This is a genomic window from Bacteroides sp. NSJ-39 (genome assembly GCF_014287315.1).
GTDB lineage: Bacteria > Bacteroidota > Bacteroidia > Bacteroidales > Bacteroidaceae > Bacteroides > Bacteroides finegoldii.
In genome coordinates, this window is record NZ_JACOOB010000005.1 from 1 (window position 1) to 115,343 (window position 115,343).

Here is a 115,343-nt window from a genome sequence, read left to right on the forward strand (position 1 = left end):
CGGTTTGAGTAGTCCCATAATGTTTGGTAAATGAGTTAATAAAATACAAAGGTAGTCTAAAAACTTGATAATAAAGAATGAACGTATTGGTTTAACGAAAGTTTGTTCTACTGCCAGCCATTATCAACAAACAATAGCAGCAGTAGATTTGACATGATTCTACTTATTATATTGTAATAGCCAGCCAAAGTAATCTTTTCACATCCGGATCTATCACAGGTTGGATAAGTTGTTAACCTGAAGGTAACCGACCTGATGGTATAGGAACAGGAAGAAGTCTGTAATCATGGCATTTACCCGGATAGAGAAGCCACATTTTTTATTGCCGGACTTCCGGCATTGCCTCATCCATGTGTGAAAAGGAGTTTTTTCTTTCACCACAACGTTCCTTTCACATACCCAAAGGGGGTAGTGGATCCAGACCTGCTTCGGCTTTCTTTTTCCTTCCCATATGACAAAAACCGACTATCCATGACTATTCCTGCCAGTGTGCCGGTCGTGCTTGCCTCTCATGGTTTCTTCCCTTATATTCGCACTGATATTTAAACGAGTTGAAAATATGGAAATATGCTACATCGAGGCCGGTGTCCTTGAGAGGATGCTGGCGCGCGCCGAGAACCTGTCCGCACGTGTGGACAGATTGTATGAGAGAAACCGCTGTAAGGAACCCGGAGAGTGACTGGACGGCCAGGATGTCTGCCTGCGCCTTGACATCTCGCCGCGTACCCTGCAGACTCTCCGCGATACCGGACGGCTGGCGTTCACCCGCCTCCAGCGCAAGTTCTATTACAAGCCCGGGGATGTGGAGAAGTTGATGGTCTACGTCGGCATCAGACGCAAGGAGAAGGAGGTGAGAGAAAGAAGGAAGAACGGAAACCTTTAAAGAGCGGAAGAGATGGAAGGCATTATCGACAAGGAGAACGAACGTGTCCGCAGGTTCTTTGCCCTGCTGGACGACATGGAGAAAAAAGTGGAACGTCTTGCCCGTGACAACCGTCCTCCCTTCAACGGGGAACGGTTCCTGACCGACAGGGAGCTTTCCGGGATGTTGAAGATCAGCCGCAGGTGCCTGCAGGATTACAGGGACCAAGGACGGATTCCCTATATCCAGCTTGGCGGGAAGATCCTGTACAGGCAGTCGGACATCGAGAGGCTGCTGGAGGAGAACTATCACCCTGCATTGGTATAATATCGTATTTAAGTTTAAGGATTGTCGCCGGAATTGCATTTACGATTCCGGCGGCAGTTTTTATTTAGCCTGCGGCTTCCTTGCCGGCCGCGGGCTTTCTTCTTTCCATCAGCCGGTTCATGTCCGAGGATATCTTCCGGTCGGTGACCTGGGCGTAGACCTGCGTGCTGTCGATGTTCGTGTGGCCCATCATCCTGGCGATGCTCTCTATCGGAATACCTGCGGTCAGTGTCAGGGTCCCGAACGAATGCCGGGCCATGTGGTAGGACAGGTTCTCTTTCATGCCTAATGCCACGCCCATTCCATGTACCTCATACCAGAGGACGTCGCGGACCGGCAGCGGGAATACCGGCCTGTCGTCATCCGTGGTGTTGTAAAGCTCCAGTATCTGTCCGGCTATGGGATGCAGCGGGATGAACGCCTCCACGTCCGTTTTGGCGCGGCGGATGCGGATATACCTTCTTCCTTCCGAAGTCGTTCCGATGTGACGGGGATGGAGAGCCCTCGTATCCGCGTAGGCCAGACCGGTCAGCGAGGAGAAGATGAACGTCCTGCGTGCCAGCTCCATCATCGGGTCGGGCAGCGGGGTTTCCATCATCCGCTTCAGTTCACTGCGGCTGATATGCCTTAGTTTAGGTGTTTCTTTCCTCTCGTATGCCACGTCCTCTATCGGATTGGCTCTTAGTATTTCCCGGTCCACGGCGATGTAGATGAGCCGGTTGAGCCAGCACAGGCAGTGGTTCACGTGTCCGTTCCTGTGTCCCAGCTCCTTCTTGAGAAAGACCTTGAACGATTCGGCGAACTCCTCGGTGATGTCCGAAAAGGCGATGTCCTTCATCCCGCGGGATTCGATGAACTGCCTGAGGTTGAGCTGGGTGGTCTTCGACTGGCGGTAGGTGGAAGTGGAGTTGATCTCCTTGGAGCGGACCCTGAGCCGTTCGCGTTCCACCTCTCCGGCCTGCAGGAGGTATTCCGGTACGGAATTGGCGCCTGACACGGTGGTCTTGAGCAGTTCGGCCGTGACCACTCCCTGGTTCCTCAGCAGGTTCCCGTACGCCTCTTCCAACCGGCTGCGGAAGGCGGCAAGGCGGTTGTTCTCCCTGGCTGTTTTGATTTCACACTTCTTGCTGTCCCAGTCCCCGGGTTTGCAATAGACGCCTGTCGTGACTGCCGATTTCTTTCCGTCGATGCTGATCCGGCAGAGGACGGCGGTCGTGCCGTCCGATTTCACCTTGTTACGGTTGATGTAGAATAAGAGCTTGAATGTACTGCGCATGATAATGATTGTTTAGGGATTAAAGGATAAGTTTCAAATCGCGGGTTGCCTCGACGAACCTGTCCATGTCCTCGAACAGCTTCTTCGGGGTTACGCGCGCGTATATCTGGGTGGTCTTTATGTTGGAGTGTCCCAGCATTTTGCAGATGGTCTCTATCGGCACTCCCTCCTCGAGCGTGACCAGCGAGGCGAAAGAATGCCGTCCCATGTGGTAGACAAGGTCCTGGCTCAGCCCTGCCATCAGGCGCAGGGATTTCATATTGGCCCTGAGCGTGTGGTAGTCCTGCGGCGGGAAAAGAGTCTCGCGGGTATCGTCCCGGTATTTCTCAATCAACGCGACGGCTTCCGGAAGCAGCTTGACACGTCCGAGGTAGTCGGTTTTCTTTCGCTGGTATTTCAGCCAGAGGCTGCCCTCGTCATCCCGGAAGAGGTTCTTCCGGGTGATGCTTACCGCATCGGCATAGGCGGTGCCGGTGTAACAGGCGAAGAGGAAGAGGTCCCGGGTGATGACATGTGACCTGCGTTTTTCCGGTATCTCCAGATCACGCAGCTTCTCGAAATTCTCACGGCTGAGTGCTTTCGGTGTTGTCTCCTTCTGCTTGGGCAGCTTGAAGTGGCAGAAATGGTATTTCTCCGAGTGGCCCTCCTTGTAGGCGATGCGGCAGATCTTTTTCAAGATGGCCAGGTAGCCGCGAAGCGTGTCCACGGCATATCCCTTTTCCAGAAGGATGAAATCCTGATAGTCGCGGATGAACTGCTCGTTGAGCTGCCCGAAGACAAGGTCCGGAACCTTGAATTTCGCCTTGATGAATTCGGAAAGCGTGCGGTAGGTGAAGAGGTAGGTCGAGAGTGTGGTGGGCGCACGGTCCACACCGACACGGGCCTTCATTTCCCCGTTATGCCGGTCGAGAAGTTTGAGCAGGGTCATCTGCATGCCCGCATTGCCCTGGAACATGTCCCTGACCGCGGCGGCATCGAAATCCCTTTTTCTTTCCATGAGGGAATTGAAGGCCGAGTGTACGGCAAGCAGCAGTCTTTCTATTTTTTCATTGGTCTCCACCGCTTCCCGGCTCTTGCCGTTCAGCCGGCTCTCACGCGCGTTCCACAGCCCGGGGGGGCAGGAGAGCTTGCAGCTGAACTGCGCCATCGTGCGGTTGAGGGTGATCCGTCCCATGATCGGGGCTTTGCCGGTCTTGTCCGGCTCGCTCTTTTTCAGGTAGAGCAGCACCTTGAATTTTTCCACTTTCATAACGCTCTTTTTTAGGTTGTAAAAATACTCCTTTGAAAAGCGTCCTTTGGCATGCAAAACATTGAGAAACAGTGAATACAAATCCGCTTTGTTCTTATCGGTAAAAATTCGGTTACCTGCCGTCGTTTCCGAAACAGGCGGCTAACAGTCTGGTAACTGAAACGTCGCAATATTTTGTTTTCTTTTGCAGGTCTGTCTGTTCTGCAATTCTCGCAAAATGCTTAATTATAAACGTTTTACGTTTAATTATCGTCATTCTGTTTTTTATTGCATTTCTAAATATTACTTACCTCGCCCGACATACTTGGGCTACTCTTGCCTATCGCAAAAAGTGCCCGATTGGTATCATTAGCAATGCCTTAGGACATTCTTCCATAAAAGTGACGGAAACTTATCTTAAACCTTTTGAAACGGAAGAATTGGACAAGGTAAATAGAATGGTAATTGCTTGCGTAAAAGACGGTCTTAGAAACGGGCTAAGATAATGGTTGGATTTGTATTTGTTTGTTTATGAGTTGATTATGTAACCGTTACTTTATAGGTAACGGAAAATGAGATGCGTAACAAAAGTATTGGTATTAATTAAAATATGCAAATAAAAATGGGTTTATTTTCTAATAGAATATACTAAAAAGGAAATTATACATATAAAACACCCTGTTTTTTACATTTATAGCCATCGGATTGCTAAAATATGCAAAACACTTTTCCCTCTACCATAATTCTAATTAAGCGGAGGTACTAGACTTTTATTATTTATTGAAGTGCTTTAATAGAATGTCTTCGTGAGGATGCTGAATAATTTTTTTCCGTTACCTATAAAGTAACGGAAAATGAAAAGGACTGAATATTCATTAAAAACTCAACGACAATGCAGATACACAAATTTTATCTTCTGCTTTTGTTCCTGCCGCTCTTACTACCTGCCGTTTCTATGGCACAGACACCCGACACTCTTTATGTCTTCCGTTTTGTTTCTCATAAGAATATGTTCTATATTCCTTGGAAAGGGAACGGTACGCAATTGGATCATCTGTTATCTCTTGTAGAAAAACACAAAGCCGCTATTTTGAGTGGTGAAGTTCCTTTGTTGGTAGATGGTTATTGTGCTTCGGAACCCACGGTTGCGGAGAATCTGAAACTAGCTAAAATTCGCAGTAATCGTGTGAAATCGGAACTTATCCTGAGCAAAGGAATCAACGAAAACTGCTTCATCACTCGTAACCATGCTGAAACTTATGGGGATTTGTGCCATGTGGTCATCGTTCGTCTTCGTTTACCCAAAGATGAGACGGCAGCAAATGTAAAAGAGGATTTTGTAATACCTATAATAAAGGAAAAGGTAATGGAAGTTATTTCGGAAAATTCTGAACAGGAAACTTGTCCGGAAACAACATCTGTCAGCGTTTCTTCGGAGAAGCCTCTGGCTTCATCTGAAACATATCCGTCTTATCGCCTTGCTTTGCGCGCTAACCTGCTTCGTTGGGCTACGCTGACTCCCGATCTGGGTGTTGAATGGCGTGTAAACCGCCACTTGGGTATTTTAGTCAACGGTAGTTGGACTTCATGGAGTTGGGATGATAAAAACCGTCGCTACGCTCTTTGGAAGGTTTCTCCTGAAATACGTTACTATCTGGGCGGGAAAAGTCGTGGCTTTCTCGGAGCGATGTATCATACGGGCGAGTTTCACTACAAACTTGGTAATATCGGTCGTCAGGGTGACTATCAGGGCGGGGGACTTACAGGCGGGTATCAGCTAGGACTGAACAGTAATCTTTCGCTCGACTTTCATGCCGGAGTAGGTTATACTTACGCCGATTATGACGAATACACGCTTATCAATAAGGTTCGTGTACGCAAAGATTGTAAGACAAAAAATTATTGGGGTATTAACCAATTAGGAATCACACTGATATGGAAACTATTAAAATAACTTCATGTGCCGCTCTCATTTGCGGTGCTGTTTTTCTGATGTCCTCCTGTGTCAAGGATGATGTATATCACACTCCTCACCCGACACAAGGAGCATTGCTGGTGACGACAGATTGGAGTGACCGCTCCTCTGAGTCTGTGCAGCCTGTATCCTATCAGCTTCGTGTTTCCGGTTGTTCAGGAATGAGTGACGAGCAATCCGTGAAAGGAAATACCAACCTTTATCATGCCTTGCTTGAACCGGAATCTTACGAGTTGCTGGTATATAATGTACCCGAATCCATCACAGTTTCCGGTGATATAGCTACGGTGACTGCTGCGGGTGGAAACGGTATAGAGGCTTTTCCCGGTTATTTGTTTTCTGCGGTGCAAACATTGGATATGGCGAAAGACGACACGCTCTCTGTTACGGTCAAGATGCGGCAACGCATTCGTCAATTGATATTGGTGCTGAAACTAAAAGAGGGTGACCATGACCACATTACCGCAGTGAACACTACTTTAAGCGGCATTGCTTCCGGTATAAATCTCAGAACCGGAGCTTTGGTCTCTACATCGGGCACATTTCTTTCTCCCGTTTTTATGAAAAATGAAGCAAGCGACGGAACTCCTGCACTGACCGCAACGATCCGTTTGCTTGGTATTCTTCCGGAAGATGATCAAGAACTTACCGTAGCTGTGACATTAGACAACGGAACTGTGCAGACAATAGAAACAGATCTTACCGAAATATTGCATGAGCATTTTGACGATGATTCGATGACTCCGTTGATATTGGGAGCAAATTTTGATTTGCCTTCTCAGGCGGACTTCTCCGGAAGCATTACTAATTGGAATCCGGTAGACGGGGGACAAGTGGATATTCATTAGTCGCATTATGGCTGAATTTAATAACAATAATATATTGAAACGGAATGAAAAATAAGAAACTAGTACTGTATGTCGCATTGGCTGTCTCATTGGGAGCTTGTGGCAACGATAATGAGTCGGAATCCTCGCCTGTACCCGACGGACGCACGGCATTGACTGTACAGGGGAAAATAAGAGTGAAGAGTACTTCCGAAAGTCGTGCCATAGATACGGACTGGGGATATAATGATAAAATCGGCGTTTTTATGGTGTATTCCGGTAACGGTGCGGGACTGACGCAGGAGAATATTTGTGGTGGAGCGGATAATAAATGTTATGTGACTACGAGAGGAGATGGCAATTTTAAACCCGATGGAACAGAGACGGAAGGGGATAATACGAATATTATCTATTTCCCCGTTGCCGGTGCAGTGGATTTTTATGCATATTATCCTTTTGTCTCTCCGCTGACGGATTATACTTATCCGTTGGATGTGACTGTTCAAAGTAGTCAGGAAGCTATCGACTTCATGTATGCTGGCAAAGTGGAAGGATGTACAAAGGATAATCCGAAAGTAGGATTCAATTTTGTTCATAAACTTTCTAAATTAGTATTGGAAATAAGTCCGGGCGACGGATTGAATACGGCTGATCTGAAAAATCTTGATGTCACAGTTGGAAATCAACCTATAAAAGCGACTTTTAATCTTTCTAACGGTACGCTTATGTGCGGAGCGGATAAGTCGGATATCACATTGTTTACAACCGAGTCCGGCACTTTGAGCGAGGCTATTCTATTACCCAATTCAGCTAAGTCACGTGTGCTGACTTTTGATTTGAATAATGGAAATGACGAACCTTTCACCTGGACAATGGATAAGGCATTGGATGCAGGCAGCAAGTACACGTATGAGGTCCGTTTGCATCGTACGAAAGTGGAAATAACAAGTGCTAGTATCACCGGTTGGACACCGGAAAATGGAGGTGCTGTGGATGCACACTAACTGGTCAATAAGATTAATGATAAATATAAACTAAAAAATACAGTTATGAAGAAGATTTATTTTTATGTTGCTGTCTTGGCTGCAATATTTGTGGGATGTGATAATGGTGAAATGGATAATGTCGCTAACGATGGGCAAGTAGCAATTGAGGTATCGGCCGGAATTGAGGGAGCGAAGACGCGTATGGTAGATACGAAGTGGGAGACAAGGGATAAAATAGGAATTTTTGGAAAAAGTGGTAAGTTAGAGTATTCGAATCGTTGTTACAATTGGATAAGTGGCAATACTTTTGAGGCTAGTTCGAATATTATTTATTACGGTGCTGAGACAGGTTCTTTTACAGCATATTATCCGTATGCAGAAAATAAAGGGAGTAATATTCAAATAAAAGATGGAAAGCTCACAAGGAACTTGCTTACGCAGGTTACTTATGACTTAGATAAAAGTGTAGACTTTCTATATGCTGAAGCGACGGGTACAAAAGATAATCCTAAGATTGATTTTCAATTTGAACATAAAATGAGTAAATTGACTTTGAAATTAGTACCGGGAGAGGGTTATAAAACCATGTCGTATCAACCGGGTAATTTCTCGTCGTATTGGAATTTTAGTTTTTCAAGTTTACATTCTAAGGTTTCATTTGAGATAGCAACAGGGAAAGTAGAGCCGCTGGAGGATGTAGGGAAGCTGGATTTTGTTTATTCCCAAAATGGTTTTAATGGGGGAGACTATGATACGGATGAAAAAGTTACTTATTATACTTTTATATTATGTCCGGGTGAATCTGTTGAAGGTGGTCTGGGCGTGGACCTGACATATGATAATACTGATGGGTATACCCTTCATACTAAACTATTAACTGGCGATAATGTATTTGCAACAGAAGCAGGAAAAGAATATATGTATACTGTGACTCTAAACAAGACAAAATTAGATGTGTCAAATACAACTATAAAATCATGGAATCCTGCTACCTTGCCTAATGATGGAAAAGCAGAGGCCGGTTTATAAATGTAAAAAGCTCATAATTATGAGAATAAGATATCTTACTACATATGAGTGCAGAGGTTACGTTGAAGACAAATCTGTAAAAATACCCCGCTAAATCTGTAATGTGAAATCCTGTACGAGAAACGTGCAGGATTTTGTATTTGTACCAATCAGACCATACCCTTGTTCACTCCGAATTTCTCATCTGTCTGACATTCTCCGGCAGGCTCTACGTGTACTAAAATATCATATACATTGTCTATGGAGTTTTCTATGCTTTTTTCTACGGCTCCGGCAATTTCGTGTGCCTGTGTGATGGTTATATGAGGATTCACTTCAATGTCGAGAGTGATGATATACCGATTTCCTATCATTCGTGATCTGACCCGATGCGGATTGCTTGCTCCCGGCACTTTCTCGACGGCTTCGAATATCTTATTGTATACATTGACATCTTTTACACCATCCATAAGCTCTACATTTGAGTCCATGAAAATACTGATGGAAGATTTGATGATAAAGAGACTGATTATCAATCCTGTTATTGAGTCAAGTATGGGTAACTTAAGTAGGAAAGTAAACAGTAAGCCTAATAAAACTCCTGCTGAAATAATGACATCATTACGCATATTAATCGCATTTGCCGTCAGCATGGAGCTGTCTATTTTCTTTCCTTGCTTGTATTGATATGAAGCTAATAGTAGCTTACCGATAATAGAGAATATAGTAACATAGATAGCGATGGCTGACGGTATCTCTTTCATTTCATCGGAAAAGATGTTTTGGATGGATGATATCAACATCTGCATGCCAGCATAGAATATCACAAGTGACAGGATTTTAGTCGCGATCCCTTCTGCTTTTTCATAACCGAACACATATTTCTTTGAAGGCGGACGATTCATCACTCTTGCTGTAAAAATCATCACGATAGAGATGAGGACATCGGTTGCCGAGTCGATACCGTCGCCTATTACCGCTAAACTACCGGTAAATAAACCGATTATGATTTTGGATGCGGACAGGATTGCATTGCCGATTGTGCTGATCCATGAGGTTTTGATTAGTATGTTCTCTCTTGACATTGAAGTGACCCTTTATAATTGTTTTGTAATGGATTGGGGGAGCAAAGATAAACATTAATAGGAGTTTGTGATATGAAGTTATGAAAAACTTTTTCCGCCTTTTTAGTAGTTTATGCGTTTTAGTTGTATTATATATAGGTGGTCAATTAAAAACAAGACAAATCATTTATTAAATAGTTAACCGCATGTTCAAAAAATTAAGTAGCTCTTTACTCATTGTGTCAGCTTGTGTCTTTTCTTCTTGTACGTCTACCGTCAAGCAAGAAATTGCAATCCTGCCTACCCCCGTTAGTCTGACCGAACAGTCGGGTTCGTTTGTTTTAAAAGATGGCATGAAGATCGGAGTTTCCGATCAGTCGTTGTTTCCGGCTACCGGATACCTGCAGGAAATTCTTCGGAATGTCGTATCGTCTTCTGTTGAGGTCACTACCGATAAGAGTCAGGTAGGTATGTATTTTCAATTGAAGGATACTGTTGGAAAGCCCGGCTCTTATAAGCTTGAGTCTACGCCGGAGTATATTCGGGTGGAGGCAACTGACTATTCGGGCATTATTTCTGCTATTACTACTATTCGCCAGTTGCTTCCTGCGGTGACAGAAGTGCAGGGAGAGAAACAGAATTATTCTATTCCTGTCGTGCAAATAGAAGATGCGCCACGATTTGAGTGGCGTGGATTTATGTTGGATGCTTCCCGCCATTTCTGGAATAAAAAGGAAGTGAAGCATGTATTAGATCTGATGTCTTTGTATAAACTTAATAAGTTCCATTGGCATCTGTCCGACGATCAGGGTTGGCGCATAGAGATCGAGAAGTACCCGTTGCTTACAGAAAAAGGTGCCTGACTTGCAGGGATTCTATAAAGTGAATGCATTTATTGATGAAACAACTGTGGAATTGACTTGCCCGTTACCCGGTACTGAAATACAGTATACGACAGACGGCAGTATGCCTACCAAAGAATCAGCTCTTTATAACGGTGCTTTGGAGGTTGGGAAGACTACGGATTTCGCTTTCCGCACTTTCCGTCCGGATGGTTCTCCTTCGGATGTGGTGCGTACCAAGTATGTAAAGGCTCCTTATGCAGAGGCGGTGACTGCTCCGGCTGCTTTGCAGCCCGGCTTGAAAGCAGTATGGCACGATTTTCGTGGTAATCTTTGTGCGGATATTGATGCAGTTCCTGTCAAAGGGGAGTATGTGGTGGAATCGGTATCCATTCCCGAAGAGGTGAAAGGAAATATCGGTCTGGTATTGACCGGCTATCTGGAAGTTCCTGCCGATGGTATCTATACATTTGCCCTTCTCTCGGACGACGGTAGTACATTAATGCTTGACGGTGAATTGTTGGGAGATAATGATGGAGCACATTCGCCGGTAGAGATTATTGTGCAGAAGGCTTTGAAAGCCGGGCTTCATCCGATAGAAGTGCGTTACCTCGATTGTAACGGAGGCGTATTGCAGATGGAACTGGTGAATGAAAAAGGTGAAAAAGAAGTATTGCCAAGTGCATGGCTGAAACATGAATAACTATTCTGTTGCCTTGTTTGTATTTGAGTGAATCGTTTCTTCTACAGCCTGTTCCTTTGAGTATATCTACTATCAGGAGACTGTCTTCTCAGAAACGATTCACCTCAGACAAACTACATACAAACAAAGCTAAACTTATGCTAAGGTTATCGCTTAAACTGCTATCTTTATACCTTCTTTTTACTGCGGTCTTTTATGTTAAGGTGAAATTAGCTAATTTCTTGTTTCACTTGTTCAGCCCATGCGCTGATACGTTCGTCTGTTTTGCTATCTTCGTTGACTTCGTCAAGTGGAAGACCTACAAACTTACCGTCTACGACGGCAATGGAAGAATCGAAGGTATAGCCTGCAGCATCTGTTGCTCCACAGAATTTGCAGTGGGTATCTTTCAGATCTTCATAAAGAATACCTATTGCGTCACAGAATGTGTCGCTATACGAGTCAGAGTCGCCGCAACCGAACAGGGCTACAGATTTGTGGGATAAATCACACTTCTTTAAAACTTTTACTCCATTGTACCAGTCGTCTTGAAGTTCGCCTGCTCCCCATGTGGAAGAGCCGAGCACCAATACGTCATATTCATTGACTAACGCCTCTGTTAGCTTGGATACATCAAATACATCTGCCGATGGTACATCTAATTTCTCTGCAATTCGACGGGCAAGGTCTTCTGTTGTTCCGGTTGTAGAACCATAAAATACACCAATTTTATTCATCTTTGATTCGTTTTTAAATGTAACGCTGCAAAGATAGAGGGGCTTAAAGAAATAGGAAATCCCCATTTATAATGGAAGATTTGTCTCCTTCTCATTATAAATGGGGATATATGGAATAAAAATGGTCGATCTTTTTAATGGTGGAACAAGCGGATGCCTGTAAATGCCATTGCCATATTGTATCTGTCGCAAGTTCCAATCACATGATCGTCACGTACTGATCCGCCCGGTTGTGCAATATAGCTGACGCCACTCTTGTGTGCGCGTTCTATATTATCTCCGAATGGGAAGAATGCATCCGATCCTAAAGCTACGCCTGTCATCGTATCCAACCATGCCCGTTTTTCTTCGCGTGTCAGTATTTCCGGCTTTTCAGTGAAGAACTGTTGCCAGATGCCGTCTGCCAGTACGTCGTCATAATCTTCCGAGATGTAAACGTCAATCGTGTTATCACGGTCTGCACGACGGATTTTCTCAATCCACGGCAAGTTCATCACTTTCGGGTGTTGGCGTAAATACCAGATATCTGCTTTATTTCCTGCCAGGCGCGTACAGTGGATACGTGACTGTTGGCCTGCGCCAATACCGATTGCCTGTCCGTCTTTGGCATAACATACAGAATTGGATTGTGTATATTTTAAAGTGATTAAGGCAATGATTAAGTCGCGTTTTGCATCAGCCGGGATTTCCTTGTTCTGCGTAGGCATCTCTTTCAAAAGACTTTCATCGATCTTCAATTCGTTTCTTCCTTGTTCGAAAGTTACTCCGAATACATCTTTATGTTCGATAGGAGCCGGGCGGTATGCAGGATCTATCTTTATTACATTATAGGTTCCTTTTCTTTTATTCTTTAGAATCTCCAGTGCTTCGGGAGTGTAGTCAGGAGCAATGACACCGTCGGATACTTCACGGTTGATGATGCGTGCTGTTTCTTCGTCACAAGTGTCGGACAATGCGATAAAGTCTCCGTAAGACGACATGCGGTCTGCTCCACGTGCACGGGCGTATGCTGTAGCCAATGGAGATAGTTTCATGTCATCGACAAAATAAATCTTCTTCAGCGTGTCGCTCATTTCTACTGCAACAGCAGCACCTGCAGGGCTGACATGTTTAAAAGAAGCGGCAGCCGGCAGTCCGGTAGCTTCTTTCAGTTCTTTCACTAGTTGCCAACTGTTGAATGCATCCAATAGATTGATATAACCGGGACGTCCATTCAACACTTCGATGGGGAGTTCGTCTTCTTTCATGAAGATACGGGCAGGCTTTTGGTTAGGGTTGCAGCCGTATTTCAGTTCGAGTTCGTTTGCCATTTTATTAATTATAAATTATGAGTTGCTAATTACAAATTGATAGCGACAAAATTACGAAAAAAAGATAAGCTCGCCTAGACTTGTATTGTAAAATAGTAACATGTAATTAGTATTTAGAATATTGTAATGGTTCAAAATACCTATAAATGGTGATTGCGATTTCGTGAAATATTCCGTTTCTTTGCACTCGCTAAATATAAATAGGTAAGATGGATAATTTACAAAAATATAAGCCGACTGATAAGATGATTGATCTTATCAGTGACAATTATTCCTTGTTGCAGGTAATGAGCCGTTTCGGGCTTTCGTTAGGGTTTGGAGATAAAACGGTAAAGGAGGTTTGTGAGCTGAATGGAGTAGATTGCCGTACTTTCCTGATTGTAGTTAATTTTATGGCTGAGGGCTTTTCTCGGTTAGATGGAGATAAAGATGATATTTCCATCCCTGCGTTGATTGATTATCTGCGGCAGGCACACATCTATTTTCTTGATTTTTCTCTTCCCGCCATCCGGCGCAAATTGATTGAAGCCATTGACTGCTCGCAGGACGATGTTGCTTTCCTTATTCTGAAGTTTTTTGATGAATATACCCGTGAAGTGCGTAAACATATGGATTATGAAGAGAAAACCGTATTTAAGTATGTGGATGCGCTAATAGCAGGAAATGCCCCGAAAAACTACCAGATCAGTACATTCTCCAAACATCACGACCAAGTGGGAGAGAAGTTGACCGAACTGAAGAATATCATTATTAAATATTGTCCGGCCAAAGCCAATGAGAATCTTCTGAATGCGGCGCTTTTTGATATTTATGCTTGTGAGGAGGGGCTGGAATCTCATTGCAAGATAGAGGACTATATTTTTGTTCCTGCTATTCTGAACCTGGAAAGGAGGATGATGGAAAATGAAAAATAATGAAGTTATCCGGATTGCAATTGCTGAGACTTCTGTAATTATTCGTGGCGGGCTGACTGCTGCGTTGAAGCGTCTTCCTAATGTGAAAGTGCAACCTATAGAGTTGCTTTCTATTGAGGCTCTGCATGACTGTGTCCGGACGCAGTGTCCTGATATGCTGATTGTCAATCCGGCTTTCGGTGATTATTTTGATATAGGTAAGTTTCGAGAGGAAACGTCCGGTAAGAAGATACGGGTGATAGCATTGGTCACTTCTTTTGTAGATGCCTCCTTGTTGAGCAAATATGATGAGTCTATTTCTATATTTGATGATTTGGAGAGATTGTCTAAGAAAATCTCCGGTTTGCTGAATGTTCCTTCTGAGGAAGAAGAATTGGAAAGTCAGGATGCGCTCAGCCAGCGGGAAAAGGAAATCGTCATCTGTGTGGTAAAAGGAATGACAAATAAAGAAATAGCGGAAAAGCTGTTTTTATCTATTCATACGGTTATCACGCATCGGAGAAATATTAGCAAAAAATTGCAAATACATAGTGCGGCGGGTTTGACTATTTATGCTATTGTAAATAAGCTGGTTACGCTGAATGATGTGAAGGGCTTATAGCAAGGGAAAGTGTTATAAAATATAAAACCGTTTGCGCACACGGAAATTATTCGTACCTTTGCAATGCAATTGGGAAATTGCTGTTAGTTTATAAGGTAAAAGAAAAAATGTAAGGTATTAGATTAAGTAAAGATTTAAGGTATTAAAATTTTTATTCAATAGGAAAGTTTTTATAGTTAGGTAAAAAGGATAACAATAGGTAAAGATGTTTTAGAGGTAAAAAAGAAGATTAGTTTTCAGGAAAAAATGAGGTACTATGGAAAAGCCTTTTGGCTTTTCTGATGCGGTGGCGAGTGATTCTATAAAAAAGAATTAACTCGTTTTTTTTATTGCTTGCGAATAAAATGGCAAAATATTGGGGCAGTAGATATTTCGGGGCAGTATAAAAACAAAATCCCGACGAAATCACTTCGGCAGGATCCTATTTCATTTTTACTTAAATGTGGCTACGTAATAAAATTATGACTAATTAATTCAATTCTGATACTGCAAAGATAGTGTATCTCAATATATGTCACAATCCCCTATATAAGGTATATTGCGTAGCTATTCTCATTATTTATAGTTATTGATGGCTGATTTTTCTACTTTTTCCCATTCATTTGTTTCAAAATCATATGATTTGATAACTTTTGCGGGGCAACCGGCACATATCGAATAGGGAGGGACGGAATGAGTGACTATACTTCCGGCAGCTACAACACAATGTTTTCCTAAAGTCACTCCCGGGAGAATGACTGAATTGGCACCTACCCATACATCATCCTCAATAACAACCGCTTGTGTGCTGACACCCTGTTCGTCAATTCTCTTTTCCACATTTTCATAATTATGATTGAGTCCTGTGACGGTTACATTCTGAGCAAGGTTGACGTGGTTGCCGATAGCGGCCGGACCAATGATTGTATTTCTTAATCCGATTCGTGTATAATCTCCGATGGTCAAGTCGCCGACTGCATTGTTGAGGCAGGAAAAATCCTCAACAACGGAATATCTTCCTAAGGAGAATCGGTTGAAGGGAGGGAGATCTTTGCGAACGCTTCGATAAATCACGGAGCCTTTACCTCGTTTAAGATATACGTAACCGAAGATACGTATCCACCAGTTAGGACGCGTTTTGACAGGATGCATGATGAATCGGTGAACGGCCTGTTTTAAACCGGAGTTTTCTTTAATTCGCTGCTTAAGTGTTTTTTTCTCCATATTGAGTGTCTTTTCTTCTTTTTGTCTTCTACCAGATAATCCGGAATCGCCAGACTGTATACAATGAATAAACCGAATAATATGCTCCACCAGCCAAATGATGACATCCAGTTATATGCTGTCATCAGTAAAGCATAGATACCGACGAAGATGCACAATTTCAGCGGAGAGGGTATCAATAGCTGCATAATCCGATTGAGGAAACTCCAGTTCCCTTCTAATAGAGAGGGGAACAAATAAGAGATCATTTTTCGGGGGCGTTTCCGATAAGGAGAGGTCGGATAGGATTCGCAGTAAACAATGGCTTCCGGCAGATAGTCGATATATATGTTCTGTCGAAGTAACTTCCGTTCGATATTGGTTTTGGAACTTTTCAGGTTTTTCTGTAACCATGCCAGATCAATAGCCATATTGGTTCCAAGCAAATTGGATGATAACCCGAATTGCGTATTGCCTGCCCTGTACAGGCTGTTTTTTATTTCATCACGCATCACTCGAAATTTGAAACGAAATCCCTTGCAGCCTTTTACGAGTGTATGTAGCTGGATTGCCTGTATTCCGGCATCATAAGCGTCGTAAATCTTGTCCAACAGTTGTGGGGACAGAGTACGGGCAGTATCAGGCAGGATAAGAGCCAAGTCGTAATGTTCTTTGTCTAAACTGTTGATACCTTGATATAGATCGTTGTATGTGATGAATTCGTAGGGTGATTCTTTCCCATATAAATCGGGAAGGGGACTGCTTTCACGAATAAGGATGGCGCAGCGATATTTTTTTTGAGCTTTAGGGTATGTGATATGTCTGAAATGTGAAGCGGTGGATAATATAAAAAGGTATAGAAACAGAATCCCTGTAAGGAAGAATGCCAGATCATCTATTATGTAGATATAAGAGTCCATCACTTAAAGGAAGTTATACGTTCTCTTTTTGAATAAATGCAGTAACTGTCTTTAGAATAATCTTTATATCCAGCCAGAAAGAAAATGTTTTGGCATAAGTGATATCCAATTGTTTACGTTCTTCAGCGGAAAGTTTGCCTGCTTCACCTCTTTTCTCTACCTGCCATAGACCAGTTAACCCGGCAGGACCTATGAAGCGGTCGATGTGTTCGTCGCTAGTCAGTAGTTCGGCTTCATAGAGTGGGAGAGGTCGATTGCCGACTATTGACATATCCCCTTTTAAAATATTAAAAAGCTGCGGTAACTCGTCGATACTGTATTTGCGGATAAAGCGTCCTATCTTTGTTATTCTCGGATCATTTTCCAGTTTAACAAAAGCATTGCTTTTCTCTTTGGATTTTTTGTGAATATAATCTTCTTCGGAGATAACGAAATCGTCGGATACTAAAAGAATTTCTTCTTCATCGCCTTCTTCATTCATGTCTGTATCGATGTCTTCTCCCCATATATCGGGCTCCTCTTCTTCCTGCTGGTATTGGTTAAGAGCATTGAAATCTTTCAGATGCTTGTCCGCGTCAGTATACATGGAACGGAATTTGAGAAAATCAAATATCTGATAGTTGCTTCCGACTCGTTTGGATTTATAAATGACTGCTCCTTTACTTTCCAAGCGAATGGCTAATGCGGTAAATATCAAAAGAGGGGAAAGACATAATATAGCCATTCCCGAAAATAATATATCAAAGATTCGTTTCCATAAAGGTAACCGGAAAGCTTTGATATTTTGTGCCTTGAGCTGGAGATCTTTTATTTTCTGCTCCTTGCGGCGTTTGAGAAAAGTTGATAAGTCTGTTAAGGCTTCATGAGTCATTTCAAATTTAATGGTATTGTTGATTCCGGCTTTCAGATATTGTGCCGCTTCTTCTTTAGACAACGAATCCATAACAAGTACCATGTAAAGTCCCGGATATTTCTTGCGCATATACCGGATATCTGCAATATCTTTGGAGAGGTCTACTTGTTCAAAAAATAGAGCTATATCATATTTTTTACGTATTTTGTCTACTGCTTTAATAGCTTTGCTACAATTTGGCACAGCATAAAATACCCCTACATTTAATTTGGAAAACAACTCTATCGTCTTGCTATCTCTACCTATATAAATAAAATATTGCATGTAGCAGCCTGGTATTAGTCAATAATCTTTTTGATTCGGACTTTGAGTTCCAATGGGTTGAATGGCTTTAATATGTAGTCTTCCGCGCCTTCTTCCAATAGTCTGATTCTTTCCGTCGTGCTTTCCTCACTGGATAACATGACAATAGGGATTGACTTGAATAATTCATTATTTTTCATGTATCTTAAGAACTCGTCTCCTGTCATGAGAGGCATGCGGATATCCGATATGATAAGATCGGGTATGTTGCCCTCGTTCAGCCATTCGATAGCTTTGATAGGATCTTCCCGATAGGTAAAATCATAATCTTTTCCTAAGTATACACCGGCTACTTTTCCAATTGTCGCTTTATCGTCGACTAGTAATATTTTCTTTCTCATACGAATAGACCTTTCTATCGCTTGCTTTGTTATCAGGTTTATAGATAAGTTTGTTGTTACATAAAATTTACAAGTAGTGCAAATATAGATATTATTTTAGAATAACACCTATATTTAAACAAATAAAATCAAATAAGTATGATAATAGGCTCCTATTTCAAACTTTAGTGATTTCTCCTATCAGACAAGAGTTCATTTTGTACCGAATGTCTTGGTTGGATAATCCGTGTCCCAGCAGAAACATCAGTTTCGTAATGGCGCATTCGGGGGTACTGTCATATCCGCTGATAACACCGGCTTCCAAAAGATGCATTCCTGTTTCATAACGTCCCATTTCCACAGCTCCGGACGCGCATTGGGTAATGTTGACAATGATGATTCCACGTTCTGTCGCTTCCTTTAGCTGGCGGATAAACCATTCTTTTTGCGGTGCATTTCCCGATCCGAAAGTCTTCATTACGACAGCCTTCAGTCCCGGAACATGAAGGAGGGAGGTCACGATACTTTCTTGAATGCCGGGAAAGAGCGTCAGAATAACGACATTGGTATCAAATAAATAATGTGGCTTTAACGGTTTTGTCGGATCGGGTTTGCGAATCAAGTTAGGCTCATATTTGATATGGATGCCTACCCGTGCTAATGGTGGGTAGTTGAAAGAACGAAATGCGTTGAAGTTTTCCGCATTGATTTTGGTTGTACGGTTGCCACGCATCAAATGATTTTCAAAAAATATGCAAACCTCAGGAACGATGGCTGTTCCGTCCGAGTTCTTGGCGGCAGCGATTTCAATGGCTGTGATAAGGTTTTCTTTTCCATCCGTCCGTAAAGTCCCGATAGGAAGCTGTGAACCTGTGAGGATGACAGGCTTGCTTAGGTTTTCGAGCATAAAACTTAATGCGGAAGCTGTGTAAGCCATAGTGTCCGTTCCGTGAAGAATGACAAAACCATCGAAATAGTCGTAATTATAATTGATAATCTTTACCAGTTTTGCCCAGTAAGCAGGTTCCATATCCGAAGAGTCGAGAGGTGGTTCGAATTGATAGGAAGAGATGCGGTAGTTGAATCTTTTTAATTCGGGTACATGCTTGAGTAGATGATCGAAGTTAAAGTTTTCTAAGGCACCAGTTTCCGGATTTTCTATCATTCCGATCGTTCCACCCGTGTAAATTAATAAAACGGAAGGGGTCTCTGCTCTCATAATTGTTGAACTACTGTTAAAATATTGGCAAAGATATGAAATAATTGTGATTTATGATTGATGAGTTTTCGAATAATTTTGTGGATTCCTCATTTGTATGAATAAGTTGTGGCGGGAAATCTAAAAAAGATGGTTGCTTCTTTTAGATTTCCCGCCATCTTTTTATAAAAGATGTAGGCAAAGCGTGAGAGAGGATTTAACGACTCAGAGTAAACTGCTGATCCACATCAATAAATCATTTCAGCCCAGCTTTTAATTTGAGTATTGCTTTCTCCGGATCTTTTTCTTCTTCAAGCAAAGTAACGAATCTGCTGCCTATGATTGCTCCGGAGGCGTGTTCGCAAGCAGCTTGAAAAGTCGCTTTATTGGAGATTCCGAACCCTACCATTAGCGGATTGTTGAGGTGCATATTCTCTATTTTTTTGAAATAGGCCCGCTTCTGCTCATTGAAATCCTGTTGTGCTCCGGTGGTTGCCGCTGATGAAACCATATAGATAAAACCATCCGTATGAGCATCGATTTCCCGCACGCGTTCTTCGCTGGTCTCCGGGGTAATAAGCATAATCACCTTGATACCATATCGTTCGGTGGTGATTCGGTATTGTTCCTGATAATCACGGAAAGGGAGATCAGGGATAATGACGCCGTCGATACCACATTCTACACATCTACGACAGAAATTTTCAAATCCGAATTGCATAATCGGATTTAAGTATCCCATTAATATCAATGGAATTTTCACATCCTTTCGAATATCCCGTAGTTGTTCAAAAAGAAGTTTTAAAGACATACCGTTGTGTAAAGCTTGAGCAGCGGCATTCTGAATGACAATGCCGTCCGCCATCGGGTCGCTGAAAGGGATTCCGATTTCGATCATGTCGACTCCGTTTTTTTCGAGAGTACGGATTACGTGAGCAGTACCTTCTAAAGTAGGATCACCGGCGCAGAAATAGATAGAAAGTATGTCTTTCTTATCGCTATTGAAAAGTTGATTGATTCTATTCATGATTATTGAGTTTTTTAATTATGATTTTAATTCATTTAGGAATGTTCGGATCCGGTCTGTATCTTTCTTTCCGGGTTTCACTTCAAAACGACTATTGAGGTCGTATCCGGCAAGGAGGGGATGGCTGAATCCCTTGAGAGAATGGGCGCTGCAGGAATGGATTCCTCCGCTTAATATAAAAGGTACCTGTCCTTTGTATGTATGCAATATATTCCAGTCAAATTGATTCCCCGAACCGCCATATTGTTCGCATTTAGTGTCGAACAGGAAAAAATCGCAAGTTTTCTCATATTCATATACCTTTGTCAAGTCTTTGGGTAGGGCTATCGAAAATGCTTTGATGATTTTCAGTCCCCTCTCTTGTAGTGACCGGCAATATTCCGGTGATTCCGTCCCATGCAGTTGTACATAGTCAAGCCCGAAACGGTCAGCATACATACTGACTGTCGGCTTATCTGCATTTACAAATACTCCGACACGCTTGGCGTGAATAGGAAGATAAGCGGGAAGTTCATAGATATATCTCGGAGATTTGGGATAAAAAATAAATCCCAGCATATCAATACCTTCGAGCGCTTCTACGTCCCGTATGTTTTCTGCTTCACACATTCCGCAAACTTTGATGATTTTTCCGTTGATCATAGGGGCTGTTTTTAGGTGATTGGTTATTGCATTGCTTGCAGGAAATTCTGTAAGGTTTCTCCCGGATGTTCCGTTTTCATCAATGTTTCGCCGATCAGGAATCCGCGAAATCCGGCTGCCCGAAGACGTTTCACGATTTCAGGATTGGAGATGCCACTTTCTGATACCAATACAGAATCTTGGGGGAGTTGTTCGGCGAGACGGAAAGAGTTTTCCACATCCGTAAAGAAAGTTCCTAAATTACGGTTGTTGACGCCTATCATATCTATTTCCTTATTGATATATGATAGTTCTTCAGTGTTGTGAATTTCCAATAAGACCTCCAAACCCAGCGAGTGGGCTTTTTCTGTAAGCTCATTGCATTTGTCCTGTTCAAGTGCGGCTGCAATAAGAAGTATGGCATCTGCACCGACTATTCTCGCTTGATAAAGTTGGTAAGCGTCGATGATGAAGTCTTTCCTAAGAATGGGGATCTCTACCAAAGGGCGTGCAGTGCGGATGTCCTTCAGGCTTCCTCCGAAAAACTTCTCGTCGGTGAGAATAGAGAGGGCAGAGGCTCCTGCTGCTGCATAGGAGGGAACAATCTCTTCCGGGCATACTTCTTCCTTTATCCATCCTTTGGATGGAGACCGACGCTTAAATTCAGCGATAATACCCGATGCAGACGAGGCTAATGCCTGCTTCATAGAACGAGAGGTCGGAACTTCGCTGATACCTTCCTGTAATTGCTCGATGGAGATAGCCTGCTTTTGCAGGTCAACTTCAAATCGTTTGTTTGCTATAATCTCTGATAGTATATCTTTCATCAGTGCGTAGGTTTTTATATTTATGATGATTTAGGCACGGATTACACGGATTTTGCGGCTTCGGATTAACAAGAACTGTGTAATCCGCGTAATCCGTGCCTAATTTTACATTTAACTATTTAACTCAATGAATTTTTTTAGGGTAGCTAATGCGCGTCCACTTTCCAATGAATCTTTGGCGAGAGCAATACATTCTTCAATAGTCTTCTCCGGACAAATCACATGGATGGCGAAAGCTGAATTGACTACCACTACATTTTTTTGAGCTTCTGTAGCCGTGTTATTCATGATCTGATCGAAAATCTTAGCTGCATCTTCCGGTGTTTGTCCGCCATCCAGATCAATATCCTTATAACGGGAGAAGCCGAGGCTTTCGGGAGTGTAAATTTTTTCATGATCGCTGGTTGCCACTTTAAACTCATTGGTCAGAGAAATCTCATCATATCCGTCAAGGCTATGAACAACAGCAAATTTCGTCTTGCTTTCCTGATAAGTATAGGTGTAAAGGCGAAGTAACGGTAGATTGTAAACTCCTAACAGTTGGTAAGCAGGTAATACCGGATTTACCAATGGACCGAGCATATTGAAGAAAGTGCGCACTGCCAATCCTTTACGAACCGGAGCTACTGCTTTTAATGCCGGATTGAATAAAGGGGCATGTAGATAAGCAAGATTGCATTTTTCCATGCTGCGACGCAGTTGGTCTACATCACTGGTGAATTTTACACCGTGTTGCTCCATTACATTACTGGCACCACTGACCGACGTTGCTCCATAGTTACCATGTTTCACAACCGGGAAGCCGGCTCCGGCAACTGTAAAGCAGGAAGCTGTAGAAATATTGAATGTGTTTTTTCCGTCACCTCCGGTTCCTACGATATCAATCGGAGCGAAATCACTCAAATCGACCGGAATACGCATTTCCAACAGTGCGTCACGGAAACCGCATAATTCCTCTACGGAAATATTACGCATCAGAAAGACGGTGATGAGTGAGGCCACTTGCACATCGTTATATTTCCCTTGCGCGATGTTCTGTAGAATGGTGCGCGCTTCATCGCGTCCCAAATATTGATGTTCGAAAAGTTTGTATAGAATCTGTTTCATAAGTTTAATCGTTTAAGAAGTTTTTGATAATTTCTTTTCCTTGCGGAGTTAATACTGATTCGGGATGGAACTGAATACCATGTACATTATACGTTTTATGGCGGATTGCCATGATTTGTCCCTCCTGGCTTTCTGCTGTTATTTCCAGACAGTCCGGAAAGCCTTCCCGGCTGACTACCCAGGAATGATATCTTCCGACAGGGATTTCTTTTCCTAATCCTTCAAAAAGCAGGTCCTGACGAAGGATACTAACCGGAGTTTGTACACCATGATATACTTCTTTGAGGTTTTCCAGACGTGCTCCGAAGGCTTCGCTGATAGCCTGATGACCCAGGCAGACCCCCAGAATGCTTTTGGTCGGAGCGTATCTCTTAATAATAGGTAGTAACAAGCCGGCTTCTTCGGGTATGCCCGGCCCGGGAGACAGGATGATTTTATCAAAACGATCTACTTCATCAAGCTCTATCTGGTCGTTGCGGACTACTTCTACATCTGTAGCCCCTAATTCTTTCACTACATGCAGCAGGTTATAAGTGAAAGAGTCGTAGTTATCTAAAAGTAATATTTTCATTTTTATTGTCATTGTAAAATGGTTGCTCAAATACTATCTCTGCTTTTCTGCCTAAAGAAATAGAAGCGTTTAGGCAACGGGAATCTTTTTTTCAGGCAACAGCAATTATTTTTTTAGGCTGACTATTTGGGACGGTTAATTTTTTAATTTGACAGCTAAATCAATTGCTTTTTTCAGTGCTCCCAGTTTATTGTTCACCTCTTGCAGTTCGTATTCATCTTGGCTGCGTGCTACGATACCTCCTCCGGCCTGGAACCAGAGTTCGTTGTTGCGGCTTACAAAAGTACGGATGGTGATTGCTTGGTTTAATTCGCCATTCAATCCGATAAAACCGATACAACCACCGTAGGCTCCACGATTATGTGGCTCGATTTCACTGATTAACTGCATAGCGCGTACTTTGGGGGCACCGCTTAACGTACCGGCCGGGAACGTGTCAATAAACGTTTTTATTTTGTCTGCGCCTTCATTCAGCATACCGCTGACACGGCTTACCAAGTGAATAACATGGCTATAATATTGCGGTTCCTTATAGAATACCACGCGTACATCATGGCAATTACGTGAAAGATCGTTTCTTGCAAGATCAACCAGCATGACATGCTCTGCATTTTCTTTAGGGTCGGCCAGTAAAGCCTCTGTCAATTCGCGGTCTTTTACTGTGTCTCCCGTGCGACGGGTGGTTCCGGCAATCGGATCAATGTAGGCGCGGCCGTTTTCGATTTTGCAATGTGTTTCCGGCGAAGAACCAAAGATACGATATCCTCCGAAGTCGAAATAGAAAAGATAAGGAGAAGGATTGATGCTGCGGAGTGCGCGATAAACTTTGAAATCATCTCCGGCGTATGGTTGGATAAATCTTCTGGAAAGCACGATTTGGAAAACATCTCCGCGCATACAGTGTGCGATTCCTTTGCGCACATTTGCTTTGTGCTCTTCGTCGGTGATGGGACTGGTTACGGGACCTGTTACAGAGAAATTGTAGGAAGCATAATTCCGGTTTTCGATGGCTGCTTCCAGTTCCGGCAAACCGCTTTCTTCTCCTTCGGACAACATTTCAACTAATGTCAGCTCATTTTTGAAATGATTGAAAACAATGACATACTTATATAATATGTATAGTAAATCCGGAGCATCGTTTTGCTCATCATGACTTTCTTTTACCGGGATGTGCTCGAAGTACTTCACGGCATTAAACGTCGTATATCCGTAAAGTCCGCACACATTCTTATTATCTCCGGTCACCTGGAACTGATTGATAAACCGGTTCATAGCCTTTTCTACATTGAATGTTTTTGTCAGCGGTTCTTCCGTACGGCTATTATCGGGATAGTTGGCAGTGACAATGCCACCGTTTACACCGATGCTTGCCAAGGGACAAAGGGCTATAAATGACAGGGAATTTTCTCCGGCATGATAATCGGAACTTTCCATTAATGCGGATTGAGGATACATGTCGCGTACTTTCAGATAAATGCTGACGGGAGTATGCATATCTCCGAGCACTTGTTTGCTATGGGTAGTATAATTAAATGTTTTCATTTCTATAATTGCTTGATTATTGATTGCGAATGATGGTTGACTAATTATTTATAGCTGTTCGTTAAACGACAAATAGGTTTCAATATCTTTGTCTCCTCGTCCCGAAACAGTCAATACAACGATATCTTCCGGCTTGAACTTCAATTTTTTCAAAGCTCCTAATGCATGGGCGGATTCCAATGCAGGGATAATACCTTCGAGTTTGGTTAGTTCGTAGGCAGCTTCTATCGCTTCGTCGTCGTTGATTGCCAATACGTTGGCACGGCTTTGGGCGGCAAGGTTAGCATGTATCGGACCAATGCCCGGATAATCCAGTCCGGCGGAAATGGAGTATGGTTCCTCTATCTGTCCGTCTTCGTTTTGGATGACATAGGTACGTGCTCCGTGGATAATTCCCATTTTGCCGAGTTGGATGGTAGCGGCGGTCATTCCGGTTTCTATTCCTTTACCTCCCGCTTCCGCCAGGATAATGCCTACCCGTTCGTCGTTGATATAATGATAAATCGTTCCGGCAGCATTACTTCCTCCTCCCACGCAGGCTATCAGATAATCCGGATAATCGCGTCCTTCTTTTTCTTGCAGTTGCTTTTTGATTTCTTCGCTGATAACAGATTGCAGACGTGCTACCATGTCAGGGTAGGGATGAGGACCTACGGTAGATCCGATGATATAATAAGTGTCGGCAGGATGACAGCACCAGTCGCGGATCGCTTCGTTGGTTGCATCTTTCAGAGTCATGTTGCCGGAAGTAACGGGGATAACGGTGGCTCCCAACATTTTCATTTTCTCTACATTGATGTGCTGGCGTTCTACGTCCGTCTTTCCCATATAAACGATACATTCCATATCCATCAATGCACAGACGGTAGCTGTTGCTACTCCATGTTGTCCGGCTCCGGTTTCGGCGATGATACGCTTCTTTCCCATGCGGCGTGCCAGTAAGATTTGTCCGATGGTGTTGTTGATTTTGTGAGCACCTGTATGATTCAGGTCTTCCCGCTTCAGATACAACTTGCAACCGTACTTTTCAGAAAGGCGTTTGGCCAGATAGAGTGGGGAGGGACGTCCTACGTAGTCACGTAGCAACTGGTCGAACTCCTTTTTAAAATCTTCGCTTTCAATCACTTCGAGGTACTTATTCGTTAGTTCCTCAACACATTTGTGGAGGATTTCTGGTACGTAAGCACCGCCGAATTCTCCGTAATAGCCATCCTGGTCAACTAAAAAACTTTTCATAATCCTATCTGTATTTTTATGTTATTATTGAATCTGTTTTGAAACGGGTAAATAAAAAGAGCCCTGTCGCAGGTTGCGACAGGGCTCTTTCAAATTTGTTATATCTTTAATGAGGTATATACATACGAGCACTGCTCCCTTACGACTGTCGGAGTTGTAACGGGCGCCACCACCAATATGTATTTACTAACATTGTTCTCATTGTCTTTTGTAATTTTATGGGGGCAAATATAGACACTTTGTTTGAAACAGCAAACAAAATATGACTTTTTTTCTCTTTTGCCTTCATTTTTCTGATATAGAACAATTTTCAACCTGAACTGTTCTTATAAATATTGAATATTTAAACAAAAACAATTATGAAACAGAGAAAAGTTTTAGTAGGTATCGCTATTGCCATTTTCATTATATTATTATTGTATTGGTTATTGGTAGCAGAGGATATGAAACCCTGGTTGTCGGCTATGGTTCCTTCCGTGGCACAACAATTCTTTGCTTGATTCTGACAGGCTTCGGATAAATCATGTATCTTTGCAAGGATAGTGACTAATAACCAAAATAATAACAATAGACTAAGATATGGAAAATTTTATTTTTCAAAATCCTGTGAAACTAATCATGGGAAAAGGGATGATTGCCCGGCTGGCTAAAGAAATACCGTCCGACAAACGTATTATGATTACTTTTGGCGGCGGAAGCGTGAAGAAAAACGGAGTGTACGATCAGGTAAAGGAAGCATTGAAGGACCATTTTACGGTAGAATTTTGGGGAATCGAACCCAATCCTGCCATCGAAACTCTCCGTAAAGCGATTGCTTTGGGAAAAGAAGAGAAAGTGGACTATTTGCTGGCTGTTGGCGGCGGTTCTGTTATTGACGGTACGAAATTGATTTCCGCAGGAATCCTGTATGATGGTGATGCTTGGGATTTAGTACTTGCCGGACGCCCGGTAACTCATACTGTACCTCTTTCCACTGTATTGACTTTGCCTGCTACCGGTTCGGAAATGAATAACGGAGCAGTTATTTCCCGTCGTGAAACGAAAGAGAAATATCCTTTTTATGCCAACTATCCAATCTTTTCTATTCTTGATCCGGAAGTAACTTTTACCTTGCCACCTCATCAGGTAGCTTGTGGATTGGCTGATACCTATGTTCATGTGATGGAGCAATATATGACTACTTCCGGACAGAGTCGCGTTATGGACCGTTGGGCGGAAGGTATTCTACAAACTCTGGTGGAGATTGCTCCGAAAATTCGTGAAAACCAGCATGATTATCAACTGATGGCTGATTTTATGCTTTCGGCTACAATGGCATTGAATGGATTTATTGCTATGGGGGTGTCTCAAGACTGGGCTACTCACATGATCGGGCATGAAATTACTGCTTTGCACGGATTGACACATGGCCATACGTTAGCCATTGTTCTTCCTGCCACGTTGCAAGTGCTTCATGAAGAAAAAGGGGATAAACTTTTGCAGTATGGTGAAAGAGTTTGGGGAATTACTTCCGGTACAAGAGAAGAGCGGATTGATGAAGCAATTTGCCGTACCGAAGAATTTTTCCGTTCACTGGGACTGACTACACGTTTGCATGAAGAGAACATCGGACAGGAAACTATTCTGGAAATCGAACGCCGCTTCAATGAACGTGGTGCTAAATATGGTGAGAATGGAAATGTAACAGGTGCTGTTGCTCGTAGAATATTAGAGACTGCACTTTAAGCACACTCTTACATGAAGTTTATAGAATAAGAAGGTTTCCGAAAAATCCTTCTTGCTAAATAAAATGTGTACCCTAAAAGTTGGATATAAAACTTTTGGGGTACATTTCATTAGTAGTGGTAATAATGTAAAGTAGCGGGGCAGTATAATCATCTTACAGGGTATACTTTATAATCAGTAGCAGTAGAAAGAGTGATTTTATAAATTCAAGGCTTTTCGGTATTCTGCTTACTATTTCTCAATTTTCTCTGTTCTTGGAATTTTGAACCAGAAACAAGAACCTTCTCCTTCTTTAGATTCCGCTCCGATAACTCCTCCCAGCCGCTCTACTATGACACGGCAGATGGCTAGTCCGAGACCTGTTCCTTTAATAAACGAATTCAGTTTGACGAAACGTTCGAACACCTTGTCTATTTTGTCAGCAGGAATTCCGATACCTGTATCTTTTACATAAAAGTATATTTCATCACTTGCTTCTTCAATCCGGTATCCCATTTCGATAGAACCCTTGGAAGTGAACTTTAAGGCATTGTTTGTAAAGTTGATGATAACCTGTGATAAGCGTATGCGGTCTGTATTAATAATACATTGATTTGCTCTCTCTGTGAATACGATTTGTACGTCCGGTGAAGAGTTTTTTTCTTGCATTTGTCTGCAAATACCTTCCATCAGTTCATTAATGTCAGTTTGCGCAAATGTGAATTCCATAGTACCGGCTTCGATTTTGGAAAGATCCAGAATATCGTCTATCAGTTGCAATAATAAGATATTGTTGCTGGAGATTATTTTCACGAACTCCTGTTTCTCTTCTTCCTCCTCTGTCTGGCAAACCATTTCGGAAAATCCTACAATTGCGTTTAGTGGGGTTCGTATTTCATGGCTCATATTAGCGAGAAAGGCAGATTTTAGTCGATTGGATTCTTCGGCTTTTTCCTTTGCCTCTTGCAACATTCTATTCATTTTTAGTTTTTCTGTGATGTTTTCAAAACGAAGTAATCCGCCAATAATTTCAGTTTCTTTTTCGTCGCCAAAAACGGGAGTTGCGGTCACTTCAAAATCTACATCGTCTACTCTGATTGTATGTCGGATTATTTTGCCTTGTTCGATTGCTTTCTTGAAAGCACATTGTCCACATGGTTCATTACGAAGTGCACTGGTCTGATAGCAAATTTTTCCCGGTATGTATCGTCTTCCTTTTACCAGGCTGGCGATTTGTCTTGTTTCTTCCCATTGCACCCGGTAATTTTTATCAATATAGATAAGCCCGAAGTCAATACTTTTTAGAGCTAGTTTCTGCTTCTTCAATGCTTTTTCCAGTTCTTCTTTGGCTGCAACCAATTCTCTTTCATAATTCTTGAGTTGAGTGATCTCCCATCGGGTTGCGAGCAGCCATCTTTTTTCCCCTTCCCATGAAATAATTGATTTTACAGCAATCGTATCATGGGTGATTCCATCGGGAGTGATATATTTTTCTTCTTTGCGGTATACTTTGCCTTCTTGTACGAGTTCTTTGTCGATATTTCGGTATTTTTCTCCTCTTTCTTCTCCGTATATTTCGTAGTCAGTATGTCCGATAGCCTCTTCACTACTGATACCGGATTGAACGGCTGATTCTTTATTCCAGTAATAGTATCGGAAATCATTTGCAATGTCTTTTACGAAGATCGGAAAAGGAAGGTTGTCGAGAATATCAAAAGAAAAACGATAGGAATGATTGGTCTTTTTAATCGTTTTGTGTAATTTGTGGATTCTATATAATAAAATGCTAATGATAAGGAGTAAAATAATTACCAGTAAATAATTATAACCCCAAGGTACTTCACCAATCCAGAAAATTAACAAAATATTGTTTGCCATAAAATGTTTGATATAAATGGGGTGTAAAGATATGAATTGTTCTTTAACTATCAAAAAGATAATACATAAATATATTGCTTTTCAACATTATATTATGAGGATGTAATAAAATATGATATGATGAATGTGGATGTATGGTGTCTTATATTTCCTGTATGGTATGATATTTTGAATGATTTTGAATCTTTTTCTAGAGGGAAAATGTATTAAAATATTAAATGATGTCTCATGAACTAAAATCATTTCTAATTTGTTTTAATAACGCTGGAGTATTTTCTATTTTTGTTCACCTAAATTAGTTTTGATAGAGTCAAAATAAAACAATCATTTAATTACGTATGCTAATAACCATTATTATTCTCGTTCTTTCGGCTGTCTTTTTCGTGAACGGCAAGGTTCGTTCGGATATTGTGGCACTATGTGCGCTGATAGCCTTACTTGTTTTTCAGATATTAACTCCTGACGAGGCACTCTCCGGCTTTTCCAATTCGGTAGTCATTATGATGATCGGATTGTTTGTAGTAGGAGGGGCTATTTTTCAGACGGGACTAGCAAAAATGATCAGTTCCCGAATTCTTAAACTTGCGGGAACCAGTGAGATTCGGTTGTTTTTATTGGTGATGTTGGTGACCTCTGCCATTGGTGCGTTTGTCAGTAACACAGGTACGGTGGCATTGATGCTTCCTATTGTTGTTAGTTTGGCGATGAGTGCCGGCATGAATCCCAGCAGGTTGTTGATGCCATTGGCTTTTGCAAGTAGTATGGGAGGTATGATGACTTTGATTGGTACTCCACCGAACCTTGTGATACAGAATACGTTGACTTCCGCCGGACTTGAGCCGCTTTCTTTCTTCTCTTTCCTGCCTGTCGGTATTGTTTGTGTAATTGTTGGCACACTGGTTTTGATGCCGCTTAGTAAATGGTTTCTTTCTAAAAAAGGCCAGAAAGATGATAATAAACGTTCGGGCAAGTCACTAAAACAGTTGGTCAATGAATATGGGCTTTCTAGTAATTTGTTTCGTTTACAGGTGATAAAAGATTCAAGGCTTTTGGGGAAGACAATTATTGACCTGGATATTCGCCGTAAATATGGTTTGAATATTATGGAAGTTCGTCGTGGTGATGCATCGCAACATCGTTTTCTAAAAACGATTACTCAAAAGTTTGCTGCACCGGACACGATGTTAGAAGTAGAGGATATTTTGTATGTGACTGGAGACTTTGATAAGGTGCAACTCTTTGCGGAAGATTACCTGTTGGAGGTCTTGGGCGACCATGCAACGGAAGAAACAAAAAGTACGACTAATTCGCTTGATTTTTATGATATCGGTATTGCTGAAATAGTATTGATGCCATCTTCTAATTTGATAAACCAGACAATTAAAGAAGCTGGTTTCCGTGATAAGTTTAATGTGAACGTATTGGGGGTTCGTCGTAAAAAGGAATATTTATTGCAAGATTTGGGGAATGAGCGTATTCATAGTGGTGACGTGCTTTTGGTACAAGGAACATGGAATAATATAGCCCGTCTTAGCAAGGAAGATGCTGATTGGGTTGTTTTGGGGCAACCTTTGGCGGAAGCGGCTAAAGTTACGTTAGATTATAAAGCTCCGGTAGCAGCTGCTATTATGGTGTTAATGGTCGCAATGATGGTTTTTGACTTCATTCCGGTAGCTCCGGTTACAGCCGTTATGATAGCGGGTATATTGATGGTCCTTACGGGATGTTTCCGCAATGTGGAAGCGGCTTATAAAACGATCAACTGGGAAAGTATTGTATTGATCGCTGCCATGCTTCCTATGTCTCTGGCATTGGAGAAAACGGGAGCTTCGGAATATATTTCCAATACATTAGTGAACGGCTTGGGATCATACGGACCAGTTGCATTGATGGCAGGTATTTATTTTACGACTTCGTTGATGACGATGTTTATTAGTAATACGGCTACCGCTGTTTTGCTTGCTCCGATTGCTTTGCAAAGTGCCATACAGATTGGAGTCAGTCCGGTTCCTTTCTTGTTTGCCGTGACGGTAGGTGCAAGTATGTGTTTTGCTTCTCCGTTCTCTACGCCGCCTAATGCCTTGGTAATGCCTGCAGGACAATATACTTTTATGGATTATGTAAAAGTAGGATTACCGTTGCAGATTATTATGGGAATCGTGATGATTTTTGTATTGCCATTGATTTTCCCCTTTTAGTCTTTGTCTTTTTATGAAGAGTTGCATATTTCCATGCAACTCTTTTTTTTGCTGTATACTATTGAATAAATAGTATTAAAATTTTTATATTCAACGATATAACTAACTGTCTTCTAATATAAATAATTAGAGTGAGGCGCTTTAAAAGATGTTAACTGTAAATCGGAAAATGCAATGTAATCTGTATAATGTTTATAAATACAATTATCTTTGTGCGTTCATTGCTGATTATTGATTAGTAGTGATTTATGTTTTTCGCAAATAAAACAAACTAAAGCATTAAAAGATTATGAAACAGAACATTGCAAAAGTATTCACTTTCTTGTTGTTGGCGTCTTCCATCAGTTTTATCAGTTGTGTTGATAATGAGAAAAATCTGTTTGATGCAGATCAACTGAAGCAAATTTACGAAGAAACTTTTCCTGTAAAAAACATCGATCCTGATGGTGATTGGACAGTGTCACGAAGTGTGATAGCGTGTGTGTCAGTTAATGGAGATCAGGGAGTAGATTATAAGATACAAATATTTGATGCCGATCCATTAAGTCCGGGAAGTACAGCAAAACTCTTAGCGGAAGGAACTGTCAATCAAAGTACGACTTTGAATGTGGTGATGGATTGTGCAACAGCGCTTGATAAGGTGTTTGTTGCACGCATAGATGAGCACAAACGCTATCTGGTTCAACCGGCAGCGATTGAAAACGGCACAGTGACAGCGCATTTTGGAGACAAAGGTACGCCAACACGTTCTATGTCACGAGCTGTGGCGACTAGTATACCTGTTATGGAGGCTCCTTATACTGCTGATTTTATTAGTGCTAAAAAGGTAACTGCTACTGTCGTTCAGGCTGGCTGGGATTTAGGGGCAAGTTCCGGATGGGCCGGTAATTATAAAGAATATCCTGTTTTTACAGAAAGTGAACGTTGGTTTAAGATTCCGGATGGTACTTTTAATGGTGGATTTACCACCTCTGGTGTCAGTGGCGGAGCCCAAGCTGTGAAAGTAATTGTTCCTCAAGGAAGCACATGGGTTATAGAAAATAGTAATCAATTTTCTAATATTACAGAAATTATAGTTGAGAATGGTGGAAAGATAGAGGTCGCTAAAAATGGGAGCCTGGTATTAACTCAAGCTTCTTATATAACTGTGATGCAGGGGGGAAGTATTGTTGGCGACAGAGGTATTCAGATAACAAATAGTTCGGCCGGGCGTACGAACTATAATGCCGGTACGATTGATTGTGACTTTTTGAAAATTGATGGAGGTGGAAGTGGAGTTGATTTTGTGAATTATGGAACACTTAAACTGAATTCTTATAATGCTTCTACTAATGGTACCACATTGATAAATCATGGAACGATTGAAGTTGAAAATATAGATGGTAACAACAATACTAATATTAAAAACGGTTGTTATCTGAAGGCAGGAAAATTACAGTTTGGTACACTTGTTATGGGAAATACTTCCGAAGCTATTTGCAAAGAATTGACGGGTAATGGAAATGATAATAATATCGTGATGGAAGCACAATCCATATTGACTTGTACGGGCAAAGCTAATTTATTCAGAACAGTTACCGGTCCGACACAAGGAACTGCCTTATTAAGAATTCATACAATAGACAATACTTCCGGTTTGGCTTATTCTAATTCAAAAGTAACGAATAATATTATTTGTGAAATAACGGATCAAACATCTAATGGTAAAAATCAATGGGAATGGAGTTCTTTTGATTGGCTGACAAATAAAGGATTGCAGCAAGGTGCTACCTATTGTAACCCGGGTAAAGCCGAATTTATACTTCCTGCTGACGGTGACTGTATTAAAGAAGGATATAACTCTGATGAAGAACCGGATGATGTAGAGATCCGATATGCGGTTTATTCTTATGCTTTCGAAGATAACTATCCGAAAGCAGGCGATTACGATTTCAATGATATTGTGTTGAATGTAACTTTGCCTGCAGCCGGTAATGACGTGAAAGAACTGAAATATAAAATCGACCTTCGGGCGGTTGGTGCCGTGAAACAATTAGGTGCTGGTTTGAGAATACGAGGAATAGACAAAAATAATGTAGAAGAGGTAAGTTTTGGTGCAGGCGCTGCTCAACGTACTGGTTCATTAAATTCCGGGATATTTGAAAATGCATCTTATGAAACGAATGGTAATGAACTTGTGATTCCTTTATTTGGAGACGCACATTATATATATGGATATACAGGAGCACAACGTCCCATGTTGAATACAGGGAATGCTAGTACCCCTCTTACAGATATATACACTCTTGAAGTGAACGTCAAACTTAAGAATGCAATATCTGTCCCTAGTGTGACAGATGGCTTAGACTTCTTCATTGCTTATCAGGGGATAGGTCAAAAGAGAACGGAAATCCATTTGACTCATTTTAATTCGGCTACGGCGAATGGGCAATTGGCAGATAATGAAGTGCTCGAAGTAATCAAGGCAGTTAATAATACTTGGGCTCTTTGTGTTCCTGATAAATTTGCTTATCCAACAGAAACAACAGTGATAACGAATGCATATTCTAAATTTGCAGATTGGGCACACGATCAGAGCTCAACCACAGATTGGTATAAGACTGTTAGTAGTGACAAGGTGATTCAGTACTAAACTTTTCGTCATCTCTACACTTTTTACATAAAGTTTTAGAATCCCTGATTATACTGACGATTGTTTGTGTAATCAGGGATTTTGCTATCTCACATGTTTTGTTATTTTTCTCTGTTAGCAAGCAAAAACCTTTAAAATGCTGAAAATTTTGCTTGTTTTGTACAAAAGCACCGTGTTTCTCATTGAAAAGCATCGTTATATTTGTGAAAAACATAAGGATAAAGTAAGCAAAAGATGCGGATAATGTCACCAAAAGCTATGGATAGAGTAAGCAAACCATTGGGATAGTGTCGCTATGTCGTAAATATTGTTAGTATTTTATACTTTCCTTCCATTGATTTTTCTACTTCGGTCTTTGATAATGATAAATAGAAAAGAATAAAAGGGAACTTTATTAGTATAGATAATATCTCTTTGGTGGTAAAATCTTTGATGATGTATCAAAAAGTGTATATATCGTGCCTGATTATAGAATAACGATTTGAGCAAATTCCTCTACAGTGACAGAAACTCTTTATTCCAATAAAAGGGAGGAAAGAAACGATTCCTGGTAGATTAAGAATTACAAAGTGTCAATGGTGACTTTTTGTAAACTATAGTTTCTATAAGATAGGTTTCATCAATTGTTAAGGCATTTTTTCTCTCTGTCTCAATTATATATTTTAATTCTTTGTAACTATGAAGAGACAAAGAATAGTAGCTATATTGAATAATAGTTGCTTGATGGCATAGCACGATAGAACTTCTGTAATGTACAAATCAAGCGATTTAAGGTTGAATAAACTTAAATCGCTTTTCTCCGCATCACTACTATCTGATCGAACCGCTTTTGTGACGGAGTGCCAACTATAATTTCCTTTGGAGGGAATCGCTTATCGAACTCATTAGCAGCTGATTTATCGACCTGATATATTTCATCTTCTATGTAACGTCCTTTAGCGTTGGCTAAAGCATTATCATATAATTCATAAACATGAAGAGCTGTGGCATACATATTATCTTCGGTGCGAATCCCTAATGTTTCAGCAGGAATGAATCCTTGCCGGAGGTAATAATCCGGGTCACCGCAAAGTAAAATGGCACGAAATCCCATATCGAAAGCTCGTTCTTTGGTCAGCGCAATCATTTTTCCTCCAATACCTTTCTGTTGATATTCGGGAAGAACAGAAATGGGCCCCAGACTCAATACTTCATATTGGTTACCGTCATCCGCCATGATAAATGATTTAAGGCAGACCACATTGCCGACAATCTTGCCATTAAGTTCTGCAACAATATCGAGTTCCGGTACAAACTTTGGATGGTTACGCATGATATGAAGGAGATAATGTTCGTCACATCCCGGAGAAAAATGATTCCAAAAGGCTTCCCGTGTGACATTTTCGGTTTCATTATAATCCGAAGGTTGTTCAATTCTAAGTTTTATATCCATCTTATCAAATATATAGTTACACAAATATAGAGAACAAAATTTGAATATTTACCTCTTTAAGGACGAATCTGTACATTATAGCAAGATGAGACAAAAACTCCCGATACAAAGTTTGAATATACACTAGTATCAGGAGTTTTGTGTATTGATGCATCAAGATTGTAGAGAATTAAACCTTGTTCATCTTTTGCGTGTACAGACTATTGATGATACCGTCGAACAGTCCGATGGTAGGTACAATAATTCTGGTGGCTTTTATATGAGTAGCTATCTCAAGAAATATTTCAGCAGCAGGAATAATAACATCGGCCCGGTCCGGTTTCAACTTATATTGCTTGATACGTTGTTCGGTAGAGAGCTTTCAATGTTTCATATATATCTTGCAGTGATTTTTTTTATTTCACTTTGTTTCATACTGAAAGGGAACTGTCTAAATTTTCTGCAGAAATATCAATGCGAGATGTAATCGTCATAACGATATTATTACGAACTTATTACAATGTTTATTTGTTATTTTTATATATCAGTAGAAACACTTATATTCGCAAAAGTATTGAAACAGACCCGGTTAAAAAATATAGAATTTATGAAAACAATGAATTATTCCCTTATTCGTATTCTCTTTGCACTTGTGATAGGATTGGTGCTTGTTATTTGGCCAAATGCGGCTGCCAGCTACATTGTCATTACAGTTGGTGTTGCCTTTTTAATTCCCGGTGTTATCAGCCTTTTTGGTTATTTCGGCCGGAAAAGACAGGAAGGTGAAGCGGCTCCCCGTTTCCCGATAGAAGGAATCGGCAGTTTATTATTTGGACTTTGGCTGATTGTGATGCCTGAATTCTTTGCAGATGTTCTGATGTTTCTATTGGGATTTATCCTGATAATGGGAGGAGTGCAACAGATTGCTTCTTTATCGATGGCACGTCGGTGGATGCCTGTTCCGGGAGCGTTTTATCTGGTTCCTTCATTGATTCTTATTGCAGGTATCATCGCTTTGTTTAATCCGACAGGAGCACGTAATACTGCATTTATAATTATTGGTGTGAGTAGTTTGGTTTATTCGCTTACCGAATTAATCAACTGGTTCAAGTTTGACCGTCGTCGTCCGAAGACTCCGGTAGTACATGACGATGATGATATTGAGGATGCAAAGATAATCGAATAAAAAAGAAAAAATAGTAGGTAATGTTGTTATGTCTCTGAAAAAGAGTATCTTTGTGGTATAATAAAAACAAATGTATGAAGCCTGAAAAGAAACAAAGCAAATCTTCTTCTTTCTTTCAAAAAGTATTGGAGGACAAGAAAGCGATAAGGAAATGTATACAAGAGGGTGGAGACTTGAAAAAAATAGCCAAAGAGCGTGACATCAAATTCTCAACTCCCGTATGAATTCTGTAAGGAATCAGATTGGAACTACTCATTTATAACGATAAGCGGTGTAAAATACATCGCTTATTTTGTTGATTACTCTGTATATCACCCGGATTTTGACGAAGTATATACTTTTATTTTGAACCGGAAGAGGAAGAATCAACTCCTCATCCTATTGATCCAAAGATAGCGGCAACAATTGTTACGATCTTACAAGAATTCTTTCAAAGTAAAGAAAGAGCAATGATTCTTGTATGCGATAATATTGATGGAAAAGAAAATAAAAGAAATAGATTGTTTAGTCGGTGGTATACTAATTTTAAAACCAAAGATATTCTAAAATTTGATGCTTCGGCTACTACTGAAGAGTATCAATTATATGTTTCTATCTTGTTAAGTTCTTCCCATCCTCGAAAAGAAAAGTTGATTGCGGCTTTTTATGAGTTAGTTAAAAATGAATTTTATCCTGTTGAATAAAAAAGAAGAGGACTGCTTCACAGCACCCCTCCCCGCAAACTTAAAACAACCAACAAAAGAAATAGATAATTTCATAACGGTGAACTGTGAGTGGTAAACGGTAAATGCGTTGCAATACAACTTGTTCGCCGTTCACCGTTTATCGTTCACCGTTCTTTTTTTCTATCTCACAAATAACAGTTCCCTGTATTTCGGAAGCGTCCACATTTGGTTGTCAACAATGAGTTCCAACTTATCGATGTGGTAGCGGATTTCTTCCAGTGCCGGAACGATCGTGTCGTGGTAGGCAATGGCTTTTTCCCGTTCGCTTTCTATCTTGTTCGCAACCTTACGAGCTTCAATCATTGCATCTACATGTTCCTTGATGAAGGCTGTACGGTCGGCAATCTCTTCAATAAGCTCCAGGTTTTTAGCAGACAATTTCGCTGCCTTTTCTGCCGGGAAAAGAGATTGCATCTTATAGACATTATTAATTAAATCCGTTTGATATTGAGTGGCCACCGGAATGATATGGTTCATAGCCAAATCACCCAATACACGCGCCTCGATCTGAATCTTCTTCGTATACGTTTCCCATTTCACTTCGTTGCGGGCTTCTAGTTCTTTCTTTGTCATTACGCCGGTAGCTTCGAACATGGCAATGGTTTCTGGTTTCAGGTAGTTATCGAAGATAACAGGAACACTGGTTTCGCAATCCAGTCCACGGCGGGCTGCTTCTTTCTTCCATTCGTCGCTGTAACCATTGCCGTCAAAATGAATCGCTTTACATTCCTTGATATATCCACGGATAATTTCGAGAATGGCAGACACTTTAGGTTCTCCTTTTTCAATCAAAGCATCCACATCTTTCTTAAACTTCACCAATTGGTCTGCTACGGCAGAGTTCAATGCAATCATGGCAGACGCACAGTTTGCCTCGGAACCTACGGCACGGAACTCAAAACGGTTTCCGGTGAAAGCAAAAGGAGAGGTACGGTTACGGTCAGTATTATCAATCAATAATTCTGGAATCTGCGGAATATCCAACTTCATTCCCTGTTTGCCGCTAAGACTAATCAAATCATCTTTCGTACTGTTTTCAATGTGATCCAATACCTGCGACAATTGCTTCCCTAGGAAAGAGGAGATGATGGCAGGAGGTGCCTCATTAGCTCCCAGACGATGGGCGTTGGTAGCGCTGGAGATAGAAGCTTTTAACAATCCGTTATGATGATAAACTGCCATCAATGTGTTTACAACGAAGGTAACAAAACGCAGGTTATCTTCCGGAGTCTTACCCGGTGCCATTAATAAAATGCCCGTGTCAGTTCCCAACGACCAGTTGTTGTGTTTACCCGATCCGTTGACGCCCTTAAAAGGTTTTTCATGAAGCAGTACGCGGAAACCATGACGGCGACTAACCTTACGCATCAATGACATAATCAGTAAGTTATGGTCGTTAGCAAGGTTACACTCTTCAAAGATGGGGGCTAACTCGAACTGGTTCGGGGCAACCTCGTTGTGACGGGTCTTAACAGGAATACCCAGCTTTAACGCTTCAATTTCGAGATCCTTCATGAAAGCGGCTACGCGGGTGGGGATAGCACCGAAGTAGTGGTCCTCCAACTGCTGGTTTTTGGCACTGTCATGTCCCATCAAAGTACGACCGGTCATTAGCAAGTCCGGGCGTGCGGCATACAATCCTTCGTCTACTAGGAAGTATTCCTGTTCCCAGCCCAAGTAAGCAACTACTTTTTTCACTTCCGGGTTGAAGTAACGACATACGTTTACAGCAGCTTTATCTACAGCCCGCAATGCTTTCAGCAAGGGAGCTTTATAGTCGAGAGCTTCGCCGGTATATGCGATAAACACTGTTGGGATGCAAAGCGTATCATCTACAATGAAAGCAGGTGATGAGGGGTCCCATGCGCTGTAACCACGGGCTTCGAATGTGTTACGGATACCGCCATTCGGGAAAGAAGAAGCATCCGGTTCCTGTTGTACAAGCAGTTTACCTGTGAATTCTTCCATCATACCGCCTTTGCCGTCATGTTCAACGAAAGCATCATGTTTTTCAGCTGTACCCTCGGTCAGCGGTGCGAACCAGTGCGTATAATGAGTAACACCCATTTCGATGGCCCATTTCTTCATGCCGGCAGCTACCTCGTCGGCAATACTGCGATCTAGCGGAGCACCGTTGTCAATGGCGTCAATCAGTGCATTGTATACCTTGCTGGGAAGGTATTTGAACATTTTCTCCTTGTTGAATACATACTTGGCGAAATACTCCGAAGGACGTTCGGCAGGTGTTGCTACCTCAACAGCTTTCTTTTTGAAAGCTGTCTCTACTACTCTGAATCTAAGTTTTGACATAATACCTGATTTGATTTGTTGTTAAATATGTTAGAGTAAATAATTACTTTGTTATGTGGTTTCCGGAAAGGCGATCAAACCTGTCCGGAAGTTTTTTCTGTGATTAGCATGGTAGTGATTAGTAGTAAGTTGTGCGTAGCTGTCTTTCACTAATCACTAAACCGTTCATCACTAAATTAGTTGTAAGCAGATTCTCCGTGTTCGTAAATATCAAGACCTTCTTCTTCGATACGTGCCGGAACGCGAAGTCCGTGAATCTTATCAAGCGTTTTGAAAATGATGAATCCCATGCCTGCTGCCCATGCACCTACTACCAATGCTCCAAATATTTGTGCACCGAGGAACCCGAAACCGTAGCCATAGAATAAACCTTCACTGGTGGAGAACAAACCTGTAAGAATAGTTCCTAAAAAGCCACAAACACCATGTACAGAAGATGCACCTACCGGATCGTCTATCTTTAACACCTTGTCAATGAAGTCAACGGAGAATATCATTACGACACCACATATTGCACCTATTAAGGCTGCTCCTGCGGGAGATACTGCGTCACATCCTGCTGTGATGCCTACCAGCCCTGCCAAGATACCATTCAGTGTCAATGACAGGGAAGGTTTTCCATATTTCATCCAGCTCACCAACAGAGCGAAGAAACCACCGGCACAAGCAGCCAGATTCGTTGTCAGGAATACGTGGGAGATGGCGATAGCATCGGCTTCGGTTGCTGCTGCCAATTGAGAACCGGGGTTGAACCCGAACCATCCGAACCAAAGAATGAATACGCCTAGTGCAGCAATAGTCAGGCTATGGCCTGGGATAGCTTTTGATTTGCCGTCTTTACCATATTTACCGATACGGGGGCCAAGAATGGCGGCACCTACCAAAGCAATCCATCCACCTACAGAGTGAACGACCGTAGAACCGGCAAAGTCATGGAAGGTGGTTCCGAAGAGACTCATCATGAAAGAACCTTCTTCACCGTTCATCAACCAGCCTCCGCCCCATGTCCAGTGACCGGATATCGGATAAATCAGTACACTGATAAAGATGGTGTAGACGATATACATGGAGAATTTTGTACGTTCTGCCATGGCTCCTGATACAATTGTAGCTGCTGTCGCACAGAATACGGTTTGGAATATGAGGAATCCTTCGGTTGGCAAACCATTATCAATGAAAGAAAGGTCGAAGAAGTGGGGCATTCCGATGAATCCTCCTGCGCCGAACATCAATCCGAAACCGATAAACCAGTATAGTAAAGAGCCGAACATGAAGTCTACAAAGTTCTTCATCAGAATGTTGGCAGTATTTTTCACTCTGGTAAAACCTGCTTCTACTAATGCAAATCCCGGCTGCATGAAGAATACGAGCATTGCTGCAAGCAACATCCATACAGTATTCAATCCAAGAGCTAATTCACCAACCGTATCGGGAGCTGCTGATGCTTCTTCGGCAGGAGCGGTAACGACTTCGGTAATTGTTTCTGTAACTGCTGCAACTGTATCGGCAGCGGCCGTGTTTTGTGCCGACATATCAGTAGTAAAACAGCACAAAATGAATATAGTAGTGGCTATCCACAGCTTTACGAAGCTATGGCTTTTATATTTTGTATCCATAATAGTATAATCTTATTTAACGTTCTTGTTCTGCATTGTAGAGGGCTATGTCACCACGTTCGGCAGTGCGTATGCGGATAGCGTCTTCGATAGGAATGACGAAAATACGTCCGTCACCGATTTCTCCGGTCTGTGCAGCTTTGATGATAGCCTGTACTGTTTTCTCGGTATTCTTGTCGCGCACGACAATAGAGATCAAAATTCGTTCAATGGTGCTGGTGTCATAAACTACGCCACGGTAGATACGTCCTTGCCGTGCTTTTCCAATGCCTCTTACATCGTAATAAGAGAACCATTCGATGTCCGCTTCGAGTAGGGCGTCTTTTACGTCCTCGAATTTGGTTTTACGGATGATAGCTTCAATCTTTTTCATATACCTTAAATATTAGTGTGTCCTGTAAAAGAAAGAGGTATAGGGTAGCGGCAGCCATAGCAGGTTACCATACAACAAACCGATAAAATCTAAACTCTAACTACCTTTTCTAATCCCTATACGCTCTTTGTATTGTAAATTCTCTCTCTTAAAAACTTAGTCCGAAAGCAAAGTAGGCTCCTTCAGTGCGTGGGTTCACTGTTACTTTGGCAAATGTCGGTACGGAGAAGGAATCTGTGATTTTAATCTCCTTGGATGCTCCGAGACTGATGTCTGTTACGCAGAATCCACTGGTATAGCCATTATAAAAAGTTGTTTCCCAGGGAACCATACCTAAATCTACTGTCCAGTCGAGACCTCCCAATTTGAAAGGTGCGCTAAGTGCGAGGTAAGAAGAATAAGCTCTTTTGCCGTTTTCTTTCACACCATCGGCACCTGCAAAGTTTGTGTACCAGTTGACGGCTAGCGGACCGAAATCATATCCCACTTGTGCTTCAAATACATGTGCTGTAGAATAGGCCCCATATTGGAAATACTTATTGGTTGTATAAATCTCCTTTCCGTATTCATCTACATCCCCTGTATATGTTTTATCAAACCAATAATCCGTTATTGAAACACTAAATCCACCAATTGAATAACCGAGAGTTAAATCAAACTCTTTTGCATCTTTGGATTCAATTCCCACTGATCCCCATGCTCCGAGTGATAAACCTTTGTAAGAGATTCCCAGTGAAGGCTGGACGCTAACTCCGCCTAAATTCTGACCGCGCCAGATGTAACCACTTACCAAATCTGCCCCAACGGAAGCTTCTACCTTATCTTGTGCCATCATTGTAGACGGGACAAGTCCTGACAGTAATAATGCTACTGTTATTACCCCCAATTTGTTGTTAATCGTCGTTTTCATCGTCTTTTTACCTTTAAAAGTTAGAAAAATGTGGATGTACGGTCCATTTGTTATATAGTAGCGCGCAAAATACTATCGTTTTTTATAGATAACTGATTATGGATAACTGATACTGCAGGAATGATGATGTCCGTTTAATGGGGGCATGTTGAACTTTCTATTTCCCGCTATCCATTATTCATTCAATCAGAGCCAGTTTTTTATTCTTCTCATCGCTTCGATACAGTCGTTGCGTTCGCCGAACGCAGTTAAACGGATATACCCTTCACCGCTTGGCCCGAAACCTACACCGGGAGTACCGACCACATTGGCTTCATACAACATCTGTTCGAAGAACCGCCATGAAGAAAGTCCGTTCGGAGTTTTCACCCACAAGTAGGGAGCGTTGACGCCGCCGTATACTTTCAGTCCTGTGGCTTCCAATCCTTCCTTCATGATTTTTGCGTTGGTCATATAATAGTCGATTGTTTTCTTAATCTGTGCCTTGCCTTCTGCACTGTAAACGGCTTCTGCTGCCCGTTGGGTAATATAAGAAGTGCCGTTAAACTTAGTACACTGGCGACGGTTCCACAATCTGTTGAGTGGTATGCGATCACCTTCCAGGGTGGCGGCAGTGAGCTCTTTTGGAACCACGGTATATCCGCAGCGTACTCCTGTAAATCCTGCCGTTTTTGAAAAACTACGGAATTCAATCGCGCACTTTTTAGCTCCCTTAATCTCATAGATAGAGTGGGGGACATTCTCGTCCTGGATATATGCCTCGTAAGCGGCATCGAACAGAATCAGTGTATCGTTTGCCAAGGCATAATCCACCCACTTTTTCAGTTCCGGTTTGGTTAAGGTGGTCCCTGTCGGGTTGTTCGGATAACAGAGATAAACGATGTCTATCCGTTTGTCCGGAATTTCCGGGATAAAGTTGTTCTCACTTGTGCAAGGCATATAAGTAACGTTGCTCCATTTACCCGTTTCTTCTTCCAATACTCCGGCGCGTCCGCACATAACGTTACTGTCTATGTAAACCGGATAAATGGGATCTGTAACACCTACGCTATTGTCGTGGCGAAGAATATCACCTATATTTCCGGTATCGCTTTTAGCCCCGTCACTGACAAAAATCTCGGATGCCGAGAAATGAATCCCGCGTGGAGCGAAATCGTTCTTTATGATTGCTTCAATCAGAAAATCATATCCCTGTTCAGGACCATATCCGCGGAATGTATCTTTGCCGGCCAGTTCTTCTACCGCTTTATGCATTGCTTCTATACAGGCTGGAGGAAGTGGCTGCGTAACGTCGCCGATACCTAGCCGGATGATGTCCTGTTTGGGATGCGTTATCCTGAAAGTATTTACCTTTTTCGCTATATCCGAGAATAAATAACTTCCCGGTAATTTTAAAAAATGCTCGTTTACTAATGCCATCTTGTTATTGTTTTAAGTTTCTATTACTATTCATTCTCAACTCTCAACTTCTTCAACAATTTCCCCATCGAAAACCTTGGTTGTCGGTCCGGTCATTAATATATGTCCGGAGGTTTCATCCCATTCGATGGTAACTGTCCCTCCATCCATTATCACATCACTTTTTCTTCCTGCAAGTCCGTTGATGAAGGCGGCTACTGCTGTGGCGCAGGCACCTGTTCCGCAAGCTTGAGTAATTCCCGATCCTCTTTCCCACACTCTCATCCGTATGGTGGCTTTACCGACGATCTGTGCAAACTCTACATTCGTTCTGTCGGGAAAGAGGGGATGATTCTCCAGTTCAGGACCGATTTCCGGCAGATTAATTCGGGTAATGTCATCAATAAATGTGACAAGATGAGGATTACCCATTGATACTTTAGTAGATTGGAAAGGATATTTCTTTCCCCAATCAATCTCTCCTGTTTCTTGTGGACTGCCCATATCTACGGTGACTGTATTGACTGTTTTTCCCTCTACCTGCAATTTCAGAATTTTAATTCCCGATAGTGTATCCAAAGTTATTTCTGTTTTATCAGTCAATCCGTATTCATATACATATTTGCCTACGCAGCGGCTACCATTGCCACACATCATTGCTTCCGAACCGTCGGCATTGAAAATACGCATACTGAAATCCGCTTTATCAGAGACACCAATCAATATTAGTCCATCGCTTCCGATTCCTGTATGAAACTTGCTCCATTCGATCGCTTTCTTTTCAGGGTCTGCTATCGGATATCTGGTCGTATCTACATATATGTAGTCATTTCCTGCTCCATGCATTTTAGTGAACTTAATTCTTGTTGTCATTTTGATTGGTATTTATTGGTTGTTGTATCCTTTTGTTTTATTACAATGCAAAGATATGACTTTTTGCTTTATATTTTATTGAAAAGTATGTCTAATCTCTATTAATTTTCTGTGAACTTATAATTGCCTTTCATACGGCTATGTTTAGTTATAATTTGGAATTATATATATTCATATATTAATAAACTGTTATTTGAACGAATTGCTTTGTATATTCTTTCATAATATATGAAGAATATTTAGTCCTGATAATCCATAAAACCAGTTATAAAAACAAGAAATATATTCTTTTTCTTTTGACGATATGAAAGTGAAAATCCTTATTTCTCTATCATATTGTTCGCGGAGTGTTTTGAAGAACCTTTTTCTGTATTCATTGTTTTAGCACTATCATTAATATAAAAACGTAGCGATATGAATATAGAGAAACAATTAGAAACAGCAGTTAAAACCAACCATCTGGTGTTGGTGGTGTTCTATGCCGATTGGTCCCCTCATTATGAGTGGATAGGGCCTGTGCTTCGAACTTACGAAAAGAGAACTGTGGAATTGATTAGAGTGAATGCAGAAGAGAATAGAGCAATTGCTGATGCTCATAATGTAGAAACAGTACCGGCTTTCCTTCTATTGCATAAGGGGCATGAACTTTGGAGGCAGGTAGGAGAGCTTACGGTAGAAGAATTAAAAGAGGTATTGGATGATTTTCAATGAATTGTCTGTAATCTTTTATTGGTATTCATAAAAAGGACTCCTTTCTTTTTTCGTTAAAAGATTGATATTTCTAAAGTGTTGGTATTAAGAGTATTATAGAAGAGCATTTTTTCATTTAAAAAAAGAGTGTAGTTCGTTTTAATCTTTTATAAATCAGCGATTAAAAGTGTTTTTATAAAGATGCAGGTAACGATATAGTAGTGGAAGTTCAGCTACACATTGCATTGCTCTGCATAATTTCAAATATCTCTGTAACACAAAGGTAAGCAATGTTTTTGATGCTTCCAAGTTAATCATAGCATATTTATAGAAGGGTTGACAATTAATTGTCAGCCCTTTTTTTATCCGATATCCTCTGTCATTCTATCAGTCTCTTTTTTAAGAAGGAGAATTGCGTGTATTCCCCTTTCTATCCTGATGAAGAAAAAATATTCTGAAAATTCACATTGATACCAAGTGAGTTACAAGGAAAATGTGGGGCTGGCGGTTACCGTCAGCCCTATTTTTTCATGCCTAATTTTGAAAACTTTGCAACCGAAGAAAGAAAAATAACCCATTAGAACAAAGGAATATTGTATGGAAGAGAACAGAAATGATATTGAGATACTCAAAGCAATGATAAAGGACAACTTTGAGGAACAACGAAAACTGATTGCCAAGCTGGAAACGGCTCTGGAAGCAGTAACCAGTTTCAACGGTAAGCAAATGCTGGACAGCCGGGATATGCGCCTGATGCTGAAAGTATGCGACCGGACACTGATCCGCTGGCGTAATTCCGGGAAACTCCCATTTTTCAAACTCAGCGGCAAGATTTACTTCTGGGCTTCTGACGTATATAAATTCCTGAGAGAAGAATGTCTAAACGAAGATTTCATATCCGATTCTATTAACTCATAAATAAAAATTCACATGGAAAATCAAAGTAAAGTAATCGTCATAGAACGAAACAAATTCGCAGCACTCGTCAAATCACACCGCAAATGCCTCCAGATGCTGAACATCCTGACTTACATCTACACAGTTAAGGAAGTAAGCCTTACCCTGACCTTGCAGGAAATCTGTGAAGTCCTGCACATGACTCCCGAAGAAGTGGAGATACAGCGACAGAAAGGATATATCCGCTTCACGACACAGAAAGGGATGACCGTCTATGAAATCACGGACCTGCTCCGATTGGAAAATATGCTGGAGATGGGGAGCATCTATCGTAAGATCGACAAAAAAGTAATGAACCTCGAACCTCTAAATAATGAATAAACAATGAAAGAAGAAGAGCAAGACAAGAAACAGCGGAAGCGTCTGGTACACGCTTCCCTGTTTAGTGGATTCGGCGCCCCAGACCTGGCTGCCGAATGAATGGGATGGCAGAATGCCTTCCATTGCGAGATAGACGATTTTTGTAATACCATTCTAAATTACTGGTTTAAAGATGCGAAAAGTTATACAGATGTCACAACGACAGATTTCAGGGAATGGAGAGGAAAAATCAATGTCCTTACAGGAGGTTTTCCTTGTCAACCATTCTCCGTCGCAGGCCAAAGAAAGGGAGCGGATGATAACCGCTATCTCTGGCCTCACATGCTCAGGGCCATACATGAGATCAGGCCCGATTGGGTCATTGGTGAGAACGTTGCTGGCATCCTCACGATGGTACAGCCCGGTCAGGAGACTGAAGTGGGAAGTCAATCCACTCTATTCGGAGAGAGTGAGCCTGTATTTAAAAGACGACAGCAATATGTTGTTGAAACCATTTGCCGTGATCTTGAACGCGAAGGATATTCCGTCCAGCCGGTACTTATACCGGCTTGTTCCGTCGGTGCACCTCACAGACGGGATAGAGTTTGGTTTATTGCCCACCGTGACGGCACAGGACTACAAGCGCAGGGGGCCGGGCAGCAGGCAGCAGGGACTACCGGAGATAATCCATGGAATGCTTCTGCCAACGCCAGTGGCAACAGAGATACACCATGCCGAAAGAGTCAGGAAATGGAAATCGATGAATTTATCCTCACCCCATGCCCAGATAGCCGGAGAGAAGAATCCCAACGGCCTGACGGATTTTCTGGACTTTTACGGGATACTACCGGAACCGATACCGGACAATACTGAGCTGGAAAACACGGACGGGAACAATCTGGAAGAATCGATCCTACAATGGCTGGCAGAAGGACAAGTGATGCCGACACCGACAGCGCGGGATTGGAAAGGCGCACCTTCACTGGAGAACCTGAAGAAACGGGGAAAGATACCACAGAAGAACAGCCTTCCGGATTTCTTCGCCCGGACTGGAAAGAGTTTCCAACTCAATCCCCTGTTTGTAGCCGAGATGATGGGCTTTCCACCCGATTGGACGGTATCTCCTTTTCTCGGTGAAGACAGGCATCCATTAAAGGATACGGGAACGCTATCGTCCCCCAGGTAGTCTACGAGATATTTAAAGCAATAGAAGAAACCTATAAATTAAACAGTCATGAATAAAGTATCGATATTTGAACATCCCGAGTTCGGACGCATCCGGACACTGGAAATTGACGGGAAAATATGGTTCTGCGCCTCGGATGTTGCCGCCGCACTTGGCTACTCCAATCCGAGAGATGCCGTCGTAAGACATTGTAAACCAATGGGTGTCGTGGTTTACGACACCCCTACACGCAGTGCCGTCCAGAAAATCAAGTACATCAGCGAAGGAAACGTATACCGGCTGATTGCCGGTAGCAAGCTGCCTTCCGCTGAGAAATTCGAAAGCTGGATATTTGATGAACTGGTTCCCGAAACACTAAAGAACGGTGGCTATCTTCTTAAGAAGAATGGCGAAACGGATAATGAACTGCTTGCGCGTGCCATATTGCTCGCACAGAACCGTATAAAAGAGCGAGACAGCCGTATTTCAGCATTGGAGAAGGAGAACAACTATGCTATCCTGAAACTCAAGCTACAGGCCCCAAAAGTTCAGTATTACGACAAAGTCCTGCAATCCCAAAGCACCTACACGACCACACAGATAGCGAAAGAATTGGGAATGACTGCCGGAATGTTGAACAAGCGGCTCCGATGGGCAGGCATCCAGTTCCGTCAATCCGGTCAGTGGCTGCTCAAAGCTCCTTACCAGAATCAAGGCTATACAGCAACCCGGACCCATGTATGGGAAAGCCGCACAGGAGAAACAGGCACGGCCATGTTGACGGTCTGGACGGAAAAGGGCCGGTTATTCATACATTATCTTTTTGAGGCTTATCTGGTATAGCCGGAATATAAGACCGGGATAAATAAAAAAGCTACTGAAACAAAAATTCAGTAGCTTTTTTATTGCTTTCAATTGATACTATCTCAACCGTGGTCCCGTTTTCTTCTTTTCTTTCACAGGCACAATTTCTTGTCGGGGTGCTTCTTGCGGCCTTATTCTTTCACTTACAGTCTCACTCTGAAGAAGCCTGTTTAAATACCGGAGGTCCTTCAGTAACTCCTGTTTGCATTCCATCTCCAGGGAATGGGCCATATTCGACATCGGGTTGGTACTTTTCTTGACAAGCGGACCGTTCAGGAGATCTTCTTCTATATACAGGGTACAACGCTTCAAATAGCCTTCAATGTCCTTCGGCGTTTCAGCGGTATCAATCGCCTCCTGAATGGCCTTATAATTCTTATCCATATAACAGGCCTTATACAAGTCATCGGCATGCCAGTCAAAGAAATGAAGATAGTTTTTTCCCAGTTGCTGGTTATACTCTTTTATATCGCTTTCCACAACCCCTTTCTTCTTGTCAAGATATTGCTGCAATTGTTCGATCCTTAAATCACTTTTATCCATTGTTGTCCGATTTATAGTTCCATGTCCGTTTCAGTTTCGCTCTGAAAGGATATATCCAGTTCTCTTTCCTGATGGAAATTATCCGCTATCACGAATTTAATTTCCGCATTCTTGCTGCTTCGGTTATGATAGAAGAGCGTGAATACCTGGCGGCAGGGATCGCTGTCATCCAACTCCGCTATCGAATCCAACGGTTGCATCTCCCGGTTCACCAGATAGACCTTCTTCTTGTCGTACACCTCGCCGCTACCCTCCATCTGTATATAACCGATTTGATAGCCGGCTTCCTCATAGTTTCCGCTACGATTGAGTGTCAGACGAATCTCCACGGTCTCATCCGGGGAAATGGTCTTCTGGAGATACCAGGACGTTAGCGAGAAATCATAAGCCTGCTGTACTTCCAATTTATCATCACAGCCACCCAGCAGGCAAAGCAATGTGAGCATGATACCACTTATTATTAATTTCATCTTCATGATTTTACGTATTACTAAATGAATAATTTACTTGATTGAGTCCGTTGTCGGCTAACGCCTGATGCCCGTTTTTATCTTTCTTTCAGGCGGCTCTTCTCTCTTCTTTTCTGTTTTATTAGCCGTCTGTTGCAAATTCTCTTCGGGAGGCGTTTGCGCAAGGATATTCGCGAATTCCCGGTAATCCCTAACTAACTGCTGCATACACTCCAACTTCAGGAAATGGGCAACATTCGTTGTCCGGCTGGAACTGTTACAATCCACCTGACCGTTCAACAGTTTGTTCTCACAGTAAGCAATGTTGTCCTCAACAATATTCCAAACCGTATCCATGCCCTTTGCCCCGTCCACCGCCTGCCGGAGTATCTTATAACACCCGGACATAAAATGAGACTTATACAGGCTCTCCGCATTCCATTCGAAAAAGTGTAGGAAATTCTCATTCATCTTCTTGCTTTGTTCACGTATGTTCCGGTCTTCCCGGTTTATTTTCATATCCAGCCAATGAAGCATCTCATCCACGTTCCAATTGCCTTGTTCCATACTGTTGCTGCTAATTGAAAATGTACTTGACACCGACAGCTGCCACCGTGTGGAAATTCCCCACGGATGATCCGAAGAATATCCTCTGGCGGACATTGAAAAGAAAAACCAGCCTGTCGGAAAGGAACGCCTCCATCTCGAAAGCCGGGGCAAAACCATAAATGAAGCATCCGTCATTCTTTAAAGTCGCCCCGTCATAGAGCAGCTTGCAGTTCCAGTTGGTCGTCTCATAACCCGCCAGAGCGGAAAGACCGGCAGAGAAGAACACGTTCTTACCACGGTCCGAGATGAACGGCACGAAATAACCTACCTCCCCGGTAAACTGCGCTTTGGGGATCGCAACATCCTTATAGGAATAGTGCTTTTTCACATAATCCGCCCCGAACAGCCAGCGGGAATGGTTCCGGTTATACCGACTCAGAGCCAGTCCGACCTGGAAATTACCATGCAGATGCTTCACATTTGAACCGAAGTCGTCTACACCGCCTAACGTAAGCTGGATACCTTTCTGCCCCGGCAGGTAACGCTGGGCAAAAGATTTGCCTGCCACAAAGGGCAGACAAATGCATAACAAAATAAATAAAACTCTTTTCATGATTACTCACCGATTAATTCATTCACAATACGCGCGTCCACCAGGTCACTGTTCTCAATATAGAACCGCTGGTGACGGCCTCCCCCTTTCTCGTAAATTTCCACTTCCAGCAACTTGTCGTCAGGAATGACAATTTTCGGAAAGGCATACACGATCCGTCCCGTGCTCTTTCCTTCGATGCGTGTCAGGGCATTGAGCGTGCGTACCGGTTCAATATAAGTTTCCTGCTGAGCCGTCCTTTTGGCTATCTTCTTATCCACTATCTTAAATCGCACGAAATCCACATCGAAAGGCACATTGGAATTGTTCGTCAGGGAAACATGGAAGAAGATCAGGTCCTTATGCACATAAATGCCCTTTAAAAGAGCCTGCATCCCGAACTGCCTGCATCCGATATGCTTCACGTCCCTACGGTCCAGCCGGTGGATGGTGTACATCACGCTGGCAATGACCGTCGGATCTTCCTCGCCCAGTTCCGTGACACGGATGGAGCTGCCTCCTTTCTTTTCTCCCTCGTCCGGGTTCATCCACTGGTCCATATTGATATTCAGTGTGGAAGGCTCTTCCTTATAAACGACATTGAAGGAAAAGAAAGAGCCGTCTCCTGTAATCACGGAGAAGTTCGTCTCTCCCGGAAACTCCTTCACCGCCGCTTTGACACGTACCACGTTCTCGACTCCGTCAGCCTTGCCTGCGATGATATTGTTACTGCCCAAATCCACGTAGCGCACTTCCGAAGGGAAGAGGATATGCACCGTCTTCCCAAAAGTGACCTCTATTTTATAAGGGATGATATGCTGGCCCGCCGTCAGAATCCTGACGGGATTTACCGGCCTTTCCTCCTGTGAAAAACCGGATACCGAGGCCAGAACAGCCATCAAGAATGCTATAACTATTTTCATTGTCTTGTCTTTTTTATTAAAGTGAATAATCCGTTATTGTCTCTTTGTGACCAGCAGCACCTTATATCCGGCTTTCAGTGTCACCTTGACCGCGCGAACCCGTCCGGCGATCAACCGCGTGCCGCCCTGCATGACTCCGCGCGTCAGGTCCATGACCACCTGCTGTCCGGCAGAACGTGCAAACGAAACGCTGTTTCCCATGCTCTCGCTGACCGTTCCAGCCGCATCCTTTGCCGCATTGCGGGTTTCCGATCCGGGAACGAAAATACCTTTCTGCCCGTCTATATCGTAAGTCGCCAACTGAACAGGAATGATATTCCCGGCATACTCGATGCTGCTGATCAGGATATCCAGACGCTCTCCCTGTATGACCGCCGCACCTGTTACCAGACTGTTCTCCGGAACGGTAATGTTGCCGGCTTGTAGAGGTTGCAGCAACCGGAGTTTTACCCTGCCTCCCTGTTCAATGATCTGGTTCTCCGAAATGCAGGCGGCGATGGTATTCGTCCCCATTTGGTAGCTGTTCCCGACAGCAGTATTAAAACCGTAATTCCTCTCGACAGTAAGCGAAGCGATATAGGCGGAATCCGTAACAGGTTGTGAAAGGCCGGAGGTCGTCTGATACTCCGCCCGCTGAACCGGAACAGTTTCCGTGGGTTCTTTTCCGACAGCTTTCTCCTGGACCGTATCCTTATCCGGGTTCAGATACTTTGCCGCCATCTTGTAGGACCGCTCCATCAGTTCTTCTCGGGTAGCCGCCTTGTTCTTCTCCTTTTCCGCCTCTTCCAGCTTTTTGTTCAGTTCATCTACTTTTCTTTCCAAATCGCTGTTTGCCGTCTCTTTGGGAGTCTCATAGAAGTCATTCAACTGCCCGGAGATTTGCTCGTAGGTATTAACGGACTGTTGCAACCGGTCTCCGTCCTTTTCTTTTTCACCGGTATCGGATGCCCCCTTTCCTTCGTGCATTAATGTCCCGGCAAGCTGCTCCAACGACTTCATCCGGCTTTCTTCCTCCACTTCCGCCTGTTGCTTCTCATAGGCAGCGGTCTTCTTATCCACCAGTTTGGCAGTGGTAGGTTCGGGTACGTTCACATTGAATCCTGAATTTCCGGGGGCTTCCGTCTCGTTTTCCTTGCCGGAGGGGGCAAATATTCAGTACATGACTCCCAGGAAGACCAGCACAAAGGCCGGAATCACAATGAACTTCCTTCTTTTTTCCATCTCTTCCGGTGTGAGCACCTTCTTCTCTTTTTCAGGTTCTTCCTTCAAGGCTCTGCCGTTTTCCGGCTGTACCGCCGTTTCTTCTGCCGCTTCGGGCTTTTCCAAATCTTTATCTTCCATTACTCGTTGGTTTTAGGGTGATACATTATACTGTCTTTATCCGCCCGGTGGAGGGAGTCCACCGGATGGACAAACGGCAACTCCTTTTGTGTGCCGTGAGAGAGAAAACGCCCGAAAGCGCGTGCTACGGTGATACCACATAGAACGGTACTGGTAACCAGCATGCCCACAAGCACTCCCTTACGCTCTTTTTCGGACAGCTCCTCGCAAACGTTCTTCAGTTTTTCGCTGATCTCTGTCTTTATCTTCCTGCTTTTCATTACCTTAATATATTAGCGTTCAACGGTCCTTATATCCCTGTTTTCCAAAATCTCAAAGCGTTCCGCCATGAAGCCTTGCGGATTATTATCCGACCTGACCGTACTCTGCAGGAAGCAACGGGTGACCAGGGAACGCTCGGTGATATTGCTGTTTCGGATAATCATCTGCCGGGCAAAGGTGGTGATCCGGTACGGATAGTTATCGAAATCACACTGCATGCTGTCTACCAGGACAGTCTGGTTAATATTACCGCTGATCAGACGATTATAATAGCCTTTCTCGTTCCAATCCCGGTAATAACTATAAAGACTCTTGTCCGCCAGATACATGGCCCGGTTGATATTGGATTCGATAGCGGCCTTATCGGGAGCCAGCGTAAAGAACAGTTCATGCATGCGGCGCACATGCTCGCGGGCCTCCACCGGACGGTTCAATGCCGCATCTTGGGATAACGCCACTATGAGTGACTTGCCCTGATCCAATACATATACTTTCTCCCGTTGCTGGTTAGCAAAGAGGTAGGACTTTCAGATGGCATACGTAGTCAGTGAGGCACAAATACCCAGAAAGACCAACGTGAACAGGCGGATCTGCCTGAACGAGGATTCGATGTTTTTAAAACTTTTAAATTCCATAATTTTATGTTTTTTCAATTTCTACTTTTTCAATAATACGGCACCGACATTTCCCGTCGAAGCACCCGCCGCAGCACCGGCTACATTGGTCACCTTGGATGTCGTATTGTTGACATTCCGGTTATAGGCACTCATACCTCCCGCTTGGACAATCCAGTTCGAAACAGTGGGCACACAAAAATATCCGATAATGCCGATGACCATGAATATCAGATAGATGGCCGAGGAACCGTCCACGTCAATGACACTCATCGGATCGGCCATCAGGTTCATCTCTTCCTGCAGGATTAGCGTCTGTATCTTGGCAAGCATCGCCCCGAAGAGATCAGCCACCGGTAGCCAGAGATAGACACTGATATAGCGTGCCAGCCATTGGACAAGCGTGTTCTGCAGTCCGTCAAAAACACTCAGGGCAAAGGCTATCGGTCCCAAAATGCTTAGGACTATCAGGAAAAAGGTACGGATCGTGTCGATGACCAGCGAAGCGGACTGGAAGAGAATCTCCAGCAATTTGCGCATGACCATCTGGACAATACCTTGCAGGGAGAAGGCATACGAAACCTCATACATGGTCTGCAAGGCCGTATGCTCCTCCTCACTCCAGCCCATGTTATCCAGTTCCGCATCCAGCTCCTCATTGGAAGCAAAGACACGTCCGGTCATCATCGTCTTAGCCATCATGTCCGCACGGAGCTTGTCCTTCTCCTGCTGGTACTTCTGCAAGTCGAAGGTCTGGTCACGGAGCAGCATTCCGGTTCCCTGAACGATGGGGCTAAAGATACCGTTGAGAGTTCCCAGCACCATCACGTCAAAGAAAAGGATACACATGCCCAGGACAAAAGGCCGTAACATCGAAAAGACATCGATGGGCTCCGCACGGGAGAGCGACTGCCAGACACGGTAAGCGATATAGAACAAAGCTCCTAATGCAGCGAGTGCCATCGCCATGTCCATCATCGGGTGGCAGAGTTTGGTCATCGTATCATAGAGATTCCGAAGAATCTGGTGCATATTTTCAAATGAAATGGATAATAATACCATAATTGATTCTTTTAAAATTGTAGACTACCAATAACGCTCATCCTTGCCGTACAGGTCAAATACCTGTTGCTGCTCGTTCTTCTCCTTGGCACGCAGGTAGGATACATGCAGGTTCTTGCGGGTGTAGTAGTTGGCCAATTCCTTGTAATGTGTCATTTCCCTGTATACCCGGTTCACCAGGTCAATGCGTTCCTTGTCGTTCATGGACATGCCGGTGGGATTGATGATATTCTTCAGCTCGGTAATGCTGCGGCTGCTCTTCTTCATGATGGTGTTATAACCGGCAGCTATCGCATTCAGCTCCCGCTGGCTGAAATTCTTGTCGGTTAGCATCTTGCCGAAATTGTTCACGTAAATCTCGGAGATATCACCGAGCATCAGGACGGACTCCTTGACTTTCTCGCTACCGCTGATCAGGTCGTTCACTTTGCGCAGCTTGTCGTAATACTCACGCCCCTGCTCGAAAATCTTTGAGGTCTCCTTCCATGTGGAGAGGGCATTCTGCGCCGTTTCCGAGGTCTCCACTATTTCGTTGACACTGTTCACGATACCCTGGACGAGGTTGCCCGGATCGGACACCACCCACTGTGCCTGTACGCTTGCCGGTACTATAAAGGCCGACAGGACAAACAACATGCTTATAATTCTCTTTCTCATTGCTTCTTTATTTTAATCGTTTATTTTTTCTTTTTCTTCTCACTTGCCAACATTCGGATAGCCTGCTCCATATTGCCGCCCAGCTTCTCTGTCATTTGTGTGACTTCCAGTTTTTCGGTTTCTTCCGTGGTATAGGTGAGATACTCCTCGACAGAGGTTTCTGTGGCATAGACAGCGGACCGGACACCTCCCAAGCCTATTCAAACCTCCTTATACTTCCGTGCCGGATCGTTGGACTGATTGATAGACAATATCTGCCCTTTCTCTTTGTCGGTCAATCCGAGCAGGGACTGTACGGAGTCAAACTTGTTAATATACTTTCGCTGATCCAGCAGAATCTTACAATCGGCATTGTTGATAATGGTGTCTTTGATAATGGGACTTGATACAATATCGTCCAGTTCTTGAGTGACGACAACGGCCTCACCAAAATACTTTCTAACCGTTTTGTGTAGGCTAAGCACCCAGCGCCTTATCATATTTCTATGGTAGGTTTCCAAATGCTCGCCCCCGAACCGGACTTACACCTCTCAGCGTATCCGGCTCTCCACTAATTTCAGTCTATCTTTCCGTCATGTATCTTCTTGTGACAACTCCTGCACACGGCAATCGTCTTGCGTTTACGGGCAATCATGTGTCGTTCCCAGCTTTCCTTTCCCTGCAAGTTCTTTAGTTTCCTTACATGGTGCATAACAAGGTCGTCTGTCGCTCCACATAATTCACACTCACGGGCTTTCAGCCTTTCAACAAGGCTTGTCCGCCCCGCAGTATAAATTGTTCGTGGCATAATGTCACATTCCGATTTATAGGTGGGCTTCTTTCGTTTGAAGCCACCGTCGTAAAAGTATCTTTCCTTTACACCAGTTTTAGTCATGTGCGTTACGATAAACCTACCGTTCTTACGATATTTCTTGTTTACCTTACGTGTTCGGCACTTATATTTGCCTGCAAACGTTTTGTACATGCTGTATTCCATGATGTACTTGAAATTATTCAAGGCATGGGCGCAGTTGTTGGCTATGGAGTAGTAATTATAGAACCCCACGATTTCCCGATTATAACTATCAAGGATTTCAAGGTCGTCATTGAATATCAGTCCCGATTTACATTTCGGTTTCCATATTTCCTTTCCGTTACGGTTTGTCAGTTCCAATACTCCCCAATCGAAAAGTTTTTTACGGACTGTTTCCGTACTGACATTCAAGCAGACCCTTTTACCATAGGTTCTTCTCAATCTACCCCGTTTATCCCGTCTTTGGTCATTGGACTTTCTTACAGTGATTTCATATCCGAGAAACTTGGCCGGTCTTTCCGTGTGAGTGACAAGTGTCTTTTCATCGGACAGCTCCAATGCCAGTCTGTCAGCAAGGAAGTTTTTAATATCTTCTTTTATCTGTTGCGCATCCTGCTTGCTTCCGATAATTCCCACAAGAAAATCATCTGCATATCTTGCATATTTCATTCTTCTGTAATCGGCATCCATTTCTTCGCCGTTGGGATATTTAGCCCGTCCTTGTTCTATTGCTTTCAGTTCAAGGATTAGCTTTGTCCTTTGCCTTTCGTCTTTTACGAACTTCAATCTTCGCACAATACGTTTTCTTGCATTGCCAAAGTCCATACTTTCTCTACTGAATTTTCGTTTCTTCCCTTTGTCGAATTTGGCTGTGTATTCCTTTATATACTTATCCAGCTTGTCAAGGTATATATTAGCCAATATCGGGCTGATGATACCCCCTTGCGGTGTGCCACTGTAAGTATTGTGGAATTGCCAGTCTTCGATATATCCCGCTTTCATAAACTTGCGTATCAATCGGATGAAGCGTTCATCCGCAATACGCTCCAAGAGAATGTTTATCAATACATCATGGTTTATATTATCAAAGAAGCCTTTTATGTCTCCCTCCACAAACCATTTTGCACCATTAAACTCCTTTTGGATATGAGTTAATGCAGTATGGCAGCTTCGATTGGGACGGAAACCATGCGAGGTGTATTCAAAATTTCCCTCGTATATGGCTTCCAGTACCATTCTTACTACTTCTTGTATCAACTTGTCATTGAAAGTCGGCACGCCAAGAGGTCTTTTCTTACCGTTTTTCTTCGGTATGTACACCCTCTTTGACGGTTGGGGCTGGTACGTTTCATCTTTTAACGTATCAATCAACTTTTCAATTCGTTTCAGGCTCATGTTGTCAATGGTCTGACCGTCTGAACCTTTAGTCATGTTACCCTCTTTAGCGTAGATACGCTGATAGGCAACGTAGAACATTTCCTCATTGAACAAAATTCTGTAAAGACGTTCAAACTTATAGCTTGCATCCTTACTGTGTTCTGATAGACTGTTTAATACTCTTTCTGGACTTCTCATAATGTCTCTCACATTTTCCGTTAATTGTATTAATAATTAGCTGCTTCCCTTCGCCATGTACAAGGCGTTACCTTGCTCAAACTACTATGGAAGCTCCGTTACCACTCCGAATTTTCATAGGTCGAACCTAATAGCCTTTCGGCACTTCGGGATAGGTAATCCCCGTTTATTACATCGTAACTGTTGGCATGATAGATTGTCGGATACGACTTCCGTCCTTTACTCGCTTACTGCGGTTGTGTCGTGATAAGTTCTTGCTACCTTCATTCCTATACACTGAAGTAGTATCACGATATGGCGATTGATAGTTACCTTACGCCATAGCCTCAAGGGGGACCATTCGGACTATCGTTCAATCAATTCGGACTTTATCCTCATATCTATCTTTTCATCTCGCCATTCAGTCGCAGTTTGGTAACTAACTGACTTATGACTTTTCCGACATGCTACACTCCCTGCTCGGTTAAGTTTTCCCGAAACAGATAAGTCGGCTGATGATAGGTCATTTTCAAAGAACACTTTCCTAATCTCTTGCCAAAGAGATATTTACGATGCAACCTTTACGGGCGCACATAAAAACTTTATATAGTCAGCCATGCCTTCACGTGCGATTGCCTTCCAAGCCTCCTCTACAACTATCATCTTTCGCACCCCATGCAAACGTCTCATTTTGTTTATGAAAGCCTCCATAATGATGACAGTGACTACCGGAAAAAGAATTTTATGCTCCTTAATTTCGTCAATTTCAAATACCACAAAACGCTTGTTCAAGAGGTCGAGCTGCTCGTCGGAGTTCAGCAGATAATCGTACTCTCCACCACGATAATAAGGAGCCAATACATTCAGAAAGTTAGTGAGATCGAAATCCTTCTCGCGGTAATGCTTCTCCTCCAGTATTCCACGGAACTCTCCCTGTACGAACTCGTAGAAAGTATTAAAGGAAGGAACCAGCTCATTGTCCTCCTTTATCTTTTCAAGGAACAGGTTAACCGCCATTGAGAGTGCTACTTCCTCGGCACGGGTAATGACTTCCGTATCCCTTTTCCAGAGCGACATGATCAGCGTTTTAATGGACTCTTTCTTTTCCAGGTCAAAGACCTTGTCTTCGGTGAAAAATGGATTAAAAGCTATCGGATGTTTTTCACTATACGTATAATATATGCCATCCTCACCGTTTGTGCGCTGGTGAATCAGGTCACATAATCCCTTGTAACTGTTACCGATGTCGATCAATATAATGTGGGTATTCTGTTCCCAATACTGTCTCACAAGATGGTTCATAAAAAATGACTTGCCCGAACCGGAAGGCCCGATGACCAGCTTGTTACGGTTGGTTGTAATACCACGACGCATCGGTTCGTCCGAAATATCCAGATGCAGGGGCTTCCCGTTTGTCCGGTCTGCCATCTTGATACCGAATGGCGACAGGGAATCCGCATAGTTCGTCTCTTCCGTAAAGAAGCAGACTCCCTGTTCGACGAAAGTGAAAAAGGACTCCTCGGAAGGGAAATCGCCCTCGCCTCCCGGAATACCTGCCCAATACAAGGCAGGTGCGTCAATGGTATTATAACGGGGCTTGCATCCCATCAGGGCCAGAGCAGAACCGGTATCGTTCTTTATCACCTTGAGCTTCTCCCGGCTGTCCGACCATGCCATGACATTGCAATGGCAACGGATGGCGGTCAGCCCGAAGGAATGCGCCTCGTCCAGGTAGGCATCAATCCACTGCTTGTTAAGTTGGTTGGCTCGGCTGTATTTGGAAAGCGAGTGCATGTTGCGTGCCGTCTTCTCAAAGCGTTGCAGGATTTCTGCCGAATCATCGATGAACAGGAACTGGTTGTAAATATGGTTACAGGAGAGCATTAGCCCCACCGGAGCGGCAAAACTTAGACGGCAGTCGCTGCGGTCGGTGGAGTATTTCTCATACCGGGTATCCGTCTGGACGGAACCGGGAAGATCATCCACATCGGAAAGCGTATGTACGCAGAGGATATCATCCCCGATGCGCATCTCCGACGCGCTCATCTGTATATCCTTCAGTGTGGTCGTGTCCTGCTGCGAAAGAGAAAAATACTTTTCAATCAATCCGGCCTGCTGCGGTGTGCCGACTATCTCATCGGTGGTCAACCGCTCCAGACGGATAAAGGCCGAGTCATTCAGGATGCGCTCGAACTGGTCGACACTCTCCAAAAACAGGCTGACCGTTTCTTTGTCCCGGACTTCCTTCGGAATTATATTCCCCCGGCAGAGGATGGAGAAATTGCTCTGGCTGCGGCTGCGTTCCTTAGTCGTCTTGGTGATAAACAGGTAAGAGAAATGATTTAGGAAAGGCCGTTCATTAAAATGAAGTTCGAAAGAACGGTCCAAAAAACTCATCCCGTCTTTCTGCGTGTCGGCCTTGTAATTTTCTTTCAGAAACCAGTCCTGGCGGTGTACTATCGTATAATTCGGCAGTACCTTGACTGCCTTTGTTCATGTGCCGTGCATGGATGCATAATCTGCGGAAGTGACCGTGAACAGCTCCGGAAGAAAGACCTTGAAGCCGATGGTCACGTCCGCGTCTTTGGAGAGAATGCACCCTTCCTCCACGGACAGGATTGGAAACTTACTTTCCAGCGTTGCGGCTTTTAATATATTTCTCATGAATGCGTTTTTTAAATAAGGAAGATATACGTTTGCGATTGATGATATAGGACGGGTGGTACTTGACTGCGGCCAGCTTCATCAAGCCGTTGGGACCATACTTCTTGTTCAGGTGGAACACCCCGAAGATCAGAGAGAAAGCGGAGAGGACACCGAAACCGATACAGAACCACCGGTCAATACCTATCATATAGAAGATGACGAACAGCAGGAAAATGGCCAGCAAGCCCCCGACAAAAAAGTACAGGTATTGTGCCTGCAAGCCGTTGAATTCCACGTTGCGTCCGATTCCCTTGTTGATATTGTATTCCATAGCCTGCTATATTACAGGAAGAAGGAACGAAGGACTGTCGCCGCGACGATGAGGAAGACGCAGGCTCCAAACCAGCTCCCGGCGGTTTTACCGGTGTCGGGGTCGCCGCTACTGAACTTCGAATATACCTTAATGGCACCTATCAGCCCCACAATAGCCCCTGCCGCATATATCAACTTGGTGGCGGGGTCAAAATAACCGGTAAGCATGGATGTGGCCTTTGTTATACCGGCACTTCCGTCCCCTTCGGCATAGGCACTCAGGGTGGAAACAGCTATTCATGCGATAAGAGCAACCGTCTTTTTAAAATGTCTTTTCATATACAATCTAATTTTTTAATGTGAATAAAAACCTTGTTTCAAACAAACCGCAGGAAGTTTCCTGCCTGCGGATTTGTCCTTGCAACCACGATGTCTTTTTAGGATCAACCTGAGTCATAGTAACCAATCATAGATACCTCCGTTTTTAAGGGGTTAATCACTCTTTTAATGTTCGCTCCGGTAAAGGGTAAGGATCAACCGGAATCATAGAAGCCTCTCATATATCTATATCTTCCTTTTAACAGGTTATACACTACGTTTCAAGAACCCGTCCTGCCCGGATCAACCGGAGTCAAAGAAATCTATCATGCTTTTTCGTCTTTTTAGGTTATACATTCTGTTTTAAAACTCGCTGCACCCGGATCAACCGGAATCATAATACTGTCTCATATTCCTTACTTGTTCTATTTTATTGGGGCACATGCTCCGTAATATCAAATTCCCGGAGAATGTCGTCCCTATTCTTTCCAGTCAATAAATGGGGTTCACCCCGGTCTACATACAAACGCATATAGCGTTTCAGTTTATCGCTGCTTCCCAAGACGCTCGCCTGCAGTACCCTTTCCATGTTCGTGCCTTCCAGCTTTTGGAAAGTCTGCCGGGCCTGTTCCTGTTCCGCTTCCGTAAGTTCGTCCGATGCCATTGCTTTCTCAATCATATCCATATCGTCAAAGGTGACACCGGTTGCCCGGTGGGGATTGCTCCGCTGTACGTATCCCGTAATCTCGTAGCGTTCGGGAATCTCCTCTTTTTCTTCACCGGAAGAAGGAGAGGGCTCCTGCATATAATCAATTTCAGGATAATTCAGTTTTTGAAAAAGAGCCGGAACTTCCGGGAATTTCGTATTCTTATCAAGGGGTTCGTGTACTCGGAGAACCGGCTCTGTTTTCTTTTCGGGAGTAAAGGTATCACTCTTTTCTATGCCTGATTCAGGCTGTCCGCTATTGTCATCTATTGTCAGTGAATGTCGCATTTGGTATCGGCTTTTGCCTATTATTCCCGCCTGAGACGGAGCAATTGCCGGATGGATGGCGGCAGGTGCAGTCCGACGTTCCTTCTTGTCCTTTCTGCCTCTCCATGTGAAAATGCTGCCTGTATGCACATACTTTTCAATGCTCAGGTAAGAGGCATAGATGAACAGGATAATAAAAAGGTATTCCATGTCCTTATGATTTTAGTGATTGGTAATACTTCTCCAGCACAGCGTTTATCAATCCGCCGTTCTCTTCGAAATGATGTGCCAGCACCTGGTTTACAAAACCGGCTACGGTCACCTCGCCACGTCCCACCGCCCATACCAAGGAAGAGATGCGGCGATGCAGGTCGGCATCGATATGCAATGATTTACGGGATTTGGTCCTGACCGTATTCAGGAAGGATGCCCTGTAAGCGTCGATTTCCCCGGTGGTAAAGACCGGAGCTTCGCTACTCCCGGCAATCTCCTCTGCCGTATCCTCCGGCTTAGGGGATACACTCGTTGCAGGGGAGTCCGGTCGTATCGTCCCTTTCCTGGCGACAATATCCAATATGGCCTTCTCATCAATGCTCCGAGGGTCAAATTTCTTTTTTCCGCTGTCCATAATTCCTTTTATTATAAGGTATGGGAGGCATCCAGATGTGTTACGGCACATAACTCCTCTATCAGTTCACAGAGACCCGAACCTTTTATCTGGCGGTTGTCGGGAGGGAACAGTGTGGAACGGAAGATACTGTTCTTCAGGGAGCTCAACTCCTTGTTATAGCGTTTGGTATCCGGTATCCGTGACTCCAGCAGGTGTAACTCCGCTTTTTGTATGACACGGTTCCAGGACTCGTAGCTTTCTGTCCGTTCACGCTTGTCGACCATGTTCCAGAAAAGATAGATGCCTTTCAGGTTACAGTTGTGCCTGGCAATCAGTTCTTCCTCCACCACCTCGGCAAACTGGAGGGAACTCTGCATGACGACATTATCGGCCTTTAGGGGGATGAAAATGTAATCTATTGCGGAAATGGTATGGACAACCCCTTCGCTGCGGAGGGTTCCCGGAAGGTCGAACAGTACGACATCAAAGACGGCATCCTGCTCTTCGATGTAGCGGTACAGGTCTTCTATCGCTTTCTCCGGATTGCTTTTGATTACCGGATAGGAACGTTTCCGGATTTGTTCATGCTGCCGGTAGAGGACCACTTTGAGAAAATCACTTTCCTGCACGCTTTCTATGTCCCGGTCACGCATCCGGGAGATGCTGTGCTGGGGGGAGTCGCAATCCACGACACCCACCTTCAAACCTTTCTGGTAGTGAAGGATACTGGCCACCAGAACTGTGAAGGCAGACTTTCCGACTCCTCCTTTCTGGCTGGCAAAGGCAATTAATAACGGTTCTTTTTTCATACGCTTTCTTTATATAATCAGATAAAAATATAATGCTGTAAAACTGTAATGCTTATAATTGTATATCGTTCTACACTGCAAAAGAAAGGAATGCCGGGAAAAGATGAAATACCCTGTCACGGATAGTCATGGATAGTCAGGAATTGACAGGAGGAAACGCCGTCAGGCAGACAGGAAAGGTTGCAATGAAAAAAGAAAAATCCCTGCCTCATCTTTGAAGCAGGGACTAATAATAAAGGAGCGATACCGGTTACCGGACGTAACCGGCGGCTTGCAAGTCCGTCAGGAAATGTTCAGGGGTATCGGTGGCAACTGACACGCCATGCAGCTCCCCGTAACGCCGGGCAAAGTTCTCCATATACTCCTGATCCGTGCAATCATAGTCGAACCGGCTCCCCTCACGGAGCAGCCGGACGAACTCTTCCGGGCTGGCGGCGGTTATCTGACCGCCATCCAGCAAATGATAAGTCTGTATCATACCGCTAACTTTTTAGTTCTAAGTTTAAAAAATAATTTCTGTTTCCCGTCCAGGAAGGGTAACTCCTCCAATGTCATCCGGCTGGGAAGGCTGGATCTTTTCGCAAAGGTAATTAATCCGTTCAAGAACCGGATCCAATTCTCCATCTTTGTGAAATTGGTCGTACCGGAATGCTGGCGGAACTCAACGGTCCGGTGCCTAGAATAAGCCTCAAAATTGACCTTGTGGTATCGGTCATTATTAAAGACCTCCCGCAGGCCGTCTATCGTCCTTACCGATTTGATTCTCTCGTCGGAAACACCGGAGAGGGTTTTGCAGTAGGTATTGTTCCGGCGTGTCCTTGGCATAAAGGCATCAATCAGGTGTTCGAGATGCTTGTAGGTCAAAGTCAGATTCTTCCAGGTGTCCAGATTGAAACCAGCCGCATCCATATGGACATGGAACCCGCAACTGTCATTCACTTTTGCATTACAGATGTCAAGCACCCAGCATACCGTTTCCAGCTCTTTCAGGCCATTCTCACCCACCAGTATCGGGCTGACCAGCTCGAAAGTATTATTTCCCTGCAGGCTGCTGTCCGTCACCAGCTTCCAATGATCCTTGGTCGTGTGGTTATAACCCTCAACGGCAACATGGATACCGGCCTCCCTCAATTCGCGTGCCAGTCTTTCCATATTACAGTTATAGGCTTCAATCTCAATACCGAACTTGTGGGTGAAGGTGTAATCCATCAGGGTGGTTGCTGCCCTGTTCAGCAAGACTCCACCTTCTCTTTCAAGCATTTTCTTCTCAACATTATATACAAAACCATAGTTGCCACGTGTCACCAAATCGGCAATTTCCCTGCGCATCAGGCCTAGACGGAGCAGCTGCTCAATCTTGCTCGTCTTGGTGGTACTCTGTTCTAAGATATTTCTAACTTGTTCGTTCATAGCTTTTTATCCTTTATTATTATACCACTAAGGTAGCATAATAAACCCACATGTCATAGTATTAGAAGCCTTATTGTCAGACTGTTAGCTTAGTTTAGCTAAGGCTAAATACCCTTATTTTATGTATCCGATTATAACATTGCAGCAATCTACAAGGACAGCAATACAGCAATCTACAGTTCAGGGAACCTGTCTTTTTTTCTCATCGTTTCCCCGGTTAGGGAGATTAGATAATTATGCTTATTTTTGTGCATTGAAAACTTAACCCGTAACGAATAGATTATGATGAAATACCTGATTGTGTCCGACATACATGGCTCGTTACCGGCACTGGAACAAGTGCTGGCATTTTACAGGGAGCAGCAATGCGGAATGCTTTGTATTTTGGGAGATATCCTGAATTATGGTCCCCGGAACGGGATACCTCAAGGACTTGACCCGAAAGGGATCGCAGAACGTCTCAATGCGATGGCCGGTGAGATTGTCGCCATCCGTGGAAACTGTGATTCGGAGGTGGACCAGATGCTGCTGGACTTTCCCATCCTGTCCGATTACACCCTGTTGGTGGATAATGGAAAACGTTTCTTTCTCACCCACGGACATATCTACAATGAGGACAGACTGCCGAAGGGAAGGTTCGATTGTCTTTTTTATGGTCACACCCACCGGTGGAAACTTGAACGGACTGAGCATACAGCGGTCTGCAATACCGGCTCCATCACTTTCCCGAAGGACGGGAACATGCCAACATTCGCTATTTACTGTGACGGTACGGTATCCGTTCACCGGCTGGACGGCAGCAGGCTCAAGGAACTTTCTCTCTGATGGGGAATGTATAATAACAGCCTATTATAATTGTAGCCTTTTATAATTGCTTATCCATTATACAAATATAGCAATATCCAAAACGCCAATTATTCAGTTGTCACTGTGTAACATTCCAAGAGACTACAGATATAATAGTATTCGGATTATCCGATTATCAAAATATTCAGTTCTCTGAATATTCAATTATCACGAAAAAGAAGCCATCTGATGTGTCGGATAATCGTAGAATGCTCTACTATTACAGGAAGCTACAGCCTATTCCGCCTCCGGAATATTGGTAAAAAACGCCAACTTTCCTGAAGAAGCAGACCGAAATCGGGAGAGGTTGCCATCGGGAGGGAGGCACCAGTCGGGGCAATCTACAGTTCTACTTAAAAACGTTGTCCCCGTAGAGGGGACAGCAAGTTGTGTTTTCGTTTAACGAAAACCGGACGGTTTAACGGCATATTCCGCCGCCAAACCGTTCCTCAGAATATAGCTCCAGAGTCGCAAATTCAGCCAGAAAGAAACTGCATGTTGCAAGAGTTATTTATTGATATCTTCCTTTAAAGACTTGATTCTTTTATTATTAATCATTCTTCCCGGCTTGATTGAACTAAAAATAAAAAATAACTGTTACCCCAATTCCAATTGCAATGAATTTGGTTTTGGCATTTATCATCTTTAGTAGCTGTAATACATCCTTCTAAACTCTTCCCCTTGGTCTTGTTGGTCTGGTAACATGTTTGGATGGTCCCTACCAGAACTTATAGTTAAAGTAAAAACGGAATTGTTTTTTGTAATATCCCTTACAAAAAATAGGAAGTCCCAAATTAGATTCTGAATAATTAATTTTAAAGGCATTCTTTATGTCATCTAAAGAATTAAAAAATAGATTGCCATCTCCTTTTGTATCATCAGAAATAAGATATAATGTGATAATTGATTTTTGTAATATTTCTGTGTCTTTAGGGGAAAAACTTTGAAGACTTGACTATATCCTGTATTTTACAGGAAAGTATAAATTTGGACTGTGAACTAGAAATAAATTAGGGGATCTTTTTATTGGGGAGAACGTATGAACTGGTATATATTGGTATTGATAATTGACGTACCAGCTGTGCATCTGTCCATTTTCTATCTCGGTAGCGATATACAAGGTTGGAAGATGAATACAGAAGGGGTTGCACAAATGAGAAGAATTTAGTGGCTATACTGTTTTCGCTGTGCTGTATGCTGGCGGGAAGGATACTCCTTTTGGGAAAGTAGAAAGATAAAAGGCAGTCGGGCACTAGAGATAAAAAGTGAGAGGAGCTCCATAGAACGGAAGCTCTCCTCTTTTATTTTTTTATTTTGTACTAAGTTATAAGATTCCGGCTTGTCACAAGCAAGAATAATATAAGCAGATTCCTGTTTCACAACAGATATCTATGCCGCAAAGATACATGAAATATATATTAACACAATGATTTAACGGGTTTTGTTGGGGAAGCTGTCTGTGACGGGGGAATGGACGCTAAGGTGCTTGACATACTGGAGAACTGCTTCGAGTGGAACAGGGACAGGAAACTGATACGGAAAATAAGGAAAGAGGTGGAGGACTTCGAGCGTTGGACGGAAATGAAGGCGGCAGAAATGCTGCGTGCCAAGAGGCAGCAAAAATAAATCTCATTTATATCATATTATGCAATATACAAAGCTGATAAAATATTCAAAAAAAAATATTTTATCAGCTTTCAAATAATGAATTACTACATAACCTACATTAAGAAGTGCATTAGTATATAGAAAGTAGTGAATATACACTAGTTACGATAAGCCGAGTTTTTTTTACTAAAGATGGTGGCGAAGATTCTTGTTTCATTACTTCTCTGTCATCGAAATATGAAGTTAAAAACATAATTGTCAAAATCAACAAACGTGTATACTGTTTTATAATTAATATAATTAAGGTTAATACTGAATACGTTAAAAGTCAAAAGTGCCATGTTTATAAGAGGACCGGGAAGGTTTATAATAATCCTCACCCGGGGTCTGGGGTTGTATAAAATCTTGTCTGAATATTTCTGTAGGATTATCTGTAATTAAATCTGCATCATGGGTATATATGTTAAAATAGCACTCTGGATCTGTTTTTTGGTTATATGGTCCTTCTCCCACAAAAGAAAATTTGTAAAAACCAATTTTTTCTCCGTCTTTTCTGACTGTAAGGAACCAGACATTACCACTACTTATCGTTTTAAATCTCAATCCGTTTAATGATGAATAAGTTTCCTCTATAAACTGGCCATTCAAATATGTCTGTTTTTTACAAGTAAAAGGTGACTCAAATCTACCACCTTCAGCTGGTAGAATAAAAGGATTCTGTTCCGAATGGATTTTATACACAAATGTCAACTTTCCTTTATCTATAATTAGTGGAATTTTTTCTACTTTTATGCCATTAATAGTAGAGTAAGAAATCTGTAAATCAGCATTCAAAATTTTATCTTCTTTATTAATATTTGAGGTTATATTTAATACTACCTGATCGCCCTCCACTTTTGTTTCTATATCAGAAAAAAGAGTTTTATCAAATTCTACCGAAACATCCCTGGGAATAATCGGAACCTCTGAACTTAAAACATCATCTATTAATGTTTTTTTTATAATCGTAATCGTAATAATACGTTTCTCTCCAAGACAGCTAAACGGTTTGGATGCGTCCTTACTTGTTAATACTTGATACTCTGTTTTTCTATTGTTTTCCTCTTTTTGACAGGATAACAATGCTAAAGAAATAAACAAAAGAATAAATACCTTTCTCATATTAATGCAAATTAGTTACTATAAATAAAAGTAATATTTAATATTGTTGAAACCTCAACATCTGATACAAACTCTTTTGCGGAATCAACAAATTCATTTTTACTATTATAAGATAATTGAACAACAAGTATTTTGTTTTGAGAGCTTTATTTTGACCATTATCTTTTTTATCTTATTGGTATGATTATAAAACATATACTACAATTCTGGAAGAAGAATTGAATGTCCTTATAATGCAAAAGCTTTTTTACTAGATAAAATCAATAATATCATATTGTAAATATAAGGCTAAATCTGTATTTTACAGTTATAAAAAAAAACTTTAAATCTAACAAATAAATTTATATATGTATTATAATCAAATTCTTAAGATTAAAGTATCCGGAATTATCTAACATAAAACTAACATTTATATTTTAAAATAGAATCAGCTCACAAGCTATTTCTAGCTAAGCATTTCCGGTACCGTGAATGATGATTTCGGTCTGGTTACCGGTGCGTCAGTCTTCGTAAAAGGTACCAGCAACGGTTGTATCACCGACTGCATTAGCCAATGTATCTTCCGAAGAAACCTTGGTCATTTCATTCATTGGTTATCAAACACAAGAAGTTCCGGTAAACAATTAGCGGAAGTTTTTCATCAACTTAAGAGAGGGCTCACAACAACTGCAAGAAGTAGTGGTAATGGCAATGGGTTATGGTGATGTCCGCTGCAAACACCTAACAGGTTCTATCGTTAAAGCAGACATCAAGTTATTTGGGGATATTCCTAAAAAAATAAAATGTAAGAGGGTGCACTTCATCTTGAACAAGTATATGACATGCTCGATAAAGCATTTGATAAGTGTGATAACCTTGACGGACTCGTACTTCATTCTGATCAAGGTTAGCAATACCAACACTTCGGATATCGGAAAAGGCTTGAAGAGCATCATATAATTCAAAGTATGTCGAGAAAGGGAAACTGTCTGGACAACTCTATGATGGAGAATTTTTTCAGAATTATGAAATCTGAACTTCTATACGCTGAAAAGTTCGAGTCTCCGGAAGACTTCACAAAGGCTTTGGAAGGATATATAGATTATTATAATAATAAAAGAATTAAGTCCCGGTTAAAAGGAAAGAGTCCAGTACAATACCGAACTCTTTCTATAACTGGATAGTGTTTAACCAGTCCAAATTTTTGGGGTCACTTCATCAGTCGGACACCCTCTTTATTTTTGGAAGGAGGCTATCCCGAACTCGCGTTATAAGTTTAGTTGCCGAACCACTCTATAGCCATGGGATTTCCTATGGTGGTTATCATAGGAATAGGATTAATCTTATCTGTCTGAGGATTGAGATAATAGATGCCTTTTGTTGTCGTTGAAGCATTGGCGATTGCCAAACCGTCTTTATATTTAGACACTAACACGCCATAGCCATTGGACAAATCCAATCCTTCTATTTTCTTCATCTTCTGATTGTATAAATCAAAGACTACAGCTCGGCTCGCTATAGCGCCATGTCCCGTTTCTCCTGGTTTGTAATAACCGGGAATATCAATGTATCCGTAGGCTTTGCCATTGGCTGCATAACAAATTGAAGCGGCAAAACCAGCTACTTTCTCTTCTCCTTCGATAGAAGCTCCGGTTATCGTCCAATGGTATGTTGGATCAAAGTCTGTTTCTCCTTTCTTAATCCGAAGTATGCCGGCCTTATGACCTGCCACCATTCCGAAGTTCCCGAGACAAGAAATGTATATATCGCCTTTTTCATCCATGAATAAAGACTTGGGGTCGATCGGACGTGTGGCTTGAGAAAAACCACTGGTTTTCTCTGAAATCATCTTGACCAACTTGTCCGTCTTGGTGTCAATGACGGCTACATCTGCTTGTTTGTAATTCTCAGGGCTTGTCCAACCTCCCACCATCTGGCTTAGACCAGCAAACACATATCCGTCACGCTCAATCATGATTCCGATGTCCGGATTATTATCTTGAATACCCAAAGAGGTCAGGTTGATCTCTCCTGTCTTCTGCATCGTTTCGGGATTAAATATGTAAATCAGTCCTAGTCCGGCAAGCGATAGATAGGCTTTTGTGGAAGATAGTTTGACAAGATTGTTGGCACTGTTATTGGCAGGCAATTGCAAGCTTCCCTCTCTTTGTAAAATTCCATTCGTGCGACGGTATTTAATCAGTTCGTTTTTGTCCATTGTCAAATGATAGCTTGGGAAGACATAGACTTCCTGACCTATTATCATAGGATAAGAACTGCCAAAGGGAACATTTATACCATTGTTGTTATTGGTAGCCATCGTCTTGCCTAATACAGGCTCATCAATGAGTTGCATATAAACCGTTCCATCCATACCTGTTGCATTGGGTAGGGCTGTTGTTAGGAGAATCTTTCCCGAACCTCCTGCAATAGGATTGTCCGGATCATTCTTGTCACATGAGTTAAGGCACAATGCAGCGAATATCGCTGCTACAAAAAATACATTCTTTTTCATTTCTTTTTTTGTTTAATGATTGTTAATTTGTTACTTAAATACGTATCTGAATCTGATAGTGAAGCTACGTCCGGGTAAAGGACGGTTAAACTCGCTGATCATTTTTGTATCGGTCAGGTTGTTTATTTTTCCCATAATGAAGTAGCGCCCATTGCCAAAGCTTTGCTCAAAGCCTATATTGCACGAGAGGGCTCGAGGTATGCGATGCTGCTGGAATTGGCTTTGTTCGAAGTCGTACAGATATTCTTCCACAAATGAAGCATCGGTGAATATGCGCGTATTCATCCCGCTGCCTCCGAACAGATTTTCTTTGTGAAACTCCAATCCTGCGTTTGCCATCAGATAGGGTATATTGGGCATACGGCTACCTTTGGTAGGGTTGGCAACAGTTGTATTTTGTTCATACTTACGCACATCTCGCAGATCTTGGTAAGTGGCGTTCACATAGCCATAGAGCCACCGTGTCATGTCGGCTTTCACCTCTGCTTCCATACCAAGAGTCCGCATCTCGCCGAAGTTCTGATACTGCGACTGCAAGAATCCGCCCGTAAAGCGAATCATGTCTTTGAGATGCATATAGTATCCGTTCAGTTCAATCTGTAAGTTAGAGGAGGCTTTTCCAGTTAAATCGAATAACATTCCTATGTTGACACTTATATTGCGTTCGGGAGTGAGATTGCCGGCAGGAGCTATCACGTATCCATCACCCAACAGTTCCTCTTCCGATGGAAGCCTTACATCATATCCGAACGAAGCTTTTGCCATCAGACTGGGTGTGATGCGGTAGCGAAGTGCATTGCTGATGCCGAAATCATTCTTGTGTGTGTCTATATCCTCTGCTGTCTTTACCAGGACACTTGCCATCCGCGTTTTCATCGAGTAGTAGTAATACTTGACGTTGAAAGAGTTAAGGAACTTATCGTTCGAGGTGCGATAGTCGTAATTCAAGCCTGCCACCCAACTGAACATATTGCTTGGAAAGTCGGTACGATAACCTATGACCTTGTCCTTCATCCCATCACGAGGGTTGGCATGAGCGTATTTCAGCAAAGAGTTGAAGTTTACCGAATGGTTCTCATTGACAAGATAGTTGAGATTCAATTTGTGCTGCAATTGATGCTTTTCATTCGTCAATAATGAAGCCCATTTGCCGATTTCGCCGCCGAATTCGGAAACTGCCGGATAATGCGTTCCATCCCAATGTGTGCGGTGCGAGGCGGTATCGGCAAAATGATAGTCGGTATAGATATACCCCAGCTGCCAGTCCAAGTCCAGGCCGTCTAAGAGGAAGTTTTCTTTCTCCATCTTATTGGCGAAAATAAAGGCGTTGGAATGGCTGTGTGCATGCCGGATGTTCGATTCTATCCCCTGTATATCTTTGTAAGTATGTATGAAAACGGGTTCAAACTCCACCAAGTCAAACCACCACTTCCGTGCCTTAAAGCTACCGCCGATGACTGTTTTTTTAAACTTGTCGTGATCGCGGGTTATAGTAAGCCCCTCTTGAAAAGGAGACTTCATCTTGTAGTCGTTGTCGGCATAGGTATAAAAACCTCCCAGCCCGAACTCGATTCCTTTTGGGGCAATGTTCATCTTGCTCACAACGGATGCATTGTGCGTATTGAAACTGCCGTAAGAATAGTTCACGTCCAAATATTTAGGCGGATACTCTTTGATGACAATATTGACCGCACCACCTACGGCAGAACCTCCGAACTTGGCAGGGACAACTCCTTTGTATATCTCGATGCGGTCGATCATTTCGACCGGAATATCATTGATGTCGATAAAATCGGAATTGTCGTTCATCGGATTCCCGTCAATGAAAAGCCCGATGCGTTTGCCTTCCAGTCCGCGCACCGATATGCGAGAGGTACTGCCCGTTCCACCCGTGGCACGCACGGTGATTCCGGCAGTTTTTGCCAGAATGTCTTGTACATTGTTAACCGTTCCTTGTATCTGGTTCATGCTGATAACGGATATGGGCATGGCCTGCTCCCGTAACTTACGGGCTTCGCTCTTACCCATCACTACCACCTCGTCCAACGATTTTGCTTCGGCTTTCAGGCGGATGATGATTTTTTTCCCTCTCTCTTTACCCACCGTGAGCTTGCGGGTTTGCGTGTGGTAGCCTATAAACCTTACAGTAAGCGTATAAGTGGCTGCGGGAACATCGGAAAGTAAGAACTCGCCATGCCCGTCTGTCACAATGCCCTTTTTCAGCTCTTCGATGAAGATGGTTGCGCCGGGCAGTGGTTCTTCGCCTGCATTGTCGATGACCACGCCTGCAATCCGTCCTCCACCTGTTTGGGCGGACACGCTGATACCTGTGAGCATCAGCGTGAAAAAGAAAAATAATACTTGCTGCTTCATTGTTTCTTGTTATGAATATTAAAGAGCAGAATCGGGTGCTTCGGGCAAATCTCCGGGATTCGGACTCGGTTTAGCCGATCCGGCCTCGCTTTCACGTATCACCACATGCTGTACGTTTTTTGCCTGATTGCGCATTTCGAGTTTGGGAAAAAACTGAATGCGTGGTGTTTTGAGAGTTTCGGCGGTAACGGCTTTTTCCGTTTCCACGCGTTTCCCGTTGGATACAACCTTAAATGACCCGAGGTTGGCCAGGTCAACGGTTCTGCCGCTGAGCATCTCTTCACGTACGATTTTCGCCAAGGCGGTGATGGCTGACCGCACGTCGGCACGGCTCAGGGCTGTGGCATTGACAATCCGATCCTCTAGCTGCTTGGTGGTAATCTTGTCTTGTGCAATGGGAGAGGCGTAATACATGGTTTTGCCCTTGTGTTTACCGATGCGCATCTCTTCTTTTTTTACGTTGTATAGTAACATGACTTTTGATGTTTTTGATGGTTATACTTTGAATAATTTTGCTGTTCTACTTAAACAGCTTCAGTAAACGGCTTTGATCGCTCCATTGGAACGTCTTTCACCGTTTAACTTAAACGATTCCGATTGCTTAAGTCCGCATTCTCTTTAACTGCTGTCGTATGTCTTCTTCATAATCTTTTCAAATTTTGTTTATGGTTATTAAAATGGTGTGGATCTCAAAAGCAGTATTTAGCCTTTGCCCATACTTCCGAATTGTGCTTATACGGGCCGAACATACCCTCGCTTCCTCCGAACCAGTCGTAGCCTGCCAAGAGGTGGATGTGGTCGTTCAGGGCATAGTCAGCCGTGAAACGGCTGAACCAGCCCTTGTGGTTGAGGTCGAAATAGGTGAAGTCGGAAAGCTGTAAGTTGCTGTCCAGTAACTTCTTCGACACGCAGAGCGTAAGGAGCGAATTATGGCGGGGCTGTGCGACGTAGCTTTCGTACTTGAAAATACTCTCGGAAGAGAACTGAGCCATCACTGTCCATTCATGAGGGGCATACCAGTCGGCCCCCACCAACCAATTGATGGTGTTGAATCCTTTTTGAGGGGTGGAGGCGGCTTGCTGTATGTAGCTGAAATGCTTCCCGAGGTTGAAGGCCGCTTCGCCGCGCAGCACGAACTGTCCCAAGGGCTTTGAGACATCGCCTCCGACGAATCCCATGCGGTAGTATCGGGGCGAAACCGTAAGTTGGGAGCCCGATGGTTTGTACTCGATGACGGGCATCTTGTTCCACGTATGCAGCGCGGCAAGCGAGAAGTCTACCCCCGGCAGGGCGAAAGAGAGCCTGCCCCCGTATTCTACGTTGGAGAGGCGTAGCTCGGGGCGGCTTCCCTCCGCGTCCCAGACAAGGGACCGGGGTGTTTCTTTAGGCAACACGCTCCACGGATTGGCGGCATCGGTGGGCAGCTTGTATCCTTCGAAAGTGGGAACGGCAAGCAGTTCGAGCTTTATCTTGTCGTTGAAGACGAAGAACCGCAGGGCATTGACGGGCATGCGGATGTCGTCGTAGTCTTGCGCCAAGAACTCGGTCATATCCATGGGTGAGACGAGGTCGGTGATACGTACGCCGTCGGCCGCACCCCAGATGACAAGTTGTCGCCCGAGACGAAAGCCCCAGTGCTCCTGCCGATGGTCAAGGTATGCTTCCCGCAGTTCAAAGCCGGTGCGCTCTTTCAGCAAGGCGTTGTAGGTAGCGTTGAACGAGACGAAGAGCGAAGAGCCTGCGAAGTTTTTGCCGACCTCGCCCCTGAGTCGGGTACGGGAAGACATCCAATCGTTCGGCTTTTCGGAGCGGAAGGCGTGGTAGGTGTCGACAAGGCCTTTGAGCTGCCACGACGATTCGCCCGCTCCTTGTCCCCAAACTCCATGCACGGGGCAAAACAGAAAGACCGAGAGGCAAAGCCCCGCGGAAAGACGATTGAACGCTTTCATCAGAACCTGCCTTTCTCTAACGTGGTCACGTTAAACTTGCTCTCCTCCATGGGAATGTTGTACGTCGGATTCTTGATTTCGAGAACCGTCTGATGCTCGGTTTGCACGTTGGTCATGTGCATCTTCCGGGCTACCCAGAAGCCCTCTACCTTGGCAATATCCGACATCTCGAGACGACGGTGCAGCTTGCCCATCTTGTCGTAATATTCCACCCTGACAGGTATCAGACAGTCCTGACGTATCAGGGCCGTTTTCCTGGAGTAAATATCACGCTTGTCCTTAGGCAAGGATTCCAGTTTCCAGCACTTCTGTCCGTCGACGGTTTCTTCGCCCAGGAGCGTGTGCGTATCCTCGTCCACGTTGCGGCTGCCCATGTCGTCGTAGGTAAAGTCGCTACCCATAAAGTAGTCTTGCTTGGCAGACGAACCGCTGATACGGCGCGTTTTCTTTATGGCGGGCAGATAGAGCCATTTGTCATCGTCCTTGTTTAGCTCATCATAATCCCACGTCAAGAAGCCCGTCCCCTTTACATCGCCGGGATATTGGAAGAACATGATGCTCTTGCGGTCTTTCTTTTCTTTGCCCACATCGATGGAGTAGGAAATGAGCTTGCGTTCGCGCACCGCTCCGCGTTTGTTGATTAACGTCATAACCATTTCAGACCGACGGGTATCGCCGTCGGGACGGTCTTTTACCTTTTGGGCAATCTCTCTGCCCGTTTGTGCGCATGTTGTGGCAGCGAACCCCACCACAAGCATGGCTACTACTGCGATTGATCTCTTCATTTGTCCTTTTTCTTTATAATTGATTCTGATTGATTCGATTTATATTCCGGTCTCCTTCTGCCGTGCTACCATGCGGGCAAATTCGCCGTTTCGGGCAAGCAGTTCGTCGGGTGCTCCTTGTTCTGCGACGGTTCCGTCTTTCAGCACCACGATATGATGAGCGTTGGCAACGGTGCGCATACGGTGTGCGATGATGACGACGGTCTTGTTCTTGATCAACTCCGATATACCGGCCTGTATCAACGTTTCGTTCTCTACGTCCAGACTTGCCGTTGCTTCGTCCAAGAGGATGACAGGAGCATCTTTGAGAAGCGCACGGGCAATGGATATGCGTTGGCGTTCGCCTCCCGATAGCGATTCTCCGTTTTCGCCTATCAAGGTGTCGTAACCGTTGGGCAGCCGGGCGATGAACTCATCGCAACGGGCAAGACGTGCTACCGCTTTCACCTCTTCCTCGGTAGCGTCTTTCTTCCCGATTTTGATGTTGTCCATGACGGAAGCGTTGAAAAGCAACACGTCCTGAAAGACTACGGCATAGTTTTTCAAGAGCATTTCGGGATCTATTTTTGAGATGTCCCGTCCGCCAAGTGTGATCTTTCCGCCATGAATATCCCAAAAGCGGGCAGCTAATTTTGCCGAAGTGCTTTTGCCTCCCCCCGAAGGTCCCACAAGTGCCGTTACTTTGCCTTGCTTGGCAGTGAAAGAGACGTTGCGCAGCACCTGCTTGCTTGTCTCGTAAGCAAAATCGACCTTGTCAAAACAGATGTCGTAACCCTCTACCGTGCAATCCTCATCGCCTTGCTGTGCGGGCATGTCGTTCATCTCACGTATGCGGTCGATACGCACATCGAGTAGTATCAGTGTCGCCATATGGTTGAACACGTCCATGATGGGGTTGTAGATGCTGGCTACAACGAGCAGGAAGACCAAGTAAGTGAACATGTCGATGCTGCCCAAACCAAGTAAATAAGCTCCCGCAATGATAACGCTTGCCAAACCAAGTTTCAGGATAGACTGTGCACTGCCCACAAGCCCCGCTCCGAGAAATTCGCCTCGCTGCAGAGTGGCTTCATATATCTCGAGCTGTTTGTCTAAACGGTCGCAATAGGCTGCCTCTCCGTTGTACGATTTAATCTCCTGCGCCGCTTCAAGCCCTTCCTGTATCTGCTCGGTCGTATCACGCCTTACGTGATAGTACTCCTTATTAGCTTTATCCATAAGCCTTTTTCCTAAGAAGATGACCGTTGTCGCTACCGGTACGACCCCAAAGAGAGCAAGGGCCAGTTGCCAGTTGTAGAAGAACATCCCGGTGGCAATCAAGATAATGCTGATGACAGAGGCGAAGAGTTGTGGAACTGTGTGAGAGAAGAGGGTTTCCAACATGTTACAATCCTCCATCATCGTAGCGGTGAGATCCGAAAGATTCTTTTCTCCGAAGAAAGCCAAAGGCAATTTACGCAGCTTCTCGGCAATGCCAATACGACGGTTGGCACTCTCGGTATAGATTTTCGTGTAGGTGCTCTTGTACTGTATCATCGCAATCACAAAGAGTACCGTCATAAAACAGAGAGCCGTCAGCACGTAGTACCAGAGCCCGTGCGTCGTGCTGTTCCCGGCTTGGATAACAGGGTGCAGGTAATCGGTGATGAACAGAAAGATGAAGATTACCGGCAGCATCAGTGCCAGGTTGAGAAAAAGAGAAGCTATAACCCCTTTTATAAAGGTCTTTGCCCCGTCTTCCGATAAGGTGAATCTGTGTTGAAAATATTTACTAATATTCATAATGTTGTCTCCTGAGGTTTATACCGTCCATGTCACGGTTCGTTGATATTCATTCCACATGCTGTTATAGATGCCGTTTCGGGCTATCAACTCGCTGTGTGTGCCTTCTTCGGCAATCTTGCCTTGTGCTATCACCAGTATCTTGTCGGCATCCTGTACGCTAGTCAGATGATGGGCGATCATCAACACTGTCTTTCCTTTTCTCAGCTCGTGCAGGGCTTTTTGTATCAGGTGTTCGTTTTCGGGGTCGGCAAAAGCTGTTGCTTCGTCCAGGACAACAATCGGCGCATCTTTCAAGATGGCCCGGGCCAAGACAATGCGTTGCTGTTCCCCTCCCGAAAGGAATGTTCCATCTACTCCTATCTTCGTGTTCAATCCGTTGGGTAGCCGGTCGATGATCTCCCGACTTTGGGAAAGGTCTATGGCACGTTGCACGGCTTCATCACTCGCTGCCGGATTACCGTATTTGATGTTCTCCAGCAAAGAGGTCTTGAAGAGTTTTGTATTCTGGAAGACGAAAGCGATGTGGTTCATCAGGTTGTCTTTGGCAATGTTTTTCACATTTATTCCGCCAATCGTCACACTACCTGCTGATACGTCCCAAAAGCGGGGAATGAGTTGGGCAATGGTGGTCTTCCCTCCTCCCGATTGCCCCACAAGGGCAAAAGTCTTCCCTTCGGGGAGGTGGAAGCTGATACCGTCTACGGCATTTTGACCGGCATTGGGATAGGCAAACGAAACGTTCTCGAATGTCACATCGCAAGCGGTGATTTTCTCCGGATTTTCGGCTATTGGGAGTGGTTCGCTACTCGTCAGGTTTTCCACCCGGCTTATGGCTTGATCTGCCAGAAACATATCTTGTTGCAGATACATCACTTTCATCACATTGGTTGCTATCACCGGAGTAATCAGCACATACAGGAACATATCGGTGATGATGGGGGCAATGTTTTCGCTTTTGTTGCCGATAAGCAATATGACTACGGGGACAAGTAGGAAAGCAAAGCTATTGATGGCCACCGTGTAGAGTGACATCGGCTTTTGCCAACCCAGCGTGTATTTGGTAACTAAATCCCGGTAGGCGATGATGCTGTCGTAAAAACGTTTGAAAGAGAATATCGTTTGCTGGAACACTTTCACCACCGAAATACCACGTACGTATTCCACCGCTTCGCTGCTCATATGCTCTTGTGCTCCGAGGTATTCATTTTGGAACGCCTTCTGAGCAGTTGTATTCATCCGTGTCATGATGAAGACAGCCGCCGTGAGGGGGATCAGGCACGCCAGACCAAGTTGCCAGTTGAAGACGAAGATCAATATTATAACCGACAGCGGGGCTATAAAACTCCCCGCCAGGTCGGGCAAGAGATGTGCGACAAACGTGTGGGTTTCAGAAGCATTTTCATCAATAATCTTACGCATCTGTCCGCTGGTATTCCGGTCGAAGAAGCCAAGCGGCATCTGCATGATTTTTCTCATAGCCGTACGTCGCATATTGGTTTCTACCCGGAACGCCGCTAAGTGCAAAAGCATCAGCCCGGCAAAGTAAATGACAAGGCCGGCAACGGCTGTGCCTACCGCCCACCATGCATAGACGTTGATAGGGATTCCTGAGGCAACGCTGCCAGTCAATAGTAGCGAGCGTACGATAAGCCAAATGAAGATGAACGGCATAAGCGAGAGCAGACCGCTTAATCCCGACAGTGTCAGGGCTATGGGCATAAGCACCTTGCGTTTGCCCATGTAAAATTGAAGTTTCTTTAATGTATTCATATTAATTGATTGTTTCATTGGTTTCTATCTCTTTCCCGAATAACCGGAACTTTTGGAATAACACGGGTGTAACGCAGAGGTCGGCCACGAGTGCCGATACGATACCCGCTACGGAGAGCAGACCCATGTGTATAAAAGAGAGGCCTTCGGAAGTCATGTAAATAGCGAAGTTCGCACATATCACGACACTGGTCAGAATGATTGGTGTCCCGATCGTACGGAACGAGCGGAGAATGGCATCCCGATAATTACCTCGACGGTCGAACTCCAAATGCCCGTGGTTGATGAAGTGAATGGTGTCGTCGACAGCCAAACCGAGGATCATCGGCATAATGGTTGCGGTCATCATATCCAACGGGTAGCCCAGCCATCCCATCAGTCCGCCGACCACCAAAGCCGGAGTGATATTGGGTATCAAACCGATAAGCCCGATGCGTACACTGCCAAAGACCAACATCATTAGGATGCCGATAATAAGGAGAGAGATGGCAAATGAAACCATCTGCCCGCGAGCCACGTACTGCATCATCACGGTAAATTGCGGAATACTACCCACTGTAGTGACAGAAGCTTCGGGGAAGAGCCTGGCGGCATTGGCTGCAATATCGTTCAACTCTCGTTCTACCTCGCCGGAGTCAAAACTGCTGATCTCCACCATCAGGCGCAAACGTCGATAGTCGTAATCGATCCAATATTCCGCTTCGCTACCGCCTGCATTCTCGTAAAGGAGCAGCAGTTGTGCCACCTCTTCCGGATTCGTCGGAATACGATAATAAGCCGCATCTCCTTCGTGCAGGGTTTGATTCAGGTCTTTTAGGATATTCAGCACTGTAGTCGTTCGCTTGGTTAGCTTATAGCCTTCGGCCTTTTGTGCCAGAGAGTCTAAGCGTACAAGCATTGCCGGCGATTTTGTCAAGCCGTCTTCGAGCAGGTCTATCATGACGTCGTAGGTGTAGATGGATCCCAGTTCGCTTTCACCTACTTCCAGCAGATTGTTTACATAGGCTATTTTACGTCCCATGGTGCGTTCTATGTCAAAGGCGGTCTCTATCTTGGTGAATTGATAAATGAGTGCTGCGGTAAGCAGCCCTGCAATCCATAGGATCAATGTGCCATGCCGGAGTACGCTTTCTCCCAAACGCCCCAGTTGATGGTCGAGCCACCGTCCGCCGGTTTCCTGCACTTTGGGATGAGGTTTGCCGTTCTTGCCAAAACTCAACAGCACGGGCATCAGTGTAATGGCAATGAAGAAAGCCAGCATCACGCACGAGGAGGTAGCGATACCAATGAACCGCATGGGCTGCATCGGAATAGCGAGAAACGACAGCAGGGCGGCAAAGGTGGTGAGTGCACTGAACAACACAGGCCAGCCCATTTCACCCACGGTCTCTTCTACGGCTCGTCGACGTTCTCCGTGTAGAAGGAATTGCCGTTTGAAATAGGAAAAGATATGTATGTTATAGGCTATCGAGACGGCAAACGCCAACAGCATAGGTATCATCATCATACCGCTGTCTATCGTCATGCCGACATATCCCAACAGTCCATACACAATCACAATTGAGCCTGCCGCCGTGATAAGTGGAACGACAACGCCCCGTAGGGAGCGTGTTATGAGTAACAAAATAAGAATGGAAACGAGTGCGGCAATGCCCATCACACGGGGCATCTCTTTGCCAATCCATTTCATCTTCATGGCGGTAACGTAGGGCAAGCCTGTGCCTTTGGGATGGAGCTTTTGGTATTTGTCTTTAGTGATGATATGCTCCAGCTCATTCCCCGTTAGCACTTCAGGAGAAACGGCATTCTTACCTTTATTCCACACTGAATCTTTAGGAAAGGTACGCAACTTGAGAATAATCCACGAGAGCGTACCATCTTTGGAGACAAGCCGCTCGGCAATATGTGGCTTCATATAGGCTTTGCGACGTATCGTTTCCAGACTTGCCGCATCAGTGGGAATAAGGTCAGGCACTATCTGCTCGATAGTCATTCCTTCTTCATTCCCTACCATAAATTCGATGTCAGTGAGCGAAGTGATTTTGTCGGCGTATGAAATGCTATCCATCATTTCGTTCGTGAGTTCGCGGATGAGCTCTAAGTTCTCTTTCATAAACGAATTGTCGCATTGGGTCAGTACGGCGGCAAAATTGTCATTGCCGAATATATCCTTGAATTCTTTGGTCTTGACAAGCATCGGGTCGTCTTCGAGGAAGTAGTTTTCCCACGAAGCACTCACCTTGAAATATCTTAACCCTGTAAATCCTATGGCGAAGACGAGGATAAACAAGCTTAGTACAAGCCATCGTTTTTGTACCATCCATCTGCCCTGACGGGCAAACCAGTCATTGATTCTTTCTATTTTCATATCGTTTGTTATTGGTAAGTTCATTCATTTCAACACATTCAGCAGCGTGACGAGAAATAGCTTTCCACTTTGGGGCTACATATGATAATGGTGACAATGTGCGTGGACACAAGAATGCTCTTTGTGGGCATCATGCACGTGACAACGGCAGGAGTGAGAAGTGTTCATATTCTTTCTTTTTTTTACTTATGTTTTTTATATTACTTAGTCTTGCTAACACAACATCAGCAGGTTGAGTGCCATAACCGCCATGCCTGCTACCAAACCATAGATAGTATGATGGTGCTTACCGTATTCTTCGGCAGCGGGTAGTAACTCATCAAGCGAGATAAATACCATGATACCGGCAATCATCCCGAAAATAACGCCGAAAACATGGTCATTGAGGAATGGTGCCAAGATAAGATAGCCGATGACGGCTCCTACCGGCTCGGCCAATCCCGATAGAAATGAAAGCCAAAAGGCCCGTTTACGATTACCTGTAGCATAATAGATCGGAACGGAGACGGAAATGCCTTCGGGTATATTATGTATGGCGATGGCACAGGCAATAGGTATAGCAATGTTTATATCCTTCAATGCTGCAAGAAACGTAACCATACCTTCCGGGAAATTGTGTATTGCCAGCACCAAGGCTGTCACTACATCGACGCGTAATAATTGAGGCTTTATTTCAGTCTTTCGTTCTTCCTTTAAGCTCATTTCTTCCACCCGATGCATTTCGTGTGGATTTTCGTAGTGAGGAATTAGCTTATCAATAAGTAGAATCAATACGATTCCCCCGAAAAAAGAAAGTGTGGAATGAAGAGTTCCGTCGTCCTTGCCATGTATATTGGCAAGAGTCTGCAAAGAAGAGGCAAACAGATTGGCGAAAGACATATAAATCATTACTGCTGTTGAAAATCCCAATGAAAGAGAAAGGAATGAAGTATTGGTGCGCTTAGCAAAAAATGCAATCGCACTGCCTATCCCTGTGGATATACCGGCAAACGATGTTAGGAAAAATGCTATAAGTACTGGTTGAGACATGGCTATGATGGATTGGAAGTTAGTGCGTCAAAAGAGAACAAAAGTTTGTTTTGTTCAGAAGCAAAGCGAGCCGCTCTTTGCAGGCGGCTCGCTCGGTAGGAGAAACAGTTAGATTTAGAAATAAGACGTTTCATGCTTTTGGCAACTAAGTTTAGTTCGGTCAGTCTGCGGATGTACGATGTTGGTACTTTGATCTTTCGTCCCAATAATTTCTTTGGGCAAAACCTTTCCGATACGGGAGACTGCCCTGCTTTGCGTAACCCATGACTCCTCGCAGAAGAAAAGCCCGTTGACTCCTTGTACGAGTGTTAATTCGTCGTTGCTGATGATGTTGATGATACTCATATGCTGATTATTATTTAGTGATTCTTCTGGAATGACTCGGCGTTCCAACTCCTGCATCAAACGAAACGCTGCCTGACAAGATTGCAGCATCTGTCCATGCAGGCTATAGGTGTGGAGTCGAGCAGAAGGTAGCTGATGCCTATTGTCTCGGAATCAAATACAAAAGAGATTCGATTGTTTACAATCGTACAATCATTTCCGCAAGGCTTGCATTGCAGACAAGACGAGAAACGGATGTTTTGATTAGTTATCTCTTGACAGACAGGATGTTTCAATAGTTCTGCCTTCATCTTTCATTCTTTACATTCATGAGTTTCTTCCATCCTCCCGTGCTAAAGCGAATATACTCACTGATGAAACACTCTATCTCTTCGCAGGAAAGTTCCTTATGTTGCACCACCTCTTTCATCATATTAATCCACCAAGAGCAGGTGAAGTGCATGAAGAACGGAGAAATATCGGTATGTAGTTCCGGATGGAGTCTTCTCATCTTTTCCATATATTCCATCCCTATTGTGGCACTCTTCTCAATCCACTCTTCCAAATAATCTTTGAGGCGAGAATGCTGCGTAGAGAAAAACAGCAAATTTAATTCACTTCGGTAACGAGTTATAATGCCCATAAGCTCCTGCAAAGATGCACGATGATATTCATCTGAGATAAATATGTCAAGGGAGAAATTCTCCGGTCGGTTGTGATCTTCCAGCATCCTGTACATAGCAGCCAAAAGAGGACGCAACACATCAACCAGTAAATCGTCCTTACAGGGATAGTAATTGTATATATTGCTCAGACCAATGCCCGACAACTTAGAAATCTCACGCATAGACACCGACTTGAAGCCCTTTTCGAAAAAAGCTTTCTGCGCTGTTTCCAGCAATAGCTTACGTATATAATCCTTCGTTGTTTGCATAGGTCAGAACATAATTCTTTATTTTATAACGCAAAATTAGTCACATATTTTTTCGGTTGCAATACCTTAAAATGATGATTTTTTTACTTACCATTCCCCATTTATGGTAATTCAGCAAATGAAATTTATAACTTTCAATATGCTACTCCTAATCATATCAAAGCTACAAATACTCACTTATTTACAATCTCTAGCACTCACTTTTTTTTGTTTACTTTTGTCTGTAAACCGCTACTGACGTCATTAAATACATAGTAATATGAGCAAAAAAATCAAAGACCAAGAAGTTCTTTTGGTCAAAGATCAGAAGGACGATAGCCTCCGAGCCGTAGTCGGAGCAGATGGGAAAAGCGGACTGAAGTTGCATTCTTTCAAAGTCTCCTTTGAGAGTGTCGTTGCCAGCGTGCATGTATACCAATAGACGATTACTCACTACCAATATAAGGAAAAGTTGCATGCAAATGAAATTTATCATACGCCATGCAACTTTGGAGCCAATTCATAAGAAGAGGAGCTAACGGAGAAAAAGAACTTTTTCAGTGCCCTCAGATTTCGGGCTTCCTTTTTTATTTACCTTCAACAACTCCAAATATTCTTATTACATCAATCTTCGATAGTACATACACTTACACGGTTCCAATCCGGTTCGGTAAACATGTCACCTACTCCCTGATCTTCGGCAGTAATACGAGACGTATTAATCTTGTATTTATTAACAAGGATTGTTTTTACAGCTTCTGCACGTGCGGTAGCAATTTTTGCGTTGATCTCAACATTGCCTTCTGGAGAAGCGTACCCTTTAATAATGACTTTTGAATCGGGATATTTCTTCATGTAGGAGGCTACACGTTCCACATTCGGTAGCTGTGATGCATCCACTGATGAGCGACCTTGTCTGAAAGTAATGATAGATTCCGGAACGCGGGCAGTCTTGACTACTGTTTCAATGGGAACGACCTTTGTACGACATTCTTCCAACTCTTTATGCAAACCGCTAATTCTTTGGTTAGCATTGTTTAGTTCTCTGTCACGACTGCCCACCTGTTCGCGAAGTGCATTAATAGCAACATTCAAATCATCAATTTCGCTCTGATTGTAGACTTTTACTTTAGTAAAGTAATGATTCCCAGTACTCATCTTGAAGTGATAAGTCAATCCGGCAGTCAGTTCAAATGTTGCATTGTTTGCATTGAAACGACTCTTTGCCTGATTAAAATCACCTTGCATATCATATACGATAGCGGGCTTAATTCCCAATGTCCATGCTTTTGTTTCACCGAGGTTGAAATTAAGATTCAATCCGAGACGGGTAGACCATGAATTGTCATCTCCTTTACCATTTACATAATAATGCAACCACCCCATTCCGGCAATAGCTTCTATCTCAAACAAACGAGGTTTGCCCCGATAGCTTGCAAATAGATTTATTAAGTTAATTTTACTTAACAAGCTGACATCTAAAACATCAAAAGCTGTTTTACTCGGAGTTGTATTGATATATCCCATTCCCTGAAATTCCAAACCGAAAACTAGGAGTTAATTGTTTGGATATTCCAACTCCGAAACCGGGACGCATCCCTTTAAAGAAAGAGGCGTGAGTGAGAGGGGTAACTGTTCCTGCATTCACTCCTACAGACCAATTGTCCATAAACTTTGTTCCTTCTACAACTGATTGGGCATTTACAATAAATGTTCCCAAAGTAAAAACTAATAAAATAGCAATTTTCTTCATAATCTATTGTTTTATTTTTTTCGAATGCAAAAGTAAAAAGATTGCAGAGCTTTTTAGTTGTAGGACAAAAGAATAAATCTAATACATTGATTTTTATTTTACTTATAATCAGTAGTTTGCAAAAATGGTTCAATTAATAATCTAACACATATCTAACACCCTTGATAAAATTCAAAAAAGCACTTACACTTACACCTTTAGGGTAGTCAAGTTTATTTTTTAACAACAACGAGTGAACTGATACTTTTACTCTGAATAGCAATAACTTACTGCTATTTTGTACTATTACGATTATACATATTATATAATATGCTAATAAGCAATTATATATTGTTAGGCCCAATAAAAAATATATATAAATAGCGAGCGATAATCATATAAGTTAAAGAATAATTTATATTGGTAAAATATTCCTAATCGCCCATGCAAAAAATAAAACACATTATTATATTCGCAATATGAAATGTAAGATTATAATTGGACTATCAGCTATTCTCTATTTTACAGGTTGTTATAACAGGGAACAGACCCCTCGCCTTAGTGAGGCTGAAAAGCTAATGCAGAACAACCCGGATAGTGCATTAGCAATACTACAAAAACTCAAACCAGAAGGCAACCGGGCTGAACAGGCCAGATATGCATTGCTCTATTCCGAAGCTTTGGAAAAAAAACAAATGAAAGTTACTGACGATTCATTGATCCGCCAGGCTTGGCAATATTATAAACATTACCCCAAAGATTTACGTCACCAGTGTAAAACTCTATATTATTGGGGAAGAATTAAATTACGCACAGGTGATAAACCTGGAGCATTACGTCTTTTTCTCAAAATAGAAGAGAAACTGACAGATACCGATGAATCTTATTACAAAGGGCTTTTATACAGACAGATCGGTGAAGTATATTATAAACAAATGAACTACAGCCGGGCATATCATTATTTCCACGAAGCCAGAAATAATTTCCGCCAATCGGGTGATATCCAGGAGGAGACAAAGGCAACCCTTGACATGGCAGCCGCTACTTTTCACTCAAAAGATATAGAAAAAGCAATAAGGCTGTATTCGGCGGCTCTTGACTTGGCCGATGAACATAATAACAGTAATCTGATAGAAGTCAGCCTTACTAATCTTGCATCACTATATGTGATATCCAAACGGCATATATCCAATGACCTGTTACAGCGAATCGAACTTTCCGCCCGACAGGATACGGTATATGGATATCACACATTGACAGATGTAAGTCTTTTGAAGAATCATATAGACAGTGCACGGTATTATCTGGAGCTTGCAAAGGCGCACACTACTGATATTTGCGACATGGCAGAACTACAATACACTGCATACCATATCGAAGCGCAGGCTAAAAATTTTGAAAAAGCAACGGACAATGTACATCGCTATATCTACTTGAACGATTCAATAATGCGCTCAAACATGCAATTCTCCGCCGGTATGGTCGAGCGGGACTATTTTAAAGAGCGAACAAAATTCGCCCAATACAGAATGAAAAACCGGACTGTCTGGGAAATAGCTATAGCAGCCGCTACCTTTTTTATTATTGGAATTGCCTGGTATATCGTCCGCCAACGTTTACGCATGCAACGTGATCGTACCAACCATTATTTGTTATTGACAGAGAAAGCCAATTCCGAGTACAAGGCTCTTACTGAACGCGTGAAAGAACAGCAGACTACGGAAAGTTATTTAAGAGGATTGGCTGCTTCACGCTTTGACATTGTCGATAAACTTGGAAAGACCTACTATGAACGTGAAAATACAACATCGCAACAGTCAGTCATATTTAATGAAGTAAAGCAGATAATTACAGATTTTGCAGAAAGCAATGAAATACTGCAAGAATTGGAAAAAATCGTAAACACTTGTCATGACAATGCCATGTACAAGCTCAAGGAAGATTTTCCGACCATGAAAACTTCTGACACCAGGCTGTTATGCTATATTTTTGTAGGATTCTCACCACAAGTAATTAGCTTATTCATGAAGGATACGGTGGCTAACGTATATGCTCGAAAATCACGGCTCAAATCACGTATCAAATCTGCAAAAATAGTAAATAAAGAACTGTTTTTAAATCTTTTGGGATAAAACGGTACATTATTTACGGTAATATATTTTTGACAGGTAAAGGCGCATTTCAGTAATTATATGGATAAAACAAGGAATATGCTTGGCGAGATGAAATAACTATACACAATCCATCTTATAAGTTGTGATCAAGAAAAACAATATCAAAACAGATTTGAACAGTCTTCTTAAAAAGGCAAACAATCTACTTTTGCTTATATATTTGGAGAAGTAGCTAATTTGAAACATAATGCTTTAAATATATCTGACGGATACAATTCAGGAACAGATAACAGTTTATTTTTTTATTATATAAGAACATGCAAAAAAAGAATTTATTCGGAATACTTATTTTAATTGCTTATTTCGCTTCCTGTAATCAAATACATAAAACCCACTATGAGAATGGATGGTATCACATCCTATCACAGCAAAAAGACAGTATTGCTAAAGAGTCTATTGTAACAGTAAAAGATTTTGTTTCGTTACGAATGGATTCTGATGAAAATGGGACATGCGTAATTGTGGGGCAAATAAGCAAGCATAAACTAAAAAAATGGGCAAAAGAAACAGAAAAGGCAATTGGCAAACATATAGCTTTTGTACTTGACGATACGGTAATCACAAATCCAAAGGTGAATGCAAGAATTGAAAACGGTGTTTTTCAAATATCGTTACCTCATGGCTACGATTTAAAAAACATATATAATAAAATTAGGAAAGAGAAAATAGATTCTATTGAAAGTATATTCAAAGGTTGGGAGAAAGATTCCATCTATTACTCATCCAAAGAGAAAGCCGATTCAATTGTGTTTGCGATAGACTACTGGGAGGCTTCTGAATGGGTGGATATGTCGGTCAATCCCGAAGATCATTATTGGTGGGGAGATTTAGATACTGCCACCTACAGCAAATTAGAATCTGCCTTATGCGAAGAAATTGCCAAGCCAAATTTCAGCAGCCGTGCAGAAGATTATATGAAGTTGGATACATATAAGAGGTACAAGGCGTATCTTTGCGAAAATGCAGACTATATTAATCTCATGTTTCAAGGTTTCTTGTTTACAGAACCGGCTACCGGACTATGCGGGTTTCTAGTGGATGATATAGTGAGAAGCCGATATCCCACTGCCCCAAGTATTCGGGTAATGACCTTAAAGATAGATAACCAAGATGACGAGATGTTCGCCAAGTTGAAATATCAGAAAGCTATTTGGCGGTTGATGAATAAAGAAAGAGATGCGAAGAGTAACAAGCAATGAGAATGGTAGCTATGAGTAATTTGAAAAACAAAGTATTAACAGCAATGGGTATCATAAAATACTCATTTGGTTTCTGACGATTATTCCTGTCGGTATTCCTTTATGTGCTATTATTGGGCTTATGTATGGTATTAAAAATAAAGATACAATATTTACCAAATGCTCTGCCGTAGCTTTATTTGTTGGAATAGCTTGTATTGTTTATACTCTATTAGTTATAAAATCTACGTAGATTGAAATATTTACCAAATATGTGAATAAAAGATTATCAATAAATATAGGGAAACAAACCAAAGGTGTATGGATATAAATAAGGTTATTAATGATGTCTTCAAAATTGTACTAAATATTTTATTTGTATTTACAAAGAGTTATTTGACAACATAGCACCGCAAATCGCTGAAATTTGCACGGTTGCTAATTCGTTACCTCTATTTCTCAAATACTCTGCTAAAAGTTTATTCTTCAATCGGTTAAATCCAACCGATGAAAATCTAAAATAAAAATACACGATAAAGATATAAAAGAAATCGTGTTTTGTTTAGGTAGATTTTACACCGCTCGATATGCTTAAAAATTATCGTCAAAGTTGTAACGAATAAATCAGCAGCTTCCATACTCTGTTCACTTTCTTGGGAATAACCCAACAGATGCTTGACATCCTCTCCTTTTTTTTTGGGGGGGGGTAAAAGTTATTTTTTTCTCCTGAAAATAAAATGGCCTTGGTAGTCTTGAAGTCCTATATCAACTTTTCATATTCATAACTGATTAAATATTTAACTAGTAATATTCGTTACCAGTTATTTAGTGGTGTTCAGATTGCCCCTCTTCATTCACTAACCAATCCTAAATCGTTAATGTGATTCGTCAGTAATTAGCAAATTTCCTTAATATTTAGTCCCTCCAGACTATTATTAAGGCAAGAAAAAACAAATCCGTTTAATTCGGAGGCAAAGTCAACAGTATACAGATAGATGAAATCTCCTTTATAGAACATATCTCCTTTACGGCTTTTAACGAAGTAATACATTTGAAAGACTGTATTCATTTACAACAACTGATCAAAGTTAGGATTAAGGTACTTGCTGCGGATTCAAGCTACACTAATAATATCAATTTAAAAAGTTTTACAAAATACTTCTTTAAGTACAAGGTCTGAGCTATCTAAATTGCTCCATTTCGTAAGATTTGATGGTCAGAACTCAGCCATGAAAGTGCTACCAGATTGAAAGGAAGTTTTAAAATGTAGAAATAATATTATTTACAGACCAGAATAAAAAGCCAGAAACAGGGAAGTGGAAATATTTTGGATTTTCTTTGGAGTACATACGTTCAATGCGGTATGTATGATTGAAAAGGTCACGAAGAAAAAAAAAGAACGGCAGCATAATCTGACTAAAATAAGAGGAGAGAGTGGGTGAACTTCACCTAAAAATGAGGTATATAATGCATGGATGGAAAAAATAGGAATATGTAAATGATATTCTATAAAAAATGGAAGACTGGGGCTTTTCGAAAAAATGAAGAGAAAAAAAATTATATAAAGTGTTTTTTTTATTAACTTATAGGAAAGAACATCTTATGAAAGAGAATCAATTTATTTTTCAAATCATTCGTATTTGTTTGTGTCATAAAAAGTCTTAAAACAAAGTTTATTTGAATATTAGATACTCATTATATCTTTGTGCCTTCAAACAAAGAGTACATTAAATCAGAACAAACAGCCGTTTGCACGAGCATTGAATTTAACTTTATAATAAATCTAGCTGTGTGGTGAGAGATGAGACTGCTAGCGAGATAATCTATTTATTAGAACTTAAGTGCCCCTATTGCATGAGTGAATGTTCAAGAGTATGGCCTGAATGATATCAAATGAGTACAGAAAGCGACTCGAAACGATATGGAAGATAGCTATATGATACCCTCTAAAAGTAAATCTATCAAGAGACGTCAGACGTTTATGACAATGTTTTTTTAACAATACGATGTCACAACACATAGCTTTTGTAGATGAGTTATTTTAAGATAATATTGGTGACAACAACCGACTTTTGTATGGTACCTCATTTCAATATCCTTAAGTTCGTCAGTATCCCCTCGGAAAACGTTTTGTCGTGGACTTGCGAGTACCTATCTCTTGCTGTTCAAGAAATCTTGTGCTATAGAAGATTTATTGTGTATGGTTTGAACACACGTTTTTGATCATCCACAATTATAGTTGAGTGATACCACCTTCAACTTGTAAAAAGAATGTTCCGTTTGTTGGATAAAATACTTTTTGAATTGGCCATCCTTTCTTGATTTTTATAGAATATGCTAAAAATACATTCAATTTTTACTTTGAATGGCTCATTCACTAATTAAGAATAATATTATAGGGAATATATGGTATTTGTGAAATATCATAAAAAGGGTCTTTTTCAAACACTGTTAGGGATACTGTAACAGTCGGTGTTATAATAGTGTATCACTCTATTATGAAGATTGACCATATAATCAGAATTAGCAATGTGAAACATATTTTTTTAAGTTTGATATTGGAATAATATTGTTTTTTTATGCTTTTCGAACAGATGTTAGTTCAATGTGAGATAAAATAATGTTTCATAACACTAAGGTGTTGATTGTTAGATGTATATGAATTGAGGTGTTAGATTTTTAAAATCATTTTATAATTCAAATACAATTTCGCTTTATTATTTTTGCTGGCAAAGAAAAAGTAAGAAAAATCTGACTTTTTTATTTATGAGTACTCATTAGCATTTTATCTATTAATTTAAATTTATCAAAAATGAAAACTAAACCTTTTTTAAAATCGATGGCATTAGTGATTTGTTGCTTAACTTCTTTTGTATTGGTATCATGTGATAAGGATGATGATAAGCCCAATTTAAAAATCAGTCCTAATAAAGTAGAAGTTGCAGTTGGTAAAACGGTTACTGTGTCTGTTAGTAATGGTACTGCACCATATACGACGAAATCAAGTGATGCAAAAATCGCAGTTGCGAAATCAGATAAAAATGCGATTGTAATTACCGGTGTAAAAGATGGTTCAGCAATGATAACTATTACGGACCGGAAGGGAGTTACAGGAAAAGTTGCTGTAACTGTAAGAACTGTAAAAGAGACCCCAAAAACTCCAAAAGGACTGGATTTTGATAAACAATCTATTACTGTGAGTGTTGGAAAAGATGGTATAGTAACAGTAAAAGGTGGTGCACAGCCATATTCTGCCGTTGCGAAAGATGTCAATATTGCTACGGTATCAGTCAAGGAAAATAAAGTCAACATAAGAGGAGTTAAGGCAGGAAAAACTACTATTACAGTTACAGATAAGGATAAGAAAACGGGAACTATCAATGTGACGGTTAAATAGTTTTCTTTTTTTTCTAATTTTATTGTAATGCATAGCGAGTGAGACGAAGATAATTTCGTTATATACTGCTATGCATTTACAATAAGTCTTTGTATATAATGATCTTGCGAGTTATAATTAACCTCAAATTATATGTTAAATATTTTAAATTATGAAATTGATTAAATTGCATTTATTGGTAGCAGCCATGATAATAGTAACATCAGGCTGTGTTGGATCTGGGAAGAAATATAAACAACAAGAAAATAGTGCTGCCGGAGTAGTGGATAGCAAAAACAAAGATTGTTATGGCACCTATGAAGGCATATTACCTTGTGCCGACTGTGGTGGCATCAAAACGACATTGAAAATTAATAGTGATGCAACTTATGATTTGCGGAGTGAGTATCTGGGTGAGGAGAATGGTATTTTTGAAGAGAGCGGTGTATATAATATGATAGGCGAAAACATCATTGAACTGGTTACTCCTTCATCGGGTGCCAAAACATATTATAAAGTTCTCGACGACGCAGTGGTCTTGTCTGACAGTACGGAAATCTTCAACAATAGCGGGCGGCTCGCAGCACAATATATATTGAAAAGACAGTAATGTTTATGTGTGATAGGACATGTGATTTGTTTAAGGTAGGAAATTTTAACATAAAAAGGTGCCTATTATTTCTTGTCTGTATAATGTTATTAGTTGCTTGTGGTGAGAATGATCCGATTGAATCCCGGAATCGACATCCCAGGCAACAGGAAGAATCTCATAGTGAACAATCCGGATCAGTTCCCGCTGTGGCTAAAGAGGATGTTGCAGCTTATTTTAGATTTGATATGTCTAGAGATATAAATGTTGCGTTAGGACTTGTTGAAGCACAGAAAGAGACGCTGCAGATAAACGGGAAAATGATAAAAATAACTGAGGCTGTAGTGAAAAGGAAAGATTATCAAAAAGGCTCATTTGTGCTATATGTTACAGGCACGGTAAATGGTTCACCTTTTAAGAATGAATTCACTTTTACCGGCTTTGTGAGCAAACCTGACGATTATCAAATGGTTAATGGTGCACAAGCTGAGTGGAAAGCAAATGCTGATTATTATGCAAAGCTTGATTTTGATAGCTTTTACAGATTACATAAAGTGAACATGTTTACAATTGAGAATTTAGGCCGGTTAGTGGACTTTTATTCTATAAATGTAGGGGGAGAAAAATATCTTTTTACTCTGGAAGATCTTGAGAAGACGGTTCTTGAAGATATAAAATATGAGCAAAATCAGCTTTCTTTCTATCTTAGGTACAATAATAGTAGGTCTAAAAAAAGAATATCACTTCTGTTTGACAAGAATAAATATTATGAAGGAAAGGTTACTGTAAATACAGATTTTATAAAACAGAAGTATATGAGAGGGATATATGAAAATCCATCTCTATTTAATGGTCACATTTTTTCATATGATGAAAGTGCGTATGCTGTGGAAATCAGTACAACTCTGAAAGAAAAAAGCGACACAGGCAACATGCTTACACTACATTTAAGCATGTATGCAAAGGGTAATGGTGGCTTGTTGCTTGCAGAATTTGATAAAATATTCACCGGTTTTAAACCCTTAAGTGAATTGAAGAATGAGTTGATAGCCTACTCAACACCGGATTTGCATGAGTTTGTGAAAAATAAACTTAAGAATAGTAATTATGGTGATGTGAAAAATAAGTTTTCCAATTCTATAGATAGATGGATACAGTATGTGGAATTTGTAATTAAGGATCATGATTCATTGCAATGGGAAAAGAATAAATGGAGCAAGAACGTCTTGAATGGTCTCTTTTCTTCTGTAAAGGATATATATTTGGATAATGTAAGATTTGAACTTAACTCCGCCCAATTAAAGGAGATTGGCGGAAAGCGTTTTTTGTATATTGTTTTTCAAATGATTGGTGCTAATGATTTGGTATTGACGAGTGACGCTATTCTTTTTAATATGTCCATACACATACCTTCTTCGTTATAAAATGATTTGTGACAAATTGATCCGGTCCAATATTGTGTTTATATTTAAATTGAAATTCACAATGATATCTAAGACAAAAATATTCCTTTTTTTTCTTGCAAGAGCTTTATTTATTAATGCACAACAATAAGAAAAAAAGAGGAAGTAAAAAATGATTCCGTTTACTAACTTCAGGAGGGTAGTAGTAGCCTCTCTCGACCAATAAATATAAAAAAATCTTTCTATTGGAATGAAGACAAGATAAAAGCTGGCATATCTGTACAAGGAAATTGGCGTAACCAAAACTTTCCAGGTACACTTCCGCAAAGAAAGAATATGGTAACCGGAACATTTGAACGCGATTTCGACATCAATCCTTTCTCTTATGCTTTGGGAATGAGCCGTACTTTGCGTCCTCGAAATATCAACGTGAACTGAAGTATTATCGTAACAATTGGACACCGTTCAATTTTAAACGAATTTAAAAACAATTATATGAGAATCGAAGTACTTGATTTTAAAATAATAATGCTCATCGGTCAAAACTTATCAAGAGATCATTACTGAATATTTTCTGGGAGAAGAATCATTTTGGTTTTAGGGGGCATCTTACACAGGCCCTCCAATATGAACAGGAATAAAAATAGGAAGATTTATTATAGCCTGTTATCATACAGCCGGTAACGATGTGTCGATTTATTTGATTCCCATATCAAAATAATCGGGACAATATATTTAATCGTACTTGATCGTAAAATCATCATTTATAGGTATTGCGTACAATTATGCAATCTGCTATCTTTACAACCTAATGGATAATGCAAGAAAAAAGCGGAAATACAGAGCCATAGTGGCATGCTTATTGTTGCTGACTATGATGCCTTTCTTCTTTGTGAAAGCCTTTCATGTTCACAAAGAAGATTTATGTATATCTCATGATGAGCAACAATCTTCCCATCATGATTCTGCCGATAAATGTGCTATCTGCCTGTTCACTTTATCTTCATTTACCGAAGCCGAGAGCTTTGAGTACAATTGCGTTCAGACAGAGAACCCCGTTGAATATCTTATCCAAAAGGAGAAGGACATTACTGTTACTTTTCCCCTATTGTCTCTCCGCGCTCCTCCTGTCCAACTATTACAATCCCTCTCATGGGTTGCATGCATTATAAGATGACATGTGAAAGAGGGATGCTGTGCCCTTTGGTTATCTTAAACAATTTATAACTTCATTACAATTTTCGTAAAGTATGACATTTCATGCATATTTCCAATATGTGTGTCTATTCATTGTCTGGCTGTGTGCAATATCTCCTACAAGGATGTATGCACAGAAATACCGACAGCAATCAGATACACATAGGACACTGTTGGTTGTAGATAAGGAAACCGGACGTCCGATTGAAGGAGCTTACATCTTATTGGAGAATCAACCCCTTGCCAGTTCAACCGGAGGAAGAATCATTATCCCTTGGAAGACAAATTCCAAGGATACAGTTCTTGTACAGAGTTTGGGCTACAAATCTCAATATATATATTTGAGTGAGGCATTCAAAAAGGTGAATATTCAAACAGTATATCTTTATCCGGAGATAAAAATTCTGGAAGAAGTCATTATTACCGGTGAGTGCTCCGGAGTGACTCGGAATACGGTAAGCAACAACCTTACTTCCTTCGCAATCAATCGCGCATTGGGAACTTCTCTCACCTCTCTGCTTGAACAGGTCAGTGGCGTAAGTTCCATCAGTACGGGGACGACAGTTGCCAAACCTGTCATCCAAGGAATGTATGGCAACCGGATATTAATCATAAACAATGGTTCCCGCCAGACAGGCCAACAATGGGGAGTTGATCATGCTCCTGAAGTGGATATGAACGGAAACGCTTCCATTCGGGTGATAAAAGGTTCTGACGCGGTACGATATGGTTCAGAAGCTTTGGGAGGAATTATTGTCATGGAACAGGCTCCCTTACCCTTCCGGAAGAAGGCCTTGAAAGGAAAGACTTCCATACTTTATGGAAGTAATGGTCACCGTTATGTGCTGACCGGACAGTTGGAAGGCACTTTCCCTTTTCTCCGTGACCTTGCCTGGCGAGTACAGGGGACATATTCAAATTCCGGAGACCGTTCCACCGCAAACTATCTTCTAAATAACACTGGAGCCAGAGAACATCATACCTCCGCTTTACTCGGCTATGACCGTGGACGTTTAAGAATAGAAGGATTCTACAGTCACTTTTACAACCGGACGGGAGTAATGTTCAGTGCCCAGATGGGAAGTGAAGATCTGCTGGCAGAACGTATCCGATTGGGACGTCCCCTGTACACAGATCCTTTCACGCGAAGTATCGCATACCCATATCAAAAAGTTACCCATCAGACAGCCATTGGTAAAATGAAGTTCAGTATGCGGAACGCAGGAAATCTTTACTGGCAAAGTTCCTGGCAGAAGGACGACCGACAGGAAAACCGCATCCGGCGTCTGGGTTCCGACATTCCAGCTGTTTCCCTGCACTTAAACTCATTACAAAACTCTCTCTGCTGGAAATTGAATTATAATTCATGGCAAACAGAGGTTGGGGGACAAATTATGTTCATTGATAATCACAGTCAGGCAGGAACAGGTATTGTTCCCGTTATTCCCAACTATACGGAGACACAGATGGGAATATATGGTATCGGGAAGTATAATTACAGTAAAGGAGGAATTGAAGCAGGTATTCGTTTTGACGGACAGGAAACCCGTGCCAGTGGTTATGACTGGACAGGAAGTCTCTATGGAGGAACAAGAAAGTTCAATAACGTATCATACAGTCTGGGAGGTCATCATCATTTCTCTGACCAATGGAAGCTCACCACTAATTTCGGGCTGGCCTGGAGAGCTCCTCACGTGTATGAATTATATAGCAACGGAAATGAACTCGGATCCGGAATGTTTGTCAAAGGAGATTCTACCATGCACTCCGAAAGGAGCTATAAATGGATATCTTCCATCAGTTACAGCAATAAGGTATTCAGTGCCCGAATGGACGGTTACCTGCAATGGATAAGCGGCTATATCTATGATGAACCGAAGAAAGAAACCATCACTGTTATTTCGGGGGTATACCCTGTATTCCAATACAAACAGACCCCGGCTTTCTTTCGCGGAATGGATTTTGACTTTCACTTCATGCCCATAAATTCATGGGATTATCACCTGATTGCTTCTTTTATACGGGCAAATGAACAGACGACAGGAAATTACCTTCCTTATATCCCCTCTTCCCGTTTCAGCCATGACCTCTCATGGCTTCACGAAACCAAATCGCATTCCAAATTACGTTTGAGTATCAGACATCGATTCGTGGCAAAACAGACCCGGTTTGACTCGAATACGGATCTTATTCCCTATACCCCTCCGGCATACCACCTCTTGGGGTTCGCTGCTAGCTTTGAGTGTCCTGTAAAATACGGATACAAACTACAATTCATGATAGCGGCAGACAATATCTTGAACAAAGAATATAAAGAATACACTAACCGTTCACGCTACTATGCACATGACATGGGATCTGATGTACGTTGTGTAGTGAACTGGAGTTTTTGATTTATAACAATTATTATTAACCAAATAAATAAAAAATGAAAACAAATGTATGTAAAATCGCATTGATGTTCCTGATAGGAACAGCTCTTTCGTTGTTGTTCAATTCATGCAGTAAAGATCCTGTAATTCCTGAAAATGAGACAGATAATAAATTGCATGAAGATCCTTCCAAAATGACTATCCGTCTTGTGGAATGTCACCTGCATGCAGACTGGAATGAAATACAGAAAGTCGGTGGACCTCACCAGAATCCGGAATCTCCGGCCAAGCACATGAAACGTATTCAGGAAATAACTTATGAGCTGAAAGCCGGCAAGGGTTGGAGGCTTGCCGAAGGCAGTCAAAGCAAGTTCTACGTGCAGAAAAATGGAGACTACTATACTTATGGGAAATACACCCCGGCTCCCGTTTATTTGATGTTCATCTATTACTATAACGCCAAAGGAGATTTGATGAACAGCCAGTTTATAGAAAACGGGCAGGATAATATTCATCAACATTTCTTCACGCCTGAAAATGTAAAACCCACATTTGACGGTCAGCCGGAAGCCGATGACAATGAACCGCAGAAATTGGTGGATTATCTTTATGTGGACACTACCCCCTGGGACAAGACCAAACATAGCAAGGAAGCTGAAATAACAGGAGACAGTAACCCGATAGGTTTGAAAGGAGTTATCCGTTTTTTGAAAGACCGTAAGGAATTCGACCTGAAAATTCGTCTTTATCACGGCTACAAATCCAAGGGCAATCCGGAAACAGGTACTTTTGATCCGTTCTATAAACCTTCCGGAATATTGATCCAGCGTGGTACATGGGATATCAACCTAAACATTCCGGTAGTGGTGTTCTGGAGCCGTGAAGAGACTGTGGGGGTAGACGAAGACACGAACCCCGAAGGGGTGGAAGAAGACGGGCTTGATGAAAAAAGTAATCGTGCCATACATTCAATTATGGGAACCTTCAATCTTACATGGAAAGAAGCGCTTGAAGAGTTTATAATTTACACTTATAAGTCAGGGGATGTGGAAGCCGGAGCGATTTGGCTTTGAAAATCGGTTTGGACTGCCATAAGTAACCATAAAACTGCCTGTTGTGACATTGGTGCCGGTATTGTTTCAACAGGCAGTTGTTCCTGTTAAACCGTTTCATCTTTTTTTGCAAGAATGAAACGGAAACAAGTGCCATTCGGCAGTGTCTCCAATGAGAACTGCCATAGGGCATTGAAAAGAAAATCATCTCGTGTTATAAACGATTAAATTCATGCTGTTTATTAGAATATTCAATATATTGTGAGATAATGAGTCATAATATTGTAAGATTATAAGAGGATTTGATTCTATGAATATCAGGAAATGGTTATTTACAATTCACATTTAAGATAAAATAGAGATTTTACAATGGAAGGCTATAATAAAAAAGTAATAATGAGTTATTGGACAATTTGCAGGATGAAAACAACGAAAAAAATCTACGTAAAGGTTAGCATTATCTTTTTATTGGGAGGAATTTTACTTTTTTCTTCATGCGAGAAGGAGGAAAATCAAAAGATAGAAGCCAACCGGAAAACATTATTCATGTATTTGCCATGGTCCTCAAATTTGACGAACTATTTTTATAATAACATATCTGACCTGGAAAAATGTATAACGAAAATAGGGCTGAACAATGAGAAAGTAATTGTTTTTATTTCTACCGGTAGTACGGAGGCCATGATGTTTGAAATTGTGTCTTCTCACGGGAGATGTAAACGTGAAATACTTAAAAAATATAAGTCTCCGCCTTTTACGACAATCGATGGGATAACAGCAATTTTAAATGATGTAAAGGCATTTGCTCCGGCTTCTGTTTATACCATGATTATAGGATGTCACGGTATGGGATGGCTTCCTGTTTATGAGATGAAAGTGCGTTCCGCACCTCACATGAAAATGCATTGGGAATATCAGGGTGTTCCATTGACACGTTATTTTGGAGGACTGACCGCCGAATACCAAACAGATATAAAATCTCTAGCCTCCGGTATTGCTAATGCAGGCATGAAAATGGAATATATTCTATTTGATGACTGTTATATGTCATCTATAGAGGTTGCCTATGAATTAAAGGATGTTACAAAATATTTGATTGGTTCTACCAGTGAGATGATGGCATACGGAATGCCTTATGCCGCTATTGGGGAATATTTACTGGGGAATCCCGATTATCAATCGGGATGTGAAGAATTTTACAATTTTTATTCAACCTATGAAATAATGCCTTGTGGGACATTAGCAGTAACGGACTGTTCAGAACTGGAGAATATGGCAGCCATCATAAAAAGTATCAATAGTAAATATTCTTTTGACAAATCCCTGAGGGGAACAATCCAACGTTTAGATGGTTATACTCCTGTAATATTTTATGATTTTGCAGATTATATAACCTCACTCTGTAACGATCCTATATTATTAAACCAATTTAGAGAGCAGCTAAATCATCTTGTTCCATATAAAACCCATACAAAAAATTTCTACACTATGGCCAAAGGTATTATTCCTATCAATACATTTTCCGGTATAACAACATCCGATCCGAGTGACAATCCTATGACTGTGCTGAAAGAAAATACATTATGGTATAAAGCAGCGCATAATTAAAGTTGATAATAAGATGAAGAATACTAAACTCCCAAGCCTGCATATTTTATAACTTTTTGGTTATTGTCTGTTTTTGGAAATGGTATATATAGGAATTGAGAACTATCATGCAGGGAATCATGCAAAAAAAGTATTTATGGTTTCTGTTGAGATACAAAGAATGTAATAATAATTATATTTCTTCTAATAAAAGCTTTCCGCATCGAAATGTGTTTGTTACTCCTAATATTCGCAATATGAAATATAAAATTATAATTGGACTATCAGCTATTCTCTATTTTACAGGTTGTTATAACAGGGAACAGACCCCTCGCCTTAGTGAGGCTGAAAAGCTAATGCAGAACAACCCGGATAGTGCATTAGCAATACTACAAAAACTCAAACCAGAAGGCAACCGGGCTGAACAGGCCAGATATGCATTGCTCTATTCCGAAGCTTTGGAAAAAAAACAAATGAAAGTTACTGACGATTCATTGATCCGCCAGGCTTGGCAATATTATAAACATTACCCCAAAGATTTACGTCACCAGTGTAAAACTCTATATTATTGGGGAAGAATTAAATTACGCACAGGTGATAAACTGGGAGCATTACGTCTTTTTCTCAAAATAGAAAAGAAACTGACAGATACCGATGAATCTTATTACAAAGGGCTTTTATACAGACAGATCGGTGAAGTATATTATAAACAAATGAACTACAGCCGGGCATATCATTATTTCCACGAAGCCAGAAATAATTTCCGCCAATCGGGTGATATCCAGGAGGAGACAAAGGCAACCCTTGACATGGCAGCCGCTACTTTTCACTCAAAAGATATAGAAAAAGCAATAAGGCTGTATTCGGCGGCTCTTGACTTGGCCGATGAACATAATAACAGTAATCTGATAGAAGTCAGCCTTACTAATCTTGCATCACTATATGTGATATCCAAACGGCATATATCCAATGACCTGTTACAGCGAATCGAACTTTCCGCCCGACAGGATACGGTATATGGATATCACACATTGACAGATGTAAGTCTTTTGAAGAATCATATAGACAGTGCACGGTATTATCTGGAGCTTGCAAAGGCGCACACTACTGATATTTGCGACATGGCAGAACTACAATACACTGCATACCATATCGAAGTGCAGGCTAAAAATTTTGAAAAAGCAACGGACAATGTACATCGCTATATCTACTTGAACGATTCAATAATGCGCTCAAACATGCAATTCTCCGCCGGTATGGTCGAGCGGGACTATTTTAAAGAGCGAACAAAATTCGCCCAATACAGAATGAAAAACCGGACTGTCTGGGAAATAGCTATAGCAGCCGCTACCTTTTTTATTATTGGAATTGCCTGGTATATCGTCCGCCAACGTTTACGCATGCAACGTGATCGTACCAACCATTATTTGTTATTGACAGAGAAAGCCAATTCCGAGTACAAGGCTCTTACTGAACGCGTGAAAAAACAGCAGACTACGGAAAGTTATTTAAGAGGATTGGCTGCTTCACGCTTTGACATTGTCGATAAACTTGGAAAGACCTACTATGAACGTGAAAATACAACATCGCAACAGTCAGTCATATTTAATGAAGTAAAGCAGATAATTACAGATTTTGCAGAAAACAATGGCATACTGCAAGAACTGGAAAAAATCGTAAACACTTGTCATGACAATGCCATGTACAAGCTCAAGGAAGATTTTCCAACTATGAAAGCTTCCGACACCAGGTTATTATGCTATATTTTTGTAGGATTTTCACCGCAAGTAATTAGCTTATTCATGAAGGATACGGTGGCTAATGTATACGCTCGCAAGTCACGGCTCAAATCACGTATTAAATCTACGGAAACAGCTAATAAAGAATTATTCTTAAGCCTTCTGGGATAGGTATTTCAACTTTATACTAGGTTCCAATGACTAATGCATCATCCGGTAATTAAATCTAGAATATGTTCAGATTGTTTTTGCCATAATACCGGAATGATGTAATTGTAGAATGGTTTTGTCATGGAGGTAAGCCATAACAGGTTTAATTCTCCTGGGAGGTATGTCCGGAAAGTATGAAGATGCTTTCATTATAATATCTGTTACTATTCCAGTCAATTGTCAGAAACTTATTGATTGCCCTATATTTTTTAAGGTTGTAAATCATCTGTTAGCGTCGTGTTAGAAAAATAAGAAGAACGAAGTCTTTATGTTTTTGTATTATAATGTTTTATGCAATGCGGACGTTAGATTTGTGGTTTCATTTTGTAACTCGTGATTTATGTGTTATTACTTTTGCAACTAGGAAAAACAAAACAGATGTGATAATATAAAACTGTTTCTTGTTCATTAAAATACTTCATTTTTACAGGTTGCACGTAGAATAAGAACAGTCTTATTATGATGACACAGCTTTTCATCCGTTTACTTTGGGTGCATGTTTTGTTTATCCACTTAAAGTTTGAGTTATCCTAGTTTGAATTATGAATTTGAATAGAAAAAAGTACTTTTTATGTTTTGCCTGTGTCTTGGCCTGCCTTGTGTATTCAGACAAGGTTTCCGCGCAGTTTTATTCTGTCAGAACCAATCTGGTGGGTTTAGGTACGGGGAATCTGAATGTGGAGGGTTCCATGGCTTTTTCCACGCATTGGTCCGCCCATCTTCCCGTACAGTACAATCCTTTCCGTCTTTGGGATGACGGCAAGCTTAAAAACTTCACAGTCCAGCCTGGTGTGCGTTATTGGATGCGCGAAACTTACGGAAGGGGTTGTTTTATCGGGCTCCACGGTGTGTTCTCCATATATAATGCGGGTGGTCTGTTCGGACATCGCTACCGTTACGAAGGCACAGCTTTCGGCGGCGGGCTTTCTGCGGGGCTGGTGCGCCCCCTTTCGCGTCGCTGGAATCTGGAGTTCGAACTGGGTCTCGGTGTTGTCTGGGCCGACTGGGAACGTTACCGTTGCGTGAACTGCGGTAAGCGTACCGGCAAGGGCTCCGGTGTCTATGTGACACCCACACGTACCGCCGTTAATCTGGTTTATCTTTTCTGAAACCATCTTATCTGTTGAAACAAGATATAAAAAGTTGAATGATGAATAAGTATCTCAAATCCCACATAACGGCCGCCGCTTTCTGCGCGGGAGTGTTACTGGCCGTGTCCTGTTCCACTTCCCGCGAACCGCGGACTATGCGGCTGTTTATGCAGTCCGGCCGTCCTAATATTTTTCTTCCCCACGAGGAGAGCGCACCTTCCGGAGTGCTTGCCGAACAGGTGGGGTTCACCACTTCTTCGGACACTCTTCCCGGTGAGTTCGAAGAGGTCTCCGACAGTACGGATGACGTATGGAAAACCATACACCTGGGCGGTGTTGACATCGTCGCTGCACGCACGGTCGTCAAGCAGGTCACCATGCGGGAAGGTTCCGTGCGTTTGGAATTCAATATCCATGTCCCTTCCCTCCTGATTGACAGTTGCTGGCGTGTCACACTCACCCCGATGCTCTGCACCTCTGACAGTTCAGGCTTCCCGCTACCACCTGTTGTGCTTTCCGGTTCTTCCTTTACCCGCATGCAGGAAGCGGACTATAAGGCGTACAGGCTGTTTCTTAATGGAATTGTCGATCCTTCGGCTTATGATAGTGTGTATCTTGACCGTAAAGGCATCAATAAGGATATCGCCTGCCGGCAGAGGTTCTTCTATGAACTTTACGGCAAGGAGCGCGACCGTCAGCTTGCCTACGAGAAGTGGAAACGCCTTGCCCTTGAACGCCAGAATTTCTGGAACACGCGTACGCAGGCCAACCGTGCGACACTCCGTCACCGCCTGGAACGCAAGCGGATCGAAGAAAGCGTACGGCGCTATGTGGCTGGTCGTGACACGCTCGGGTTGTGGGCCTCCTATGACCGTAAATATCATCGTACGGCCTCCTTTTGGCCGATGTACCGGCTGGAACGCGAGCTTACCGCCGATCGTGTACCTTCGAAATTCCGTGACCTTTATAACGGGGGGGCGCAGCCTGTCCAACATACACAACTATGTCCTCACCGCCACCGATTCGATGGACATCTCCCGCCACCGTTATTTCTACGACCGGATTGCCGAAAATGAGATGAATGACCGTAACCGTGATGAAATCCGCCGGCGTATGATTCCCTTCCCCTATATCGACTCCGTGATGGTCCGCCAGAATTCGGATTCAGTTTCCGGACATGATTATATCTACAACTATGTATATTCTCTGCCCGTCACCGATGGAATGAAAAAGCTCCGTGTGCGGCTAGAGTCTATCGTGGAAGCCACCGACCGCAGCACATGGCGGCCTGCCGCCTCGGACACGCTGCTCTTCATTGTGGCCTCGCTTAGCGACCTGGTTGACCGTTCCGCTCTGGACCAATATGTCATAGCTTCTGCGGAGACAGACTCTCTTGCGGCAAGCGGTCCCGTATATACTCCGCAGGGAGAAGAGTATGCCGAAGCCTTGCGGCTCCTTTCAGAGCGACAATACCGGCAAGCCTTGCCGATATTGGAAAAACGGCCTGACTATAACACCGCCCTTTGCCTGACACAGCTCGGTTATCATAAAGAGGCTTCCGCTCTTTTAGACCAGTTACCCGTAGATTCCCGCAAGGAATACCTGCATGCTGTGGTAAGCGCCCGGCAGGGCGATGATTACTTAGCAGTGGAACATATGCTTGCGGCCTGCCGCATGAATCCCAATCTTGTCCTGCGTATTCCCCTGGATCCGGAACTGTCGGACCTCATTCCCAAGTTCTTCGGGCTCCGTATGGAACTGGACAGGATAGCGGAAGGGAAATAGTAAAAAGTAGAAAGAACAAAACAGGAAAAAAAGTATAAGTACGAATTAAATATTAACAAGTGTTTTATTAGTGTTTATTTTTTTATTAACAATTTAATTACAATGATTATGAAAAAAAGTTTGTTAAGCGTGTTTACAATGGTTGCTATGGCTGCAGCATTCACCGCGTGCAGTAACGATGACATCGAAGTGCCTGACGTAAAGAACGGGGAAGCGAGAAGCGTATTCATGAAGCTGGAGTTGCCGACGCTGACGAGATCGACCGAGCCTCCTGTAGCCTCGGGAACGGTTGCTACGGTAAGTAATCTGCATGTATACTTCCATGACGGGACCAGCATTCTGAAATATGTGAACGCGACTACAACCACTCCCATCACGATTGCGAATCTGACTACCGGTACCCAAATAACGGATGTACCCGCGGCGGCTACCACTGTAACGGTATGTGGTAATATTCCTGCCGGAACTTCATTGCCTACAGGTGGAACCGTAGCTGCATTGAAAGCTGTACAACTGGAAATCACAAGCCAGTCTGCAGTTGCGGATGTGGTGTTGAGCGGCGATGACAAACCCCTGCAGACATGGACTACCGGTAGTCCGGCCCTGCCTTATGCCCCTGGAATAACGGACGGTGACAAGTATGCCGAAGTGGAAATCGGTCCTGCCGTGGCACGTGTCGAAATCGAAGGTCTGGCGACTACGGCCTCCAGTGCGGTGGATGGTTTTACGCTGGAAGGAATCTATGTGAATAACTTCTTTGAAAAGTTCAACCTGGCCGGTACCGTTGTGGGAACGAAAGTACAATATGGTGCTACTCCTGCTGCCTATGCTCAAGGACAGGGGCTTTACACCCCTGCTAACGCTGGAAAACTCTTTGACCAGTCTGCCGTCGCTGCTACAGGTATCCCAAAGGAAGTCATTCCGCCAACTGCAGGGCAACGTTGGGCATATCAGGTTGTTCCTAACGGTAACAGTACTGACGCGAACGAGCAACTCCAGCTCGTATTTAAGTTGAGTAATTTGGCTGCTAAGGCCGGCAGCAGCGTGAATTTCGGCACAGGTGACCAGTTTATCACCGTGAGAGGATTCAAAGATGGCAGTGGCAATATTGTAGAACTGGAAAAAGGAAAGATTTATACTATCTCGAAAGCCGACTTTACATTTGACGAGAGCAACCTTTCCACAATACCTAATACCAGTGCTGTCAGCGTTTGGTTGAAGGTGACGGTAAAAGCCTGGACGGTCGTTCCTGTCAAGCCTAATCTCTAACTGTCATACCATCAAGGTATATTGTATTTGTTTGTTTCTTTTACAAGTCCGTTTGCGTAGAGGAGATTTTTAGCTCATTTTACTAGTTCACCAGTTCCTCTCGCACGGCGGAATGTAAGCAGGTCGTGGGTGTCTTTTGCCCTGACCTCACGACCTGTATTTCTATAACCTGTTAAATCATAACACGTATATTCATATAAAGTCATAACCACAGTTATTCACCTAAAAGATACTACGCATGAAATTGTATAAAGCTATACGCTTCCTGATGCTTTCCGGTATTTTAACCTTAGTCTTGTCGAGGTGCATCAGGGAGTCCCTGGAGGGCTGCCCTCTGGATACCCTGTTACGATTTACCTACAAGCCTCGCGGCTCTGCCGCTGACCTTTTCGGAGAGCGTGTTCAGAGGGTGAGGCTGTGTGTGTACCGTCCCGATGGCAGTATTGAGCATATGCAGACGCTGGAGAAGAGTGAACTTGACCGTTTGCAGGGTGTTGAGATGTATCTGCCGCAGGGAAACTACACTGTCGTGCTCTGGGCGAATGCTTCGGATGCACAGACCAAGCTCGGCGGCTTTTCCGAAGGAGAAACCATAAGGAACCTTTCCGCCTCACACCCGCATGCGGAGACTTCCGCTTCCATCCCCACGCTTGATCGGCTTCTTTTCGCTGTCACGCCACTTACGGTCAGTGAGCACGAGACTGGAGACCATACTGTCAATTTCAGCCCCGGCACTATCCGTGTAAGTCTTCACCTTGATGGTGTGAGCGTGCAGCCTGTGGTACACATCACGGGCATGGAGTCAGCCTTGCGACCGGTGTTCGACGAAACCTCGGGCACATGGCGTCTCCAGTCCGTAAGCCGGAACAAGACATTCCAGCCTGCCGTAGCATATGATGTCACCAACCGCCATGCTAATGCCACGACTGACATCCCCCGTTTCAAGGCCGATACCCCCGGCATGGTGGAAATTATCGATCCCACCACGGGAAACCATATCGTGCCCCCGATTTCGTTGGCAGGGCTTATTGCCCGCTACCACATACCGATGGAGGAAGATATTGAAGTAACCATTCCTATCGAGATTACCTTTACAAACGGTCATGCGAAAATAACGATCAGGAATTGGGAAAATCAGAATGTAAAACCCGGAGGAGTGTAAAAAACGCACCGGTCAATCATGAAATGCAAATCATAAAACAATATATTATGCCAAGTAGTTCAATCATCATACCGTTCCGCAACCTGCTGTCGGTCCTGTTATTACTGCCGCTCGTACTTTCGTGCCGGCAAGACGAACTCATTCTTCCTGTTCCGCCCGTGTCCGGCAAAGGTGAGACGGCCGAAGTGACACTTTCTGTCAGGATTCCCGATTTCCGGGCGGCGAATACTCGTGGTGTAGACGAGAAAGGGATAACAGAGATTACCGTACTGATGTTTGCCGATGAAGGCGGTACGGAGAAAGTCAAGGTGAAATATGATATTCTGGGCAGCTCGTTGCATACACTTTCAGGCTCTTCGGATACGAAATACTTCTCTGTGCCCGTTATTGCGGGCAGATACAAACGTATAGCTCTCATAGCTAATGCCCAAACAGAACTGGCAAATATAACAGCCGGTTCCACCTATGATGCTCTTAAGCAAGTGGAAGTCGTGGGTAGGTTCGGACAAGAAGGTACGGGCACATACATACCCATGTACGGCGAGCATGCCCCGGCGGGAGGCTTTGAACTGAAAGCCGGTGTGTCGCAAACCATTGCGCAGGAAATACCGCTTATCCGCATGCTGGCGAAGGTGGATATCATCAATCCTACAACTTCGGGAGCCACGACAGCTGCGGGAAAGGTTTACTTCGTCAATTCCGTAGGCAACGGACGCGTTTGGGTAGATCTTGCTACATACAATACCACCGCTTCACAGTCGGGATACATGACTCCCACACTGCCTGCCACATCGCAGCCAGCAGTCAGTGGCGGGCACCCGCTTGAGGGAACTGCAAACACCGCATCTCCGAATGTCATCACTTATTATTTGAATGAACAGTCGGCTATCTCCGGCGGCAGCCGTCCTTGTATAGTTATAAATCTTGCCTATCAAGGAAGAGAATACTACTACTGAATGGATTATACATGGGACGGTATCAAGGGCGGTGGCACGAGTCCTTACGAAAAGGGTAAATACATGCCCATTCTGCGCAACCACCGCTATATTTTCACCATCAAGGAAGTGAAAGGGCCGGGGTTTGCCACTTTGAACGAGGCTGTAACCAGCCCGGACAACTTTACCAACCATAACATCGTAGTAGTGCCCATCGTGATAGACGCATTCACAGATATAACGTTCAATGAATCGGGGCATTTCTTGGCAGTGACCCGAACGGCGATGACACTTCAAGGCAAGCACGATGCCACAAGCACACAGAACAAATTTTCTGTGCGCACCAATTACCCCAGTGGGTGGAAGGTCGGTGCCTATAATGCCGACGGAACAACAATTTCAGTTTCTAATTCATGGCTGAAACCCAGTCAAAACAGTGGGGCGGCTGGCGCCACTCTCACCAATCCGGTTACGGAGGAATTGCAGGCCATCACGAATGGCAAGGGATTCAAGGATGGTTATCTGTAGATACGGGCTGGACGACTTTATACTAAAATCAATATTAAGCAGATCGGTACGCCTTTGGATTATGTTGCCGAATATAACCTCGCCGGTGGCTCTATCTATAATTCTCCTTTCATTTCTTCCGTTCCTCCGGGTATTTCTCCCACTGCAGCCCAGACTGACCCTAATCTTCATTGGGCTTCGAGCCATAGCAATGACCAATCCGGTTATTATAATTGGTACGTGCTCACAGGAGAGAATAATGATACTTACAATCCAAATGCCAAGAAACTCTTTGATGATGTCTTTTTTAAACTGGGGCATCCCGGTTATGGTTACCACCTGCCTTCCCGCTGGGAGTTGACGGGCGTTTTCTCCTACAGCGGTAATACCCAATATGATTCCCCTACTAATACTTCTAATGTCAACGAGGCTATTGAGTTCGGTGGCATCAAAAAAACTTTCGCCAACGATTATTTCTCTTCGGGTAACGGTGTTTGTTACGCTCTGCGTTTCAAACAAGGTACCGGTAATCCTATCGATGATTCTTCCCTATCCGATTTCCCTCTTGCTACTGATAATAATATGGTTTGTGCTTACCGTTACACCCGCGTGGGTTCGTTTGCCAACCATGACTTTACTTCCCTATTGAAAGTGGATTGTGTTTACTTGGGCAGCGCATTTACAGGAAACATTAGCACTATCAATAATGATTCTTGGTGGGATAGCCATACTTCCGAGGCTGTCGTTCGTATTTTTCCGGCTGCCGGTTATATCTCCTTCCCAACGTTCATTTCGAGTGGTTTGCTCGAAGCCCGAGGCGAATATGGTCGGTATTGGTCGAGCACGGAGTTTCCCAGCCTCCTCGGCAATGCTTGGAACGTGTCTTTCTACTCGTACTCTGCGTTCGCGAACTACAGAGACGTTAAACACCACGGGTTTTCCGTTCGTCTGTTCGCCGATAAATAAGTAAGACGGTATATGACCGATGCAATTTAGTTTGTAAGAAAGTTGATATAAAAAATAGATATATTACTAAAAAAAGAAGAAAAATGAATATAGGATTTCAGACTTCCGGTTTATCCGGTTTCACCCGTGTGGCATATCTGTGGAGGCGACATGCCTCAGCTGTGCTGTGGATTGCAATGGCGGCGCTCCTTCCGACCGCTTGCAGTGATGATGCGGAGCAGTCGGTGCCGCAAGCGAACGGACATACAGCCGTTATTTACCTGAACTTTAAAACCGGTGCTTCAAAACAGGCTGCTGAAATGAACACCTCGCAAAGTTCCGAAACGCGTGCGCCGCTGACACGTGCTATAGATGAAAATGGAATCAATACTGTAGATGTACTTTCATTCAAGGTTGATCCTGCAGATCCTACGAATATAAAGAAAGGTACATTCTTCTACCGTGCACAGGGTACATACGATATCGGCACACAAACCGTACGTGTACAGCTGATGGGAGCTCCCGAACATCAGACACTCGTGGTGCTTGCCAATGTCCGTGAGCAGGTGAATACCCTTGCTGCTGCATTCGGAGAACAGAAAGAGGGGGTAATGAACCGCCTGGCATTCGATGTCGGAACGGATGCCGCACCCGACTTTACGAATGGCATACCCATGTGGGGCGAGCTTCCCAACCAAGCGGTGGGCGAAGGTTTCTCTCCCTCTGGCGCTCCCCAAGAGGTGACGATGATACGTGCGGTAGCTAAGTTCACGCTTATCAATCCTCTTGAATCCGACCTAAAAGGCTTTTTCTATTATTACAACGATCTGCGGCTGTACAATTACCGGGCAAAAGGACGCATTGCACCGGACAACTATAATGTGACGGGCAAGCAAGTGAATACTCCCACCGTACCCGTCGGGGCACGGCAGACACGGGGTACATTCACCTCATTGAACAGCGATGTGTCACCCGGGAATATCGGTATTTTCAACGGCTCACAAAAGACGTTCTACCTGTGCGAGGTGGACAACAAGAACCGCCCCTCGGGCGGGAATGCGCTGGACGACCTTTGTCTGGTTATGCACGTGAAGCCGTATCTCACCGGCTCTAAGCCGTCGGTAGACGGTTACTACCGCCTCGACTTCAAGGACTACGGTTCGGGAGTGCCGATGGATATTCTGCGTAATCATGAATATAAAGTACAAGTGGAAAGTGTGGACGGGTTGCCGGCCCAAACTCCCGAGGAAGCTTTCAAAGGAAACCATACCCTTAAATGCCGTATCGTGCCGTGGAACGAGGTACAAGAAGAAGTAATAGTACGAGGGAACAAACGGCTGACGGTGGACAAACGGGTGTTCGCTTTTGACGGTGATATCCAAATAGGTGTCGCTTCATTACCCGTAAATATAACTACAGAGAATACCAATTGGCAAATAACCGGAAAACCTTCATGGATTTCACTCAGCCAAACCTCGGGTACAGCGGGAGTACCAGCCACGGTTACTATTTCGGCAAACAGTAAGAACTTTACCCAGAATATGCGTAGTGCTGTCCTTTCCATACGAACAGGAAATTCTGCTAACGAATTGGAATATCGTTTGCATGTAAGCCAGCAACCGGCTTGTGGTTTCGGAAATTCCATGAAACTTATGCGTATCGGTGGCAGTAACTATCAGACTACCCGTATGGGTAATGGTGGTGTTTGTTGGATGATAGACGCCAGTAGGGAAGGAGGTCCTAATATGGCTGCTCGTCCTCGTTCATATTCTTTGGCACCAGCTATGGTCGGACCCATTTATTATGGCAGTATTCCCCAACGTGCCTGCCCCGATGGCTGGCGACTCCCTACGGCTTGGGAGGTTATTAATCTGATACAGTCTATAACAGGCTCTTATCCTGTTGTATTTACTCGATTGATAGAAAGCGGTGCGGGAATAGCTAAGTCTTTTCCAGCCATATCTGCCCCCGATGGTGGATATGAAGAAGGCGTTTTAGCTATCTGGACACAAACTCCAATGATATATTCATCACCTCAACGACATTCTCCTGCCTCTGTATTACATACAGGAATATATTGGAATCCTGATATCGGAGCTGGAAAAACAGCGCCCACATATAGGGTTAATCGTAATAGATGGGCCTTAATGCATGGTGCCGGTAATGACATTCATAGTCCGGCCGGGTTACCTGCAGGGTTTAATGAATATTATGGTTATCATTATCTGCTGGGCGGTAGTGTCCGTTGTGTGCATGACCAGTAATTTAACCATTAAACAAACAGCACCATGAAACGATCAACTGTTTTAGTCTTTTTGTTTGGACTGTTTTTGGGGGGCTGTGGCAGTTCCCGTCAGGGCGGTGAAGAGGCGGAAGTTGTGCGACATTACGAATGTCTGCTGCGCGCCCTTGCAACAGATGATTCATAACTCTGGCGTTATTTTCATCTATTACATCTTGATATTCACTTCTTTCTATTACTCTGCCATTTTGATTTTGAGTACATTTTTCTCTTATTGAGCAATTTACACAAGCTGATGTTTTATATACTTTTGATCTATAATTGGGACGGATTCTCCATTTCCCTGTTGTTGTCATTTGTTCTCCACAAGGGCAGATATAATAATCTCCGTCATTTATATAATGAAATTCAGCCAGTGGTATGGAATTCGAATTAGGTGATGTTGATGGCATAGGCGATGAATAAGTACATATTCCTGAATATTTACAGGCTTGTAGTTGGTCGCCGCTAGTATAACCGGCATCGCTAAGTGTGTTGAACGAATCTAATTGTAGTAGTTCCTGGACGGTCAATGCCGCTGTTGATAGTTCTCTTTTATCAGTTGATGCTCCAATATGAGAGTGAACCAATAATTTGTGTTTACTATCAAAGGCTGCTTGAACCGCATATTCAACCCCTGATACATTATTGGTTAACATTAATGCTCTTGAATCTTTGTCTGTTAGACTTATTTGAGTATCATTACTATTCTTCAATTCCGTATCAAGAGTTTCGTATTTCTTACGCCTGTCTTGTTGTAATTTAATCTTAGATTTAAGAAGTTCTTTTTCTTCTTCTTTATCAGTCTTATCTAAAGCTACTTCAAATTCTTCAATACGGTTATCTATATATTCAAGATGTCTGTCTATCTTCTTTTGTGTATAATTGTTTCTGAGACTATTTTGGGCAAATATCTTGAAAGAATCTATACCTATGGTTTCGCCTTCTATCAGACCCATATCCTTTAGCATAAGGACAAACTGCCTAAAGACTTTTCTAAAAGCCTCCGCATTATTTTTTTTTAAATAAGCAATTGTCCGAAAAGAGGGCATTAAGCCTCCTAATAGCCACCATAATTCCACATTTACTTTACAGGAAGTGTTCCAACTTTCTTGATGATCTTATTGAGTGCTTATAACCATATAAATACAATTTTAGTAATGTTGCAGGATTATACGGTGGTCTCCCTTCTGATTGAAGTTTGACATGTTTAAACCCAAGCTCATCTATAGGCAAGATATCCACAAATAAATCGATAAGCCTGCTCATCACCAAGAATGTTTTTCTCATAATCCAATAACTTTAGAAATTATTAATATCAACGTAACAAATCATTCATCTT

At 42.7% G+C, this 115,343-nt stretch carries 106 protein-coding genes and 7 pseudogenes (1 of these 113 running past the window's edge); 47 read left to right on the forward strand and 66 right to left on the reverse strand.

Annotation, left to right across the window (positions count from 1 at the left end):
- Positions 1-213 precede the first annotated feature (213 nt).
- Positions 214-381 carry a hypothetical protein gene (locus H8S63_RS07175; RefSeq protein WP_004311262.1) on the reverse strand — a complete coding sequence of 56 codons (168 nt, stop codon included), beginning with the start codon at positions 379-381 and terminating at the stop codon, positions 214-216.
- Positions 382-679: 298 nt separating this feature from the next.
- On the opposite strand from H8S63_RS07175, the gene H8S63_RS07180 reads away from it, so the two are divergent.
- Both H8S63_RS07180 and H8S63_RS07185 read left to right on the forward strand, forming a co-directional pair.
- Positions 680-883, forward strand: coding sequence for a helix-turn-helix domain-containing protein (locus H8S63_RS07180; RefSeq protein WP_032849094.1), 204 nt, complete (start codon positions 680-682; stop codon positions 881-883).
- 12 nt (positions 884-895) lie between these two features.
- The gene (locus H8S63_RS07185) at positions 896-1,189 is read left to right on the forward strand and encodes a helix-turn-helix domain-containing protein (protein ID WP_004311261.1); all 294 of its coding nucleotides are present in this window, start codon (positions 896-898) and stop codon (positions 1,187-1,189) included.
- A 64-nt stretch (positions 1,190-1,253) separates the two neighbouring features.
- On the opposite strand, the gene H8S63_RS07190 is transcribed toward H8S63_RS07185, so the two are convergent.
- A complete protein-coding gene (locus H8S63_RS07190; RefSeq protein WP_004311260.1) occupies positions 1,254-2,465 on the reverse strand; it encodes a site-specific integrase in 1,212 nt (403 codons plus the stop codon).
- 19 nt (positions 2,466-2,484) lie between these two features.
- Complete coding sequence (locus H8S63_RS07195) at positions 2,485-3,714, reverse strand: site-specific integrase (RefSeq protein WP_009293178.1); 1,230 nt, start codon at positions 3,712-3,714, stop codon at positions 2,485-2,487.
- Positions 3,715-4,585: 871 nt separating this feature from the next.
- Between H8S63_RS07195 and H8S63_RS07200 the strand changes: the two genes are divergently transcribed.
- Genes H8S63_RS07200 through H8S63_RS07215 form a run of 4 tightly spaced genes read left to right on the forward strand, consistent with a single transcriptional unit; the run spans position 4,586 to position 8,510 of the window.
- Entirely contained in the window at positions 4,586-5,647 is a 1,062-nt protein-coding gene (locus H8S63_RS07200) for a DUF3575 domain-containing protein (RefSeq protein ID WP_186926331.1), read from the forward strand.
- A complete protein-coding gene (locus H8S63_RS07205) occupies positions 5,629-6,516 on the forward strand; it encodes a FimB/Mfa2 family fimbrial subunit (protein ID WP_255467636.1) in 888 nt (295 codons plus the stop codon). The genes H8S63_RS07200 and H8S63_RS07205 overlap by 19 nt, the downstream gene beginning before the upstream one ends.
- Positions 6,517-6,560: 44 nt before the next feature.
- Positions 6,561-7,499 (forward strand): fimbrillin family protein, encoded by a 939-nt coding sequence (locus H8S63_RS07210; protein WP_186926333.1) that lies wholly within the window; start codon positions 6,561-6,563, stop codon positions 7,497-7,499.
- A gap of 45 nt (positions 7,500-7,544) precedes the next feature.
- Complete coding sequence (locus tag H8S63_RS07215) at positions 7,545-8,510, forward strand: fimbrillin family protein (protein ID WP_186926335.1); 966 nt, start codon at positions 7,545-7,547, stop codon at positions 8,508-8,510.
- 149 nt (positions 8,511-8,659) lie between these two features.
- Here the strand turns inward: H8S63_RS07215 and H8S63_RS07220 are convergent, their stop codons facing one another.
- Positions 8,660-9,574, reverse strand: coding sequence for a cation diffusion facilitator family transporter (locus H8S63_RS07220; RefSeq protein ID WP_186926336.1), 915 nt, complete (start codon positions 9,572-9,574; stop codon positions 8,660-8,662).
- A 185-nt stretch (positions 9,575-9,759) separates the two neighbouring features.
- Here H8S63_RS07220 and H8S63_RS07225 point away from each other — a divergent pair.
- Positions 9,760-11,098: pseudogene (locus H8S63_RS07225) on the forward strand (family 20 glycosylhydrolase).
- A 209-nt stretch (positions 11,099-11,307) separates the two neighbouring features.
- On the opposite strand, the gene fldA reads toward H8S63_RS07225, so the two are convergent.
- Both fldA and H8S63_RS07235 read right to left on the reverse strand, forming a co-directional pair.
- Positions 11,308-11,814, reverse strand: a complete 507-nt coding sequence (fldA, locus tag H8S63_RS07230) for a flavodoxin FldA (RefSeq protein ID WP_186926338.1) — start codon at positions 11,812-11,814, stop codon at positions 11,308-11,310.
- A gap of 134 nt (positions 11,815-11,948) precedes the next feature.
- Positions 11,949-13,124, reverse strand: a complete 1,176-nt coding sequence (locus H8S63_RS07235) for a phosphoribosylaminoimidazolecarboxamide formyltransferase (RefSeq protein WP_186926340.1) — start codon at positions 13,122-13,124, stop codon at positions 11,949-11,951.
- A 209-nt stretch (positions 13,125-13,333) separates the two neighbouring features.
- Here H8S63_RS07235 and H8S63_RS07240 point away from each other — a divergent pair, with 209 nt between their 5' ends.
- Positions 13,334-14,038, forward strand: coding sequence for a hemerythrin domain-containing protein (locus H8S63_RS07240; protein WP_007752179.1), 705 nt, complete (start codon positions 13,334-13,336; stop codon positions 14,036-14,038).
- Positions 14,028-14,639, forward strand: coding sequence for a response regulator transcription factor (locus tag H8S63_RS07245; protein ID WP_186926342.1), 612 nt, complete (start codon positions 14,028-14,030; stop codon positions 14,637-14,639). Before H8S63_RS07240 ends, H8S63_RS07245 begins: the two co-directional genes overlap by 11 nt.
- Before the next feature lie 555 nt (positions 14,640-15,194).
- On the opposite strand, the gene H8S63_RS07250 is transcribed toward H8S63_RS07245, so the two are convergent.
- From H8S63_RS07250 to trpB, 12 genes are all read right to left on the reverse strand, one after another.
- Complete coding sequence (locus tag H8S63_RS07250; protein WP_007752183.1) at positions 15,195-15,842, reverse strand: DapH/DapD/GlmU-related protein; 648 nt, start codon at positions 15,840-15,842, stop codon at positions 15,195-15,197.
- Complete coding sequence (locus H8S63_RS07255) at positions 15,794-16,744, reverse strand: glycosyltransferase family 2 protein (RefSeq protein WP_186926344.1); 951 nt, start codon at positions 16,742-16,744, stop codon at positions 15,794-15,796. Before H8S63_RS07255 ends, H8S63_RS07250 begins: the two co-directional genes overlap by 49 nt.
- A 10-nt stretch (positions 16,745-16,754) precedes the next feature.
- Positions 16,755-17,918 (reverse strand): sugar transferase, encoded by a 1,164-nt coding sequence (locus H8S63_RS07260; RefSeq protein WP_186926346.1) that lies wholly within the window; start codon positions 17,916-17,918, stop codon positions 16,755-16,757.
- 14 nt (positions 17,919-17,932) lie between these two features.
- Entirely contained in the window at positions 17,933-18,298 is a 366-nt protein-coding gene (locus tag H8S63_RS07265; protein ID WP_186926348.1) for a PleD family two-component system response regulator, read from the reverse strand.
- A gap of 157 nt (positions 18,299-18,455) precedes the next feature.
- The gene (locus tag H8S63_RS07270; protein ID WP_007752197.1) at positions 18,456-19,496 is read right to left on the reverse strand and encodes an asparaginase; all 1,041 of its coding nucleotides are present in this window, start codon (positions 19,494-19,496) and stop codon (positions 18,456-18,458) included.
- Between the two features lie 235 nt (positions 19,497-19,731).
- Positions 19,732-20,502 (reverse strand): tryptophan synthase subunit alpha, encoded by a 771-nt coding sequence (gene trpA / locus H8S63_RS07275; RefSeq protein ID WP_186926350.1) that lies wholly within the window; start codon positions 20,500-20,502, stop codon positions 19,732-19,734.
- Between the two features lie 18 nt (positions 20,503-20,520).
- The gene (locus H8S63_RS07280; RefSeq protein ID WP_186926352.1) at positions 20,521-21,144 is read right to left on the reverse strand and encodes a phosphoribosylanthranilate isomerase; all 624 of its coding nucleotides are present in this window, start codon (positions 21,142-21,144) and stop codon (positions 20,521-20,523) included.
- Positions 21,145-21,167: 23 nt separating this feature from the next.
- A complete protein-coding gene (trpC, locus tag H8S63_RS07285; RefSeq protein ID WP_186926354.1) occupies positions 21,168-21,950 on the reverse strand; it encodes an indole-3-glycerol phosphate synthase TrpC in 783 nt (260 codons plus the stop codon).
- Positions 21,951-22,061: 111 nt separating this feature from the next.
- Positions 22,062-23,057, reverse strand: a complete 996-nt coding sequence (gene trpD, locus H8S63_RS07290) for an anthranilate phosphoribosyltransferase (protein WP_186926356.1) — start codon at positions 23,055-23,057, stop codon at positions 22,062-22,064.
- A gap of 4 nt (positions 23,058-23,061) precedes the next feature.
- Positions 23,062-23,628: an aminodeoxychorismate/anthranilate synthase component II gene (locus H8S63_RS07295; protein WP_186926358.1), complete on the reverse strand. Its 567-nt coding sequence runs from the start codon at positions 23,626-23,628 to the stop codon at positions 23,062-23,064.
- 135 nt (positions 23,629-23,763) lie between these two features.
- Positions 23,764-25,170 (reverse strand): anthranilate synthase component I family protein, encoded by a 1,407-nt coding sequence (locus tag H8S63_RS07300; protein ID WP_032811784.1) that lies wholly within the window; start codon positions 25,168-25,170, stop codon positions 23,764-23,766.
- Positions 25,171-25,218: 48 nt separating this feature from the next.
- Positions 25,219-26,406: a tryptophan synthase subunit beta gene (gene trpB, locus H8S63_RS07305; RefSeq protein WP_007752215.1), complete on the reverse strand. Its 1,188-nt coding sequence runs from the start codon at positions 26,404-26,406 to the stop codon at positions 25,219-25,221.
- 359 nt (positions 26,407-26,765) lie between these two features.
- Between trpB and H8S63_RS07310 the strand changes: the two genes are divergently transcribed.
- Positions 26,766-26,906 carry a hypothetical protein gene (locus H8S63_RS07310; protein WP_004300101.1) on the forward strand — a complete coding sequence of 47 codons (141 nt, stop codon included), beginning with the start codon at positions 26,766-26,768 and terminating at the stop codon, positions 26,904-26,906.
- A gap of 79 nt (positions 26,907-26,985) precedes the next feature.
- Entirely contained in the window at positions 26,986-28,131 is a 1,146-nt protein-coding gene (locus H8S63_RS07315; protein WP_008022874.1) for an iron-containing alcohol dehydrogenase, read from the forward strand.
- 231 nt (positions 28,132-28,362) lie between these two features.
- Here the strand turns inward: H8S63_RS07315 and H8S63_RS07320 are convergent, their stop codons facing one another.
- Positions 28,363-29,988, reverse strand: a complete 1,626-nt coding sequence (locus tag H8S63_RS07320; protein WP_186926359.1) for an ATP-binding protein — start codon at positions 29,986-29,988, stop codon at positions 28,363-28,365.
- 338 nt (positions 29,989-30,326) lie between these two features.
- On the opposite strand from H8S63_RS07320, the gene H8S63_RS07325 reads away from it, so the two are divergent.
- Both H8S63_RS07325 and H8S63_RS07330 read left to right on the forward strand, forming a co-directional pair.
- Positions 30,327-32,186 (forward strand): SLC13 family permease, encoded by a 1,860-nt coding sequence (locus H8S63_RS07325; protein ID WP_186926361.1) that lies wholly within the window; start codon positions 30,327-30,329, stop codon positions 32,184-32,186.
- Between the two features lie 289 nt (positions 32,187-32,475).
- On the forward strand, positions 32,476-34,818 hold the full coding sequence (locus H8S63_RS07330; protein ID WP_186926363.1) for an LruC domain-containing protein: 2,343 nt from the start codon (positions 32,476-32,478) through the stop codon (positions 34,816-34,818).
- Between the two features lie 784 nt (positions 34,819-35,602).
- Here the strand turns inward: H8S63_RS07330 and H8S63_RS07335 are convergent.
- On the reverse strand, positions 35,603-36,250 hold the full coding sequence (locus H8S63_RS07335; protein ID WP_009040496.1) for a GNAT family N-acetyltransferase: 648 nt from the start codon (positions 36,248-36,250) through the stop codon (positions 35,603-35,605).
- A 169-nt stretch (positions 36,251-36,419) separates the two neighbouring features.
- Positions 36,420-36,642 (reverse strand): annotated as a pseudogene (locus H8S63_RS07340) (Ppx/GppA family phosphatase); the annotation flags it as partial.
- Between the two features lie 194 nt (positions 36,643-36,836).
- Between H8S63_RS07340 and H8S63_RS07345 the strand changes: the two are divergent.
- The 3 genes from H8S63_RS07345 to H8S63_RS20000 all read left to right on the forward strand — a co-directional run bounded on the left by H8S63_RS07345 (position 36,837) and on the right by H8S63_RS20000 (position 38,098).
- Positions 36,837-37,415 (forward strand): HdeD family acid-resistance protein, encoded by a 579-nt coding sequence (locus tag H8S63_RS07345; protein WP_007752230.1) that lies wholly within the window; start codon positions 36,837-36,839, stop codon positions 37,413-37,415.
- A gap of 74 nt (positions 37,416-37,489) precedes the next feature.
- Positions 37,490-37,639: a hypothetical protein gene (locus tag H8S63_RS07350; protein WP_008022861.1), complete on the forward strand. Its 150-nt coding sequence runs from the start codon at positions 37,490-37,492 to the stop codon at positions 37,637-37,639.
- A 189-nt stretch (positions 37,640-37,828) separates the two neighbouring features.
- Entirely contained in the window at positions 37,829-38,098 is a 270-nt protein-coding gene (locus H8S63_RS20000) for a DUF6169 family protein (protein ID WP_342977433.1), read from the forward strand.
- 162 nt (positions 38,099-38,260) lie between these two features.
- On the opposite strand, the gene H8S63_RS07360 is transcribed toward H8S63_RS20000, so the two are convergent.
- From H8S63_RS07360 to dapF, 6 genes are all read right to left on the reverse strand, one after another.
- On the reverse strand, positions 38,261-40,450 hold the full coding sequence (locus H8S63_RS07360; protein ID WP_118217873.1) for a glutamine synthetase III: 2,190 nt from the start codon (positions 40,448-40,450) through the stop codon (positions 38,261-38,263).
- A 176-nt stretch (positions 40,451-40,626) separates the two neighbouring features.
- Positions 40,627-42,066 (reverse strand): ammonium transporter, encoded by a 1,440-nt coding sequence (locus tag H8S63_RS07365; RefSeq protein ID WP_055234777.1) that lies wholly within the window; start codon positions 42,064-42,066, stop codon positions 40,627-40,629.
- A 16-nt stretch (positions 42,067-42,082) separates the two neighbouring features.
- Positions 42,083-42,439 (reverse strand): P-II family nitrogen regulator, encoded by a 357-nt coding sequence (locus H8S63_RS07370; protein WP_004303701.1) that lies wholly within the window; start codon positions 42,437-42,439, stop codon positions 42,083-42,085.
- 148 nt (positions 42,440-42,587) lie between these two features.
- On the reverse strand, positions 42,588-43,349 hold the full coding sequence (locus H8S63_RS07375) for a hypothetical protein (RefSeq protein ID WP_118217875.1): 762 nt from the start codon (positions 43,347-43,349) through the stop codon (positions 42,588-42,590).
- 186 nt (positions 43,350-43,535) lie between these two features.
- Positions 43,536-44,768, reverse strand: coding sequence for an LL-diaminopimelate aminotransferase (locus tag H8S63_RS07380; RefSeq protein WP_004315728.1), 1,233 nt, complete (start codon positions 44,766-44,768; stop codon positions 43,536-43,538).
- Between the two features lie 36 nt (positions 44,769-44,804).
- A complete protein-coding gene (gene dapF / locus H8S63_RS07385) occupies positions 44,805-45,620 on the reverse strand; it encodes a diaminopimelate epimerase (RefSeq protein ID WP_055234772.1) in 816 nt (271 codons plus the stop codon).
- A 414-nt stretch (positions 45,621-46,034) separates the two neighbouring features.
- Here dapF and H8S63_RS07390 point away from each other — a divergent pair, with 414 nt between their 5' ends.
- The 6 genes from H8S63_RS07390 (at position 46,035) to H8S63_RS07415 (ending at position 49,575) form a co-directional block, all read left to right on the forward strand.
- Positions 46,035-46,331: a thioredoxin family protein gene (locus tag H8S63_RS07390; protein ID WP_120069386.1), complete on the forward strand. Its 297-nt coding sequence runs from the start codon at positions 46,035-46,037 to the stop codon at positions 46,329-46,331.
- A 576-nt stretch (positions 46,332-46,907) separates the two neighbouring features.
- Positions 46,908-47,228: a helix-turn-helix domain-containing protein gene (locus H8S63_RS07395; RefSeq protein ID WP_004308054.1), complete on the forward strand. Its 321-nt coding sequence runs from the start codon at positions 46,908-46,910 to the stop codon at positions 47,226-47,228.
- A gap of 12 nt (positions 47,229-47,240) precedes the next feature.
- Positions 47,241-47,588, forward strand: coding sequence for a hypothetical protein (locus H8S63_RS07400; RefSeq protein WP_004313787.1), 348 nt, complete (start codon positions 47,241-47,243; stop codon positions 47,586-47,588).
- A 99-nt stretch (positions 47,589-47,687) separates the two neighbouring features.
- On the forward strand, positions 47,688-48,440 hold the full coding sequence (locus H8S63_RS07405; RefSeq protein WP_008776848.1) for a DNA cytosine methyltransferase: 753 nt from the start codon (positions 47,688-47,690) through the stop codon (positions 48,438-48,440).
- On the forward strand, positions 48,328-48,753 hold the full coding sequence (locus H8S63_RS20305) for a hypothetical protein (RefSeq protein ID WP_132061476.1): 426 nt from the start codon (positions 48,328-48,330) through the stop codon (positions 48,751-48,753). The genes H8S63_RS07405 and H8S63_RS20305 overlap by 113 nt, the downstream gene beginning before the upstream one ends.
- A gap of 48 nt (positions 48,754-48,801) precedes the next feature.
- On the forward strand, positions 48,802-49,575 hold the full coding sequence (locus H8S63_RS07415) for a phage antirepressor KilAC domain-containing protein (protein WP_004308051.1): 774 nt from the start codon (positions 48,802-48,804) through the stop codon (positions 49,573-49,575).
- Positions 49,576-49,653: 78 nt separating this feature from the next.
- Here H8S63_RS07415 and H8S63_RS07420 read toward each other — a convergent pair whose 3' ends face one another.
- The 21 genes and pseudogenes from H8S63_RS07420 to H8S63_RS07530 all read right to left on the reverse strand — a co-directional run bounded on the left by H8S63_RS07420 (position 49,654) and on the right by H8S63_RS07530 (position 66,012).
- Complete coding sequence (locus H8S63_RS07420; RefSeq protein ID WP_004318733.1) at positions 49,654-50,139, reverse strand: hypothetical protein; 486 nt, start codon at positions 50,137-50,139, stop codon at positions 49,654-49,656.
- Positions 50,140-50,150: 11 nt separating this feature from the next.
- Complete coding sequence (locus H8S63_RS07425; protein ID WP_004308050.1) at positions 50,151-50,615, reverse strand: TraQ conjugal transfer family protein; 465 nt, start codon at positions 50,613-50,615, stop codon at positions 50,151-50,153.
- Positions 50,616-50,666: 51 nt separating this feature from the next.
- Entirely contained in the window at positions 50,667-51,155 is a 489-nt protein-coding gene (locus H8S63_RS07430) for a hypothetical protein (RefSeq protein ID WP_004308049.1), read from the reverse strand.
- A gap of 10 nt (positions 51,156-51,165) precedes the next feature.
- Positions 51,166-51,750, reverse strand: coding sequence for a conjugal transfer protein TraO (locus tag H8S63_RS07435; RefSeq protein ID WP_004308048.1), 585 nt, complete (start codon positions 51,748-51,750; stop codon positions 51,166-51,168).
- Positions 51,751-51,752: 2 nt separating this feature from the next.
- On the reverse strand, positions 51,753-52,652 hold the full coding sequence (gene traN / locus H8S63_RS07440) for a conjugative transposon protein TraN (protein ID WP_004308047.1): 900 nt from the start codon (positions 52,650-52,652) through the stop codon (positions 51,753-51,755).
- Between the two features lie 33 nt (positions 52,653-52,685).
- Positions 52,686-53,804, reverse strand: a complete 1,119-nt coding sequence (gene traM / locus H8S63_RS07445; protein ID WP_143722897.1) for a conjugative transposon protein TraM — start codon at positions 53,802-53,804, stop codon at positions 52,686-52,688.
- Positions 53,805-53,993 carry a hypothetical protein gene (locus H8S63_RS07450; protein WP_004308045.1) on the reverse strand — a complete coding sequence of 63 codons (189 nt, stop codon included), beginning with the start codon at positions 53,991-53,993 and terminating at the stop codon, positions 53,805-53,807.
- A complete protein-coding gene (locus tag H8S63_RS07455) occupies positions 53,993-54,253 on the reverse strand; it encodes a hypothetical protein (protein ID WP_004318726.1) in 261 nt (86 codons plus the stop codon). The genes H8S63_RS07450 and H8S63_RS07455 overlap by 1 nt, the downstream gene beginning before the upstream one ends.
- Before the next feature lie 12 nt (positions 54,254-54,265).
- Positions 54,266-54,889 (reverse strand): annotated as a pseudogene (traK, locus tag H8S63_RS07460) (conjugative transposon protein TraK).
- A 21-nt stretch (positions 54,890-54,910) separates the two neighbouring features.
- Positions 54,911-55,930, reverse strand: coding sequence for a conjugative transposon protein TraJ (traJ, locus tag H8S63_RS07465; RefSeq protein ID WP_004308042.1), 1,020 nt, complete (start codon positions 55,928-55,930; stop codon positions 54,911-54,913).
- 24 nt (positions 55,931-55,954) lie between these two features.
- Entirely contained in the window at positions 55,955-56,587 is a 633-nt protein-coding gene (locus H8S63_RS07470; RefSeq protein ID WP_004318720.1) for a DUF4141 domain-containing protein, read from the reverse strand.
- A gap of 20 nt (positions 56,588-56,607) precedes the next feature.
- Positions 56,608-57,042 (reverse strand): annotated as a pseudogene (locus tag H8S63_RS19845) (conjugal transfer protein TraG); the annotation flags it as partial.
- 101 nt (positions 57,043-57,143) lie between these two features.
- Entirely contained in the window at positions 57,144-58,955 is a 1,812-nt protein-coding gene (locus H8S63_RS07485; RefSeq protein ID WP_004318718.1) for a reverse transcriptase/maturase family protein, read from the reverse strand.
- A gap of 558 nt (positions 58,956-59,513) precedes the next feature.
- Positions 59,514-61,598: pseudogene (locus H8S63_RS07490) on the reverse strand (TraG family conjugative transposon ATPase); the annotation flags it as partial.
- The gene (locus H8S63_RS07500; RefSeq protein WP_004309896.1) at positions 61,561-61,911 is read right to left on the reverse strand and encodes a DUF4133 domain-containing protein; all 351 of its coding nucleotides are present in this window, start codon (positions 61,909-61,911) and stop codon (positions 61,561-61,563) included. The pseudogene H8S63_RS07490 and the gene H8S63_RS07500, both read right to left, overlap by 38 nt.
- Positions 61,912-61,922: 11 nt before the next feature.
- The gene (locus H8S63_RS07505) at positions 61,923-62,189 is read right to left on the reverse strand and encodes a DUF4134 domain-containing protein (protein ID WP_029425492.1); all 267 of its coding nucleotides are present in this window, start codon (positions 62,187-62,189) and stop codon (positions 61,923-61,925) included.
- 451 nt (positions 62,190-62,640) lie between these two features.
- A complete protein-coding gene (locus H8S63_RS07510) occupies positions 62,641-63,393 on the reverse strand; it encodes a hypothetical protein (protein ID WP_004309898.1) in 753 nt (250 codons plus the stop codon).
- Positions 63,394-63,397: 4 nt separating this feature from the next.
- Positions 63,398-63,811: a DUF3408 domain-containing protein gene (locus H8S63_RS07515; protein WP_004309899.1), complete on the reverse strand. Its 414-nt coding sequence runs from the start codon at positions 63,809-63,811 to the stop codon at positions 63,398-63,400.
- Positions 63,812-63,822: 11 nt separating this feature from the next.
- Positions 63,823-64,602 carry a ParA family protein gene (locus H8S63_RS07520; protein ID WP_004309900.1) on the reverse strand — a complete coding sequence of 260 codons (780 nt, stop codon included), beginning with the start codon at positions 64,600-64,602 and terminating at the stop codon, positions 63,823-63,825.
- 250 nt (positions 64,603-64,852) lie between these two features.
- Positions 64,853-65,080, reverse strand: coding sequence for a hypothetical protein (locus H8S63_RS07525; protein ID WP_004309901.1), 228 nt, complete (start codon positions 65,078-65,080; stop codon positions 64,853-64,855).
- The gene (locus H8S63_RS07530) at positions 65,077-66,012 is read right to left on the reverse strand and encodes an amidoligase family protein (RefSeq protein WP_004309902.1); all 936 of its coding nucleotides are present in this window, start codon (positions 66,010-66,012) and stop codon (positions 65,077-65,079) included. The genes H8S63_RS07525 and H8S63_RS07530 overlap by 4 nt, the downstream gene beginning before the upstream one ends.
- 285 nt (positions 66,013-66,297) lie before the next feature.
- Between H8S63_RS07530 and yfcE the strand changes: the two genes are divergently transcribed.
- The 3 genes from yfcE (at position 66,298) to H8S63_RS07540 (ending at position 68,484) form a co-directional block, all read left to right on the forward strand.
- Entirely contained in the window at positions 66,298-66,837 is a 540-nt protein-coding gene (yfcE, locus tag H8S63_RS07535) for a phosphodiesterase (RefSeq protein ID WP_004309903.1), read from the forward strand.
- Between the two features lie 1,060 nt (positions 66,838-67,897).
- Positions 67,898-68,026, forward strand: coding sequence for a hypothetical protein (locus H8S63_RS20005; RefSeq protein WP_008019101.1), 129 nt, complete (start codon positions 67,898-67,900; stop codon positions 68,024-68,026).
- Between the two features lie 302 nt (positions 68,027-68,328).
- Entirely contained in the window at positions 68,329-68,484 is a 156-nt protein-coding gene (locus tag H8S63_RS07540) for a hypothetical protein (RefSeq protein WP_004309904.1), read from the forward strand.
- Positions 68,485-68,787: 303 nt separating this feature from the next.
- On the opposite strand, the gene H8S63_RS07545 is transcribed toward H8S63_RS07540, so the two are convergent.
- A complete protein-coding gene (locus H8S63_RS07545) occupies positions 68,788-69,627 on the reverse strand; it encodes a hypothetical protein (protein ID WP_004309905.1) in 840 nt (279 codons plus the stop codon).
- A 983-nt stretch (positions 69,628-70,610) separates the two neighbouring features.
- On the opposite strand from H8S63_RS07545, the gene H8S63_RS20310 reads away from it, so the two are divergent.
- Positions 70,611-70,790 (forward strand): IS3 family transposase, encoded by a 180-nt coding sequence (locus tag H8S63_RS20310; RefSeq protein ID WP_029425493.1) that lies wholly within the window; start codon positions 70,611-70,613, stop codon positions 70,788-70,790.
- Between the two features lie 92 nt (positions 70,791-70,882).
- Here H8S63_RS20310 and H8S63_RS07555 read toward each other — a convergent pair whose 3' ends face one another.
- The 12 genes from H8S63_RS07555 to H8S63_RS07610 form a co-directional block, all read right to left on the reverse strand.
- Complete coding sequence (locus tag H8S63_RS07555; RefSeq protein WP_004309907.1) at positions 70,883-72,121, reverse strand: DUF5074 domain-containing protein; 1,239 nt, start codon at positions 72,119-72,121, stop codon at positions 70,883-70,885.
- 30 nt (positions 72,122-72,151) lie between these two features.
- On the reverse strand, positions 72,152-74,494 hold the full coding sequence (locus H8S63_RS07560; protein WP_004309908.1) for a TonB-dependent receptor: 2,343 nt from the start codon (positions 74,492-74,494) through the stop codon (positions 72,152-72,154).
- Between the two features lie 18 nt (positions 74,495-74,512).
- Positions 74,513-74,968, reverse strand: coding sequence for an HU family DNA-binding protein (locus H8S63_RS07565; RefSeq protein ID WP_004318713.1), 456 nt, complete (start codon positions 74,966-74,968; stop codon positions 74,513-74,515).
- 215 nt (positions 74,969-75,183) lie between these two features.
- Positions 75,184-76,443 (reverse strand): DUF1302 family protein, encoded by a 1,260-nt coding sequence (locus tag H8S63_RS07570; RefSeq protein ID WP_004309910.1) that lies wholly within the window; start codon positions 76,441-76,443, stop codon positions 75,184-75,186.
- On the reverse strand, positions 76,443-77,228 hold the full coding sequence (locus H8S63_RS07575) for an outer membrane lipoprotein-sorting protein (RefSeq protein WP_004309911.1): 786 nt from the start codon (positions 77,226-77,228) through the stop codon (positions 76,443-76,445). Before H8S63_RS07575 ends, H8S63_RS07570 begins: the two co-directional genes overlap by 1 nt.
- A gap of 39 nt (positions 77,229-77,267) precedes the next feature.
- Positions 77,268-79,010 (reverse strand): ABC transporter ATP-binding protein, encoded by a 1,743-nt coding sequence (locus H8S63_RS07580; protein ID WP_004309912.1) that lies wholly within the window; start codon positions 79,008-79,010, stop codon positions 77,268-77,270.
- Between the two features lie 18 nt (positions 79,011-79,028).
- The gene (locus H8S63_RS07585) at positions 79,029-80,783 is read right to left on the reverse strand and encodes an ABC transporter ATP-binding protein (protein WP_004309913.1); all 1,755 of its coding nucleotides are present in this window, start codon (positions 80,781-80,783) and stop codon (positions 79,029-79,031) included.
- Position 80,784: 1 nt separating this feature from the next.
- Positions 80,785-83,151, reverse strand: a complete 2,367-nt coding sequence (locus H8S63_RS07590; RefSeq protein WP_186926365.1) for an RND family transporter — start codon at positions 83,149-83,151, stop codon at positions 80,785-80,787.
- A gap of 213 nt (positions 83,152-83,364) precedes the next feature.
- Positions 83,365-84,180, reverse strand: coding sequence for a zinc transporter ZupT (gene zupT / locus H8S63_RS07595; RefSeq protein ID WP_004309915.1), 816 nt, complete (start codon positions 84,178-84,180; stop codon positions 83,365-83,367).
- A 114-nt stretch (positions 84,181-84,294) separates the two neighbouring features.
- Positions 84,295-84,525 carry a hypothetical protein gene (locus H8S63_RS07600; RefSeq protein WP_004309916.1) on the reverse strand — a complete coding sequence of 77 codons (231 nt, stop codon included), beginning with the start codon at positions 84,523-84,525 and terminating at the stop codon, positions 84,295-84,297.
- Positions 84,526-84,581: 56 nt separating this feature from the next.
- Positions 84,582-84,815 carry a hypothetical protein gene (locus tag H8S63_RS07605; RefSeq protein ID WP_004318707.1) on the reverse strand — a complete coding sequence of 78 codons (234 nt, stop codon included), beginning with the start codon at positions 84,813-84,815 and terminating at the stop codon, positions 84,582-84,584.
- Entirely contained in the window at positions 84,812-85,438 is a 627-nt protein-coding gene (locus H8S63_RS07610; protein WP_004309917.1) for a TetR/AcrR family transcriptional regulator, read from the reverse strand. The genes H8S63_RS07605 and H8S63_RS07610 overlap by 4 nt, the downstream gene beginning before the upstream one ends.
- 259 nt (positions 85,439-85,697) lie before the next feature.
- On the opposite strand from H8S63_RS07610, the gene H8S63_RS07615 reads away from it, so the two are divergent.
- On the forward strand, positions 85,698-85,859 hold the full coding sequence (locus H8S63_RS07615) for a hypothetical protein (RefSeq protein WP_004318703.1): 162 nt from the start codon (positions 85,698-85,700) through the stop codon (positions 85,857-85,859).
- Between the two features lie 182 nt (positions 85,860-86,041).
- On the opposite strand, the pseudogene H8S63_RS07620 reads toward H8S63_RS07615, so the two are convergent.
- Positions 86,042-87,170 (reverse strand): annotated as a pseudogene (locus H8S63_RS07620) (OmpA family protein).
- 458 nt (positions 87,171-87,628) lie between these two features.
- On the opposite strand from H8S63_RS07620, the gene H8S63_RS07630 reads away from it, so the two are divergent.
- The 12 genes and pseudogenes from H8S63_RS07630 to H8S63_RS07680 all read left to right on the forward strand — a co-directional run bounded on the left by H8S63_RS07630 (position 87,629) and on the right by H8S63_RS07680 (position 105,135).
- Positions 87,629-89,281, forward strand: a complete 1,653-nt coding sequence (locus H8S63_RS07630) for a lipopolysaccharide assembly protein LapB (RefSeq protein WP_062694790.1) — start codon at positions 87,629-87,631, stop codon at positions 89,279-89,281.
- Positions 89,282-89,580: 299 nt separating this feature from the next.
- Positions 89,581-90,522, forward strand: a complete 942-nt coding sequence (locus tag H8S63_RS07635) for a hypothetical protein (RefSeq protein ID WP_004311519.1) — start codon at positions 89,581-89,583, stop codon at positions 90,520-90,522.
- 2,791 nt (positions 90,523-93,313) lie between these two features.
- Entirely contained in the window at positions 93,314-93,898 is a 585-nt protein-coding gene (locus H8S63_RS07640) for a pilus assembly protein N-terminal domain-containing protein (protein ID WP_004318691.1), read from the forward strand.
- 151 nt (positions 93,899-94,049) lie between these two features.
- Positions 94,050-94,487, forward strand: a complete 438-nt coding sequence (locus H8S63_RS07645; protein ID WP_004318689.1) for a copper resistance protein NlpE — start codon at positions 94,050-94,052, stop codon at positions 94,485-94,487.
- Positions 94,487-95,890, forward strand: coding sequence for a hypothetical protein (locus H8S63_RS07650; RefSeq protein ID WP_004318688.1), 1,404 nt, complete (start codon positions 94,487-94,489; stop codon positions 95,888-95,890). The genes H8S63_RS07645 and H8S63_RS07650 overlap by 1 nt, the downstream gene beginning before the upstream one ends.
- A gap of 204 nt (positions 95,891-96,094) precedes the next feature.
- A pseudogene (locus H8S63_RS07655) lies at positions 96,095-96,394 on the forward strand (hypothetical protein); the annotation flags it as partial.
- A gap of 286 nt (positions 96,395-96,680) precedes the next feature.
- Positions 96,681-97,046: a hypothetical protein gene (locus H8S63_RS20015; RefSeq protein ID WP_008017067.1), complete on the forward strand. Its 366-nt coding sequence runs from the start codon at positions 96,681-96,683 to the stop codon at positions 97,044-97,046.
- Between the two features lie 73 nt (positions 97,047-97,119).
- Positions 97,120-99,459 (forward strand): TonB-dependent receptor domain-containing protein, encoded by a 2,340-nt coding sequence (locus tag H8S63_RS07660; protein WP_004318683.1) that lies wholly within the window; start codon positions 97,120-97,122, stop codon positions 99,457-99,459.
- Positions 99,460-99,494: 35 nt separating this feature from the next.
- On the forward strand, positions 99,495-100,511 hold the full coding sequence (locus H8S63_RS07665) for a hypothetical protein (RefSeq protein ID WP_004313753.1): 1,017 nt from the start codon (positions 99,495-99,497) through the stop codon (positions 100,509-100,511).
- A gap of 399 nt (positions 100,512-100,910) precedes the next feature.
- Complete coding sequence (locus H8S63_RS07670) at positions 100,911-102,098, forward strand: clostripain-related cysteine peptidase (RefSeq protein WP_008771494.1); 1,188 nt, start codon at positions 100,911-100,913, stop codon at positions 102,096-102,098.
- A 236-nt stretch (positions 102,099-102,334) separates the two neighbouring features.
- Positions 102,335-103,987, forward strand: coding sequence for a lipopolysaccharide assembly protein LapB (locus H8S63_RS07675; RefSeq protein ID WP_138273820.1), 1,653 nt, complete (start codon positions 102,335-102,337; stop codon positions 103,985-103,987).
- A 581-nt stretch (positions 103,988-104,568) separates the two neighbouring features.
- Positions 104,569-105,135 carry a DUF3575 domain-containing protein gene (locus H8S63_RS07680; protein WP_004318675.1) on the forward strand — a complete coding sequence of 189 codons (567 nt, stop codon included), beginning with the start codon at positions 104,569-104,571 and terminating at the stop codon, positions 105,133-105,135.
- 7 nt (positions 105,136-105,142) lie between these two features.
- On the opposite strand, the gene H8S63_RS20020 is transcribed toward H8S63_RS07680, so the two are convergent.
- Positions 105,143-105,439, reverse strand: a complete 297-nt coding sequence (locus H8S63_RS20020; protein ID WP_225680069.1) for a hypothetical protein — start codon at positions 105,437-105,439, stop codon at positions 105,143-105,145.
- A 55-nt stretch (positions 105,440-105,494) separates the two neighbouring features.
- On the opposite strand from H8S63_RS20020, the gene H8S63_RS07685 reads away from it, so the two are divergent.
- The 8 genes from H8S63_RS07685 to H8S63_RS07720 all read left to right on the forward strand — a co-directional run bounded on the left by H8S63_RS07685 (position 105,495) and on the right by H8S63_RS07720 (position 113,984).
- Complete coding sequence (locus H8S63_RS07685; RefSeq protein ID WP_225680067.1) at positions 105,495-106,193, forward strand: hypothetical protein; 699 nt, start codon at positions 105,495-105,497, stop codon at positions 106,191-106,193.
- On the forward strand, positions 106,075-106,902 hold the full coding sequence (locus H8S63_RS07690; protein ID WP_225693909.1) for a hypothetical protein: 828 nt from the start codon (positions 106,075-106,077) through the stop codon (positions 106,900-106,902). Before H8S63_RS07685 ends, H8S63_RS07690 begins: the two co-directional genes overlap by 119 nt.
- 108 nt (positions 106,903-107,010) lie before the next feature.
- Complete coding sequence (locus H8S63_RS07695) at positions 107,011-108,171, forward strand: hypothetical protein (protein ID WP_004318672.1); 1,161 nt, start codon at positions 107,011-107,013, stop codon at positions 108,169-108,171.
- A 268-nt stretch (positions 108,172-108,439) separates the two neighbouring features.
- Positions 108,440-109,333: a FimB/Mfa2 family fimbrial subunit gene (locus tag H8S63_RS07700; protein ID WP_224202606.1), complete on the forward strand. Its 894-nt coding sequence runs from the start codon at positions 108,440-108,442 to the stop codon at positions 109,331-109,333.
- 47 nt (positions 109,334-109,380) lie between these two features.
- On the forward strand, positions 109,381-110,289 hold the full coding sequence (locus tag H8S63_RS07705) for a fimbrial protein (RefSeq protein ID WP_004308148.1): 909 nt from the start codon (positions 109,381-109,383) through the stop codon (positions 110,287-110,289).
- Positions 110,290-110,796: a hypothetical protein gene (locus H8S63_RS07710; RefSeq protein ID WP_004308147.1), complete on the forward strand. Its 507-nt coding sequence runs from the start codon at positions 110,290-110,292 to the stop codon at positions 110,794-110,796.
- Positions 110,797-110,850: 54 nt separating this feature from the next.
- Positions 110,851-111,741, forward strand: coding sequence for a hypothetical protein (locus H8S63_RS07715; RefSeq protein WP_004308146.1), 891 nt, complete (start codon positions 110,851-110,853; stop codon positions 111,739-111,741).
- An 83-nt stretch (positions 111,742-111,824) separates the two neighbouring features.
- Positions 111,825-113,984: a BACON domain-containing protein gene (locus tag H8S63_RS07720; protein ID WP_004308145.1), complete on the forward strand. Its 2,160-nt coding sequence runs from the start codon at positions 111,825-111,827 to the stop codon at positions 113,982-113,984.
- 1 nt (position 113,985) lies between these two features.
- Here H8S63_RS07720 and H8S63_RS07725 read toward each other — a convergent pair whose 3' ends face one another.
- From H8S63_RS07725 to H8S63_RS07735, 3 genes are all read right to left on the reverse strand, one after another.
- A complete protein-coding gene (locus H8S63_RS07725) occupies positions 113,986-114,960 on the reverse strand; it encodes a transposase (RefSeq protein ID WP_224202418.1) in 975 nt (324 codons plus the stop codon).
- Positions 114,961-115,090: 130 nt separating this feature from the next.
- Positions 115,091-115,291: a transposase gene (locus tag H8S63_RS07730; RefSeq protein ID WP_004318667.1), complete on the reverse strand. Its 201-nt coding sequence runs from the start codon at positions 115,289-115,291 to the stop codon at positions 115,091-115,093.
- A 41-nt stretch (positions 115,292-115,332) separates the two neighbouring features.
- On the reverse strand, positions 115,333-115,343 hold the 3' portion of the coding sequence (locus H8S63_RS07735) for a hypothetical protein (RefSeq protein ID WP_224202417.1). Its footprint extends 196 nt past the window's final position; only the last 11 of its 207 coding nucleotides appear in the window; the start codon falls outside the window, past its right edge; the stop codon is at positions 115,333-115,335.

Coding starts and splice junctions, on each gene's coding strand:
- H8S63_RS07185 (WP_004311261.1), top strand. CDS start 896: ATGGAAGGCATTATCGACAAGGAGAACGAACGTGTCCGCAGGTTCTTT.
- H8S63_RS07190 (WP_004311260.1), bottom strand. CDS start 2,465: ATGCGCAGTACATTCAAGCTCTTATTCTACATCAACCGTAACAAGGTG.
- H8S63_RS07195 (WP_009293178.1), bottom strand. CDS start 3,714: ATGAAAGTGGAAAAATTCAAGGTGCTGCTCTACCTGAAAAAGAGCGAG.
- H8S63_RS07200 (WP_186926331.1), top strand. CDS start 4,586: ATGCAGATACACAAATTTTATCTTCTGCTTTTGTTCCTGCCGCTCTTA.
- H8S63_RS07205 (WP_255467636.1), top strand. CDS start 5,629: ATGGAAACTATTAAAATAACTTCATGTGCCGCTCTCATTTGCGGTGCT.
- H8S63_RS07210 (WP_186926333.1), top strand. CDS start 6,561: ATGAAAAATAAGAAACTAGTACTGTATGTCGCATTGGCTGTCTCATTG.
- H8S63_RS07215 (WP_186926335.1), top strand. CDS start 7,545: ATGAAGAAGATTTATTTTTATGTTGCTGTCTTGGCTGCAATATTTGTG.
- H8S63_RS07220 (WP_186926336.1), bottom strand. CDS start 9,574: ATGTCAAGAGAGAACATACTAATCAAAACCTCATGGATCAGCACAATC.
- fldA (WP_186926338.1), bottom strand. CDS start 11,814: ATGAATAAAATTGGTGTATTTTATGGTTCTACAACCGGAACAACAGAA.
- H8S63_RS07235 (WP_186926340.1), bottom strand. CDS start 13,124: ATGGCAAACGAACTCGAACTGAAATACGGCTGCAACCCTAACCAAAAG.
- H8S63_RS07240 (WP_007752179.1), top strand. CDS start 13,334: ATGGATAATTTACAAAAATATAAGCCGACTGATAAGATGATTGATCTT.
- H8S63_RS07245 (WP_186926342.1), top strand. CDS start 14,028: ATGAAAAATAATGAAGTTATCCGGATTGCAATTGCTGAGACTTCTGTA.
- H8S63_RS07250 (WP_007752183.1), bottom strand. CDS start 15,842: ATGGAGAAAAAAACACTTAAGCAGCGAATTAAAGAAAACTCCGGTTTA.
- H8S63_RS07260 (WP_186926346.1), bottom strand. CDS start 17,918: ATGCAATATTTTATTTATATAGGTAGAGATAGCAAGACGATAGAGTTG.
- H8S63_RS07265 (WP_186926348.1), bottom strand. CDS start 18,298: ATGAGAAAGAAAATATTACTAGTCGACGATAAAGCGACAATTGGAAAA.
- H8S63_RS07270 (WP_007752197.1), bottom strand. CDS start 19,496: ATGAGAGCAGAGACCCCTTCCGTTTTATTAATTTACACGGGTGGAACG.
- trpA (WP_186926350.1), bottom strand. CDS start 20,502: ATGAATAGAATCAATCAACTTTTCAATAGCGATAAGAAAGACATACTT.
- H8S63_RS07280 (WP_186926352.1), bottom strand. CDS start 21,144: ATGATCAACGGAAAAATCATCAAAGTTTGCGGAATGTGTGAAGCAGAA.
- trpC (WP_186926354.1), bottom strand. CDS start 21,950: ATGAAAGATATACTATCAGAGATTATAGCAAACAAACGATTTGAAGTT.
- trpD (WP_186926356.1), bottom strand. CDS start 23,057: ATGAAACAGATTCTATACAAACTTTTCGAACATCAATATTTGGGACGC.
- H8S63_RS07295 (WP_186926358.1), bottom strand. CDS start 23,628: ATGAAAATATTACTTTTAGATAACTACGACTCTTTCACTTATAACCTG.
- H8S63_RS07300 (WP_032811784.1), bottom strand. CDS start 25,170: ATGAAAACATTTAATTATACTACCCATAGCAAACAAGTGCTCGGAGAT.
- trpB (WP_007752215.1), bottom strand. CDS start 26,406: ATGAAAAGTTTTTTAGTTGACCAGGATGGCTATTACGGAGAATTCGGC.
- H8S63_RS07310 (WP_004300101.1), top strand. CDS start 26,766: ATGAAACAGAGAAAAGTTTTAGTAGGTATCGCTATTGCCATTTTCATT.
- H8S63_RS07315 (WP_008022874.1), top strand. CDS start 26,986: ATGGAAAATTTTATTTTTCAAAATCCTGTGAAACTAATCATGGGAAAA.
- H8S63_RS07320 (WP_186926359.1), bottom strand. CDS start 29,988: ATGGCAAACAATATTTTGTTAATTTTCTGGATTGGTGAAGTACCTTGG.
- H8S63_RS07325 (WP_186926361.1), top strand. CDS start 30,327: ATGCTAATAACCATTATTATTCTCGTTCTTTCGGCTGTCTTTTTCGTG.
- H8S63_RS07330 (WP_186926363.1), top strand. CDS start 32,476: ATGAAACAGAACATTGCAAAAGTATTCACTTTCTTGTTGTTGGCGTCT.
- H8S63_RS07335 (WP_009040496.1), bottom strand. CDS start 36,250: ATGGATATAAAACTTAGAATTGAACAACCTTCGGATTATAATGAAACC.
- H8S63_RS07345 (WP_007752230.1), top strand. CDS start 36,837: ATGAAAACAATGAATTATTCCCTTATTCGTATTCTCTTTGCACTTGTG.
- H8S63_RS07350 (WP_008022861.1), top strand. CDS start 37,490: ATGAAGCCTGAAAAGAAACAAAGCAAATCTTCTTCTTTCTTTCAAAAA.
- H8S63_RS07360 (WP_118217873.1), bottom strand. CDS start 40,450: ATGTCAAAACTTAGATTCAGAGTAGTAGAGACAGCTTTCAAAAAGAAA.
- H8S63_RS07365 (WP_055234777.1), bottom strand. CDS start 42,066: ATGGATACAAAATATAAAAGCCATAGCTTCGTAAAGCTGTGGATAGCC.
- H8S63_RS07370 (WP_004303701.1), bottom strand. CDS start 42,439: ATGAAAAAGATTGAAGCTATCATCCGTAAAACCAAATTCGAGGACGTA.
- H8S63_RS07375 (WP_118217875.1), bottom strand. CDS start 43,349: ATGAAAACGACGATTAACAACAAATTGGGGGTAATAACAGTAGCATTA.
- H8S63_RS07380 (WP_004315728.1), bottom strand. CDS start 44,768: ATGGCATTAGTAAACGAGCATTTTTTAAAATTACCGGGAAGTTATTTA.
- dapF (WP_055234772.1), bottom strand. CDS start 45,620: ATGACAACAAGAATTAAGTTCACTAAAATGCATGGAGCAGGAAATGAC.
- H8S63_RS07390 (WP_120069386.1), top strand. CDS start 46,035: ATGAATATAGAGAAACAATTAGAAACAGCAGTTAAAACCAACCATCTG.
- H8S63_RS07395 (WP_004308054.1), top strand. CDS start 46,908: ATGGAAGAGAACAGAAATGATATTGAGATACTCAAAGCAATGATAAAG.
- H8S63_RS07400 (WP_004313787.1), top strand. CDS start 47,241: ATGGAAAATCAAAGTAAAGTAATCGTCATAGAACGAAACAAATTCGCA.
- H8S63_RS07405 (WP_008776848.1), top strand. CDS start 47,688: ATGGGATGGCAGAATGCCTTCCATTGCGAGATAGACGATTTTTGTAAT.
- H8S63_RS20305 (WP_132061476.1), top strand. CDS start 48,328: ATGAATTTATCCTCACCCCATGCCCAGATAGCCGGAGAGAAGAATCCC.
- H8S63_RS07415 (WP_004308051.1), top strand. CDS start 48,802: ATGAATAAAGTATCGATATTTGAACATCCCGAGTTCGGACGCATCCGG.
- H8S63_RS07420 (WP_004318733.1), bottom strand. CDS start 50,139: ATGGATAAAAGTGATTTAAGGATCGAACAATTGCAGCAATATCTTGAC.
- H8S63_RS07425 (WP_004308050.1), bottom strand. CDS start 50,615: ATGAAGATGAAATTAATAATAAGTGGTATCATGCTCACATTGCTTTGC.
- H8S63_RS07430 (WP_004308049.1), bottom strand. CDS start 51,155: ATGGAACAAGGCAATTGGAACGTGGATGAGATGCTTCATTGGCTGGAT.
- H8S63_RS07435 (WP_004308048.1), bottom strand. CDS start 51,750: ATGAAAAGAGTTTTATTTATTTTGTTATGCATTTGTCTGCCCTTTGTG.
- traN (WP_004308047.1), bottom strand. CDS start 52,652: ATGAAAATAGTTATAGCATTCTTGATGGCTGTTCTGGCCTCGGTATCC.
- H8S63_RS07450 (WP_004308045.1), bottom strand. CDS start 53,993: ATGGAAGATAAAGATTTGGAAAAGCCCGAAGCGGCAGAAGAAACGGCG.
- H8S63_RS07455 (WP_004318726.1), bottom strand. CDS start 54,253: ATGAAAAGCAGGAAGATAAAGACAGAGATCAGCGAAAAACTGAAGAAC.
- traJ (WP_004308042.1), bottom strand. CDS start 55,930: ATGGTATTATTATCCATTTCATTTGAAAATATGCACCAGATTCTTCGG.
- H8S63_RS07470 (WP_004318720.1), bottom strand. CDS start 56,587: ATGAGAAAGAGAATTATAAGCATGTTGTTTGTCCTGTCGGCCTTTATA.
- H8S63_RS07485 (WP_004318718.1), bottom strand. CDS start 58,955: ATGAGAAGTCCAGAAAGAGTATTAAACAGTCTATCAGAACACAGTAAG.
- H8S63_RS07500 (WP_004309896.1), bottom strand. CDS start 61,911: ATGGAATACAATATCAACAAGGGAATCGGACGCAACGTGGAATTCAAC.
- H8S63_RS07510 (WP_004309898.1), bottom strand. CDS start 63,393: ATGGAATACCTTTTTATTATCCTGTTCATCTATGCCTCTTACCTGAGC.
- H8S63_RS07515 (WP_004309899.1), bottom strand. CDS start 63,811: ATGGACAGCGGAAAAAAGAAATTTGACCCTCGGAGCATTGATGAGAAG.
- H8S63_RS07520 (WP_004309900.1), bottom strand. CDS start 64,602: ATGAAAAAAGAACCGTTATTAATTGCCTTTGCCAGCCAGAAAGGAGGA.
- H8S63_RS07525 (WP_004309901.1), bottom strand. CDS start 65,080: ATGATACAGACTTATCATTTGCTGGATGGCGGTCAGATAACCGCCGCC.
- H8S63_RS07530 (WP_004309902.1), bottom strand. CDS start 66,012: ATGAACGAACAAGTTAGAAATATCTTAGAACAGAGTACCACCAAGACG.
- yfcE (WP_004309903.1), top strand. CDS start 66,298: ATGAAATACCTGATTGTGTCCGACATACATGGCTCGTTACCGGCACTG.
- H8S63_RS20005 (WP_008019101.1), top strand. CDS start 67,898: ATGAACTGGTATATATTGGTATTGATAATTGACGTACCAGCTGTGCAT.
- H8S63_RS07540 (WP_004309904.1), top strand. CDS start 68,329: ATGGACGCTAAGGTGCTTGACATACTGGAGAACTGCTTCGAGTGGAAC.
- H8S63_RS07545 (WP_004309905.1), bottom strand. CDS start 69,627: ATGAGAAAGGTATTTATTCTTTTGTTTATTTCTTTAGCATTGTTATCC.
- H8S63_RS20310 (WP_029425493.1), top strand. CDS start 70,611: ATGGAGAATTTTTTCAGAATTATGAAATCTGAACTTCTATACGCTGAA.
- H8S63_RS07555 (WP_004309907.1), bottom strand. CDS start 72,121: ATGAAAAAGAATGTATTTTTTGTAGCAGCGATATTCGCTGCATTGTGC.
- H8S63_RS07560 (WP_004309908.1), bottom strand. CDS start 74,494: ATGAAGCAGCAAGTATTATTTTTCTTTTTCACGCTGATGCTCACAGGT.
- H8S63_RS07565 (WP_004318713.1), bottom strand. CDS start 74,968: ATGTTACTATACAACGTAAAAAAAGAAGAGATGCGCATCGGTAAACAC.
- H8S63_RS07570 (WP_004309910.1), bottom strand. CDS start 76,443: ATGAAAGCGTTCAATCGTCTTTCCGCGGGGCTTTGCCTCTCGGTCTTT.
- H8S63_RS07575 (WP_004309911.1), bottom strand. CDS start 77,228: ATGAAGAGATCAATCGCAGTAGTAGCCATGCTTGTGGTGGGGTTCGCT.
- H8S63_RS07580 (WP_004309912.1), bottom strand. CDS start 79,010: ATGAATATTAGTAAATATTTTCAACACAGATTCACCTTATCGGAAGAC.
- H8S63_RS07585 (WP_004309913.1), bottom strand. CDS start 80,783: ATGAATACATTAAAGAAACTTCAATTTTACATGGGCAAACGCAAGGTG.
- H8S63_RS07590 (WP_186926365.1), bottom strand. CDS start 83,151: ATGAAAATAGAAAGAATCAATGACTGGTTTGCCCGTCAGGGCAGATGG.
- zupT (WP_004309915.1), bottom strand. CDS start 84,180: ATGTCTCAACCAGTACTTATAGCATTTTTCCTAACATCGTTTGCCGGT.
- H8S63_RS07600 (WP_004309916.1), bottom strand. CDS start 84,525: ATGAGTATCATCAACATCATCAGCAACGACGAATTAACACTCGTACAA.
- H8S63_RS07605 (WP_004318707.1), bottom strand. CDS start 84,815: ATGAAGGCAGAACTATTGAAACATCCTGTCTGTCAAGAGATAACTAAT.
- H8S63_RS07610 (WP_004309917.1), bottom strand. CDS start 85,438: ATGCAAACAACGAAGGATTATATACGTAAGCTATTGCTGGAAACAGCG.
- H8S63_RS07615 (WP_004318703.1), top strand. CDS start 85,698: ATGAGCAAAAAAATCAAAGACCAAGAAGTTCTTTTGGTCAAAGATCAG.
- H8S63_RS07630 (WP_062694790.1), top strand. CDS start 87,629: ATGAAATGTAAGATTATAATTGGACTATCAGCTATTCTCTATTTTACA.
- H8S63_RS07635 (WP_004311519.1), top strand. CDS start 89,581: ATGCAAAAAAAGAATTTATTCGGAATACTTATTTTAATTGCTTATTTC.
- H8S63_RS07640 (WP_004318691.1), top strand. CDS start 93,314: ATGAAAACTAAACCTTTTTTAAAATCGATGGCATTAGTGATTTGTTGC.
- H8S63_RS07645 (WP_004318689.1), top strand. CDS start 94,050: ATGAAATTGATTAAATTGCATTTATTGGTAGCAGCCATGATAATAGTA.
- H8S63_RS07650 (WP_004318688.1), top strand. CDS start 94,487: ATGTTTATGTGTGATAGGACATGTGATTTGTTTAAGGTAGGAAATTTT.
- H8S63_RS20015 (WP_008017067.1), top strand. CDS start 96,681: ATGGATAATGCAAGAAAAAAGCGGAAATACAGAGCCATAGTGGCATGC.
- H8S63_RS07660 (WP_004318683.1), top strand. CDS start 97,120: ATGACATTTCATGCATATTTCCAATATGTGTGTCTATTCATTGTCTGG.
- H8S63_RS07665 (WP_004313753.1), top strand. CDS start 99,495: ATGAAAACAAATGTATGTAAAATCGCATTGATGTTCCTGATAGGAACA.
- H8S63_RS07670 (WP_008771494.1), top strand. CDS start 100,911: ATGAAAACAACGAAAAAAATCTACGTAAAGGTTAGCATTATCTTTTTA.
- H8S63_RS07675 (WP_138273820.1), top strand. CDS start 102,335: ATGAAATATAAAATTATAATTGGACTATCAGCTATTCTCTATTTTACA.
- H8S63_RS07680 (WP_004318675.1), top strand. CDS start 104,569: ATGAATTTGAATAGAAAAAAGTACTTTTTATGTTTTGCCTGTGTCTTG.
- H8S63_RS20020 (WP_225680069.1), bottom strand. CDS start 105,439: ATGGTTTTCCATACGTCATCCGTACTGTCGGAGACCTCTTCGAACTCA.
- H8S63_RS07685 (WP_225680067.1), top strand. CDS start 105,495: ATGCGGGAAGGTTCCGTGCGTTTGGAATTCAATATCCATGTCCCTTCC.
- H8S63_RS07695 (WP_004318672.1), top strand. CDS start 107,011: ATGAAAAAAAGTTTGTTAAGCGTGTTTACAATGGTTGCTATGGCTGCA.
- H8S63_RS07700 (WP_224202606.1), top strand. CDS start 108,440: ATGCTTTCCGGTATTTTAACCTTAGTCTTGTCGAGGTGCATCAGGGAG.
- H8S63_RS07705 (WP_004308148.1), top strand. CDS start 109,381: ATGCCAAGTAGTTCAATCATCATACCGTTCCGCAACCTGCTGTCGGTC.
- H8S63_RS07710 (WP_004308147.1), top strand. CDS start 110,290: ATGGATTATACATGGGACGGTATCAAGGGCGGTGGCACGAGTCCTTAC.
- H8S63_RS07720 (WP_004308145.1), top strand. CDS start 111,825: ATGAATATAGGATTTCAGACTTCCGGTTTATCCGGTTTCACCCGTGTG.
- H8S63_RS07725 (WP_224202418.1), bottom strand. CDS start 114,960: ATGGGTCTGATAGAAGGCGAAACCATAGGTATAGATTCTTTCAAGATA.
- H8S63_RS07730 (WP_004318667.1), bottom strand. CDS start 115,291: ATGAGAAAAACATTCTTGGTGATGAGCAGGCTTATCGATTTATTTGTG.